101 protein-coding genes, 7 tRNA genes and 4 pseudogenes (2 of these 112 cut by a window edge) are annotated in these 113,376 nt (G+C 66.7%); 43 read left to right on the top strand and 69 right to left on the bottom strand.

The genetic code is table 11. The annotated features are described in order from the left end of the window. The 4 genes from mfd to WS66_RS19660 form a co-directional block, all read left to right on the top strand. A protein-coding gene (gene mfd, locus WS66_RS19675) for a transcription-repair coupling factor (protein ID WP_059599968.1) crosses the window boundary here: on the top strand, positions 1-483 show its 3' portion. Its footprint begins 2,988 nt before the window's first position; only the last 483 of its 3,471 coding nucleotides appear in the window; its start codon lies off the left edge, out of view; its stop codon occupies positions 481-483. A 96-nt stretch (positions 484-579) separates the two neighbouring features. After that, complete coding sequence (gene argE / locus WS66_RS19670) at positions 580-1,800, top strand: acetylornithine deacetylase (protein ID WP_059599967.1); 1,221 nt, start codon at positions 580-582, stop codon at positions 1,798-1,800. Between the two features lie 59 nt (positions 1,801-1,859). Then, positions 1,860-2,879, top strand: a complete 1,020-nt coding sequence (locus WS66_RS19665) for a threonine/serine dehydratase (protein WP_059599966.1) — start codon at positions 1,860-1,862, stop codon at positions 2,877-2,879. Between the two features lie 133 nt (positions 2,880-3,012). Further along, positions 3,013-3,483, top strand: coding sequence for a DUF3574 domain-containing protein (locus WS66_RS19660; protein WP_059599965.1), 471 nt, complete (start codon positions 3,013-3,015; stop codon positions 3,481-3,483). An 88-nt stretch (positions 3,484-3,571) separates the two neighbouring features. Here WS66_RS19660 and WS66_RS19655 read toward each other — a convergent pair whose 3' ends face one another. Next, positions 3,572-6,091: a penicillin-binding protein 1A gene (locus WS66_RS19655; RefSeq protein ID WP_059599964.1), complete on the bottom strand. Its 2,520-nt coding sequence runs from the start codon at positions 6,089-6,091 to the stop codon at positions 3,572-3,574. Between the two features lie 437 nt (positions 6,092-6,528). On the opposite strand from WS66_RS19655, the gene WS66_RS19650 reads away from it, so the two are divergent. The 4 genes from WS66_RS19650 (at position 6,529) to WS66_RS19635 (ending at position 9,922) form a co-directional block, all read left to right on the top strand. Next, a complete protein-coding gene (locus WS66_RS19650; RefSeq protein WP_044843730.1) occupies positions 6,529-7,209 on the top strand; it encodes a PspA/IM30 family protein in 681 nt (226 codons plus the stop codon). Between the two features lie 78 nt (positions 7,210-7,287). Then, positions 7,288-8,463 (top strand): tetratricopeptide repeat protein, encoded by a 1,176-nt coding sequence (locus WS66_RS19645; protein WP_059599963.1) that lies wholly within the window; start codon positions 7,288-7,290, stop codon positions 8,461-8,463. A 249-nt stretch (positions 8,464-8,712) separates the two neighbouring features. Beyond that, positions 8,713-9,144: a large conductance mechanosensitive channel protein MscL gene (mscL, locus tag WS66_RS19640; protein WP_059599962.1), complete on the top strand. Its 432-nt coding sequence runs from the start codon at positions 8,713-8,715 to the stop codon at positions 9,142-9,144. A gap of 331 nt (positions 9,145-9,475) precedes the next feature. After that, positions 9,476-9,922, top strand: a complete 447-nt coding sequence (locus WS66_RS19635) for a hypothetical protein (RefSeq protein ID WP_027784713.1) — start codon at positions 9,476-9,478, stop codon at positions 9,920-9,922. 77 nt (positions 9,923-9,999) lie between these two features. Here WS66_RS19635 and WS66_RS19630 read toward each other — a convergent pair whose 3' ends face one another. Then, positions 10,000-10,893 carry an NAD(P)-dependent oxidoreductase gene (locus WS66_RS19630; protein WP_059599961.1) on the bottom strand — a complete coding sequence of 298 codons (894 nt, stop codon included), beginning with the start codon at positions 10,891-10,893 and terminating at the stop codon, positions 10,000-10,002. A 134-nt stretch (positions 10,894-11,027) separates the two neighbouring features. On the opposite strand from WS66_RS19630, the gene WS66_RS19625 reads away from it, so the two are divergent. Next, positions 11,028-11,237, top strand: coding sequence for a dodecin (locus WS66_RS19625; protein ID WP_006755984.1), 210 nt, complete (start codon positions 11,028-11,030; stop codon positions 11,235-11,237). Positions 11,238-11,458: 221 nt separating this feature from the next. Then, complete coding sequence (locus WS66_RS19620; RefSeq protein ID WP_059599960.1) at positions 11,459-12,388, top strand: LysR substrate-binding domain-containing protein; 930 nt, start codon at positions 11,459-11,461, stop codon at positions 12,386-12,388. Positions 12,389-12,506: 118 nt separating this feature from the next. Here the strand turns inward: WS66_RS19620 and WS66_RS19615 are convergent, their stop codons facing one another. Further along, positions 12,507-13,919 carry an 8-oxoguanine deaminase gene (locus tag WS66_RS19615; protein WP_059599959.1) on the bottom strand — a complete coding sequence of 471 codons (1,413 nt, stop codon included), beginning with the start codon at positions 13,917-13,919 and terminating at the stop codon, positions 12,507-12,509. A 511-nt stretch (positions 13,920-14,430) separates the two neighbouring features. Here WS66_RS19615 and uraH point away from each other — a divergent pair. Together uraH and WS66_RS19605 are read left to right on the top strand one after the other, a co-directional pair. Then, entirely contained in the window at positions 14,431-14,784 is a 354-nt protein-coding gene (uraH, locus tag WS66_RS19610; RefSeq protein ID WP_012364099.1) for a hydroxyisourate hydrolase, read from the top strand. An 82-nt stretch (positions 14,785-14,866) separates the two neighbouring features. After that, on the top strand, positions 14,867-16,060 hold the full coding sequence (locus WS66_RS19605; protein ID WP_059599958.1) for a urate hydroxylase PuuD: 1,194 nt from the start codon (positions 14,867-14,869) through the stop codon (positions 16,058-16,060). A gap of 97 nt (positions 16,061-16,157) precedes the next feature. Here WS66_RS19605 and WS66_RS19600 read toward each other — a convergent pair whose 3' ends face one another. The 13 genes from WS66_RS19600 to WS66_RS33720 all read right to left on the bottom strand — a co-directional run bounded on the left by WS66_RS19600 (position 16,158) and on the right by WS66_RS33720 (position 27,252). Further along, positions 16,158-16,568, bottom strand: a complete 411-nt coding sequence (locus tag WS66_RS19600; protein ID WP_059599957.1) for an ACT domain-containing protein — start codon at positions 16,566-16,568, stop codon at positions 16,158-16,160. 175 nt (positions 16,569-16,743) lie between these two features. After that, a complete protein-coding gene (locus WS66_RS19595) occupies positions 16,744-17,256 on the bottom strand; it encodes an ureidoglycolate lyase (protein ID WP_059599956.1) in 513 nt (170 codons plus the stop codon). Next, entirely contained in the window at positions 17,253-18,266 is a 1,014-nt protein-coding gene (gene alc, locus WS66_RS19590; RefSeq protein WP_059599955.1) for an allantoicase, read from the bottom strand. Before alc ends, WS66_RS19595 begins: the two co-directional genes overlap by 4 nt. Before the next feature lie 61 nt (positions 18,267-18,327). Continuing rightward, positions 18,328-18,849, bottom strand: a complete 522-nt coding sequence (gene uraD / locus WS66_RS19585) for a 2-oxo-4-hydroxy-4-carboxy-5-ureidoimidazoline decarboxylase (protein ID WP_059599954.1) — start codon at positions 18,847-18,849, stop codon at positions 18,328-18,330. Next, positions 18,846-19,799 (bottom strand): allantoinase PuuE, encoded by a 954-nt coding sequence (puuE, locus tag WS66_RS19580; protein WP_059599953.1) that lies wholly within the window; start codon positions 19,797-19,799, stop codon positions 18,846-18,848. The genes uraD and puuE overlap by 4 nt, the downstream gene beginning before the upstream one ends. A gap of 150 nt (positions 19,800-19,949) precedes the next feature. Further along, positions 19,950-20,786, bottom strand: coding sequence for an aspartate/glutamate racemase family protein (locus WS66_RS19575; protein WP_059599952.1), 837 nt, complete (start codon positions 20,784-20,786; stop codon positions 19,950-19,952). A 10-nt stretch (positions 20,787-20,796) separates the two neighbouring features. Next, positions 20,797-22,281: an NCS1 family nucleobase:cation symporter-1 gene (locus WS66_RS19570; RefSeq protein ID WP_059599951.1), complete on the bottom strand. Its 1,485-nt coding sequence runs from the start codon at positions 22,279-22,281 to the stop codon at positions 20,797-20,799. Between the two features lie 149 nt (positions 22,282-22,430). Further along, complete coding sequence (locus tag WS66_RS19565; RefSeq protein WP_059599950.1) at positions 22,431-23,135, bottom strand: GntR family transcriptional regulator; 705 nt, start codon at positions 23,133-23,135, stop codon at positions 22,431-22,433. A gap of 307 nt (positions 23,136-23,442) precedes the next feature. Continuing rightward, positions 23,443-24,381 (bottom strand): muramoyltetrapeptide carboxypeptidase, encoded by a 939-nt coding sequence (gene ldcA, locus WS66_RS19560; RefSeq protein WP_059599949.1) that lies wholly within the window; start codon positions 24,379-24,381, stop codon positions 23,443-23,445. A 110-nt stretch (positions 24,382-24,491) separates the two neighbouring features. Then, positions 24,492-25,073, bottom strand: a complete 582-nt coding sequence (tadA, locus tag WS66_RS19555) for a tRNA adenosine(34) deaminase TadA (RefSeq protein ID WP_059599948.1) — start codon at positions 25,071-25,073, stop codon at positions 24,492-24,494. Next, positions 25,070-25,471, bottom strand: coding sequence for a DnaJ family domain-containing protein (locus WS66_RS19550; RefSeq protein ID WP_044843744.1), 402 nt, complete (start codon positions 25,469-25,471; stop codon positions 25,070-25,072). Before WS66_RS19550 ends, tadA begins: the two co-directional genes overlap by 4 nt. 285 nt (positions 25,472-25,756) lie before the next feature. Next, a complete protein-coding gene (locus WS66_RS19545; protein ID WP_059599947.1) occupies positions 25,757-26,974 on the bottom strand; it encodes an MFS transporter in 1,218 nt (405 codons plus the stop codon). 32 nt (positions 26,975-27,006) lie between these two features. Continuing rightward, positions 27,007-27,252: a hypothetical protein gene (locus WS66_RS33720; RefSeq protein WP_159086559.1), complete on the bottom strand. Its 246-nt coding sequence runs from the start codon at positions 27,250-27,252 to the stop codon at positions 27,007-27,009. Positions 27,253-27,282: 30 nt separating this feature from the next. Here WS66_RS33720 and WS66_RS19540 point away from each other — a divergent pair, with 30 nt between their 5' ends. The 6 genes and pseudogenes from WS66_RS19540 to WS66_RS19515 form a co-directional block, all read left to right on the top strand. Next, positions 27,283-28,053, top strand: a complete 771-nt coding sequence (locus WS66_RS19540; protein ID WP_059599946.1) for a GntR family transcriptional regulator — start codon at positions 27,283-27,285, stop codon at positions 28,051-28,053. After that, positions 28,050-29,789: pseudogene (locus WS66_RS19535) on the top strand (fumarate reductase/succinate dehydrogenase flavoprotein subunit). Before WS66_RS19540 ends, WS66_RS19535 begins: the two are co-directional and overlap by 4 nt. Positions 29,790-29,806: 17 nt before the next feature. Further along, positions 29,807-30,052 carry a 4Fe-4S dicluster domain-containing protein gene (locus WS66_RS19530; RefSeq protein WP_059599945.1) on the top strand — a complete coding sequence of 82 codons (246 nt, stop codon included), beginning with the start codon at positions 29,807-29,809 and terminating at the stop codon, positions 30,050-30,052. A gap of 10 nt (positions 30,053-30,062) precedes the next feature. Continuing rightward, positions 30,063-30,221: pseudogene (locus WS66_RS19525) on the top strand (ABC transporter ATP-binding protein); the annotation flags it as partial. Positions 30,222-30,256: 35 nt separating this feature from the next. Continuing rightward, positions 30,257-30,964, top strand: a pseudogene (locus WS66_RS19520) (HEAT repeat domain-containing protein); the annotation flags it as partial. A 58-nt stretch (positions 30,965-31,022) separates the two neighbouring features. Next, positions 31,023-31,145: pseudogene (locus WS66_RS19515) on the top strand (acetyltransferase); the annotation flags it as partial. Positions 31,146-31,286: 141 nt separating this feature from the next. Here the strand turns inward: WS66_RS19515 and guaA are convergent. From guaA to WS66_RS19490, 5 genes are all read right to left on the bottom strand, one after another. Beyond that, complete coding sequence (gene guaA / locus WS66_RS19510; protein WP_059599944.1) at positions 31,287-32,906, bottom strand: glutamine-hydrolyzing GMP synthase; 1,620 nt, start codon at positions 32,904-32,906, stop codon at positions 31,287-31,289. Between the two features lie 107 nt (positions 32,907-33,013). Next, on the bottom strand, positions 33,014-33,613 hold the full coding sequence (locus WS66_RS19505; RefSeq protein WP_059599943.1) for a hypothetical protein: 600 nt from the start codon (positions 33,611-33,613) through the stop codon (positions 33,014-33,016). Positions 33,614-33,619: 6 nt separating this feature from the next. After that, on the bottom strand, positions 33,620-35,080 hold the full coding sequence (guaB, locus tag WS66_RS19500; protein WP_011885118.1) for an IMP dehydrogenase: 1,461 nt from the start codon (positions 35,078-35,080) through the stop codon (positions 33,620-33,622). Between the two features lie 276 nt (positions 35,081-35,356). Then, the gene (locus WS66_RS19495; protein WP_059599942.1) at positions 35,357-36,184 is read right to left on the bottom strand and encodes a DUF2182 domain-containing protein; all 828 of its coding nucleotides are present in this window, start codon (positions 36,182-36,184) and stop codon (positions 35,357-35,359) included. A gap of 30 nt (positions 36,185-36,214) precedes the next feature. Beyond that, on the bottom strand, positions 36,215-36,979 hold the full coding sequence (locus WS66_RS19490) for a DUF899 domain-containing protein (protein ID WP_059599941.1): 765 nt from the start codon (positions 36,977-36,979) through the stop codon (positions 36,215-36,217). 113 nt (positions 36,980-37,092) lie between these two features. Between WS66_RS19490 and WS66_RS19485 the strand changes: the two genes are divergently transcribed. The 3 genes from WS66_RS19485 to WS66_RS19475 all read left to right on the top strand — a co-directional run bounded on the left by WS66_RS19485 (position 37,093) and on the right by WS66_RS19475 (position 40,192). Next, positions 37,093-38,313, top strand: a complete 1,221-nt coding sequence (locus WS66_RS19485; protein ID WP_059599940.1) for a hypothetical protein — start codon at positions 37,093-37,095, stop codon at positions 38,311-38,313. A 30-nt stretch (positions 38,314-38,343) separates the two neighbouring features. Then, positions 38,344-39,027: a Vgb family protein gene (locus WS66_RS19480; protein ID WP_059599939.1), complete on the top strand. Its 684-nt coding sequence runs from the start codon at positions 38,344-38,346 to the stop codon at positions 39,025-39,027. Positions 39,028-39,208: 181 nt separating this feature from the next. Then, positions 39,209-40,192: a DMT family transporter gene (locus WS66_RS19475; RefSeq protein WP_059599938.1), complete on the top strand. Its 984-nt coding sequence runs from the start codon at positions 39,209-39,211 to the stop codon at positions 40,190-40,192. A gap of 64 nt (positions 40,193-40,256) precedes the next feature. Here WS66_RS19475 and WS66_RS19470 read toward each other — a convergent pair whose 3' ends face one another. Next, the gene (locus WS66_RS19470) at positions 40,257-40,580 is read right to left on the bottom strand and encodes an RnfH family protein (RefSeq protein ID WP_059599937.1); all 324 of its coding nucleotides are present in this window, start codon (positions 40,578-40,580) and stop codon (positions 40,257-40,259) included. Positions 40,581-40,584: 4 nt separating this feature from the next. Then, positions 40,585-41,022 (bottom strand): type II toxin-antitoxin system RatA family toxin, encoded by a 438-nt coding sequence (locus WS66_RS19465; protein WP_059529356.1) that lies wholly within the window; start codon positions 41,020-41,022, stop codon positions 40,585-40,587. 97 nt (positions 41,023-41,119) lie between these two features. On the opposite strand from WS66_RS19465, the gene smpB reads away from it, so the two are divergent. Next, positions 41,120-41,566 carry an SsrA-binding protein SmpB gene (smpB, locus tag WS66_RS19455; protein WP_059464267.1) on the top strand — a complete coding sequence of 149 codons (447 nt, stop codon included), beginning with the start codon at positions 41,120-41,122 and terminating at the stop codon, positions 41,564-41,566. Positions 41,567-41,789: 223 nt separating this feature from the next. On the opposite strand, the gene WS66_RS19450 is transcribed toward smpB, so the two are convergent. The 3 genes from WS66_RS19450 to ppsA form a co-directional block, all read right to left on the bottom strand. Further along, positions 41,790-42,725, bottom strand: coding sequence for an SPFH domain-containing protein (locus WS66_RS19450; protein WP_059599936.1), 936 nt, complete (start codon positions 42,723-42,725; stop codon positions 41,790-41,792). A 33-nt stretch (positions 42,726-42,758) separates the two neighbouring features. After that, positions 42,759-43,193, bottom strand: a complete 435-nt coding sequence (locus WS66_RS19445) for an NfeD family protein (protein WP_059599935.1) — start codon at positions 43,191-43,193, stop codon at positions 42,759-42,761. 206 nt (positions 43,194-43,399) lie between these two features. Beyond that, entirely contained in the window at positions 43,400-45,799 is a 2,400-nt protein-coding gene (ppsA, locus tag WS66_RS19440) for a phosphoenolpyruvate synthase (RefSeq protein WP_059599934.1), read from the bottom strand. Positions 45,800-46,175: 376 nt separating this feature from the next. On the opposite strand from ppsA, the gene ppsR reads away from it, so the two are divergent. Then, positions 46,176-46,991: a posphoenolpyruvate synthetase regulatory kinase/phosphorylase PpsR gene (gene ppsR, locus WS66_RS19430; RefSeq protein WP_059450011.1), complete on the top strand. Its 816-nt coding sequence runs from the start codon at positions 46,176-46,178 to the stop codon at positions 46,989-46,991. 95 nt (positions 46,992-47,086) lie between these two features. On the opposite strand, the gene WS66_RS19425 is transcribed toward ppsR, so the two are convergent. The 16 genes from WS66_RS19425 to rpsB all read right to left on the bottom strand — a co-directional run bounded on the left by WS66_RS19425 (position 47,087) and on the right by rpsB (position 62,722). Then, entirely contained in the window at positions 47,087-47,869 is a 783-nt protein-coding gene (locus tag WS66_RS19425; RefSeq protein ID WP_059599933.1) for a TrmH family RNA methyltransferase, read from the bottom strand. After that, the gene (gene rnhB, locus WS66_RS19420; protein ID WP_059599932.1) at positions 47,866-48,510 is read right to left on the bottom strand and encodes a ribonuclease HII; all 645 of its coding nucleotides are present in this window, start codon (positions 48,508-48,510) and stop codon (positions 47,866-47,868) included. Before rnhB ends, WS66_RS19425 begins: the two co-directional genes overlap by 4 nt. Further along, positions 48,507-49,676, bottom strand: coding sequence for a lipid-A-disaccharide synthase (lpxB, locus tag WS66_RS19415; RefSeq protein ID WP_059599931.1), 1,170 nt, complete (start codon positions 49,674-49,676; stop codon positions 48,507-48,509). Before lpxB ends, rnhB begins: the two co-directional genes overlap by 4 nt. Before the next feature lie 3 nt (positions 49,677-49,679). Further along, entirely contained in the window at positions 49,680-50,468 is a 789-nt protein-coding gene (lpxA, locus tag WS66_RS19410; RefSeq protein WP_059599930.1) for an acyl-ACP--UDP-N-acetylglucosamine O-acyltransferase, read from the bottom strand. 67 nt (positions 50,469-50,535) lie between these two features. After that, entirely contained in the window at positions 50,536-51,003 is a 468-nt protein-coding gene (fabZ, locus tag WS66_RS19405) for a 3-hydroxyacyl-ACP dehydratase FabZ (protein ID WP_006495559.1), read from the bottom strand. A 130-nt stretch (positions 51,004-51,133) separates the two neighbouring features. Beyond that, on the bottom strand, positions 51,134-52,213 hold the full coding sequence (gene lpxD / locus WS66_RS19400; RefSeq protein WP_059599929.1) for a UDP-3-O-(3-hydroxymyristoyl)glucosamine N-acyltransferase: 1,080 nt from the start codon (positions 52,211-52,213) through the stop codon (positions 51,134-51,136). A 16-nt stretch (positions 52,214-52,229) separates the two neighbouring features. Next, the gene (locus WS66_RS19395; protein ID WP_040144479.1) at positions 52,230-52,727 is read right to left on the bottom strand and encodes an OmpH family outer membrane protein; all 498 of its coding nucleotides are present in this window, start codon (positions 52,725-52,727) and stop codon (positions 52,230-52,232) included. Between the two features lie 64 nt (positions 52,728-52,791). After that, complete coding sequence (bamA, locus tag WS66_RS19390) at positions 52,792-55,098, bottom strand: outer membrane protein assembly factor BamA (RefSeq protein ID WP_059599928.1); 2,307 nt, start codon at positions 55,096-55,098, stop codon at positions 52,792-52,794. A 64-nt stretch (positions 55,099-55,162) separates the two neighbouring features. After that, positions 55,163-56,536 carry an RIP metalloprotease RseP gene (gene rseP / locus WS66_RS19385; RefSeq protein WP_059599927.1) on the bottom strand — a complete coding sequence of 458 codons (1,374 nt, stop codon included), beginning with the start codon at positions 56,534-56,536 and terminating at the stop codon, positions 55,163-55,165. A gap of 11 nt (positions 56,537-56,547) precedes the next feature. Beyond that, the gene (locus tag WS66_RS19380; RefSeq protein WP_059599926.1) at positions 56,548-57,744 is read right to left on the bottom strand and encodes a 1-deoxy-D-xylulose-5-phosphate reductoisomerase; all 1,197 of its coding nucleotides are present in this window, start codon (positions 57,742-57,744) and stop codon (positions 56,548-56,550) included. A 15-nt stretch (positions 57,745-57,759) separates the two neighbouring features. Further along, entirely contained in the window at positions 57,760-58,581 is an 822-nt protein-coding gene (locus WS66_RS19375) for a phosphatidate cytidylyltransferase (protein WP_059599925.1), read from the bottom strand. Further along, positions 58,575-59,357, bottom strand: a complete 783-nt coding sequence (uppS, locus tag WS66_RS19370) for a polyprenyl diphosphate synthase (RefSeq protein WP_006758563.1) — start codon at positions 59,355-59,357, stop codon at positions 58,575-58,577. The genes WS66_RS19375 and uppS overlap by 7 nt, the downstream gene beginning before the upstream one ends. 48 nt (positions 59,358-59,405) lie before the next feature. Next, entirely contained in the window at positions 59,406-59,966 is a 561-nt protein-coding gene (gene frr / locus WS66_RS19365) for a ribosome recycling factor (RefSeq protein ID WP_006752152.1), read from the bottom strand. A 102-nt stretch (positions 59,967-60,068) separates the two neighbouring features. Continuing rightward, positions 60,069-60,782, bottom strand: a complete 714-nt coding sequence (gene pyrH / locus WS66_RS19360) for a UMP kinase (RefSeq protein ID WP_011885142.1) — start codon at positions 60,780-60,782, stop codon at positions 60,069-60,071. Positions 60,783-60,937: 155 nt separating this feature from the next. Next, complete coding sequence (gene tsf / locus WS66_RS19355; protein ID WP_034188848.1) at positions 60,938-61,819, bottom strand: translation elongation factor Ts; 882 nt, start codon at positions 61,817-61,819, stop codon at positions 60,938-60,940. 162 nt (positions 61,820-61,981) lie between these two features. Further along, positions 61,982-62,722, bottom strand: a complete 741-nt coding sequence (gene rpsB / locus WS66_RS19350) for a 30S ribosomal protein S2 (protein ID WP_006483818.1) — start codon at positions 62,720-62,722, stop codon at positions 61,982-61,984. A gap of 390 nt (positions 62,723-63,112) precedes the next feature. Here rpsB and map point away from each other — a divergent pair, with 390 nt between their 5' ends. Genes map through WS66_RS19335 form a run of 3 tightly spaced genes read left to right on the top strand, consistent with a single transcriptional unit; the run spans position 63,113 to position 68,548 of the window. Beyond that, on the top strand, positions 63,113-63,928 hold the full coding sequence (gene map, locus WS66_RS19345) for a type I methionyl aminopeptidase (RefSeq protein ID WP_059599924.1): 816 nt from the start codon (positions 63,113-63,115) through the stop codon (positions 63,926-63,928). Between the two features lie 59 nt (positions 63,929-63,987). Further along, entirely contained in the window at positions 63,988-66,564 is a 2,577-nt protein-coding gene (locus WS66_RS19340) for a [protein-PII] uridylyltransferase (protein WP_059599923.1), read from the top strand. A 16-nt stretch (positions 66,565-66,580) separates the two neighbouring features. After that, positions 66,581-68,548, top strand: coding sequence for a pseudouridine synthase (locus WS66_RS19335; RefSeq protein ID WP_108064706.1), 1,968 nt, complete (start codon positions 66,581-66,583; stop codon positions 68,546-68,548). A gap of 95 nt (positions 68,549-68,643) precedes the next feature. Here WS66_RS19335 and def read toward each other — a convergent pair whose 3' ends face one another. The 5 genes from def to WS66_RS19310 form a co-directional block, all read right to left on the bottom strand. After that, positions 68,644-69,177, bottom strand: coding sequence for a peptide deformylase (gene def, locus WS66_RS19330; protein ID WP_059599922.1), 534 nt, complete (start codon positions 69,175-69,177; stop codon positions 68,644-68,646). Beyond that, positions 69,174-71,249 (bottom strand): NAD-dependent DNA ligase LigA, encoded by a 2,076-nt coding sequence (gene ligA / locus WS66_RS19325; RefSeq protein WP_059599921.1) that lies wholly within the window; start codon positions 71,247-71,249, stop codon positions 69,174-69,176. Before ligA ends, def begins: the two co-directional genes overlap by 4 nt. Positions 71,250-71,420: 171 nt before the next feature. Continuing rightward, positions 71,421-72,716 (bottom strand): cell division protein ZipA C-terminal FtsZ-binding domain-containing protein, encoded by a 1,296-nt coding sequence (locus WS66_RS19320; RefSeq protein ID WP_059599920.1) that lies wholly within the window; start codon positions 72,714-72,716, stop codon positions 71,421-71,423. An 85-nt stretch (positions 72,717-72,801) separates the two neighbouring features. Beyond that, on the bottom strand, positions 72,802-76,314 hold the full coding sequence (gene smc, locus WS66_RS19315; protein ID WP_059599919.1) for a chromosome segregation protein SMC: 3,513 nt from the start codon (positions 76,312-76,314) through the stop codon (positions 72,802-72,804). 139 nt (positions 76,315-76,453) lie between these two features. After that, entirely contained in the window at positions 76,454-77,395 is a 942-nt protein-coding gene (locus tag WS66_RS19310; RefSeq protein WP_059599918.1) for a DMT family transporter, read from the bottom strand. 157 nt (positions 77,396-77,552) lie between these two features. Here WS66_RS19310 and dapC point away from each other — a divergent pair, with 157 nt between their 5' ends. From dapC to cls, 6 genes are all read left to right on the top strand, one after another. Continuing rightward, the gene (gene dapC / locus WS66_RS19305) at positions 77,553-78,785 is read left to right on the top strand and encodes a succinyldiaminopimelate transaminase (RefSeq protein WP_059599917.1); all 1,233 of its coding nucleotides are present in this window, start codon (positions 77,553-77,555) and stop codon (positions 78,783-78,785) included. Positions 78,786-78,829: 44 nt separating this feature from the next. Beyond that, positions 78,830-79,657 (top strand): 2,3,4,5-tetrahydropyridine-2,6-dicarboxylate N-succinyltransferase, encoded by an 828-nt coding sequence (gene dapD / locus WS66_RS19300; RefSeq protein WP_006478479.1) that lies wholly within the window; start codon positions 78,830-78,832, stop codon positions 79,655-79,657. After that, a complete protein-coding gene (locus tag WS66_RS19295) occupies positions 79,657-80,025 on the top strand; it encodes an ArsC family reductase (RefSeq protein ID WP_044847939.1) in 369 nt (122 codons plus the stop codon). Before dapD ends, WS66_RS19295 begins: the two co-directional genes overlap by 1 nt. An 88-nt stretch (positions 80,026-80,113) precedes the next feature. Continuing rightward, entirely contained in the window at positions 80,114-81,253 is a 1,140-nt protein-coding gene (dapE, locus tag WS66_RS19290; protein ID WP_059599916.1) for a succinyl-diaminopimelate desuccinylase, read from the top strand. 11 nt (positions 81,254-81,264) lie between these two features. After that, a complete protein-coding gene (gene prmB / locus WS66_RS19285) occupies positions 81,265-82,173 on the top strand; it encodes a 50S ribosomal protein L3 N(5)-glutamine methyltransferase (RefSeq protein ID WP_059599915.1) in 909 nt (302 codons plus the stop codon). 113 nt (positions 82,174-82,286) lie between these two features. Further along, positions 82,287-83,726: a cardiolipin synthase gene (gene cls, locus WS66_RS19280; protein ID WP_059599914.1), complete on the top strand. Its 1,440-nt coding sequence runs from the start codon at positions 82,287-82,289 to the stop codon at positions 83,724-83,726. 120 nt (positions 83,727-83,846) lie between these two features. On the opposite strand, the gene WS66_RS19275 is transcribed toward cls, so the two are convergent. Then, the gene (locus WS66_RS19275; protein ID WP_059599913.1) at positions 83,847-84,326 is read right to left on the bottom strand and encodes a glutathione peroxidase; all 480 of its coding nucleotides are present in this window, start codon (positions 84,324-84,326) and stop codon (positions 83,847-83,849) included. 136 nt (positions 84,327-84,462) lie between these two features. On the opposite strand from WS66_RS19275, the gene WS66_RS19270 reads away from it, so the two are divergent. After that, positions 84,463-86,394 (top strand): ATP-binding cassette domain-containing protein, encoded by a 1,932-nt coding sequence (locus WS66_RS19270; protein WP_059599912.1) that lies wholly within the window; start codon positions 84,463-84,465, stop codon positions 86,392-86,394. Between the two features lie 191 nt (positions 86,395-86,585). Here the strand turns inward: WS66_RS19270 and WS66_RS19265 are convergent, their stop codons facing one another. The 3 genes from WS66_RS19265 to alr all read right to left on the bottom strand — a co-directional run bounded on the left by WS66_RS19265 (position 86,586) and on the right by alr (position 89,460). Beyond that, on the bottom strand, positions 86,586-86,852 hold the full coding sequence (locus tag WS66_RS19265) for a DUF2866 domain-containing protein (RefSeq protein WP_059599911.1): 267 nt from the start codon (positions 86,850-86,852) through the stop codon (positions 86,586-86,588). A gap of 149 nt (positions 86,853-87,001) precedes the next feature. Beyond that, entirely contained in the window at positions 87,002-88,378 is a 1,377-nt protein-coding gene (gene radA, locus WS66_RS19260; RefSeq protein ID WP_044847946.1) for a DNA repair protein RadA, read from the bottom strand. An 11-nt stretch (positions 88,379-88,389) separates the two neighbouring features. Next, positions 88,390-89,460: an alanine racemase gene (alr, locus tag WS66_RS19255; protein ID WP_059599910.1), complete on the bottom strand. Its 1,071-nt coding sequence runs from the start codon at positions 89,458-89,460 to the stop codon at positions 88,390-88,392. A 218-nt stretch (positions 89,461-89,678) separates the two neighbouring features. Here alr and lplT point away from each other — a divergent pair, with 218 nt between their 5' ends. Continuing rightward, positions 89,679-90,986, top strand: coding sequence for a lysophospholipid transporter LplT (gene lplT / locus WS66_RS19250; protein WP_059599909.1), 1,308 nt, complete (start codon positions 89,679-89,681; stop codon positions 90,984-90,986). A gap of 58 nt (positions 90,987-91,044) precedes the next feature. Then, a complete protein-coding gene (thiD, locus tag WS66_RS19245) occupies positions 91,045-91,854 on the top strand; it encodes a bifunctional hydroxymethylpyrimidine kinase/phosphomethylpyrimidine kinase (RefSeq protein ID WP_059599908.1) in 810 nt (269 codons plus the stop codon). Positions 91,855-91,872: 18 nt separating this feature from the next. Here thiD and WS66_RS19240 read toward each other — a convergent pair whose 3' ends face one another. Genes WS66_RS19240 through tsaB form a run of 4 tightly spaced genes read right to left on the bottom strand, consistent with a single transcriptional unit; the run spans position 91,873 to position 95,126 of the window. Continuing rightward, positions 91,873-92,832: a DUF1853 family protein gene (locus tag WS66_RS19240; protein WP_059599907.1), complete on the bottom strand. Its 960-nt coding sequence runs from the start codon at positions 92,830-92,832 to the stop codon at positions 91,873-91,875. Continuing rightward, entirely contained in the window at positions 92,829-93,875 is a 1,047-nt protein-coding gene (locus tag WS66_RS19235) for a uracil-DNA glycosylase (protein ID WP_059599906.1), read from the bottom strand. The genes WS66_RS19240 and WS66_RS19235 overlap by 4 nt, the downstream gene beginning before the upstream one ends. Beyond that, positions 93,862-94,362, bottom strand: a complete 501-nt coding sequence (rimI, locus tag WS66_RS19230; protein WP_059599905.1) for a ribosomal protein S18-alanine N-acetyltransferase — start codon at positions 94,360-94,362, stop codon at positions 93,862-93,864. Before rimI ends, WS66_RS19235 begins: the two co-directional genes overlap by 14 nt. Further along, positions 94,359-95,126 carry a tRNA (adenosine(37)-N6)-threonylcarbamoyltransferase complex dimerization subunit type 1 TsaB gene (gene tsaB / locus WS66_RS19225; protein WP_059599904.1) on the bottom strand — a complete coding sequence of 256 codons (768 nt, stop codon included), beginning with the start codon at positions 95,124-95,126 and terminating at the stop codon, positions 94,359-94,361. Before tsaB ends, rimI begins: the two co-directional genes overlap by 4 nt. Positions 95,127-95,273: 147 nt before the next feature. Between tsaB and WS66_RS19220 the strand changes: the two genes are divergently transcribed. From WS66_RS19220 to aceA, 3 genes are all read left to right on the top strand, one after another. Continuing rightward, positions 95,274-95,543 (top strand): acyl-CoA-binding protein, encoded by a 270-nt coding sequence (locus tag WS66_RS19220; protein WP_059529263.1) that lies wholly within the window; start codon positions 95,274-95,276, stop codon positions 95,541-95,543. A 359-nt stretch (positions 95,544-95,902) separates the two neighbouring features. Further along, positions 95,903-97,444 carry a DEAD/DEAH box helicase gene (locus WS66_RS19215; RefSeq protein ID WP_059599903.1) on the top strand — a complete coding sequence of 514 codons (1,542 nt, stop codon included), beginning with the start codon at positions 95,903-95,905 and terminating at the stop codon, positions 97,442-97,444. A 379-nt stretch (positions 97,445-97,823) separates the two neighbouring features. Next, entirely contained in the window at positions 97,824-99,131 is a 1,308-nt protein-coding gene (gene aceA / locus WS66_RS19210; protein WP_059599902.1) for an isocitrate lyase, read from the top strand. 224 nt (positions 99,132-99,355) lie between these two features. Here the strand turns inward: aceA and WS66_RS19205 are convergent, their stop codons facing one another. Then, the gene (locus tag WS66_RS19205; protein ID WP_059599976.1) at positions 99,356-99,790 is read right to left on the bottom strand and encodes a universal stress protein; all 435 of its coding nucleotides are present in this window, start codon (positions 99,788-99,790) and stop codon (positions 99,356-99,358) included. 159 nt (positions 99,791-99,949) lie between these two features. Next, a complete protein-coding gene (locus WS66_RS19200) occupies positions 99,950-100,855 on the bottom strand; it encodes a LysR family transcriptional regulator (RefSeq protein ID WP_059599901.1) in 906 nt (301 codons plus the stop codon). A 153-nt stretch (positions 100,856-101,008) separates the two neighbouring features. Between WS66_RS19200 and WS66_RS19195 the strand changes: the two genes are divergently transcribed. The 3 genes from WS66_RS19195 (at position 101,009) to WS66_RS19185 (ending at position 104,933) form a co-directional block, all read left to right on the top strand. Next, the gene (locus WS66_RS19195) at positions 101,009-101,770 is read left to right on the top strand and encodes a haloacid dehalogenase type II (protein ID WP_059599900.1); all 762 of its coding nucleotides are present in this window, start codon (positions 101,009-101,011) and stop codon (positions 101,768-101,770) included. Positions 101,771-101,837: 67 nt separating this feature from the next. Further along, positions 101,838-103,430 (top strand): malate synthase A, encoded by a 1,593-nt coding sequence (gene aceB / locus WS66_RS19190; RefSeq protein ID WP_059599975.1) that lies wholly within the window; start codon positions 101,838-101,840, stop codon positions 103,428-103,430. Between the two features lie 180 nt (positions 103,431-103,610). Then, complete coding sequence (locus WS66_RS19185; RefSeq protein ID WP_108064754.1) at positions 103,611-104,933, top strand: IS4 family transposase; 1,323 nt, start codon at positions 103,611-103,613, stop codon at positions 104,931-104,933. A 62-nt stretch (positions 104,934-104,995) separates the two neighbouring features. Here the strand turns inward: WS66_RS19185 and WS66_RS19180 are convergent, their stop codons facing one another. Then, a complete protein-coding gene (locus WS66_RS19180; protein WP_059599737.1) occupies positions 104,996-105,409 on the bottom strand; it encodes a gamma-glutamylcyclotransferase family protein in 414 nt (137 codons plus the stop codon). Positions 105,410-105,717: 308 nt separating this feature from the next. Between WS66_RS19180 and WS66_RS19175 the strand changes: the two genes are divergently transcribed. Further along, positions 105,718-106,596, top strand: a complete 879-nt coding sequence (locus WS66_RS19175) for an AraC family transcriptional regulator (protein ID WP_059599736.1) — start codon at positions 105,718-105,720, stop codon at positions 106,594-106,596. Between the two features lie 39 nt (positions 106,597-106,635). On the opposite strand, the gene WS66_RS19170 is transcribed toward WS66_RS19175, so the two are convergent. The 9 genes from WS66_RS19170 to gltX form a co-directional block, all read right to left on the bottom strand. Then, positions 106,636-107,100 carry a GNAT family N-acetyltransferase gene (locus tag WS66_RS19170; RefSeq protein WP_059599735.1) on the bottom strand — a complete coding sequence of 155 codons (465 nt, stop codon included), beginning with the start codon at positions 107,098-107,100 and terminating at the stop codon, positions 106,636-106,638. 316 nt (positions 107,101-107,416) lie between these two features. Beyond that, positions 107,417-107,493 (bottom strand) — tRNA-Asp (locus WS66_RS19160). 73 nt (positions 107,494-107,566) lie between these two features. Beyond that, positions 107,567-107,642: transfer RNA gene (locus tag WS66_RS19155), tRNA-Glu, on the bottom strand. 65 nt (positions 107,643-107,707) lie between these two features. Further along, a tRNA-Asp gene (locus WS66_RS19150) sits at positions 107,708-107,784 on the bottom strand. Between the two features lie 82 nt (positions 107,785-107,866). Then, a tRNA-Glu gene (locus WS66_RS19145) sits at positions 107,867-107,942 on the bottom strand. A gap of 63 nt (positions 107,943-108,005) precedes the next feature. Continuing rightward, positions 108,006-108,082, bottom strand: a tRNA-Asp gene (locus WS66_RS19140). An 82-nt stretch (positions 108,083-108,164) separates the two neighbouring features. Then, positions 108,165-108,240, bottom strand: a tRNA-Glu gene (locus tag WS66_RS19135). A gap of 140 nt (positions 108,241-108,380) precedes the next feature. Then, a tRNA-Ala gene (locus tag WS66_RS19130) sits at positions 108,381-108,456 on the bottom strand. Positions 108,457-108,583: 127 nt separating this feature from the next. Then, complete coding sequence (gene gltX / locus WS66_RS19125; protein WP_059599476.1) at positions 108,584-109,993, bottom strand: glutamate--tRNA ligase; 1,410 nt, start codon at positions 109,991-109,993, stop codon at positions 108,584-108,586. Between the two features lie 280 nt (positions 109,994-110,273). Between gltX and WS66_RS19120 the strand changes: the two genes are divergently transcribed. Further along, on the top strand, positions 110,274-111,200 hold the full coding sequence (locus WS66_RS19120) for a patatin-like phospholipase family protein (protein ID WP_059599477.1): 927 nt from the start codon (positions 110,274-110,276) through the stop codon (positions 111,198-111,200). Between the two features lie 144 nt (positions 111,201-111,344). Here the strand turns inward: WS66_RS19120 and WS66_RS19115 are convergent, their stop codons facing one another. Both WS66_RS19115 and WS66_RS19110 read right to left on the bottom strand, forming a co-directional pair. After that, a complete protein-coding gene (locus WS66_RS19115; protein ID WP_059599478.1) occupies positions 111,345-112,019 on the bottom strand; it encodes a C40 family peptidase in 675 nt (224 codons plus the stop codon). Positions 112,020-112,147: 128 nt separating this feature from the next. Beyond that, positions 112,148-113,376: the 3' portion of an ABC transporter ATP-binding protein gene (locus WS66_RS19110; RefSeq protein WP_059599479.1), read on the bottom strand. 394 nt of this gene lie beyond the right edge of the window; 1,229 of the gene's 1,623 nt are visible here — the last part of the coding sequence; its start codon lies off the right edge, out of view — the gene reads right to left on this strand; its stop codon occupies positions 112,148-112,150.

Below are 113,376 nucleotides of genomic sequence, written 5' to 3'. Positions count from 1 at the left end.
GACCTCACCGCCCCGCTCGCCGCGACGACGGAAATCAACCTGCATGCGCCCGCGATCCTGCCGGCCGACTACTGCGCGGACGTGCAGGAGCGGCTATCGCTGTACAAGCGTCTCGCGAACTGCGAGCACGGCGACGCGATCGACGGTATCCAGGAAGAGCTGATCGACCGCTTCGGCAAGCTGCCGCCGCAGGCGCACGCGCTCGTCGAGACGCACCGGCTGCGGATCGCCGCGAAGCCGCTCGGCATCGTCAAGATCGACGCGAGCGAGGCGGCGATCGGGCTGCAGTTCGAGCCGAACCCGCCGATCGACCCGATGCGGATCATCGAGATGGTGCAGAAACACCGGCACATCAAGCTCGCGGGCCAGGACAAGCTGCGCATCGAGACGCGCTCGCCCGATCTCGCGATCCGCGTATCGACGATCAAGGAAACGCTGCGCGCACTCGCGCCGCGCGCCGACGCGGCGAGCGCGGCACGTTGACCACATGGCCGCGATGCTGCACCGCATCGCGGCCGGTGAAGGCGGGCGAACGCGTTTTTGAGTATGATTTTCCCATTCATCAGACGGAGTTTTGCCATGTCCACTCTCGACGCGACGGCGCCGTCCGCCGCCGACCAAGGCGACGCTTCGCTCGTCAGCCTGCCCTGGATCAAGCAGTTGGTGTCGATGGACACGACGAGCCGCGTGCCGAACCTCGGCCTGATCGAAACGGTGCGCGACGCGCTTGCCGCGAAGGGCATCGCGTCGACGCTCACGCACGATCCGCGCGAAGGCTGGGCCAACCTGTTCGCGACGGTGCCCGCGCACGACGGCTCGACCGACGGCGGCATCGTGCTGTCGGGGCACACCGACGTCGTGCCGGTCGACGGCCAGCAGTGGGACAGCGACCCGTTCGCGCCGGAGCTGCGCGACGGCCGCCTGTACGGCCGCGGCACGTGCGACATGAAGGGCTTCATCGGCACGGCGCTCGCGCTGCTGCCCGAGATGCAGGCGACGAAGCTCGCGAAGCCGATCCATTTCGCGCTGTCCTATGACGAGGAAATCGGCTGCGCGGGCGCACCGCTTCTGATCGCCGATCTGGTCAAGCGCGGCGTCAAGCCGTCCGGCTGCATCGTCGGCGAGCCGACCAGCATGCGGCCGATCATCGCGCACAAGGGCATCAACGCATATCGCTGCTGCGTACGCGGCCACGCGGCACACTCGTCGCTGACGCCGAAGGGCCTGAACGCGATCGAGTATGCGGCGCGCCTCATCTGCCACATCCGCGACATCGCAGAGCGCTTCCGCGCCGAAGGCCCGTTCGACGAGCTGTACGACGTACCGTTCACGACCGCGCAAACGAGCACGATCCAGGGCGGCAACGCGATCAACACGGTGCCGGCCGAATGCCGGTTCGACTTCGAGTTCCGCAACCTGCCGACGCTCGATCCCGAGCAGATCTTCACGCGCATCGAAGCGTATGCGCAGGAAACGCTGCTGCCGCAGATGCGTCGCGAGCATCCGAACGCGGCGATCGAGTTCTCGAAGATCGCCGCCGCACCCGGGCTCGATGCGACCGAACAGGCCGCGATCACGCAGCTCGTGCGCGCGCTGACGGCCGACCAGGACAAGCGCAAGGTCGCATATGGCACCGAGGCCGGCCTGTTCGAACGCGCGGGCATCCCGAGCATCGTCTGCGGGCCCGGCAACATCGAACAGGCGCACAAGCCGAACGAATATGTCGAACTCGCGCAGCTCGCCGCCTGCGAGCAGTTCCTGCGCAAGTTCATCCGCAGCATGTCGGTCGACGCACACTGACTGCCCCCGCCACGCCGGCCTGCGTGTGCGGGCCGGCCCACCCCGCCACCCGCCACGTCATGTCGACTGAACAACAGGGCACTGCCCATACGACGATCGACGGCGAGCCGATTCCGACGCTCGACGAAATCGCCGCGCAGCATTTCGCGTTGTCGCCGTGGGTCGCGCGCACGCCCGTGTTCGAGCGCGCCGACCTGCCTTCCCTCGAGGGCACGCACGTCAACTTCAAGTTCGAGCTGCTGCAGGTGAGTGGCAGCTTCAAGGCGCGTGGCGCGTTCACGCACCTGCTGGCCCTCGACGAAGCGCGCAAGAGCGCCGGCGTCACGTGTGTGTCGGCCGGCAATCATGCGGCAGCCGTCGCGTACGCGGCGATGCGGCTCGGCAGCAGCGCGAAGGTCGTGATGTTCCATACCGCGAGCCCGGCGCGCATCGCGCAGTGCAAGCAGTACCGCGCGGAAGTCGTGCTCGCCGGCAGCGCGTCGCAGGCATTCGACCTCGTGCGGCGGATCGAGGCGGAGGAAGGCCGCTTCTTCATCCATCCGTTCAACGGCTATCACACGATTCTCGGCACCGCGACGCTCGGCTACGAATGGGCAACGCAGACGCCCGATCTCGACGCGGTGATCGTGCCGATCGGCGGCGGCGGGCTCGCTGCCGGCATGGCGACCGCGCTGCGGCTCGCGAATCCGCGCGTGCACGTGTATGGCGTCGAACCGGAAGGCGCCGACGCGATGAGCCGCAGCTTCGCGGCGAATCACACGGTCACGATGAGCGCGATGCAGACCATCGCCGACTCGTTGATGGCACCGCACACCGAGGAATACAGCTACCAGCTGTGCAGGCGCCACGTCGACCGGATCGTCACGGTGTCCGACGACGCGCTGCGCGCGGCGATGCTGTTCCTGTTCTCGCACCTGAAGCTGGCGGTCGAACCGGCGTGCGCGGCAGCGCTCGCGGCGCTGCTCGGCCCGCTGCGCGAAACGCTGCAGGGAAAGCGGGTCGGCGTACTGCTGTCGGGCACGAATACCGACCCCGCGACGCTCGGCATGCATCTCGCGCACGCGAAACTGCAGCACTGAAGCCGTGCGCGGCACCGAGGGTTATCCCCAGTTTATGTTGACAGCCCTGTTGATAACCCGCCGGACATGCACGCAAGTGATTGACCGCGCAGCGTTTTACGCGCGCGAGGCATGCCGGATGCGAAATAGGCAGATGCCGTCTTCGAACGCACGTCCCGCGACGTGGCGGCGTCGCGCGCACCACGCGATCGGCGCTGCCGCCATCGCGCTGCTCGCTGGTTGCGCGGCACCACCCTCGCCCGTCATCGACACGCCCGCGGCCTGCGTGCAGCCTGACGCGCACCAGATGCTGCAGGCCGACCTGCTGTTCGGGCGCGCTATCGCCGGACGCGGCCCCGTCACCGATGCGGAACGCGCGGCCTTCCTCGCCGACGTCGTCACGCCGCGCTTTCCGGACGGCTTCACGTACTGGGACACCCACGGCCAATGGCGCGACCGCGCCACCGGCCAGATCATCCGCGAAGCCAGTTTCGTGGTCCGCATCGTCGCCGACGATACGGCCGCCACGCACGCGCGGCTTGCCGAGATCCGGCAAGCGTACCGCGAGCGCTTCCGGCAGGAGTCGGTCGGCATCACGCGCGTGCCGGCCTGCGCGTCATTCTGACTCGTCCTCATCGATCGACGCGCGGCGATGCGCACAAAAAAACGGGCGCCCGAAGGCGCCCGTCGCATGCGAGACATCCGCGTATCGCTTACTTGTTCTCGAACATGTCCATGATCTGCTGCTTCTCCTGCTGCGTGACGGGCGGCGGTGCGAGCCCCTCCGAGCCGGCCGAGCCGAGCGCGTCGTTCGCGCTGATCGCGTTCGCGGCCGGGTTGATGTCCACGCTCGCGACGAAGCCGTTGCCCGGCGTGCGATCAGCGTAGTAAAGCTCGCCGTCGATCGACGTCAGCCCGTCCGGCATCGGCATCTGCTGCTCGGGTACGCCGTTCAGCGCGGTGCGCATGTAGTTCACCCAGATCGGCAGCGCGAGCTGCGCGCCGAATTCGCGACTGCCGAGGCTCTTCGGCTGGTCGAAGCCCATCCATGCAACGGCGACGAGCGACTGCTGGTAGCCGGCGAACCAGCCGTCCTTCGCATCGTTCGTCGTACCCGTCTTGCCCTGCAGGTCGCGTCGGCCGAGCGCGTTGGTGCCCGCGCCCGTGCCGGCCGTCGCGACCGTATGCAGCAGGCTGTTCATCACGTATGCGTTGCGGCCCTCGATCGTGCGCGGCGCGGTGCCGCCGGCGATCACCGGCTGCGACTTCTGCAGCGGCTGGCCGCGCGCGTCGTCGACTTCGGCGATCAGGTACGGATCGACCTTGTAGCCGCCGTTCGCGAACACCGCATAGCCGGTCGCGAGCTGCAGCGGCGTGACGAGGCCGGCACCCAGCGCCATCGGCAGGTACGGCGGCGTCTTCGCCGGATCGAAGCCGAAGCGCTGCGTCACGTACTCCTGCGCGTACTGCGTGCCGATCGACGCGAGGATCCGGATCGACACGAGGTTCTTCGATCGCTGCAGGGCCGTACGCATCGACATCGGCCCGTCGGGCTGGTCGTCGTCCTTCGGCTCCCACGCGGTGCCGCCCGGCACGCTCGGCGGGAAGTACAACGGTGCGTCGTTGATGATCGTCGCCGGTCCGAGGCCCTTGTCGAGCGACGCCGAATAGATGAACGGCTTGAACGACGAACCCGGCTGGCGCCACGCCTGCGTCACGTGGTTGAACTTGCTCTTGTTGAAGTCGAAGCCGCCGACGAGCGAGCGGATCGCACCGTCCTGCGGCGCGATCGCGACGAGCGCGCCTTCGACCTGCGGCAGTTGCACGACCTGCCAGCCCGCGTTGCCGTCCTTCAGCACGCGCACGATCGAGCCCGGCTTGATCCGCAGCGTCGCGTTCGCGCGCGGGCTCAGCGCGGCCGACACGAAGCGCAGCCCGGCCGGGCCGATCGTCGTCGTCGCGCCGCCGACGAACTGCACCTCGACCGCGTTCGGCGCTGCAGCCAGCACCACCGCCGACTGCAGGTCGCCGTTGTCCGGGTGATCGGCGAGCGCATCGTCGATCGCCTCGTCGCGGTCGTCGCCGGCCGCCGGCAGGTTGATCGAGCCTTCCGGCCCGCGATAGCCGTGGCGGCGCTCGTAATCGAGAATGCCGCGACGCACGGCCTGGTACGCCGCTTCCTGGTCGGCCGAGTTGATCGTCGTCGTGACGGTCAGCCCGCGCGTATAGGTTTCATCCTTGTACTGCTGATACATCATCTGCCGCACCATCTCGGCGACGTATTCGCCGTGCACCGCATACTGGTTGCCCGGCGTGCGCACGTGGATCTCTTCCTTCACCGCCTGGTCGTACTGCGGCTGCGTGATGTAGCCGATCTCGAGCATGCGCTTCAGGATGTACTCCTGACGCACCTTCGCGCGCTTCGGATTGACGACCGGGTTGTATGCGGACGGCGCCTTCGGCAGCCCCGCGAGCATTGCCGCTTCCGCGAGCGTGATGTCCTTCAGGTCCTTGCCGAAATACACGCGCGCGGCGGCCGCGAAACCGTACGAGCGCTGGCCCAGGTAGATCTGGTTCATGTACAGCTCGAGGATCTGGTCCTTCGTCAGGGCCTTTTCGATCTTGTACGCGAGCAGCATCTCGTAGATCTTGCGCGTATACGTCTTCTCGCTCGACAGAAAGAAGTTGCGCGCGACCTGCATCGTGATCGTGCTCGCGCCCTGGCGCGCGCCGCCGTGCATCAGGTCGGCGACGCCAGCGCGCAGGATGCCGAGGAAGTCCACGCCGCCGTGCTCGTAGAAGCGGTAGTCCTCGATCGCGAGCACCGCCTTCTTCATCACGTCGGGAATGTCCTGGAAGCGCACGAGGCTGCGGCGCTCCTCGCCGAACTCGCCGATCAGCACGTGATCGGCGGTGAACACGCGCAGCGGCACCTTCGGCTGGTAGTTGGTCAGCGCATCGAGCGGCGGCAGTTGCGGCGCCATCACGACGAGTGCGTAGCCGACGATCAGCGCACCGACGATCGCGAGCGTCGCGAACAGGCCGACGAACCACAGCGCGACGCGCGAGCCGAACGAGCGGCGATCGGCGCCCCCGCCTCCGCTGCGCTGCGCGCGACGGTCGTCGCCGCGGTCGTCGTCATCGGGGTAATAGGCCCCCGACGGCGAACGGCGCAACGTGTAGTGAGGCTCGTTTCGGTCGGAAGGAGAAGACGGTCGTTTGATAATTGGCATGTCGGAATGGCGGGCGGCGTGGCGCCCTCGGACGCATGCGGAAAATGCAAGCGGATGAATCAGAGTGGGTGCATCGTGGCAACTGTCACGTCGACAGACCCCGCCGCGCGGCGATCCGTTCCCGCGACGTGACAGCGCATTTTAATGAAATCGACCGATCGGCTTCGCGATTTTTTGTAAAAATTCCCGCACAAGCGTGAATTGCGGAACGTATTGGCGCGATGCTCCGCCTATCATGGACTCGCAACCCGGTGCGTGCCGCGGCGTTTCTTTCAGATGCGAAAGGTTGAAGCCCGCACGCACATGGCGCTTGAACTCCGGCACTTAAGTCGTATTTAAGGGGCCGGCGGTGTAATATCCGCCGGCTCACGCGGGTCGGAACCGATTCGCGACGGGCATTGCCGCTGACGCGGCACCTTTCAACCACGGAGGATTTCATGTCGCTTTTCGACTCTGTTTCGCGCACGATCAAAGGCCTGCTGAACGATGCGGCCGACTCGGTACAGGATCCGTCGCGCGACGCACGGCAGATCGTGCGGGAGCTCGACGACAGCATCGGCCGTGCCGAGAATTCGCTGATCGAGATCGAGGCACAAGTCGCGACCCAGCGCAGCAAGCGCGATGCGGCCGACGACAAAGTGAAGAAGTACGAGGACGGCGCGAAGCGCGCGCTGCAGGCCGGCGACGAAGCACTCGCACGCGAGGCGCTCGCCGCGCAGTCGAACGCGGAAGCCGAGCGCGATGCGCTCGCGGCCGAACTCACGACGCTCGAGCCGTCGGTCGACAAGCTGAAGGGGCAGATCGCCGACATGCGTCAGCGCCGCAACGACCTGAACGCACGCTCGAACATCCTGCAGGCCAAGCAGGAAATCGCGCAGGCGAAAGACGTCGCGGCCAGCGCGCTGGGCGGCATCGGCGGCAAGAACCTGTCCGAGGATTTCCAGAAGCTCGAGGACAAGGTCGCGCTGCAGAACGCACGCTCGGACGCCCGCCTGAATTCGGCCGACACGTCGAGCGGCAAGGCGCTCGACGACAAGCTCGCCGCGCTGAACAAGGGCCCGTCGGTCGAGGACCGCCTCGCCGCGCTGAAGAAGCAGCTCGACACGCCCGCGCAGTAACGGCAACCGCGCCGCGGCCCGCCGGGCCTGCGGCGCGCACCGATCGTCAGGAGACGGGCGCTTGCGCCCGGTTCGACCATGAAGAAATCTCTCGCCGCTCTCGGCCTCTCGCTGATGCTGCTGTCGTCCGCCGCGTTTGCGGTCCCGTCGCTGCAGCAGGTCGAGCAATCGATCGCGCAGCGCAACTGGCAGCAGGCCGACACGCAGCTGTCGCAAGTCATCGACGCCCATCCGAACAACGCGCATGCGCGCTACCTGTACGCACAGGTGCTGGACCGCGAAGGCCGCGCGTCCGACGCGCTCGCGCAACTGCAGCGGGCGAAGTCGCTCGATCCGCAACTGCGCTTCACCGATGCGGCGCGTTTCGCGCAGACCGAATCGCGCATTCGCGCGGACGCCGCGCGCACAAGCGGCAATGCACCGTCGGCCACCCAGGCCGGTTCGTTGCAGTCGTCGCTCGCCCCCGCCGCGCCGGTCGCGAAACACGGTCCGTCGACCGGCATGTGGATCGGCCTCGGGCTGATCGTCGCGATCATCGCGCTGGTGCTGCGCTGGACGTTGCGGCGCGCACGCTCCGCCGATAACAGCCGCGCCGACGACGAACGCCGCACGCAGTTGAAACGCGCGACCGACGTGCTGAACGACATCCGTCCGCTGAAACTCGACGCGAAGCTGTCGACGGCGCCGGGCGCCGCCGCACTCACCGGCGAACTCGAAGGCATCGAGACCGATGCACGCACGCTCGTCGAGGCGCTGTCGAACGGCAAGAACCCGGTGCCGCCGTATCGCATCGACGAACTCGAACAGCGACATGCGAGCGTGAAGGCGCGCGTCGAAGGCCGCCCCGATCCGAGCGCGCAACCCGCGGCGCCCGCAAACGGCAGCGGCTCCGTGTATGCGCAGGAAGCCGATCGCGTGACCGGCATGCAAGGCCAGCCCTATCAGCAGCAACCGTACCCGCAGCAGCCGTACCCGCAACAGCAGCCGCCCGTCGTGGTCCAGCAAGGCGGTGGCTTCGGCGGCGGAATGGGCGGGCTGCTGACGGGCGTGCTGCTCGGCGAGGCGATGTCCGGCGGCCGCGAACGCGTGGTCGAACGCGACGTGATCGTCGACGACCAGCGCCGGCGCCAGGAGAACAACGATCCGGGCTTCGACCTCGGTCGCGGCGACAACTCGAACTGGAGCGACGGCAACGGCGGAGGCAGCGTCGATCTCGGCAGCAACGACGACGGCTGGACCGACGACAACACCTGAGCAGTCCACACGCGGGCGTTGACGCGTCGCGCCGCGCCCGCCCCCCTTACACCGCGCTTCCTTTCATTTCCGCTCGCACCGGCGCCCTCCGTGATTTGTTAATCATTTCAAGATGGGCTACCGGCAATGGGGCACGTTCGCTATCATGCGGCCATCGGCGTGCCTCCGATCCCCTCCGACCCGCCAGACGCTTCGCAGCCCTGCGCGTCGCGGCACGCCTGCCCTCGCCCAACCAGGAGAAAGCCGCTCATGAGCATAATCAAGGAATTCAAGGAGTTCGCCGTCAAAGGCAACGTGATGGATCTCGCCGTCGGCGTGATCATCGGCGGCGCATTCTCGAAGATCGTCGACTCGGTCGTGAAAGACCTCATCATGCCGGTGATCGGCGTGCTGACGGGCGGTCTGGATTTCTCGAACAAGTTCGTTCTGCTCGGCACCATCCCTCCGTCGTTCAAGGGTAATCCCGATTCGTTCAAGGACCTGCAGGCGGCGGGCGTCGCCGCATTCGGCTACGGCTCGTTCATCACCGTGGCGATCAATTTCGTGATCCTCGCATTCATAATTTTCCTGATGGTGAAATTCATCAACAAGCTGCGCAAGCCGGAAGAGACCGCGCCGGCCGCGACGCCGGAAGACACCGTGCTGCTGCGCGAGATCCGCGATTCGCTCAAGCAACGCTGAGCACCGCGCCACGTAGCATCCGCCGGGCCCGCCAAGTGCGGGCCTTTTTCATGGGCACGCGCCGCGCGTGGCCCATCTCACTTTTTTGTGACGCGCGAATGCACGCGCGGGAAAAGCAGGTCTATGATGGAGACTAAACGACAGTACGGGCGCCAAGACGCTGGCTGTGTCGATCATCGTGGCAAGCGGGTCGACGGGAGACATTGATCGTCGTACCGCACGAGTGCAGCATTTTCGTGTGCTATAAAGGATCGACATGCGGCGTACATAGCCGGGAGTGGGTCGCATGAAAGTGCCGCATTTCTTGCAATTGTTTTTGAGGCGAGTGTTTATGTCCTTCCCGAAAAAACGTCGACGTGCGCAACAGGACGGCCAGGAGTCGTTCCTCGCGGTATTGCGCCACTCGAAACCGTTCGCGCAGCTCGACACCAAGATTGCCCGCGCCCGTGCGCAGGACGAACCCGTCCTGTATGCGCATGTGCTGCCCGGCCTCGACGTGCTCCTGTGCAGCGTGCGCGGCGCTCAGCCGCCCTATCCGGCCATCGCCGAACTGCGCAAGCGCTGCATCGAATCGATCGCCAACGCACTCGAACAACCGCTCGACGGCCTCGAGAACGGCGGGTACTGGTACGAGGCGAACGGCTTCGGCTTCCTCGTGTTCGCGAGCCGCGCCCGCGCGCGCATCCTGCCCGAATTTGGTGCAGGCACGAAGGCGAGCCTGCGCGGCGGCCTCGGACGCCAGAACGCCGGCGACACGACACCGCGCTCCCTCGGCTGAACCGACACCGACACGATGGGCCGCCTCCGGGCGGCCCATCGGCCATTCAGGCTTCCCGCTTCACTGTCGCGGCGCGATCACTGCGCCGTCGCGCGCCCGTTGCCGGGCCGGACGATGTCGATGAACGCGGCGAAATCGGCACCGGCAAGCCCCTGCGCGGCGCCCAGCCGCAGCACCTGCTGCACCGTGGCCGATACGGGCATCACCGCGCCGGTGTCGCGCGCCGCATCGGCGATCGCGTCGACGTCCTTCTGGAACGTGCTCAGCGCGCCGATCGGCGGATGACCGCCTGACGTCATGCGCGGCACGAAGGTCTGCAGCAGCACCGAATCGGCCCACCCGCCCGCCAGTGCGTCGGCCAGACGCGCGGCGTCGATGCCGCTCGCCTGTGCGAGGCCGACCGCTTCCGCGATCGCGGTCACCGTCGCGGTGACGATCGCCTGGTTGCAGAGTTTCGCGGTCTGGCCCGCGCCCGCGTCGCCCATGTGCGTGATGCGCGACGCGTAGGTGTCGATCAGCGGCCGCACCGCGTCGAGGTCGATCGCGCCACCACCCGCCATCACCGCGAGCGTGCCGGCCTGCGCGCCGGGCACGCCGCCCGATACGGGCGCGTCGATCCAGCCGACGCCGAGCGCGGCCGCGCGCGCCGCGTAGTCGCGCGTCGCGGCAGGCGGAATGCTCGAATGATCGACGATGCGCTTCAGGCGGCGTGCATTCGCATCGCCGGCGAGGAGCCCGTGCTCGCCGAACGCGACGTCGCCGACCGCACGGCCGTCGAGCACGCACACGAACACCGTGTCGACGCGCTCCGCCAGTTCGCGTGGCGTGTCGACCACCTGTGCACCGTCCTTTTCGAGCGCCTCGGCCTTGGCGCGCGTCCGGTTCCATACGCTGACCCGATGGCCCGCCGCCAGCAAATGCCGAATCATCGGCGCGCCCATCAATCCCGGTCCGCAAAATCCGACTTCCACGATGTTCCTCGTCTCCAATTGGGGTTGCACTTGCCGCCCATCATACCTATCACTCAAGAAGCCGGACACGCGCGGTGCCGCCTCGGGCCCGCCGCTTGCGCGGCCGCACACACCGACATCCCAGGGAGCGCATCATGAGCGACCACGTCTACAAGCTGATTGAACTGACCGGTTCGTCGCGGCAATCGTGCGACGACGCCATCCGCAACGCGATCTCGAAAGCCGGCAAGACGCTGCACAACCTGCACTGGTTCCAGGTCACCGAAACGCGCGGCCACATCGAAGGCGACCAGGTCATCCACTGGCAAGTCACGCTGAAAGTCGGCATGCGTATCGACGACTGACGCACGCGCGTCACGCGCGGTGCACTGGCCGCCGGATGCGTGCAATGCGCATCCGCGCGGCGCCGCGCCCACCCGCATCACGCCCCGTTCGGGTCCCTTCGCGAGGCCCGGCCGGCGTGCGTGTGCGGGTATCCATCTCTTGACGCTGGTTTTCGTTCATATTAAAAACCATATACCCACATCACCCCTCGATCAGCCCAGACATATAAACCGGAGAAATCATGAGTCAGCAACGCGAGGCGATCGACACGTACCTCTTGCGCGTCTTGCACACCTTGTTGATGGAGCGCAGCGTCACGCGCGCGGCCGTCAAACTGAACCAGTCGCAACCGGCGATCAGCGCCGCACTGCGGCGCCTGCGCGACATCACAGGCGACCCGCTGCTCGTGCGCGGCAAGTCCGGCATGGTCCCAACCGAATATGGATTGCGCCTGCTCGAGCCGGTGCAGAACGCACTGCGCGAAATCGAGCGCATCAAGTTCCAGCAGCACAATTTCGACCCGGCCACGTCGATCCGCTGCTACCGGATCGGCTGCCCCGACTACCTGAACGTGCTGTTCGTGCCGACCGTCGTCGAACGCTTCCGCCAGGCGGCGCCGAACGCGACGCTCGAGTTCCACTCGCTCGGCCCCGCATTCGACTACGAGCTCGCGCTGGAAGACGGCAAGCTCGACATCGTCGTCGGCAACTGGCCCGAGCCACCCGAGCAGCTGCACCTGTCGAACCTGTTCGTCGATGAAATCGTCTGCCTGATGAGCAACACGCATCCGTTCGCGAAGCGCGGCGGGCTCACGCTCGACCAGTACCTGAACGCGCCGCATCTCGCGCCGACGCCGTACTCGGTCGGCCAGCGCGGCGCGATCGACGTGCATCTCGCGCGCGAACGGCTCAAGCGTCACGTGGTCGTCACGCTGCCGTACTTCAACCTCGCGCCGTACGTGCTGGTGAAGTCCGACCTGATCTTCACGACGACGCGCCTGTTCGCCGATCACTACGCGAAGTTCCTGCCGCTGTCGGTCGTGCCGGCGCCGCTCGACTTCCCGCCGATGCAGTACTACCAGCTGTGGCACGAACGCTGCCACTACTCCGACGAAGTGCGCTGGCTGCGCAGCCTCGTCGCTGAAGCAACCCGCACGCTGATCGAGACGTAATCGCGCACGACGCGCGCGGCGGCCATGCCGCCGCGGTGCGGCCCCGTGCGATCGTGGCGTGTGGCGGCCATGGCCGCGGCCACGCGCCCGATCGCAGCGCGACCTTCACATCGATGCGTCAGCGCGACGCCTCCACGAGTGCTTGCGCCAGCGCGTTGTGACGCTCGATGACCGGCGGCAGGTCGAGCGTCGCGAGCCGCCCTTCCCGCACCACCACCTTCCCGTTCACCACCGTGTACGCCGTCTGCGACGGCGCGCAGAACACGAGCGCCGCGACCGGATCGTGCAGCGCGCCCGCGAACAGCGGCTGACGCAGGTCGAACGCGGCGAAGTCCGCGGCCATGCCGGGCTTCAGCGCGCCGATGTCGTCACGGTTCAGCACCTTCGCGCCGCCCAGCGTCGCGATCTCGAGCGCCTCGCGCGCGGTCATCGCGTCGGGCCCGAAACCGACCCGCTGCAGCAGCAGCGCCTGCCGCACTTCCGCAACCATCTGCGCGCCGTCGTTCGACGCGGAACCGTCGACGCCGAGCCCGACCGGCACACCCGCGAGACGCATCTTCTTCACGGGCGCGATGCCCGATGCGAGCCGCATGTTCGAACATGGGCAGTGCGCGACGCCGGTGCCGGTGCGCGCGAACAGGCCGATGCCCGCATCGTCGAGCTGCACGCAGTGCGCGTGCCACACGTCGTGGCCGACCCAGCCGAGATCTTCCGCGTATTCGGCAGGCGTCATCCCAAACTTCTCGCGGCTGTACGCGATGTCGTTGACGTTCTCGGCCAGGTGCGTGTGCAGCGATACGCCGTAGTCGCGCGCCAGCACGGCCGCATCGCGCATCAGGCCGCGACTCACCGAGAACGGCGAGCACGGCGCGACCACCACCCGCAGCATCGCGTAGCGGCCTTCGTCGTGATAGGTCTCGATCAGTCGCTGCGCGTCGCGCAGGATATCGGGCTCGCGCTCGACGACCGAATCGGGCGGCAGCCCGCCATCGCGCTGGCCGACGCTCATCGCGCCGCGGCTCGCATGAAAGCGCATGCCGATTCGCTGCGCGGCGCCGATGCTGTCGTCGAGCCTGCTGCCGTTCGGATAGATGTACAGATGGTCGCTCGACGTCGTGCAGCCCGACTGCAACAGCTCGGCCATCGCGGTCAGCGTCGACACCTCGATCATCTCGGGCGTCAGGTGCGCCCAGATCCGGTACAGGTTCGTCAGCCAGCCGAACAGTTCGGCGTTCTGCGCGGCCGGCACCGCGCGCGTGAGGCTCTGGTACATGTGGTGATGCGTGTTCACGAGCCCCGGGATCACGAGGTGGCCGCGCAGGTCGAGCACTTCGTCCGCGGTATCGGGCAACTCGGCGCTCGGGCCGACCGCGACGATCCGGTTGTCTTCGATATAGAGCCCCGCGTCGCGCAGCTCGCGGCGCGTGTCGTCCATGGTCACGAGCACGTCGGCGTGCTTCACCAGCAGGGTTTTCGGGCGGGATGAGGAAGAGTTCGGCGCGCGTGCGCCGGCGTGCTGCTCGAGGTTCATGCGTTCTCCGCGTCGGTCTGCCCCCAGGGGCGGTTCCTGGGAGCGGTCACACAGCCGTTCGAACGCTGAATCGCGGCACGCTCCGGTGCCTGCGTCCGTTCGAACGCCCTGGCCCGGTTACCCGGCGTGCTCGCCGTCTTCGGGGTGCGCGCGGGCCACGGGCCGACGCGCACGCCGGGAGGATCGCCCAAGCGCGCGCCGCACACAATGCGCGATCCGGAATACCGCGTTTCACGGATTCGATATGGTACGCCGCGCAACGCCCGTCCGAGCGCCCGAAACAGCCGTCGGAAGCCGTATCCGGCGTGCCGTCGACAGCCGCTCATGCGCAGCGCATTATCTTTGATATCGCGCCCGTATTTGCGCGGGGAACCTTTTTACAATGCCTGCACGGCGCTCGCTTCAATCTCGCCGACGGGTATGTAGCCACGTGACGTGGAGCCTCGATCCGCCGCACAGTCAATGGATCGAGTCGCCGCCGAACCTCGCATTCACACAAGGACAATTGCGAATGGGAAAGCTCACTACCCACGTACTCGATACGGCACACGGTCGCCCCGGCGCTGCCATCAAGGTGGACCTCTACGCGCTGGACGGCGAATCGCGCCGCGCAATCAAGACCGTTCTGACCAATAGCGACGGCCGCTGCGACGCACCCCTGCTCGAAGGCGCCGCGCTCGCCGCCGGCGAATACGAACTCGTTTTCCATGCCGGCGACTACTTCGCATCGCTCGGCGTGAAGGTGCCCGAACCCCGCTTCGTCGACCGCGTCGTCCTGCGCTTCGGCATCGCCGACACCGCATCGCACTACCACGTGCCGCTGCTCGTGTCGCCGTGGTCGTACAGCACCTATCGCGGCAGCTGACAGCGCATCGGCGCCCGACGCACCGGCGCCCGACGCATCGGCGCCCGCATCAAAGACAACGATCTGAGTCTGGAGGAGTTTCATGGAAGGCTTCATCACCGACTGGCTGAACCTCGCGCTGCGATGGCTGCACGTCATCGTCGCCATTGCGTGGATCGGCGAGTCCTTCTATTTCGTCGCGCTCGACAACAGCCTGAAACCGCCGACCGACGCGAACCAGCGCAAGCGCGGCGTGTTCGGCGAACTGTGGCATGTCCACGGTGGTGGTTTCTACAACATGCAGAAGTACACGGTCGCCCCGCCGGAAATGCCGGATGACCTGCACTGGTCGAAGTGGCCGTCGTACACGACCTGGCTGTCGGGCTTCTCGCTGTTCTTCGTGCTGTACCTGCTCGCACCGAACACGTACCTGATCGACAAGAGCGTGCTCGACATGGGCCCGGTGGTCGCCGTCGCCTCCGCCCTCGGCTTCCTCGCGGCCGGCTGGATCGTCTACGACTCGCTGTGCCGAATCCTCGGCACCAACGATCGCGTGCTGGGCATCTGCGTCGGCGTCTACGTCGTCGTCGCCGCGTACCTCGCGTGCCACATCTTCTCGGGCCGTGCGGCGTACCTGATCGTCGGCGCGATGCTCGCGACGATCATGTCGGCGAACGTGTTCTTCGTGATCATCCCGGGCCAGCGCAAGATGGTCGACAAGATGCTCAAGGGCGAAGAACCGAACCCGATCTACGGCAAGCGCGGCAAGCAGCGTTCGGTGCACAACACGTATTTCACGCTGCCGGTCGTGTTCGCGATGCTGTCGAACCACTATGCGATGACGTACACGAACAAGTTCAACTGGGTCGTGCTCGTGCTGATCATGCTGGCCGGCGCGCTGATCCGTCAGTTCTTCGTGATGCGTCACCGCGGCAAGCAGCTGTGGTACCTGCCGATCGGCGGCGTCGCGCTGCTGTCGGGCGCACTGGTGTGGACGATGCCAAAGCCGGTCGCGCCGGAAGCGCAGGCGGCCAACGCACCGAAGATCGTGATCAACGACATCATGCCGATCCTGCAGCAGCGCTGCGTCGAGTGCCACTCGGCGAAGCCGACGCTGATGGGCAGCGCGCCCGCCGGCGTGATGTTCGATACGCCGGACGAAGTATCGAAGAACGCGCAACGCATCTACGAACAGGCCGTGCGCCTGAAGGCGATGCCGATCGGCAACGTCACGCACATGACCGACGACGAGCGCGTGAAGCTCGCCGCATGGTTCGAGGGTGGCGCGGTCAAGTAAGCCGCCGTGCGCCGGCCGTCGGTTGCCGGCGCAATCCTCTCCGTTCGCGGGCCCGGAAACGGGCCCGTTTTTTTGCCCGTCCAGAACGTGTGCCCCGCTAGCCCCGCATCGCGTCGCGCTGCAGCGCGACGAGCGCATCAAGCGCGCGCGGGCCGTCGTCGAACGGAACGAAGATGTGATCGTGATACGCAGCAGCCATCACGTTGCAGCTGATGCCTGCCGCGCCGAGGGCGCTCGCGAACGCGGCCGTCAGGCCGACCGCCGCGAGGTCCGAATGCACCGTCAGCGTGATCCACGCGGCGCGGAACAGCACGGGCCAGCCGCGACGTACAGCCGTTGCCTCGTCGACGACGACCGTCATGCCTTCCGTTTCCCGGAACGTCGCAATCGCTTCGGATAACGATATGTCGACATCGTCCGGCAGTGCGACGAAGGCGAACGCACCGCGATGCAGTTCCGGCCGCATCGTGCGCAACAGGATCGCGAGGTCGTTTTCAGGTTGGCTCATCGTGGTACGGCCCGGGAACCGGGCGTCGTGCGGTGGCGATGCGGGCACGATAGCACGCGATCGACGTCTTCGACGTAGCGGCGGCGTCATGCCGTGATGCGTGCGCCGAGACCATAAAAAAACCCGCGCAGGTCGCGCGGGTCTCTTCGATGAAACGGTACTGGCGAAACGCTGCTCAGGCCGTCAGCGCATCAAGTGCGTCCTCGGTGAGCCACAGCGATTCCGGCAGGTCCTGCTCGTTCAGGTTCAATCCGTCGCCGCCGCGATCGACGACGATGAAGTCGCTGACGCCGCCGAGCGCGATCAGCGGGTGATGCCACACGCCCTTCGCATAGTTCACCCCCTGCCACCCGCTCGTCACGAACGCGCGGATCTTCGACGGATCGAGATCGCCCGCCGGCGCGACGACGACGAGATACGGCTGGTCGTTCAGCGGCACGAACGCCTGGCTGCCGAGCGGATGGCGCTCGAGCATCTTCACCTCGAACGGCAGCGTGCGGGGCTGGCCGCGGAACAGGTTGACGAGCGTGCGTCCGTCTTCGTCGGTCACGTCGACCTTCGCGAGATCGTGAAAGCGGATCGTCGTGCCGAGGTTGATCGGAATCTGCTTCGCGCCTTCCGTTTCGATCACATCGCCGAACGGCGCGAACGCGTCCTTGGTCAGCGGTTCGATTACGAGTGTCTTCATTTGTCGAGCGTCCCCCACAGACGCAGGCGCGACACACCGCCGTCCGGAATGATGTTCAGGCGCACGTGGGTCACGGGGCCCAGCGATGCGATCTCGTGCTCGAAGTAATGCTGCTTGTCCATCTGCAGCTTCTGTTCGCCGAGCAGCACCGGCCAGAACATCGACTGCGTGATCAGCGAGCTGTCGGTGCCGCCCGACACGTACGCGGCCTGGATCGAGCAGCGGTCCGGGTAATTGCCCTTGAAGAAAGCGGTATCGACTTCGATCTTGCGGATCACGCCCGGCTGCGCGAGCGCGATGATCGCCCAGTCGTTGCCCGGTTCGCGGCGGCGGCGGGTCTCCCAGCCATCGCCCATGTTCACGCCGCGGCCCGGCAGCAGCAGGTTCGACGCGACGCCGAAATGCTGGTTGTTCGCGGCTACCACGTAGCCGCCGTTTTCCATCGCCGCGAGGTCGAACTGCTCGGTCGCGCTCGCGCCGGCCCAGTCAAGCTGCGGCTGGCCATACACGCGCAGGCGCGCGATGCCGCCGTCCGGATAGATGTTCACGCGCAGGTGCGTGAACGCACGCGCGTCGCTCGCTTCGACATAGTGATGGCTGTTGCCCTGCAGCGTCGTCGACGGCACGATCTCTACCCATTCGGTCGCATGCGTCGGAGCGCCATCGGCCACGTATGCCGCCTCGATCGACGCGGCCGGCGGGAAGTTGCCGGTGAAGTGGCTCGTGTCGATGTCGAAGCCCTTGATCACGCCCGGCCGCGCGAGCTTGACGATGCACCAGTCATAGCCCGTCGTGCGCTTGCGGCGCGTCTCCCAGCCGTCCATCCACTTGCCGTGGTCGTCGTACTTGCCGGGGATGAACACCGCCGGCTCGGGGTTCAGCATCCGGTCCTTGGGCGCGAAGAAGTCGTCGCTGGCCTCGAGCGCCTGCGCACCGAGGCGCGGGTCGGCGAGGTTCACGTAGCGCCGCGTGAAGTCGGGGGCGTCGGGATCGAGAAGCGGAACAGCCATGATGTTTCCTTGTTTCAGTGATGCGATCGGCCGCCGCGACGCAGCAGGCCGTCGTGAGGTGTCAGGCGTCGATCAGGTCGTCGAGGCGAAAGCGCGCGATCCGGTAGATCTGGTCGAGGCTCGCGCGCAGTTCCTCGGTGCGCGAATGATTCACGCGCGACTCGAAGTTCGCGATGATGCCGTGCCGGTCGTAGCCGCGCACCGCGAGGATGAACGGAAAGCCAAACTTCTCGCGATACGTGCGGTTCAGCGTCAGCAGCTTGTCGAACTCTTCCTGCGTGCACTGGTCGAGGCCCGCGCCGCTCTGCTCGCGCGTCGACTCGGCCGTCAGCTCGCCGCGCACGGCGGCCTTGCCGGCGAGCTCCGGGTGAGCATTGATCAGCGCGAGCTGGCGCACTTCGCCGCCCGTCTCCACCGCGTTCGACATCGTTTCGTGCAGCGCGTCGATGCTCGCGAACGGCCGCTCGCCCGCGGCGACCTCGGCCACCCACGGCGAATGTTCGAAGATCCCCGACAGCGCCGCGACGAATGCGCTCGGCGCCATCGTGTTCAGTTGCTCCAACGTGTAACGCATCGCCTTCATGCTTTCCCTTCGTTTCGATGATTGGGCTGATACGGATGATGTTCACGCCAATGACGCGCGATATCGACACGGCGCGTCACCCATACGCGATCGTGCTTCTCGATGTGATCCAGGAAACGCTGCAGCCCGCGGAAACGCCCCGGCCGGCCGAGCAGACGGCAGTGCATGCCGATCGACAGCATCTTCGGCGCTTCGTCGCCCTCCGCGTACAGCACGTCGAATGCGTCGCGCAGGTAGTCGAAGAAGTGGTCGCCGGTGTTGAAGCCCTGCGGCGTCGCGAAGCGCATGTCGTTCGTGTCGAGCGTGTACGGCACGATCAGTTGCGGCAACTTCCTGCCGCCCGACACGTCGACGTCCATCCAGAACGGCAGGTCGTCGCCGTAGTTGTCAGAGTCGTACAGGAAGCCGCCGTATTCCGCGACGAGACGATGCGTGTTCGGGCTGTCACGGCCGGTGTACCAGCCGAGCGGACGTTCGCCCGTCACGCGCTCGATCGCTTCCATCCCGAGGCGCATGTGCTCGGCTTCGAGTTCCGGCGTCATGCTCTGGTAGTGGATCCAGCGCCAGCCGTGGCACGCGATTTCATGACCCAGCTCGACGAATGCGCGGGCGAGTTCCGGATGACGCTCGATCGCCATGCCCACGCCGAACACCGTCAGCGGCAGCCCGCGCTTCTCGAATTCGCGCAAGATGCGCCACACGCCGGCACGCGAACCGTATTCGTAGATCGATTCCATGCTCATGTGGCGGTCCGGATACGCAGCCGCGCCGACGATTTCGGACAGGAACTGCTCGGAACCCGGATCGCCGTGCAGCACGCAGTTCTCGCCCCCCTCCTCGTAGTTCAGGACGAATTGCACGGCGACGCGGGCACGCCCGGGCCAGTTCGCCTGCACGGGATGGCGGCCGTAGCCGATCAGGTCGCGAGGATAGTTGGGATCGAGTGACATGGGTTCGAAGTGCGGCGAAAGCTTGCTGAAGTAATGGGTTCGCATCGACCCGCGCGGGTGCCGGAGGCCGGCCGCACGGGCCGATGCGATGACGGCCCAGTGTAGCGAAAAGGTTCATACGCGCCCATACAGCGGCGCAGATAGTGCATGTCAGACGGCGTGTATGTGCGGTTGCGGCAAATTCGGGACCGGTTCCGACGCGTCGCCCCCGCTTCGCGCCGTGGAGGCGGCCGGCGCGGGTGCGGGCGCGTCCTCCGGCGGGCTGAAACGCGCGAATTCGCCGTCGTAGCGCTTCGGCAGCGGCCGCGCATAGTCGCCGCGCTTCGCGGTCGCGAGGCGCAGCGCGACGAGCGCCTCGGCCCACTTGACGGCCGCCGTGACGCCTTCCACGACCGGCGCGCCGATCTGCTGCTCGATCTCGTGCGCGAATTCGGCCATCCCGGCGCAGCCGAGGACGATCGCGTCGGCGCCGTCCTCGTCGAGCGCACGCCGGCATTCGTCGACGATGATCCGCCGCGCCGCCGAACCGGGCCGGTCGAGCTCGAGCACCGCGACGTCGGTCGCCCGCACGTTGCGGCAGAACCGCTTCATCCCGTAGCGCTCGGCGAGATGCCACGCCATCCCGCAGGTACGCGCGAGGGTCGTGACGACCGAGAAGCCCGGCGCGAGCACGCTCGCCGCATGCATTGCCGCCTCGGCGATCCCGATGACCGGCCCGCGCGCGAGTTCGCGCGCCGCATACAGGCCCGGGTCGCCGAAACACGCGATCACGTACGCGTCGCAGCCATCGCGCTCGCCCTGCGCGATCTCGGCCAGAAGCCCGGGCGTCGCGAGCGCCTCGTCGTAATAGCCTTCGATCGACGGCGGCCCCATGGGCGGGCTCACCGCGACGATCTCGGTGCCTGCCGCCGCGATTTCACGCGCGCAGCGGCCCATCGCGTCGGTCATCCGCTGCGTCGTGTTCGGATTGATCAGCTTGATCTTCATCGTGCGCTCCTCAGGCCTTCGTGCTCACGAGCAGCCGGTAGAACACGAAGCCGAGCCCCGCGCCGATGAACCACGAGAAGTTCGCAGCGGCCTGCCAGCCCGGCACCATCACGCAGATGACGGCGATCACCGCGGCCGGCAGCAGCGCCGCGAGCGCGCGGCGATTCACGCCGCCCGTGTACCAGTAGGTGCCGCGCTCCGACATCGTGTACAGGTCGTCGCGCACGAGCCGGCCGCGCTTGACGAGGTAAAAGTCGGCGATCAGCACGCCGTACAGCGGGCCGATGAACGCGCCGAGCACGTCGAGCGTGTAGTGGATCACGGCCGGATTGTTGAACAGGTTCCACGGCGTGATGAAGATCGACGCGACGGCCGCGAGCATTCCGCCCGCGCGCCAGCTGATCAGCCGCGGCGCGACGTTCGAGAAGTCGAACGCGGGCGACACGAAGTTCGCGACGATGTTGATGCCGATCGTCGCGATCGTGAAGGTCAGCGCGCCGAGGATCACGGCGGTCGGGTGGTCGATGCGGCCGACCGTCTCGACGGGATCGGTGATGAGTTCGCCGAACACCGGAAGCGTCGCGGCGGTGGTGATCACCGTGACGAGTGAGAACGCGAGGAAGTTGACCGGCAGCCCCCAGAAGTTGCCGCGCTTCACGTCGCCGAACGAGCGGCAGTAGCGCGAGAAGTCGCCGAAATTGAGCATCGGCCCGGAGAAGTACGACACGACGAGCGACACGGCCGTGATCATCACCGGAATCACTTCCGCGCCGTGATACTTCACGCCGCCGAGGTTGATGCCGATGTTGCGCCATCCCGCGCGCCACACCATGTAGCCGGCCAGGATGAACATCACGACGTAGACGGCCGGGCCCGCGAAGTCGATGAACTTCTTGATCGTCTCCATCCCGTTCCAGAACACGAGTGCCTGCAGCACCCACAGCAGCATGAAGCCGGCCCAGCCGACCGCCGACAGCCCGAGGAAGCCGTAGCGATGGACGTCCGCGTACGGCAGCCATTGCGGAAAGAACTTCAGCACGACGATCACGAGCGCGCTGGACGCGAGATAGGTCTGGATGCCATACCACGCGATCGCGATCAGCCCGCGGATCACGGCCGGCACGTTCGCGCCGAGCACGCCGAACGTCGCGCGGCACGCGACCGGATACGGTACGCCGATCTGCTGGCTCGGCCGCGCGATCAGGTTGCACAGCCGGTTCACGATCGTGATGCCGACGATCAGCGCGATCAGCACCTGCCAGCTCGTCAACCCGAGCGCGAAGAGGCTGCCCGCGAACACGTAGCCGCCGACGCTGTGCACGTCCGACATCCAGAATGCGAAGATGTTGTAAGCGCCCCATGTCTGATTCTTAAGGGGTGCCAAATCTTCGTTGTACAAACGTTGACTGTAACCGTCCGGCAACGTGGGGCCGCCGCCCTCGCCGCCTTCTTCCGCCGGATACGCACTGTCGTGCGCCACACTGAACTGAGCCATGACTTCTCCTTGACGCGGCCGAACAGCCGCTCCACCGTCATCGATATCGCTCCGGATCGTTGCCCGGAGTCGGACTGGCGGCCGGCGGCGCGAACCGCCGGCCTGCATTGCTCTTGTCGTGTGGCGCGCGGCCGGGTTCGCGTCGCCGCTCAGGCGCCGCCGAACACTTCGCGCAAATCGACCTGCCCTTGCGCGGGCCGGTCCAGCATCTTCAGTTCGACATGCTGCAGGTGGTGCGCCATCAGCGTCACCGCCCGCTTCGAATCGCCCGCTTCCAGTGCGGTCAGTATCTCGTCATGGTCGTCGCACGAGCACGGGCTGCGCCCGTGCGATTCATACAGCGCCGACATCAACGTCGAGCGTGCGACGAGCCCGTCGAGGCACTCGCAGAGCGTCGCATTGCCCGTCAGCGCCGCGAGCGCCGTGTGGAATTCGCCCGACAGGCGGATCCACGCCGCGAAGTCGTGCCGCTCGAACGCCTTGCGTTCCTTGTCGATCAGCGCGGCGACGCCCTTGAGCCGCTTCGCCCCCGGCCCCGTCGCGAGCCGCTCGACGACGGCCAGCTCGATGATCCTGCGCATCTCGAACACCTCGTGCACGTCCTGCAGCGTCGGACTCGCGACGAACGCACCGCGGTTCGGTTCGAGATCGACCAGCTTGTCGGCCGCGAGCTGCGAGAGCGCCTGCCGGATCGTTCCGCGCTTCACGCCGAACACGTCGCAGAGCTGTGCCTCCGTCAGCTTCGCGCCGGGCGCGAGCCGATGCTCGAGGATCGCCGTGCGGATCCGCTCGGCGATCGCTTCGGGACCGGCAGCGCCGGACGGATGGGTATCGGAATCGTTCATGTTCTGCATCGTGTGATGGTCCTCATCCTAGGACGGACATAAAAATTGTCAACAATTCTTTTCCGGCGTTTCGCACAATCGGCGTGCACGGACGCGACCTCAATCGGTGCGGGATGCGCGAAATCCATGCACACCAAGCCTGGATGCCATGACAGAGGCCGTTCTGGTCGTATACCCTTCCCGGTATTTTGTTGACAATACTGGTGCAATAACTGGCTACGACGCTGTCGAAGTCCGCCGGGATTTTCGACCGTTAGTTGCGCGCTTACATAAAGAAAAAGGCGGGTTTCCCGCCTTTTCATCGACCACGTCAGCGTCAGCCGAGGTGCGGATAGTCCGACAACGTGAGCCGGAACCCGTGCGCATTCGCGACCAGTTGCGCCTGCGCGCCGAACGGCAGCGTCAGCAGGTCGGGCACGTGGCCGAACTGCAGCCCGGTGACGACCGGAATGCCGATCACCTCGCGCACCTGGTCGATCATCGCCTGCATGTCGTAGCCGTTGTCGTATTCGAACGGCCGCGCGCCGGTGAACTGGCCGAGCACGAGCGCCTGCTGGCGCGCGAGCAGCCCCGACAGATGCAGTTGATAGATCATCCGCTCGATCCGGAACGGTTGTTCGTTGACATCCTCGACGAACAGGATGCCGCCCTCGATGTCGGGCATGTACGGCGTGCCGATGAGCGATGTGAGGATCGCCAGGTTGCCGCCCCACAGCGTGCCCGTCACGTTCACGGACTGCACCTGCGGCGCCTCGGCGATGATCGTCGTGCTCGGCTGCGTCAGCGTCTGCCAGAAGTGCTGCATCGTGAAGTCGCTCGGCGTTTCCGCGCCGAAGTCGGCCGACAGCATCGGGCCGCCGAAAGACTTGATGCGCGCCTTCGCGTACAGCGCGAGCTGGATCGCGGTGAAGTCGCTGTGGCCGACGAGCGCGATGGGTTGGTCGCGCAGGCGGCGCTCGAGCCCGCGATAGTCGAGCCCGTGCAGGATGCGTGCGGCGCCGTAGCCGCCGCGCACCGCGAGCGCGATGTCCGGCAGCGCGCGTTCCGGATCCGCGAGGCGGTTCAGGTCGCCGGCCCGCTCGCCGTCGGTGCCGCCGAATCGCTGGAAGCGGCGCTGCGTCGCCTCGATGTTCTCGATGCGATGTTGCGAGCCGCTCAGGCGCTCGAGCGCGCGGTTGATCGCATCGGGGTCGTGCGGATAGCCGGACGGCGCCAGCAGGCGGATATTGTAGGACGCAGCGGGCTGGAGGGACATGGCGAAAGGTATCGAGGTCGTCAAACCTGCTTAGAGGGTCCGAACCGTCTCCGGTTCACCGAACCGTGCTGCCCGCCCCGCCCCGCTCCGGGCGACGGGCGCGGCAAGGGTTACGGCGCGCCGGATTCGGCGTCGCGTGCGAGCCGTGCTTCACGCAGCGCGCGACGGCGCTCCGCGAAGAACGACTTCAGCGCGGCCCCGCACTCATCGGCGAGCACGCCGCCGGTTACGTCGGTATGGTGGTTGAGTTGCGGATTCGCGAACGCGTCGATCACGCTGCCGCACGCGCCCGTCTTCGGATCGGCGGCGCCGTAGACGACTCGCGCGATGCGTGCGTGCATGATCGCGCCCGCGCACATCAGGCACGGCTCGAGCGTCACGTACAACTCGCAGCCGGGCATCCGGTAATTCTGCAGATGCTGCGCGGCCATGCGCAGCGCGGCCATTTCCGCATGGGCCGACGGATCGTGCCCGCCGATCGGGTGGTTGAAGCCGCGTGCGATCACCTCGTCGCCGCGCACGAGCACCGCGCCGACCGGCACTTCGCCGGCCGCGCGCGCCTCTTCGGCGGCGGCCTGCGCGAGCCGCATGAAATGCAGGTCGCGCGCCGACACGGGTGTGGCTTCGGGAACGGGAGAATCGGGAGCGGCAACCGATCCGGCTGCCGCGTCGTGCAGCGCGTCGGCGCTCACATCGGCCCCGCTTCGGCGGGCGCGTCGTCGAGCCCGCGCTCGCACAGACGTTCCGCGATGCGCCGGCAATAATCGCGCGGCATCACCATCGGGCCGCCGCGCAGCGATTCGAGCGCCATGTCGAGGGCGAGGATCTTCGCCTGCAGCCGGCAGCGCGCGGCACGATCGCTGACCGCCTGCAGTTCGTCCTGCAGATTGCGCAGCGCGCGCAGTTGCTCGACGGCTGGCGGCACGAAGCCCGCATTCTTCAGGATACGGTTGGCCACCCGCACCTCCTCGGGTACGAGCAGGTCGTCATCCAGCGCCTGCGGCGCGCCGGTACCCGGCAAATCGTCGAACTCGCCCCGCGCGGCAGCAGCGGCAATGCGTTGTTCGACCAGTGCGTCAAGCAATCTCATCAGTCAATCGGAACAAATGCGGCAGCCGAATTCTAGCAGGGTGACGTGCGTATGACAGGCCCTTCGAAGGCATGCTCGATATTGTGTTTTTTAAGGGCCGAATCGGCGCGCATGGGCGCCGATCGCCACGACTTGCCGCTGTGCTGCGCCGCAGCAGGCTCCGCGCCGATTTTGCGCCGATTTCGCTCCGTTTGCGTGGGCGATGTCCGGCCCTGTTTTTTTATTTTCGTCCGGGTCGATCGGCGTTCGTCGTCCCGCCGGAATCGCCGTTTCGCGACTGCCGGGTCATGCGGCGACCACTTGCGACCGCGCCTTCGAAAACGGGCGGAACATCATCGCGACGAGGAACGCGCCGATGCCGATCGCGAACGATCCGAGGTACAGCCAACCGTAGCTGCCCAGCGCATCGACGATCAGGCCGCCCGCGACCGGCCCCGCCGCCATCCCGAGGCTGCCGGCCATCGCGCAGCCGCCGATCACGGTGCCCATCATCCGCAGCGGGAAGTTTTCGCGCGCGAGCACCGCATAGAGCGGCATCACGCCCGCATAGATGAAACCGAACAGCGTCGCGACCGCGTAGAACCCGTCGAGCGTGCGCACGAAGTAGTAGCCGAGCGCGCCGAGCGCCTGCGCGAGCAGTCCCACCACGAGCATGCGCTTCGCGCCGAGGCGATCGCCCAGCAGCCCGAACGCGATGCGCCCGCCCATGCCGGCGAGCCCCTCGACGCTGTAGATCGACACCGCGACGATCAACGGAATCCCGCACGTCACCGCGTAGCTGACCGTATGGAAGATCGGGCCGGAATGCGTCGCGCAGCAGAAGAAATTGGTCAGCAGCAGCACGATAAACTGCGGCGAGCGCAGCGCGCCGCCGACCGACAGCGGCGCGGATCGGGGCACGCCGGCCGGCGCCGGCTCGGCGTGCGGCCCATCGAGCGCGGGGGCGCGGCGCACGAGCAGCGACGCCGGAATCATCACGGCGGCCGCGAGCGCGGCGATCAACAACATCGACGTGCGCCAGCCGTGGCCCGACACGAGCCATGCCGCGAGCGGCGACATCGTCATCGGCGCCATGCCCATGCCGGCCGACACCAGCGACACCGCGAGACTGCGATGCGTGTCGAACCAGCCCGTCACGCAGGCCATCATCGGCGCGAACACCGCGGCCGTCGCGCTGCCGACGGCCAGCCCGAAAATGAGCTGGAACGCGAGCAGCGACGGCGCGCGGCTCGCAAGCGCCAGGCTCGCCGACAGCAGAATGGCGCCCGTCACGACCACCGCACGCGTGCCGATCCGGTCCGACAGGCTGCCCCAGCCGATGCTCGCGAAGGCCATCGCGATGAAGCCGAGCGTCATCGCGGCGGAAATGCCGGTCATCGACCAGCCGGTGTCGCGTGCGATGGCCCGCAGGAACACGGGCAGCGAAAACATCGCGCCGATCGCGATGCAGCCCATCAGGCCGCCCGCGGCGACGATCACCCAGCGATAGCGGGAATCAGGCATCTGGCACCTCCTTTTTCTCCGTAGGTCAGGCCTCAATGAGGAACCGGGCTACTGACGCCGTCGCGAATCCGGTCGACATCGATACGACGAACGACGCAGCAGGGAATCGACATGCGTGGCACATGCGGGCGCTCATGCCCCATCGTCGACGGCGTCGAGCGGTCGACGACAAGGGGCAGATCCGGACGAACCTCGGCCGCGCAGCCGCCCCGCTTTTCCGGAATCTGAATGTCGAAATCAGAAATGGTTGGTTTGGGCGCGCGAACGCGGTCACACACTCGAATCCTCTTGTCATGACAAGTTGACCGATGACCCGCTCCAATGTCGTGCCGCTGTCGGCGGCCCCGCTCTACGTGCAGATCAAGGACACGCTGCGCACGCGTATCCTCGACGGCACTTATGCGCCACACAGCAGGATGCCGTCCGAGCACGAACTCTGCGCGATGTTCGACGTGAGCCGCATCACGGTGCGCCAGGCGCTCGGCGACCTGCAGAAGGAAGGCCTGCTGTTCAGGCTGCACGGCAAGGGCACGTTCGTGTCGAAGCCGAAGGCGTTCCAGAACGTGACATCGCTGCAGGGCTTCGCCGAGGCGATGTCGTCAATGGGTTACGAAATCGTCAACCAGTTGCGCAGCTTTCGCACCGTGAAGGCCGACCGCCATCTCGCAGCGAAGCTGAACGTGCCGGAAGGCGCGCCGCTCGTCGAGATCCACCGCGTGCGGCTGCTGAACCGCGAGCCCGTGTCGCTCGAGCAGACATGGGTGCCCGCGGCGCTCGGCAAGCGGCTCGCGGGCGCCGATCTCGCAACCCGCGACATCTTCCTGATTCTCGAGAACGACTGCGGCGTGCCACTCGGCCACGCCGACGTGTCGATCGACGCGATCCTCGCCGACGATGAAATCGTCGATGCGCTGCGCGTCGAGGAAAGCAGCCCCGTGCTGCGGATAGAGCGCCTGACGCACGACGCGTCGGGCGCGCCGATCGACTACGAACACCTGTACTTCCGTGGCGACGCGTTCCAGTACCGGCTGCGCATCGACCGGCAGAAGACGCACCAACCATTAAGGAACCCGCAATGAACACCCATGTACTCGAATACGACATCGTCGTGGTCGGCGGCGGCACGGCCGGTCCGATGGCGGCGATCAAGGCGAAGGAGCGCGACCCGTCGCTGCGCGTGCTGCTGCTGGAGAAGGCCAACGTGAAGCGCAGCGGCGCGATTTCGATGGGGATGGACGGCCTGAACAACGCGGTGATTCCAGGCCACGCGACGCCCGAGCAGTACACACGCGAGATCACGATCGCCAACGACGGGATCGTCGACCAGCAGGCCGTATACGCATACGCGACGCACAGCTTCGCGACGATCGAGCAGCTCGACCGCTGGGGCGTGAAGTTCGAAAAGGACGGCACCGGCGACTACGCGGTGAAGAAGGTCCACCACATGGGTTCGTACGTGCTGCCGATGCCGGAAGGTCACGACATCAAGAAGGTACTGTACCGGCAGCTGAAGCGTGCGCGCATCGCGATCACGAACCGGATCGTCGCGACGCGCGTGCTGACCGACGCGCACGGCCTCGCGAGCGGCGTGCTTGGTTTCGACTGCCGCACGGCCGATTTCCACGTGATCCGAGCAAAGGCCGTGATCCTGTGCTGCGGCGCGGCCGGCCGCCTCGGGCTGCCGGCATCCGGATACCTGATGGGCACGTACGAAAACCCGACCAACGCGGGCGACGGCTACGCGATGGCGTACCACGCCGGCGCGGCGCTCGCGAACCTCGAATGCTTCCAGATCAATCCGCTGATCAAGGACTACAACGGCCCGGCCTGCGCGTACGTGACGGGCCCGCTCGGCGGCTTCACCGCGAACGGCAAGGGCGAACGCTTCATCGAGTGCGACTACTGGAGCGGCCAGATGATGTGGGAGTTCTACCAGGAACTGCAAGGCGGCAACGGCCCGGTGTTCCTGAAGCTCGACCACCTCGCCGAGGAAACGATCCAGACCATCGAGCAGATCCTGCACACGAACGAGCGGCCGAGCCGCGGTCGCTTCCACGCAGGGCGCGGCACCGACTACCGACGCCAGATGGTCGAGATGCACATCTCCGAGATCGGCTTCTGCAGCGGCCATAGCGCGTCCGGCGTATACGTGAACGCCCGCGCGGAAACAACCGTTCCGGGACTCTACGCGGCCGGCGACATGGCGGCCGTCCCGCACAACTACATGCTCGGCGCATTCACCTACGGCTGGTTCGCCGGGCAGAACGCGGCCGACTACGTGGCCGGCCGCGATCACGCGCCGGTGGACGACGAACAGGTCGCGGCCGAACGCACCCGCGTGCTCGCGCCCCTCACACGCGAGCGTGGCCTCGCACCGGCGCAGGTCGAATACAAGCTGCGCCGCATGGTGAACGATTACCTGCAACCGCCGAAGGTGACGCGCAAGATGGAAATCGGACTGCAACGCTTTGACGACATTATTGAGGATATCGAATAACTCAAGGCGGTCCATCCGCACGAAATGATGCGCGCGGCCGAAGTGCGCGCGATTCGCGACTGCGCCGAAATGGCCGCGCGTGCGTCGCTGTTCCGTACCGAGAGCCGCTGGGGGCTATACCACCATCGCGTCGATTTTCCGCATCGCAACGACGCTGAATGGTTCTGCCACACATGGTTGCGCAAAGATGCCGACGGCACGATGCGCAGCGAGAAACGGCCGGTCGAGCCCTACGTCGTGCCGCTTGCCGACGACGAACGCAGCGCCTACGCGCACCTGCGCATCCGCGAACCGGCCGCCCTCGCGGCCGCCCTCTGACTCCGAGGAGCCTTACCGTGCCCCATACCCCGCACGACATCTTCCTGCGCAGCAGCGCGCCCGTGACGATCGACGAGGACCGCTGCATCGCCGACAAAGGCTGCACCGTCTGCGTCGACGTGTGCCCGCTCGACCTGCTCGCCATCGACGTGACCAAAGGCAAGGCCTACATGCAGTTCGACGAATGCTGGTACTGCATGCCGTGCGAACGCGACTGCCCGACCGGCGCCGTCAAGATCGACATCCCGTACCTGCTGCGCTGACCCGACGGGCCGCCGTCGCGTCGAGACCGCACGTGTGCTGGTCTTCCGGCCGCGCATCCTGCTGACGGATGAATCGTTCGGCGTGCTCGACGCGCAGACGCGCCGCATGATGCAGACGCTGCTGCTCGACAGCGGATCGCGGATCGGCGCGACCGCGCCGTTCGTCACGCCTCATATGTTTCGTTAATGCTCCTAATTTTGCCCATGACCGCTTCATCCTCTATTTTCCCGCTGCATGGCGCGCACGCCTCCGACCATGCCGCGCTCGTCGCACGTGTTGCGGCACCCGATGCATCCGTGCGCCGCATCGCGCTGCTCGAACTCGCCGATCTCGAGGATCCCGATCTCGTGCCGGTCTTCGTTGCGGCATTGCGCGACGATCCGGCCGCCGTCGTGCGCGGCGAAGCGGCGCGTGTGCTCGCCGCCTGGGAGCAGCCCGTCGTCGTCGACACGCTGTGCCACGCGCTGCTCGATCCGGACGACGACGTGCGCGCGACTGCGGCACACAGCCTGTCCGAACTGAAGGATGTCGCGTCCGGCGCCGTGCTGTGCCGCTGGGCCGAACACGCCGAGCCGTTCGTGCGCGGCGCCGCGCTGCGCGCGCTGCGCGAACTGCGCGCCCCAAGCGCGTTTACGCCGGCGCTGCACGCGCTCGACGCGCCGGCGGCGGCCGTACGCGCCGAGGCCGTCGCCGTGCTCGGCTGGCTCAAGGACGTGCGTGCGTTGTCGCCGCTCGCACGCATCGCCACGAACGACACGCATGCGGACGTGCGGCGCATCGCGGTCGGCGCGGTCGGATTCGCGGCGTCCGACGACACGGCCGTCGTCACCGCGTTGCTTGCGGCACTGCACGACGCCGAATGGCACGTACGCGAGGAAGCGGCCACGACGCTCGGCAAGCTGCGTGATGCGGGCATCGCATCGCGCGATGTGCCGGCACAGCGGCCAGCCATTCACCGCGCACCGCGGGTGCCTTGATCCGCTCGACTTCGTGCGCGACACGCCGGTGTTCGCCGCGCTGCGCGACGGCTATCGCGACGATATGGCGCGGGCATGCGCGCTCGCGCCGCTGCGCGACGTGCCGGGCAAGACGGCAAGGAAGACACGCTCCTCCAGCGTCAATCCAATCACGATCGCCGTTCGCACAAACGACAACGCCCGGCAGGTCATCCCTGCCGGGCGTCCGCATCGTCAGATGCCGTGGTCCGCTACCGAGGCACGCCCCAGCGCCGAATCATTCCCACTCGATCGTCGCCGGCGGCTTGCCCGAGATGTCGTACACCACGCGGTTGATCCCGCGCACCTCGTTGATGATCCGGTTCGACGCGCGGCCGAGCAGCGCGTACGGCAGGTGCGCCCAGTGCGCGGTCATGAAGTCGGTGGTCTGCACCGCGCGCAGCGACGTCACGTAATCGTACGTGCGGCCGTCGCCCATCACGCCGACCGACTTCACCGGCAGGAACACCGCGAACGCCTGGCTCGTCAGGTCGTACCAGGTCTTGCCGACGTCGGCCTCGCCGCACAGGCCCGCCGCCGCATCCTGCGCGGTGGCGGTCGTGCCGCGCAGTTCCTCGATGAAGATCGCATCCGCGCGACGCAGCAGGTCCGCGTATTCGCGCTTCACTTCGCCGAGAATCCGCACGCCGAGGCCCGGGCCCGGGAACGGATGACGGTACACCATCTCCGGCGGCAGGCCGAGCGCGACGCCCAGTTCGCGCACTTCGTCCTTGAACAGGTCGCGCAGCGGCTCGAGCAGCTTCAGGCCGAGCGTTTCCGGCAGGCCGCCGACGTTGTGGTGGCTCTTGATCGTCGTCGCCTTCTTCGTCTTCGTGCCGCCCGACTCGACCACGTCCGGATAGATCGTGCCCTGTGCGAGCCACTTCGCCTTCGACAGCTTCTTCGCTTCCGCCTGGAACACTTCGACGAACTCGCGGCCGATGATCTTGCGCTTCGCTTCCGGATCGGTCACGCCGGCCAGATGGCCGAGGAACTGTTCGGACGCGTCGACGTGCACGACCTTCGCATGCAGGCGGCCCTCGAACATGTCGAGCACCATCTTGCCTTCATTCAGGCGCAGCAGGCCGTGGTCGACGAACACACAGGTGAGCTGATCGCCGATCGCGCGATGGATCAGCGCGGCCGCGACGCTCGAATCCACCCCGCCCGACAGGCCGAGAATCACTTCCTCGTCACCGACCTGCTCGCGAATCTTCGCGACGGCTTCCTCGATGTGGTTCTTCATGATCCAGTCGGGCTTCGCGCCGGCGATCTGCAGCACGAAGCGTTCGATGATCTGGCGGCCCTTCACCGTATGCGTGACTTCCGGGTGGAACTGCACCGCGTAGTAGCCGCGCGCCTCGTCGGCCATGCCGGCGATCGGGCAGCTCGGCGTCGACGCCATCAGCGCGAAGCCCGGCGGCAATTCGGCCACCTTGTCGCCGTGGCTCATCCAGACCTTCAGCATTCCGTGGCCTTCGGCCGTCGTGAAATCCTCGATGCCGTCGAGCAGGCGCGTATGGCCGTGCGCACGCATTTCCGCGTAGCCGAATTCGCGATGGTCGCTCCACTCGACCTTGCCGCCGAGCTGCACGGCCATCGTCTGCATGCCATAGCAGATGCCGAGCACCGGCACACCGAGATCCCACACGGCCTGCGGCGCGCGCAGCTGGTGGTCTTCGTACGTGCTGGCGTGGCTGCCCGACAGGATCACCGCCTTCGGCGCGAACTCGCGGACGAAGTCGTCGGACACGTCGTTCGGGTGGATTTCGCAGTAGACGTGCGCTTCGCGCACGCGGCGCGCGATCAATTGGGTGACTTGCGAACCGAAGTCGAGAATCAGAATTTTGTCGTGCATGGCTGCGGACAGGATGAAGAGAATAAGAAAAGCAGCGCATGAAGCGCTGCGTCAAATGCATGGAGAGCGGCGTCGGGCGGCAGGCAGCACGCGCGACGCATCGCCGGTCAGTCCTGCGACGGCGGACGCGCGTCGAATGCGACGCTGCCTGACGCGCGGTCGGATGCGGCCGATGAAGTAGCCGCAGCCGGTGCCGAAGGCGCCGCCGGACGGCTGACGACCGGCTCGACCCGCGGCTGCGGTGTGGAGACCGGCGCCGGTTCGACCGGACGCTTCACGTCCCGGGCCTCGAGCGCCTGCGCCTTCTCGCGCCGCCGCACGGCCGAGGCGAGGCGTACGCCGCCGACGCCGAGCACGATCAGCGCGACACCGGCCATCGCCGACAGCACGCGGCCGGCGGCCGCGAGCGCGGGACCGTTGCCGGTGCCGAACGACCACACCACCGCCAGCACGCCGATCAGCCAGTTCACGTGGCCGACCGCCCGTGCGACGGGCGCCGTGAGATCGCCGTTCACCGCCGCATGAAACGCGAGCCACGCGAGGCCGAGCAGCGCGATGCCGAACGCCTGACCGAGCATCGCCGGCTGGATGTTCGCCAGCTGCAGCGCGTTGAACAGCGCCTGCCAGGGCGTCAGCACGAACAGCACGCCGAACGCCAGCAGCAGCACGGCATCGACGATCAGCACGGCTCGCAGCAGCGGTTTCATCGGCGATCAGTCCACGTGGTAGTTCGGCGCTTCCTTCGTGATCTGCACGTCGTGCACGTGCGACTCGCGCATGCCCGCCGCGGTGATCTGGACGAATTCGGCCTTCTCGTGCAGCTCGTCGATCGTGCGGCAGCCGCAGTAGCCCATGCTCGCGCGCACGCCGCCGACCAGCTGGAACAGGATCGCGTTGACCGAACCCTTGTAAGCGACGCGGCCTTCGATGCCTTCCGGCACGAGCTTGTCGATGTTCGCCGAGTTGTCCTGGAAGTAGCGGTCTGCCGCGCCGTCCTTCATCGCGCCGACCGAACCCATGCCGCGATACGACTTGTACTGGCGGCCCTGGTACAGGAACACGTCGCCCGGCGACTCTTCGGTGCCCGCGAACATGCTGCCCATCATCACCGCGTTCGCGCCGGCCGCGAGGGCCTTCGACACGTCGCCCGAGAAACGCACGCCGCCGTCGGCGATGCACGGCACGCCGGTGCCCTTCAGCGCTTCCGCGACGTTCGCGATCGCGCTGATCTGCGGCACGCCGACGCCCGCGACGATCCGCGTCGTGCAGATCGAGCCCGGGCCGATGCCGACCTTGACCGCGTCCGCGCCGTATTCGACGAGCGCCTTCGCGGCGGCGGCCGTCGCGATGTTGCCGCCGATCACCTCGACGTGCGGGAAGTTCTGCTTGACCCAGCGCACGCGCTCGAGCACGCCCTTGCTGTGGCCATGCGCGGTATCGACGACGATCACGTCGACGCCGGCCTGCACCAGCAGCTCGACGCGCTCTTCGTTGTCCGGGCCGACGCCGACCGCCGCGCCAGCGCGCAGCTTGCCGTGTTCGTCCTTGCACGCATCCGGGTGTTCGGTCTGCTTCGTGATGTCCTTGACGGTCATCAGGCCGCGCAGTTCGAACGCGTCGTTGACGACCAGCACGCGCTCGAGGCGGTGGCTGTGCATCAGCGCCTTCGCTTCGGCGAGCGGCGTGCCTTCCTTGACCGTGACGAGACGCTCGCGCGGCGTCATGATCGACTTGACCGGTTCGTCGAGGCGCGATTCGAAACGCAGGTCGCGGTTCGTGACGATGCCGACGAGCTGCGGGCCTTCCACGACCGGGAAGCCCGAGATGCCATGCTGACGCGACAGCGCGATCACGTCGCGCACCTTCATCTGCGGCGGGACCGTGATCGGGTCGCGCACGACGCCCGATTCGAAACGCTTGACCTTCGCGACCTCGCGAGCCTGCTCGGCCGGCGTCAGGTTCTTGTGGACGATACCCACACCACCCTGCTGCGCCATCGCGATCGCGAGGCGACCTTCGGTGACCGTGTCCATCGCGGCGGACACGAGCGGCATGTTCAGGGAGATGTTGCGGGTCAGCTTGGTCTTCAGGCTGGTGTCGCGCGGGAGAACGTCGGAGAAGGCGGGAACGAGGAGCACATCATCGAAAGTGAGTGCTTTTTGGATCAGACGCATGGCAAATCCTATGGGCGCAAAAGCGAATTATACGCGAAGCGCTGCGAATTTTCACAACACGAACAACGGGTTAGGCGTTTTCAAGCGTTCGGGGGCCGAATCGTTCGGATCGCCGTTCGGTTCGTTTTCGATCGCCTTTCGTTTCACCCCCGCATCGCCCCATTCGCGCAGCCGGCCGGAATCGGGCCGATCGCACGTCGTGGCAACACGATGCCAAGCCTGCCGGCGGGGCCTCGGCCCGCCCCGCTCGGCACATCCAGGCGGCCACGAACGCCACTAGACCAGCCCGGCCGCGGCGCACGCAATCATCGCCGCACCGGCGCCGATCGCGACGCCGCCGACGATCCGCGCGACGCGTTCGCCGTGCGGCGCCAGCCGCTCGGCGGCGATCGCCACGGTCACGACGGCCATCACGCGCAGATCCATCATGCCGGCTGCCAGTGCAACGGCCATCAGGTTCCCGCAGCAGGCGCCGCACCGTAGCGCGGTTCGCACGCCGTACCGACAGGCAACCGCGGCCGCGGCTCCCGCCCGCCGCGCACATGCGTCGTCCGGTGCACGCCGGCAACAAGCGAGCCGGCGCGCCTTCCAGCCGGAGAACTGCAGCACGCCCGCGCCGAGCACGACCGCGCCGACCGCGAACGGCATCGCGGCGGCGAGCGCGGGCAGCCGCGCGGCGACCGCCGCCAATGCGGTGCCGCCAGGAAACACCATCGCGCCGAGCGCCATCCACACGGAGAAATACCCTGCGCCCGCGACCACGACCAACCATGCCGCGCGCGCCTCGCCCAACGAGCCGAGGCTCTGCCGGTATCGCCAGAGCACCGGCGCCAGTACCGGCAGCATCATCGTCGTCGTCATCGCGCCCCACATGCCTGCGAACGCGGCGAACGCGCGCCCTGCCCGCCATCCGCACGGCCTGAGCCATGCGGCCGACAGCGTCCAGCCGCCCGCCATCGGCATGCCGCCCATCGCGTCCATCGATGCGTGCTGCGCGAGCGTAGCCCAGATCGCGGCGCCGAATACCACGACGAACGCGGCGCCGAATGGCCGCCAGCCGCCGCCCGCAGCGCCGGTCGCAGCCGGTTTCGTCGCGTCGTTCATCGCCCGCTCCCGCCGCTCGCCGGCCCGCACTCAACCGCGCGCGTACTCGTCATGGCGGCGCCACCACACGCCCGTCTCGTTGCGCCCGAGCGGCGCACGGTCGAGCCACTGGTACATCCCCCACAGTCCGTCGAGCCCGCGTGCGTATGTCGAATACGTGTGATAGACGACGCCATCCTCGCGTACGAACGCGCTCATCCCCGGCCGGTCGAGTGTGTACGTGGCGACGTCGGTGCCGCAGGTCGCCGCGAACTGGGCGACGGCCGCCGGCGGCGGGTCCATGTCCATCGCGTGACCGGCCCGCACATAGTTGTATTCGACGTCGCCGGTACGTTGCTGCGTTTCGGTAAACGACACGTTGAAGTCGAAATTGAACTCGCCGCCGTCCGATGACGCCCACGGAAAGTGCCAGCCCATCCGCTGCCGATACGCGAGCAGCTTCGCGAGTGGCGCGCGCGACACCGCCGCGAGCGTCACGTCGTGGTTCGCGAGGTGGACCGCAAAACCGTCGAAACCGTCGGCAAGCGCCGAGCACGACGGGCAGCCGGCCTTGTAATCAGGGCCGAACATGAAGTGATAGACGAGCAGTTGCGAACGGCCGCCGAACAGGTCGCCGAGCGTCGCCGGGCCGTCCTCGGTGTCGAACCGGTAGGCCTTGTCGACGCGCACCCACGGCAGCGCCTGGCGCCGCTGCGCGAGTTCGTCGCCCTGCCGCGTCAACGCCTTTTCCGCATCGAGCAGCGCGCGGCGCGCAGTCAGCCATTCGGCGCGCGTTCCGGTGAGATGGTTGGTCATTGCGGGTTCCTCCTTTCGATGGATATCCGGGCACGGCGCATCTGCCGTGTGCGTGGTGCTAGATTAGGGCCGGGCATCGGACCGGAGGGAGTGACAACTGTGTCGGGATTCGGATGGATTCGCTGATCACGGCCGCAGCGCGGGCGCTCGCGGCGGGCGACCCGCTCGGCGCGCTGAACCGCGTCGCGCTGCGCGACGACGCACCGGCGCTCGCGTTGCGCGGAATCGCGATGGCGCAGCTCGGCGATTTCGAGCGTGCGCGCGCGCTCGTGCGCGGCGCGGCGCGCGCATTCGGCGCGAAGGAAGCCGTCGCTCGGGCGCGCTGCGTCGTCGCGGAAGCCGAAATCGCGCTGGCGTCTCGCGACCTCGGCTGGCCGTCGCGCGCCCTCGAAGCCGCCTGCGCGACGCTCGACGCACACGGCGACCGCGCGAACGCCGCGCATGCGCGCTATCTCGGCGTGCGCCGGCTGCTGCTGATCGGGCACATCGACGATGCCGAACGGCAGCTCGCGAACCTCGATCCCGCACCACTACCGGCCGCATCGCGCGCAGCCCACGAACTGATCGCAGCCGGCATCGCGATGCGCCGCATCCGCCCGCACTTCGCGCGCACGGCGCTAGCCCGTGCCCGGGCGGCCGCACAGGACGCCGGCATCGCCGCGCTGACGGCCGAAGTCGAGACGGCCGCACGCATGCTCGATACACCGGCCGCGCGACTCATTGCGCGCGGCGCATCGCGGCTCGTGCTGCTCGACGAGGTCGAGGCGCTGCTGGAATCGAACGCGCTGGTCGTCGATGCATGCCGCCACGCGGTACGCGACGCACGCACGACCGTGTCGCTCGCGCGCCGCCCGGTGCTGTTCGTGCTCGCCCGCGCGCTGGGTGAAGCGTGGCCCGGCGACGTATCGAGAAACGCGCTCGTGGCCGCGGCGTTTCGCGCGAGACACGCGGACGAATCGCATCGCGCACGCCTGCGCGTCGAGATCGGCCGCTTGCGCGCGATGCTGCGCCCGCTCGCGAACGTCACCGCGACGCCACGCGGTTTCGCGCTCGAGCCGCTCGGCCCACGCGAGACCGTCGTGCTCGCGCGTCCGGTCGACGATCGCCACGCGGCCGTGCTCGCGCTGCTCGCGGACGGCGAGGCGTGGTCGAGCTCCGCGCTGGCGCTCGCGCTCGGCACGAGCCAGCGCACCGTGCAGCGCGCGCTCGACGCGCTCGCCGAAGCGGACAAGGTGCAGGCGCTCGGCCGCGGTCGCGCGCGCCGCTGGATGACGCCGCCGCTGCCCGGATTCGCGACGACCTTGTTACTCCCCGCACCGCTGCCGGGCGACTAGGATGGGCACACCAACGACGAGGTGACAGACATGAAACGCTCCACCGCAGACATCTTCCGCGAATACGGCCCGTTTCCGGGCGTCGACGGCGTGCACGGCGTCACGTTCGACGGCCAGCGCGTGTGGTTCGCGTCCGGCGACAAGCTGAACGCGCTCGACCCGGAACGCGGCACGACCGTGCGCGCACTCGCCGTCACCGCGCACGCAGGCACCGCGTTCGACGGGCGTTATCTGTTCCAGATCGTCGAGGACCGCATCGAGAAGATCGATCCCGATTCGGGCCGCGTGCTCGCGACGATCCCGGCGCCCGGCGGCGGCGCGGATTCGGGGCTCGCGTGGGCCGAAGGCACGCTGTGGGTCGGCCAGTATCGCGAACGCAAGATTCATCAGGTGGATCCGCAATCCGGCGCCGTGCTGCGCACGATCGAATCGAACCGCTTCGTCACCGGCGTGACGTGGGTCGACAGCGAGCTGTGGCACGGCACCTGGGAAGGGGACGAGAGCGCGCTGCGGCGGATCGATCCGCGCACCGGGCAGGTGCTCGAACAGGTCGACATGCCGCCCGGTGTCGGCGTGTCGGGGCTGGAATCCGACGGCCGCGACCTCTTCTACTGCGGCGGCGGCAACAGCGGCAAGCTGCGCGCCGTGCGCCGCCCTGCGCGGGCACGCGCAGAGGGCGACAGTGCGGCGGCATCCGAGCCGGTCGAGCGCTGATCGCCGATCATCGACGGGCCACCCGGCCCGCCGCGATCCCCGGTCAGCACCGGAACGGATCGCGATGGTTCTCCGAGCCGATCCTGAACCGCGCCCGCTCCCGAGTGCAGGAATGAACAAGACGCTGTCGCGCCGCCATCATTAAGATGCTCGCTCGTCAGTCATTCGTTCGGAGCAGTCGATGCAGCGCGGTGTGGTGTATGGCGTCCTCGCGGGCGCGTTGTGGGGGATGGTCTTTCTCGTGCCGCGGCTGATGACCGACTTCTCGCCGCTGCTGCTCAGCGCGGGCCGCTACGCGATGTACGGCCTCGTGTCGCTGGCGGCGGCACTGCCAGCCGCCCGGTCGCTGCTCGTGCGGCTGACCCGCGAGGATCTCGTCGCGCTCGCGAAGCTCGCGCTGATCGGCAACGTCGCGTACTACATGCTGCTGTCCGGCGCCGTGCACCTGATCGGCATCGCGCCCAGCTCGCTGATCGTCGGCGTGCTGCCGGTGACCGTCACGCTCGCCGGCCTCGGCGACCACGGCGCAATGCCGCTGCGGCGCCTCGTCGCCCCGCTCGCGCTGGTGATCGCCGGCATCGTCTGCATCAACGTCGACCTCTTCACATCGGAAGCCGCGCATGCGACGACGCTCGGCCAGAAGCTCGCCGGCATCGCATGCGCAACCGGCGCGCTCGCGAGCTGGACCTGGTACGCGGTCGCGAACACGCGCTACCTGCAGCGCCACCATCATTTCGGCGGCAACGAGTGGTCGGTGCTGTGGGGTGTCGTGACGGGCCTGATCGGCGGCCTCTGCTGGCTCGCGATCCTCGCGCTGCCGGCCGGCACGGTCCAGGCGGCAGTCCCGGCATCGCGCTGGCAACTGTTCTGGCTGCTGAACCTCGTGCTCGCGATCGGCGCGTCGTGGCTCGGCAATGGATTGTGGAATGCGGCATCGAAGCGGCTGCCGCTCACGCTGTCCGGCCAGCTGATCGTGTTCGAAACCGTATTCGCGATGCTCTACGCATTCGTCTACGACCACCGGATGCCGCGCGTGCTCGAGATCGCGGCGCTCGCGCTGCTGCTGGCGGGCGTCTACGGGTCGGTGCGCCGGCACGGCGACACGCACGCGAGCGGCGACACGCCCGGCCGTGCGCCAGCGAACGCGAACATCACGGCCCACTGAGCGCGTGCGGGCCTGGTCTGACGAATCGGGACGGAATGAGATGGAGCGATGCTGGCGCGACGCGTCAGCGCGCGTCCTTGTGCATCCACTTGCGGCCCTCGATGGAGCCCTCGCGGCGGGTCTTGTCGACGCGCCGCTGGCGCGCGAGCTTCGGATCGACGATCAACGGACGGTAGATCTCGACACGGTCATGATCGGCGAGCGGCGCGTCGAGCGGCGCGAGTTTGCCGAACACGCCGGTTTTTGCCTGCGCGAGGTTGATTTCCGGGTGCAGCGCGAGCACGCCGCTCGCGTCGATCGCCGCGCGCACGGTCGCGCCTTCGGGCAGCGACACCGCAATCAGCGTCTGGCGATCCGGCAGCGCGTAACAGACTTCGATCGACAGCATCGCGTCACCCCTTCCCGTAGCGCTGGTCGGCGCGCTTGACGAACGAATCGACGAACGTGTTCGCGATATGGCTGAACACCGGCCCGATGATCTTCTCGAGCAGGATGCTCGAGAACTCGTAGTGCAGCGCAAATTCGATCTTGCATGCGTCGGAGCGCAGCGGGATGAAGCGCCACGAACCCGTGAACTTCCGGAACGGGCCGTCCGCGAACTCCATGTCGATGCGTGTCGGGCGCTGCTGCGTGTTGCGCGTCGCGAAATGCTGCTTGATGCCCTTGAAGTTGATGTCGATGCGCGCTTCCATCCCGCTGTCGTCCTGACGGCGAATCTCGACGCCGCCGCACCAGGGCAGGAAATTGGGGTAATCGGCCACGTCGGTGACGAGGTCGAACATCTGTTCCGCCGAGTGACGGATCAATACGGTTTTCTGGACATCTGCCATAAATCGCGCGGCATCGCTCAAGTAAGAACGCAAGCCGGGCGATTACCGCCCCGCTTTGCTAAAATCGTGATTTTAAACGAGTTGGCCCGATCCTTTCATGAGCATCATCGACAACAGGAAAGCGCACTTCGATTATCACATCGAGGAACGCTACGAGGCGGGGCTCGTGCTTGAGGGCTGGGAAGTCAAGGCGCTGCGCGCCGGGCGCGGCCAGATCAAGGAAGGCTACGTCGTGGTCAAGAACGCCGAGATCTTCCTGATCGGCACCCACATCAGCCCGCTGCCCGAAGCCTCGACGCACATCAAGCCCGATCCGGTCCGCACGCGCAAGCTGCTGCTGCACCGTGACGAAATCAAGAAACTGATCGGCAAGGTCGAGCAGCGCGGCTATACGCTCGTGCCGCTGAACTTCCACTACAAGGGCGGTCGCGTGAAATGCGACATCGCGCTCGCGAAAGGCAAGAAACTGCACGACAAGCGCGAAACCGAGAAGAAACGCGACTGGGAGCGCGAAAAGGCGCGCATCATGCGCGCCGGTGCCTGACGCGCGACGTCCCCATCGCAAACGACACGGCCCGCTCGAAGCGGGCCGTGTGCTTTTGTGAGCCGTGATGCGTGTGTGCGCCGATCGAGCAGCCGCTCACGGTCCCTGATGAAACCCTGCGCGCCCATCGTCATGCGAGCAGGATCGCGATTCCATAGCGCGACGATTCGCCGCACGTCGGCCGCACGCAGCCGCCGGACGGCTCATCGAGCCGCGCCTGCGCTCAGGCCTTTCCGCCCGCGGCCGGCGCCGCGTTCTTGACAATCGTCAGCGCCGACGCGATCGCGGTGCCGAGATCCGACAGGTTCGCCGGCACGATCAGCGTGTTGCCCTGTTTCGCGAGGTTCGAGAATGCGCCGACGTACTGCTCGGCAACCTTCAGGTTCACGGCGTCCATCCCGCCCTGCGACTGGATCGCGTTCGCGATCTTCTGGATGGCCTGCGCGTTCGCCTCGGCCACCGCGAGAATCGCGGCCGCCTCGCCCTGCGCCTGGTTGATCGCGGCCTGCCGCTCGCCTTCGGACTTCTGGATCGCCGCCTCGCGTGCGCCCGAAGCGAGGTTGATCTGCTCCTGCTTGCGGCCTTCGGATGCGGCGATCAGCGCGCGCTTTTCCCGCTCGGCGGTGATCTGCGCCTGCATCGCGTGGAGGATCTCCTTCGGCGGCGTCAGGTCCTTGATTTCGTAACGCAGTACTTTCACGCCCCAGTTCGCGGCAGCCTGATCGAGCGCCGACACGATGTTGTGGTTGATGAAGTCGCGTTCCTCGAAGGTCTTGTCGAGTTCGAGCTTGCCGACCACCGACCGTAGCGTCGTCTGCGCGAGTTGCGTGATCGCGAGCACGAAGTTGCTCGATCCGTAAGAGGCCTTCATCGGATCGGTCACCTGGAAGTACAGCACGCCGTCGACCTGCAGTTGCGTGTTGTCGCGCGTGATGCAAACCTGGCTCGGCACGTCGAGCGGAATCTCCTTCAGCACGTGCCGGTAGGCGATCCGGTCGACAAACGGCAGCACGATATTGAGACCGGGCGACAGCGTCGCGTGATAGCGCCCGAAGCGTTCGAGCACCCACGCATGCTGCTGCGGCACGATCTTCACCGTCTTCGACACGATCACGATGGCGATGACGAGCAGGACGACCCAGATGATCAGCGAATCCATGAAATATTCCCTCCTTGTTGTATCAGCGGACGATCAGCCCGCGGGTTTCGCTACGACCACGAGACAGTTGCCGCGCACGGCGCGCACCTGATACACGTGCACATCGTCGCGTTCGCCGTGCGCGAGTTCGACGTCCCAGTCGGCGCCGCGATATTGAACGCGCGCGCGGCCGTCATGCCACGCGTCGACCGTGACGGTCGAGCCGATATCGAGATTGACGTCGGGATTCGTCGACGTGTCGCGCTTCTGCTTGCGCCCGAGCCCCGAGCGGCGCAGCACGATCATCGCGATGATCGCGACCGCGCCGGCCACGCCGAACTGCACGTGCGGCGCGAAACCGGCCAGTTGCAGCAATCCGCCCGCGAGAAAGCCGAGCGCAATCATCAGCAGGTAGAACGTGCCCGAGAGCAACTCGGCCACGACCAGCACGCCCACCGCGCCCCACCAGAACAGATGCCCCGACATCATTGTGGTCTCCAGAAAAACGGCCCCGTACGTTCACTATATTCTTCGCCGCCGCAAGCGGACGCAAGCGGCACACCCAGGTCGCTCCGTTATGTACCGACAAACAAAAACACCCCGGTGCTTACCGGGGTGTTTATAACACGAACCTTGCATTTTGCCTTCAACACAAGCGCGGCGGACCCGCGCTTGCGCCGAACGGGCATTGACCGTTACTTCCGGTTGGCGAGCGCCTGCCACGTATCGATGATCGTGTCCGGGTTCAGCGAGATCGACACGATGCCTTCGTCGGTCAGCCATTGCGCGAAGTCCGGGTGATCGGACGGGCCCTGGCCGCAGATGCCGACGTACTTGCCCATCTTGCGGCAGGTATCGATCGCCCGCTTGAGCAGGAACTTGACGGCCGGGTCGCGTTCGTCGAAGTCGACGGCCAGCAATTCCATGCCCGAGTCGCGGTCGAGGCCGAGCGTGAGCTGCGTGAGGTCGTTCGAACCGATCGAGAAACCGTCGAAGTGCTCGAGGAACTCTTCGGCGAGGATCGCGTTGGTCGGGACTTCACACATCATCACGAGGCGCAGGCCGTTCTCGCCGCGCTTCAGGCCGAACTTCTCGAGCAGGCCGACGACGCGCGCCGCCTGCTTCACGGTCCGCACGAACGGCACCATGATCTCGACGTTGGTCAGGCCCATCTCGTCGCGCACGCGCTTCAGTGCACGGCACTCCATCTCGAACGCCTGCGCGAAGTCTTCGGCGATGTAGCGCGACGCGCCGCGGAAGCCCAGCATCGGGTTTTCCTCATCCGGCTCGTAACGCGAACCGCCGATCAGCTTCTTGTACTCGTTCGACTTGAAGTCGGACAGACGCACGATCACGGGCTTCGGATAGAACGCCGCGGCGATCGTCGCGACGCCTTCCGTCAGCTTGTCGACGTAGAACTGGCGCGGCGACGCGTGACCGCGCGCGACGCTCTCGACGGCCTTCTTCAGATCCTGGTCGATGTTCGGGTACTCGAGGATCGCCTTCGGGTGCACACCGATGTTGTTGTTGATGATGAACTCGAGACGCGCGAGGCCCACGCCGGCGTTCGGCAACTGCGAGAAGTCGAACGCGAGCTGCGGGTTGCCGACGTTCATCATGATCTTGACCGGGATTTCCGGCAGTTCGCCGCGCTGCACTTCCGTGACTTCCGTCTCGAGCAGGCCGTCGTAGATCTTGCCTTCGTCGCCTTCCGCGCACGACACGGTGACGAGCGCGCCGTCCTTCAGGATGTCGGTTGCGTCGCCGCAGCCGACGACTGCCGGCACGCCGAGTTCACGCGCGATGATCGCCGCGTGGCAGGTCCGGCCGCCACGGTTCGTGACGATCGCCGCTGCACGCTTCATCACCGGCTCCCAGTTCGGGTCGGTCATGTCCGCCACCAGCACGTCGCCCGGCTGCACGCGTTCCATTTCCGACGGATCCTGGATCACGCGCACGGGGCCTGCGCCAATCTTCTGGCCGATCGCGCGGCCCGTCGCCAGCACCTGCGACTGACCCTTCAGCTTGAAGCGCTGCTCGGCCTTGCCGGTCGCCTGGCTCTTCACCGTTTCCGGACGCGCCTGCAGGATGAAGATCTTGCCGTCGCGGCCGTCCTTGCCCCACTCGATGTCCATCGGACGCTGGTAGTGCTTTTCGATGATGACCGCGTACTTCGCCAGCTCGATCACGTCTTCGTCGGTGATCGAGTAGCGGTTGCGCTGCTCGTGCGGCACGTCGACCGTCTTCACGCGGCCCGGCTCGCCCGGCTGCGTGAATTCCATCTTGATCAGCTTCGAGCCGATCGAGCGGCGGATGATCGGGTACTTGTCCTGTGCGAGCGTCGTCTTGAATACGTAGAACTCGTCCGGGTTCACGGCACCCTGCACGACGGTTTCGCCCAGGCCGTAGCTCGACGTGATGAACACGGCGTCCTTGAAGCCCGATTCGGTGTCGATCGTGAACATCACGCCGGCCGCGCCGACGTCCGAGCGGACCATGCGCTGCACGCCGGCCGACAGTGCGACTTCCGCGTGCGTGAAGCCCTTGTGCACGCGATACGAGATCGCGCGGTCGTTGTACAGCGACGCGAACACGTGCTTCATGCGGTCGAGCACGTCGTCGATGCCGACGACGTTCAGGTACGACTCCTGCTGGCCGGCGAACGATGCGTCGGGCAGGTCTTCCGCGGTGGCGGACGAACGCACGGCGAACGACAGCTCGCCCGGCGAGCTCTTCGTCAGGATTTCGAACTGCTCACGGATTTCCTGCTCGAGACGTGCCTGCATCGGTGCATCGACGATCCACTTGCGGATTTCGGCACCGGCTTCGGCGAGCGCCTTCACATCGTCGATGTCGAGCGACTCGAGACGCTTCGCGATGCGATCGGTCAGATCGTTGTGCTTGAGGAAATCGCGGAATGCGAGCGCGGTCGTGGCGAAACCGGTGGGTACGCGAACGCCTGCTTCGGAAAGCTGGCTGATCATCTCGCCGAGCGACGCATTCTTGCCGCCCACGATCTCCACATCGGTCATCCGCAACTGCTCGAACGGGATTACATACGCCTGGTCCTTTGCGACGTTTGCTGCGTTAGTCATACAAGCCCCTAAGTGTGAAAAAAATGCTCGATTGCGCAAGTGGGCTCGGACGCGGGCGCTTGCAAAAAGGCGCGGCGCGTCTTGCGCAACCTGTTGGAGAAACAATCGCAGCAGCGGAAAATCTTCCGACCCGATTTGCAAAAATCCCGGCAGAAAGGCGATACATTCAGACAAATCGCCGAACTTGCCGGGAGTTTCAGATCGATCACGGCAAGCCCGAGGTGCCGTTCGCACCCTGCCCCCGCAATTGCTTATCCAACAGGTTGCCGCTATTCTACCGTGCCGGCTGCCGGATGTGGCGCGACCTTCTCACTGCGTCTGGAGGCGAACCTCCAGCTGCCCGCGCAACCGCCCTTCACGTTCGACGCCCAGATTCATGCTGCCTACCGTTTTCATCGTCTCCGACGGCACCGGGATCACTGCCGAAACCTTCGCGCACTCGATCCTCTCCCAGTTCGACCAGAAATTCCGCCTCGTGCGCTTGCCGTTCGTCGACTCGCTCGACAAGGCCTTCGCGACCGTCGAGAAGATCAACGAAGCCGCAGTGCACGACGGCCGCCGTGCGATCGTGTTCACGACGCTCGTCGACAGCGAGTCGAATGACATCGTCAAGCGCTCGAACGCGCTCGTGCTGGACATGTTCCAGCGCTTCGTCGAGCCTCTCGAGCAGGAACTGGAGCTGAAGTCGAGCCACGCGATGGGCCGCGGCCACCAGAACGCCGATACCGAGGAATACAAGACGCGGATCGAGGCGATCAACTTCTCGCTCGCGCACGACGACGGCCAGTCGAACCGCAACCTGTCGGAGGCCGACGTGATCCTGGTCGGCGTGTCGCGCAGCGGCAAGACGCCGACGAGCCTGTATCTCGCGATGCAGTACGGCGTGAAGGCAGCCAACTATCCGCTGATTCCGGAAGACTTCGAGCGCGGCAAGCTGCCGTCGGCGCTGTCGCCGCATCGCGACAAGCTGTTCGGGCTGTCGATCGACCCGCAGCGCCTGTCGGAGATTCGCAACGAGCGCCGGCCGGGCAGCAAGTACGCGGCACCCGAGAACTGCCGCTACGAGATCAACGAGGCCGAAGCGATGATGCGCCGCGAAGGGATCAAGTGGCTGTCGTCGACGCACAAGTCGATCGAGGAGATCGCGACGACGATCCTGCAGGAAATCCGCCTCGACCGGCAGTCGTACTGAGCGCCTGCGCGCTTGCGGCCAACTGGCCGCCGCCGGAAACAAAAAGGCCGCGTCGAACGCGGCCTTTTTTTGGTGCGAAATGCCCGCATGCGGCATCACGCAGGCCGCTGCTGCCGCACCTGCTCGAACAGGCACACCGCTGCTGCTGCGGCAACATTCAGCGACTCCATCCCGCCCGGCTGCGGAATCGTCACGCGATGCGTGGCCGCGTCGCGCCAGAATGCCGATACGCCGGCACCCTCGTTGCCGAACACCCATGCAACGGGGCCGGCCAGGTCGCAGTCGTAGACTGCCTGCGCGCCGTGCGAATCGGTCAGCGCGACCGGCACGTCGAGGCGTTCGGCGAGCACGGCAGAATCAACGTCTTCATGGATCGACAGCAGGAAATGCGCGCCCATGCCGGAACGCAACACCTTCGACGACCACGCATAGGCGGTGCCCGGCGCACAGAATACGTGCCGCACGCCGGCGGCCGCCGCGCTGCGCAGGATCGAGCCGACGTTGCCGGCGTCCTGCACGCCGTCGAGCACGACCGACGTGTGCGTGACGCGCTCCGGCAGCGGCTGCGCGGGCCGGTCGACGAGCAACAGGAAACCGACACCGCTGACCACGTTCGACAGTTGCCCGAACAAGGCGTCGGGCAGCGTGACGACCCGCTGCGCGTCGACGCGCGCGATGATCGCCTGCGCTTCCTCGTGCGCGAGCGCGCCTTCGGTCGCGACGCACAGCTCGGGTGTCGCGCCCGTATCGAGATACGCGCTGGCGAGGTGGAAACCCTCGAGCAGCGCCTGGCCGCTGCGGCGCTGATGGGGCGTCGAACCCGCGAGCGCCTTCAGGCGCTTGTACAGCGGGTTGTCGCGGGAAGTAATGCTTTTCATCGAATCAGATCGAGTGCCGCGCGCACGGGCGCGAACGAGCGCCGGTGCGCTTCGCACGGGCCGTGCTCGCGCAGCGCGGCAAGGTGTTTCGCGGTGCCGTAGCCCGCATGCACGTTGAAACCGTACACCGGGAAGCGTTCGTGCAGGTCGACGAGCATGCGGTCGCGCGTGACCTTCGCGAGGATCGACGCGGCCGAGATGCTCGGTACGAGCGCATCGCCGCTGACGATCGCCTCGGCACGCACCGTCAGCGTCGGGCAGCGGTTGCCGTCGATCTGCGCGAGCGTCGGCAGGACCGACAGCCCCTCGACGGCACGCTTCATCGCGAGCATCGTCGCGTGCAGGATGTTCAGCGTATCGATTTCGTCGACGCTTGCCGACGCGACGCAATACGCGCGCGAACGCGCGACGATCAGGTCGTACAGCGCATCGCGCTTCTTCGCGGACAGCGCCTTCGAATCGTCGAGCCCGTCGATCGGCTGGGCCGGATCGAGGATCACCGCAGCGGCCACCACCGGCCCCGCGAGCGGGCCGCGGCCCGCTTCGTCGACGCCACAAACGATCTCGTCGGGCCGGCTGAAGTCGAAGCCGCCCTGCACGTCGCTCGACGCGCGGCGGCGTGGTGCACGAGCTGCCGTCATGCGCGCCCCTTGCGTTGTTCGAGCACGCGCACGACCGCTTCGGCCGCCTTCGCGGCCGTGTTCTGCCGCAGTGAGAGATGCATTTCGGTAAACACTTCGGTCAGCGTTCGACGATTCGCGTCGTCGCGCAGCTGCGTGAGCGTCGCATCGGCGAGCGCCTCGGGCGTCGCGAAATGCTGCAGCAGCTCGGGCACGACGAAGCGCCCCGCCAGGATGTTCGGCAAGCCGACGTACGGCAGATAGCCCTGCCGGCGCATGATCTGTCCGGTCAGCCAGGGCACCTTGTACGAGATCACCATCGGCTTCTTGAGCAACGCGGCTTCCAGCGTGACGGTGCCACTCTTCACGAGGATCGCGTCGGCGGCGGTCATCGCGACCTGCGAGCGGCCGTCGGTGATCGTCAGCGCCAGCTGCGGATGCGCGTCGACGAGCGGCTGCAGCAGTTCGCGCAGCGCGGGCGTCGCAGCCGGCATCACGAACCGCACACCGGGCTCGCGCTGCTGCATCAGCGCCATCGCCGCGAAGAACGTCGGGCCGATCAGCCCGATCTCCGAGCGCCGGCTGCCCGGCAGCACCGCGATCACGGGGCCGTCCACGGGCAGGCCCAGCGCGATGCGCGCGCCGTGCGCGTCGGGTTCGAGCGGAATCTCGTCGGCCAGCGGGTGGCCGACATACGTCGATGCGACGCCCGCCTTGTCGAGGATCGCCGGCTCGAACGGGAACAGGCACAGCATGTGGTCGACGGACTTCGCGATCTTCTTGATCCGCCCGCCGCGCCACGCCCAGATCGACGGGCACACGAAGTGGATCGACGGGATGCCCGCGTCGCGCGCGGCCTGCTCCACGTTGAAGTTGAAATCGGGTGCGTCGACGCCGATGAATGCGTCGGGCCGCTCCGCGAGCAGCTGGCGCTTCAGTTCGCCGCGAATCCGCAGGATTTCGGGAATCTGGCCCAGCGCCTCGACGTAGCCGCGCACCGTCAGCTTGTCCATCTGCCAATGCGAGTCGAAGCCGTGCGCGAGCATCCGCTGCCCGCCGATCCCGTAGTAGTGGGTCGACGCGGGCAGCCGCTCTTGAAGCCCGCCGAGCAGCGACGCCGCGAGCAAATCGCCCGACGGCTCGCCGGCCACCATCGCGAGCCGGAGCTGATTGGTCGGGAGCGACATCGCTTAGCGGATGATGCCGCGTTGGGACGCGTCGATGAACGCGACGAGCGCGGTGACCGCTGCGTCGCCTTCGCCACCCGCGGCCGCCAGCTCGCGCAACTGCACCTTCGCTTTCTCGAGCGACAGGCCGTTCTTGTACAGCAGGCGGTACGCGCTGCGCAGCGCCGAGATCGCGTCGGGCGAGAAACCGCGCCGGCGCAGGCCTTCGACGTTGATGCCGTGCGGCTCGGCCTTGTTGCCGGCCGCGATCACGAACGGCGGCACGTCCTGCACGAGCGCCGAGGCGCCACCCAGCATCGAGTGCGCACCGATGCGCACGAACTGGTGCACGCCCGACATCCCGCCGACGATCGCCCAGTCGCCGATCTCGACGTGACCGGCCATCTGCGCGTTGCTCGACAGGATCACGTTGTTGCCGACGCGGCAGTCATGACCGATGTGCACATAGGCCATGATCCAGTTGTCGTCGCCGAGCGTCGTCACGCCCACGTCCTGCACGGTGCCGGTGTGGATCGTCGTGAATTCGCGGATCGTGTTGCGGTTGCCGATCACGAGCTTCGTCGGCTCGTCCTTGTACTTCATGTCCTGCGGACGGCCGCCGACCGACGCGTAATGGCCGATGCGGTTGTCCTCGCCGAGCGTCGTGTGACCTTCGATCACGCTGTGCGAGCCGATCGTCGTACGCGCGCCGATCGTGACGTGCGGCCCGACGATCGCGTACGGCCCGATCTCGACGGACTCGTCGATCTGCGCGCCCGGTTCGACGATCGCGGTAGGATGAATCCTGGTCATGCGCCGTTGCCTCTCGATGTGATGTGTCGCGTTGCTCGCGTTACGTTACCCATGCGTGCTGCGTCGCTCAGGGCGCCGCGTCGGCCGTCTTGACCGTGCACATCAATTCGGCTTCCGCCGCCACCTTGCCGTCCACTTCCGCCACCGCCTTGAACTTCCAGATGCCGCGGATGTAGCGTTCGAACGTCACGTTCAGAATCAGCTGATCGCCCGGTTCGACGACACGCTTGAAGCGCGCGCCGTCGATGCCGACGAAGTAGTACAGCGTGTTTTCCGGATCCTTCGGCTGCTCTTCCGCGAACGTCAGCAGCGCGGCCGCCTGAGCGAGCGCCTCGAGGATCAGCACACCCGGCATCACCGGCCGCTTCGGGAAATGCCCCTGAAAGAACGGCTCGTTGATCGACACGTTCTTCAGCGCTTTGATTCCCTTGTGCGGCTCGAGTTCGAGCACGCGATCGACGAGCAGAATCGGGTAGCGATGCGGCAGCAGCGTGAGGATCTTGTGGATGTCGAGATTGATTTTTTCAGTGCTCATGATGGTTCGTCTCACGCAAAAGCTGCGCGGTGGTGATGCAAAAGCTGAAGCGGGCCGCCGCGCGGCCCAGTCTGGCAAACCGGGCCGAATGCGCTGGCCGTGCCCGGTTCGTGGTCTCGCATGGTGTCGGTCAGGCGTCCGTGCCGCCCTGGGCGGCCAGCGCGGTCTCGAGCGCCTTGATGCGGTCGCGCAGCTTGTCGAGGTTGCGCACGAGTGCGGCGCTCTTGTTCCATTCGCCGTGGTCGACGGCCGGGAATGCACTCGTGTAGATGCCTGCCTTCGGCAGCGACTTCGACACGCCCGAATTCGCGGTGATGATGACATAGTCGCCAAGCGTCACATGGCCGGCGATCCCGGCCGCGCCGCCGATCATGCAGTGGCGGCCGATCGTCGTGCTGCCCGCGATGCCCGCCTTGCCGGCGATCACCGTGTAAGCGCCGATCCGGCAGTTGTGGGCGATCTGCACCTGGTTGTCGATCTTCACGCATTCCTCGATGACGGTGTCCGCCATCGCGCCGCGGTCGATCGTCGTGTTCGCACCGATCTCGACGTCCGGGCCAACCGACACGCCGCCGACCTGCGGAATCTTGACCCAGCTGCCGGTGCGCGCATCGCCGTCGCCGACGAAATCCGGCGCGAAGCCGAACCCGTCGGAACCGATCACGGCACCCGAATGAATGATCGCGCGCGGACCGATCTTGCAGCCGTGGTACACCGAAGCGTTCGGGTAGAGGTGCGAACCGGCGCCGATCGTGGTGCCGCGGCCGACGAACACGTTCGCGTCGAGCTGCACGCCGTCCTCGATCACCGCGCCGGCCTCGACCGTCACGTGCGGACCGATCACCGCGCTCGCGGCCACCTGCGCGGCCGGATCGATCGTCGCGCTCGGATGCACGCCGGCTGCGCGCGGCGGCGTAGCGAGATCGATGAACATCTGCGCGACGCGCGCGAAGTACGCGTACGGATTCGGCGTCACGATGAAATTGCGGCCATCAGCGGCCGCGCCCAGCTTTTCGAGATCCTTCGGCGCGATCAGCACCGCGCCGGCGCGGGTCGTCTCGACCTGCGACAGGTACTTCGGATTCGCGAGAAACGCGAGTTGCTGAGGGCCTGCCTGGTCGATCGGCGCGAGGCCGCCCACCTTGCACTGGGCGTCGCCGGCGATCTCGCCACCGAACCGCTTTACGAGTGCCTCAAGCGTCAATGCCATTCGTCGTCTGCTCCGTTCAGTTCGTCGAGCCGGACGCGAGCGCCTTGAGCACCTTGTCGGTGATGTCGATACGCGGGCTGACGTACACGGCTTCCTGCACGATCAGGTCGTAATTCTGCTGCTCGGCGATCTGCTTGATGACCTTGTTCGCACGCTCCAGCACCGCCGCGAGTTCCTCGTTGCGGCGCTGGTTCAGGTCTTCGCGAAACTCGCGCTGCTTGCGTTGGAAGTCGGTATCGAGCTGCGCGAGATCGCGCTGCTTTTGTGCGCGATCGGCCGCCGACAGCGACGCGCCGTTCTTGTCCAGCGAGTCGGACATCGACTTCAGACGCGCCGCGAGGTCCTGCAGATCCTTGTCGCGCTTCGCGAACTCGGCTTCGAGCTTCGTCTGCGCCGCCTTGGCGGGCGCCGACTCGCGCAGGATCCGATCCGAATTGACCGCCGCGATGCGGGCGACGTCCTGAGCATGTGCCGTCGCCGCGCCCAAGGCCAGCGCAACGGTCAGCGCACACATCACTCGTTTCGAAAACTTACCGGTTAGCAAAATTACCCTCTCGTTGCTGTTGTCATGCGTTCGATCAGAACGCCGTCCCGATCTGGAACTGGAATTTCTGGTACTGGTCGCCTTCATGCTTCTGCAGCGGGAAGCCGAGGCTCAGCTTCAGCGGGCCGATCGGCGAGATCCACGCGAGACCCACACCGTAGCCGTAACGCAGGCCGTTCGCGCCGGTACTCGTGCCGCCCGGCGCGTTGCCCCACACGTTACCGCCGTCGAGGAACGTGAACACGCGCAGCGTGCGGTCGTAGCCGGTGCCCGGCAGCGGGAACGTCAGCTCGATGTTGCCGACCAGCATCTTCGAACCGCCGATCGGGTCGTTCGTCTTCGTGTCGCGCGGGCCCAGCGAGCTCGGCTCGTAGCCACGCACGGAGCCGATACCGCCCGCGTAGTAGTTCTTGAAGATCGGGTACGGGTTGCCGATACCGTTACCGTAGCCGCCTTGCAGGTTCAGGCCCAGGATGAAGCCACGCGAGAACGAATAGTAGTACTGCGCCTGCAGGTCGGCCTTGTAGTACTGGATCTTGCCGACCGGCACGCCGTATTCGACGTTCGCCTGCGTGAAGTAGCCGCGGCTCGGGATCAGCGCGCTGTCACGCGCGTCGCGCGACCACGCGACCGTCAGCGGCACCGTGTTCGACACGCGGCCGAACTCGTTCACGTAATCCTGGTAGCTCTGCGGCGTGTTCGAGTCGACGTCGAGACGGTTCTGCTCGAAGCCCGCGCCGAAGTAGACGGTGTCGACTTCCGAGAACGGAATGCCGAACTTCAGGTTGCCGCCCGCGCTGATGATCCGGAAGCTCGAGCTCGTCGAATAGTAGAGCGGCTGGTACGTGCGGTAGTAGACGTCCGTGATCCGCTTGATGCCGTCGACCGTGAAGTACGGGTCGACCTGTGTGACGGTCAGCGTGCGGTAGCTCTTCGCGGTATTGACGTTCACCGACAGGCTCGTGCCCGAACCGAACACGTTGTCCTGCGACACACCGGCCGACAGCACCACCTTGTCCGTCGACGAGAAGCCCGCGCCCAGCGTGATCGCGCCGGTCGGCTTTTCATCGACCTTCACGTTCACGTCGACCTGGTCGTTCGTGCCTTCGACGGGCACCGTCGTCACGTCGACGTTGGTGAAGTAGCCGAGACGGTTCACGCGATCCTTCGACAGCGCGAGGCGGTTCGAATCGAACCACGAGCTTTCGAGCTGGCGCATTTCGCGGCGCACGACTTCGTCGCGCGTACGCGTGTTGCCGACCACGTTGATGCGGCGCACGTACACGCGGCGACTCGGATCGACGACGAGGTTCAGGTTCACCTTGTGGTTCGCCTGGTCGATGTCCGGTTGCGCGTTGACGGTCGCGAATGCATAACCGTATTCGCCGAGCTTGTCGACGATCGACTTCGTCGTTTGCTGCAGCTTTTCGGCCGAGAAACGATCGCCCGGCTTGATCTTGATCAGCTTGTTCAGTTCGGCTTCGCGATCGAGCAGATTGCCCGACAGCTTGATGCCCGACACCGTGTACGGCTCGCCTTCGTGCAGCGTGACCGTCAGGTACATGTCCTTCTTGTCGGGCGAGATCGACACCTGGGTCGACTCGATGTTGAACTCGAGGTAGCCGCGGTTCAGATAGTACGAGCGCACGGCCTCGAGGTCGCCCGTGAGCTTTTCCTTCGAGTACAGGTCGTTCTTCGTGTACCAGGAGAACCAGTTCGGCGTCGACAGCTGCATTTCGTCGCGCAGCGTGCTGGTGCTGAACGCCTTGTTGCCGATGAAGTTGATCTGGCGGATCTTCGCGCTCGGACCTTCGGCGACCGCGAACAGGATCGACACGCGGTTCGCGTCGACCGGCGTGATCGTCGTCTTGACCTCGGCCGCGTAGAAGCCGCGCGTCAGGTACTGACGCTTGAGCTCCTGCTCCGCCTTGTCGACGAGCGCCTTGTCGTAGTAGCGGCCGTCGGCCAGACCCACCGCGCGCAGCGCCTTCGTCAGGTTGTCCTTGTCGAATTCCTTCGTGCCGGTGAAGTCGATCGACGCGATGGCCGGACGCTCCTGCACCTGCACGATCACGACGTTGCCCTGGGTGGCGATGCGCACGTCGTTGAAGAAGCCCGTCGCGTACAGCGCGCGGATTGCTTCGGATGCCTTGTCGTCGGTGAAGGTATCGCCCTGCTTGATCGGCAGGTAGGCAAACACCGAACCCGCTTCGACGCGCTGCAACCCCTCGATCTTGATGTCTTGCACCACGAACGGTGCCGCTGCATGCGCCGCGAGGCCGTGCGCGGCGAGCGCGGCCGCTGCAACTGTCTTAGGTACAAAGCGATGAGGTTTGAACAACGTGCATCCCCAATATTTAGCTGCATCAAATCAGGCGGCGGCCGACTGGCCGCCGCCTGACGCTTCAGAAATGGATTAACCGAGCCAGGTCGTTGAACAGCGCGATCGCCGACAACGCGACGATGCAGATCAACCCGGCTCTTTGCAGAATCAGCTGCCAACGCTCCGAGACGGCTTTCCCGGTCGCGGCTTCAACCAGATAATATAACAGATGCCCCCCGTCCAAAACGGGAATCGGCAGCAAGTTCAGCACCCCGAGGCTAATGCTGACAAGGGCGAGGAACGACAGGAAGGCCGACGGACCGAGCCGCGCGCTCTTGCCGGCGTAGTCTGCAATCGTCACCGGGCCGGACAGATTCTTCAGCGACGCATCGCCCGTGACCATCCGTCCGAACATCTTCAGCGAGTAAATCGCAATGTCCCACGTGCGGTGCGCACCGAGCTGCAGACTCTCGATCGGCCCATAGCGCACGTCGACCGACGGCGTGTGCATCGACAGCGCCGCGCCGATGCGGCCGATCTGCTGCCCCGTTTCATCGTCGCGCTGCGCCTGCGGCACGATCTGCACGGTTTGCGTCGCGCCGCCGCGCTCGACCTGCAGGTTGACTGCCTGACCCGCGTGGTGCTTCACCGCGTCGATGAAGCGCGATGCGCCGCCAATCGGATTGCCGTCGAGCGCCAGCAGCTTGTCGCCGGCCTTCAGGCCCGCCTGCTCGGCCGCGCTGCCGGGCTGCACCGACGCGACCGACAGCGTGCCGCCGCCGGTCTCGAAGCCCAGGTGCATCATGAAATCGTCGTCGAGCTGGCTTTCGGGAACATTGCGCAGGTCGACCCGGAAGTCGAACGTCGCCGACCCGCCGTCGCGCGCGCCGAGCACGACCTCGCGATGATCGAACGCGGCGGACAGCAGCTTCCAGCGCAGGTCCGACCACGAGCGCACCGGCGCGGCCTCGCCGCCGTCGGCGTCGCGGATCGACACGATCGTCTCGCTGCCGTCGAAGCCCGCGCGAGCCGCCACCGTGCCGGCAGCCGGCGGCGCGAGCACCGCGGCCGGCTCGGTCACGCCAGTCGCGAATACAGCGGAAAAGAGGACGATTGCCAACAGGAAGTTCGCGATCGGGCCGGCGGCGACGATCGCGATGCGCTTGAACACCGATTGCCGGTTGAACGCCTGATCGAGTTCCTCGGGCTTGACGCTCGACCCCGGTTCACGCTCGTCGAGCATCTTCACGTAACCGCCCAGCGGCAACGCGGAGAGCGTCCATTCAGTGCCCGTCCTGCGGCTGACCCAGCGCGCGACGGGCTGACCGAAGCCGATCGAGAAACGCAGCACCTTCACGCCGCACCAACGCGCGACGCGATAATGTCCGTACTCATGCACCACGACCAGCACCCCGATCGCCACGGCAAACGCGATCAGTTCGACCAGCACGTTCATGAGCACCTCATTCAGACAGCGCGCTCCACGCGTGGCGCAGGCGCTTTCGCAATGATCTCGGCGGCGAGGCGGCGTGCCTCGGCATCCGCCGCAAGGACGTCGTCGAGCCCGTTCGGGTTACGGTTCGGCAGCGCGTTGAGCACCGCATCGACCGTCGCCGCGATCGCCATGAAGCCGATCCGGCGCTCAAGAAATGCTTCGACCGCGATTTCGTTCGCCGCGTTCAACGCGGCGCTCGCGATACCGCCCTCCTCAAGCGCCTTCAGCGCGAGCGCGAGGCAGGGGAAGCGCGTGTAATCGGGCTTCTCGAACGACAGCTGTGCGATTTGCGCGAGGTCGAGCTGGTCGACACCGGCGTCGACGCGCTCCGGGAACGCGAGCGCGTGCGCGATCGGCGTGCGCATGTCGGGGTTGCCGAGCTGAGCGAGCACCGAGCCGTCGCGGTACGACACGAGCGAATGGATCACGCTCTGCGGGTGAATCAGCACGTCGATCCGGTCACCGGCCAAGCCGAAGATCCAGTGCGCCTCGATGACTTCGAGGCCCTTGTTCATCATCGTCGCGGAATCGACGGAAATCTTGCGGCCCATCACCCAGTTCGGGTGCTTGCACGCTTCGTCCGGCGTTACGTCGACGAGCGTGGCCGGCTCGCGCGTACGGAACGGGCCGCCCGACGCGGTCAGGATGATCTTCGAGATCCCGCCATGTTCATTCTCGTCGCGCGGCATGCACTGGAAGATCGCGTTGTGTTCGCTGTCGACCGGCAGCAGGATCGCGCCATGGTCGCGCACGGCGTCCATGAAGATCGCGCCCGACATCACGAGCGATTCCTTGTTCGCGAGCAGGATGCGCTTGCCGGCGCGCGCGGCCGCGAGGCTCGGCGCAAGGCCCGCCGCGCCGACGATCGCGGCGACGACCGTATCGCAGCCGTCGCTCTTCGACACGTCGACGAGCGCCTGCGGGCCGTACAGCACCGTGGTCTTGCTGCCCGCCGCGCGCAGTTTCGCCTCGACGTGCGCCGCCGTGTTCGCATCGCCGACCACCGCGATTTCGGGCGCGAAGCGCAGGCACTGCTCGACGAGCTTGTCGCCGTTGCGGTGCGCGGTCAGCGCGTAGACCGAGAAACGCTCGGGATGGCGGGCGACCACGTCGAGCGTGCTGTCTCCGATCGAGCCCGTGGAACCGAGCAGTGTCAGACGTTTTTGCATAACAGAAATAGTGGTTTAACCAAGCAGCAGCATTGCGAGCGGCAGCACCGGCAGCAGCGCGTCGACGCGGTCGAGCACGCCGCCGTGACCGGGCAGCAGGCCGCTCGAATCCTTCACGCCCGCCTGACGCTTGAGCAGCGACTCGAACAGGTCGCCGATCACGCTGTAGACGACCAGCAGCGTCAGCGCGGCCCATGCGCCGGGCATCCCGTAACGCGCGGCGAGTGCGGAAAACAGGGTCGGCTCGAACCAGTGAGCGGCCATCGCGACACCCGCGACGACCATCACGGCGAGCCAGCCGCCGATCGCGCCTTCCCAGCTCTTGCCGGGACTGATCGTAACGGCCAGTTTACGCTTTCCGAAGGCCTTGCCCGCGAAGTATGCGCCGATATCGGCCAGCCAGACGACCAGAAGCAGCGACAGCACGAACGAAACGCCCTGCGCACGCGCCGCGACGACCGCGTGCCAGCAGGCCGCGAACACCGCGAGCCCGGCCGCGAGCAGGAACGGCCGCCACACGCCGCCCGCGAGCGCCGGCTTGCGCCGCAGCGAGAACGGGCCGACCAGCAGCCAGAAGACGCCGGCTGCCATAAAAAGGGGACGGGACGAAGCTGCTTCGACGCCGAGCGGCGCGGTCGCCGCGAGCGCCAGTGCCGCGACGATCGCGTAGACGACCGAACCGGTCGCGCCGAGCTTGAGCAGGCGCGCCCACTCCCACGCGGCGAACACGAGCACGACGCCGATCAGCGCGCCGAACGCGGTGAGCGGCGCGAACAGCGTCACGGGCAGCAACACTGCCAGCATCACGACCGCCGTGATCACACGGGTCTTCAGCATGAAAGGGAATCGGCGTTCTGCGATTGTGGTTCGAGCTGCGCGCTGGTGCGCCCGAAACGGCGCTCGCGCTCGGTATACGATGCGATCGCGTCGGCCAGCGCCGCGCCGTCGAAGTCCGGCCAGTATTTGTCGGTGAAATAGAATTCGGCGTACGCGAGCTGCCACAGCAGGAAATTGCTGACACGCTGCTCGCCACCGGTGCGGATGAAGAGATCGGGCTCCGGCGCATAGGCCATCGCCAGGTGCGGCGCGAACGCGTCTTCGGTCACGTCGACCTCGCGGCCCTCGCGCACGGCCTGCTCGACGAGCTTCTTCGTCGCCTGCAGGATGTCCCAGCGGCCGCCGTAGTTCGCGGCGATCGTCAGGGTGAGACGGGTGTTGCGCGCCGTCTTGGTTTCGGCGCGGCGGATCAGTTCGCGGATGCGCGGCTCGAATCGCTCGAGATCGCCCACCACGCGCAGGCGGATCCCGTTCGCATGCAGCTTGCCGATCTCGCGTTCGAGCGCGGTGATGAACAGCCGCATCAGGAACGACACTTCGTCGTTCGGCCGGCGCCAGTTTTCCGAACTGAACGCGAACAGCGTCAGGTATTCGACGCCGGCGCGCGCGCAGCCTTCGACCACCGCCCGCACGGCATCCACGCCGCGGGTGTGCCCCGCGACGCGCGGCAAGCGGCGTTCGGTCGCCCAACGGCCGTTGCCGTCCATGATGATCGCGATATGACGCGGCACGGCGCCGACGTCAGGCACGCGAACAGTAGAGCTGGTATAGGTCATGGCCGTTGAGACAGTAATGCGGGAAGAGGCGGCGCGCGAGGACGGTCGTCAGACCGTCATGATCTCGGCTTCCTTGCTCTGCACGAGCTTGTCGACTTCGGCAACGTGCTTGTCGGTCAGCTTCTGCACGTCGTCGCTCGCACGGCGCTCGTCGTCTTCCGAGATTTCCTTGTCCTTCACGAGCTTCTTGAGCGCTTCGTTCGCGTCGCGGCGCAGGTTGCGGATCGCGACCTTGGCCGTTTCGCCTTCGCTCTTGACCACCTTGGTCAGCTCGCGGCGGCGCTCTTCCGTCAGCGCGGGCATCGGCACGCGGATCAGGTCGCCGGCCGTCGCCGGGTTCAGGCCGAGATCGGCTTCGCGGATGGCCTTCTCGACCTTCGCGACCATGTTCTTTTCCCACGGCTGCACGCCGATCGTGCGTGCGTCGACGAGCGTCAGGTTCGCAACCTGCGAGATCGGCACCATCGAACCGTAGTAGTCGACCTGCACGTGATCGAGCAGACCGGTGTGCGCACGGCCCGTACGGATCTTCGCCAGATCGTTCTTGAACGCTTCGATCGAGCGCTGCATCTTCTGCTCTACGCCCTTCTTGACATCAGCGACACTCATTTCAACCTCCAAACCTTCCAACCTTCAAAGAACGCGGGCCCCGCCCGGCGCGCCACGCACCGCGGCCGACGACCCACGCCGCTTGCCCGCATCCGCGGGAGTTTACACGTGGACGAGCGTACCTTCGTCCTCGCCCAGCACGATACGCTTGAGCGCGCCCGGCTTGTTGATCGAAAACACGCGAATCGGCAGCTTCTGGTCGCGGCACAGCGCGAAGGCCGTCGCGTCCATCACCTGCAGATTGCGGCTGATCGCCTCGTCGAAGCTGATCGTCGTGTAGCGCGTGGCCGACGGATCCTTCTTCGGATCGGCAGAATATACGCCATCGACCTTGGTCGCCTTCAGTACGACCTCGGCGCCCACTTCCGAACCGCGCAGCGCGGCGGCCGTATCCGTCGTGAAGAACGGGTTGCCCGTGCCGGCCGCGAAGATCACGACCTTGCCTTCCTCGAGCTGGCGGATCGCACGGGGCCGAATGTACGGCTCGACGACCTGGTCCATGCGCAGCGCGGACTGCACGCGCGCGACGATGCCGGCGTGGCGCATCGCGTCCTGCAGCGCCAGTGCGTTCATCATCGTGGCCAGCATCCCCATGTAATCGGCCGTCGCGCGGTCCATGCCGGCCGCACCGCCCGCGACACCACGGAAAATGTTACCGCCGCCGATCACGACCGCGAGCTGCGTGCCGAGACCCACGACTTCGGCGATATCCGCCACCATCCGCTCGATCGTCGCGCGATTGATGCCGAAGGCATCATCGCCCATCAGCGCTTCGCCGGAGAGTTTGAGGAGGACGCGTTTATAGGCATTGGACATAGGGGCTTCCGAGCGACGAGAGGATGACAACCACGAACTGTAGGGGCGAAATACTGATTCGGGCAAGCGCCGACGGTCGGACGGGGTTCCCGGCCGGCCGGCGACGCCGCCGGCCGCGGCGGAGCGGACGCCCGCCGCGGATACTGCCTGACTGCTTACTGCTGCTTTGCTGCTGCGACTTGTGCGGCCACTTCTGCGGCAAAGTCGTCCTGGCGCTTCTCGATGCCTTCGCCGACGACGAACAGCGCGAACTTCTGCACTGCCGCATTCGCTGCCTTCAGCATCTGCTCGATCGTCTGCTTGTCGTTCTTCACGAACGTCTGGTTCAGCAGCGACACTTCCTTCAGGTACTTCTGGACGCTGCCGTCGACCATCTTCGCGACGATTTCAGCCGGCTTGCCCGATTCGGCAGCCTTCTGCTCGGCGACACGGCGCTCCGTCTCGATCAGTTCCGCCGGCACGTCTGCCGACGACAGCGCGACCGGCTTCATCGCAGCGATGTGCATCGCGACGTCCTTGCCGACCTGCTCTTCCGCACCCGTGTACTCGACGATCACGCCGATACGCGCGCCGTGCAGGTACGTTGCGATCTTGTTCGCGGTTTCGAAACGGACGAAACGGCGGATCGACACGTTTTCGCCGATCTTGCCGATCAGGGCCAGACGGACTGCGTCGACCGTCGAGCCGTCGAGCGGCAGTGCCGACAGCGCTGCCACGTCGGCCGGGTTTTGCGTCGCGACGAGTTCTGCAACCGTCTTCGAGAATGCGAGGAAGTCGTCGTTCTTCGCGACGAAGTCGGTTTCGCAGTTCAGTTCGACCAGCGCGCCCGCGTTGCCGCCGACGAACGATGCGACGACGCCTTCGGCCGTCACGCGCGATGCCGCCTTGCTCGCCTTGTTGCCGAGCTTCACGCGCAGCAGTTCTTCAGCCTTGGCCAGATCGCCGTCAGCTTCCGTCAGCGCCTTCTTGCACTCCATCATCGGTGCGTCGGTCTTTGCGCGCAGTTCTGCCACCATGCTTGCGGTAATTGCCGCCATCATTCGCTCCTTGAGTCTGTATTCACAACGCCGCCCGCTTGGACGCGAACGGCCGAAAATCGTTTCCGGACCCGCGCCGATTCGGCGCGATCAGGTCCGGCGCACAAGCTTAAAAAAAGGGGGCCTGTTGAGAGCCCCCTTTTTGCGCCGGCTCGGGGCCAGTTACGCGTTTTCCTCGACGTACTCGTCGTCGCCACGCGCTGCCTGGACCACTTCGTTGACCGCGTTCGCACGGCCTTCCAGGATCGCGTCGGCCACGCCTTCAGCGTACAGCGCGACTGCCTTGCTCGAGTCGTCGTTACCCGGGATCACGTAATCCACACCTTCCGGCGAGTGGTTCGTATCGACCACGGCGATGACCGGCACGCCCAGCTTGTTCGCTTCCGTCACGGCAATCTTGTGGTAGCCGACGTCGACGACGAAGATTGCGTCCGGAATGCCGCCCATGTCCTTCACGCCACCGATCGACTTCTGCAGCTTGGCGATTTCGCGTTCGAACAGCAGCGCTTCCTTCTTGCTCATCTTCTCGAGCTCGCCTGCCTCGACTGCCGCTTCCATGTCCTTCAGACGCTTGATCGAAACCTTCAGCGTCTTGAAGTTGGTCATCATGCCGCCGAGCCAGCGTGCGTTGACGTACGGCATGCCCGCGCGCTGCGCTTCCTGGGCGATCGTGTCACGCGACTGACGCTTCGTGCCGACGAACAGGATCGTGCCGCGGTTCGCTGCCAGCTGGCGCACGTACTTCTGTGCGTCCGTGAACATCGGCAGCGTCTTTTCGAGGTTGATGATGTGAATCTTGTTGCGGTGACCGAAAATAAACGGAGCCATCTTCGGGTTCCAGAAACGGGTCTGGTGACCGAAGTGGACACCCGCTTCCAGCATTTGGCGCATCGTGACTGCCATGTAAATTCTCCACGAGGGTTAGGTCTTAAGCCGGCTGCCGTACCGCCGCGCGCACGCGCCCCGAAGGACTCCTCGTTCCACGCGGTCGGCACCCTGGTTGCGCCGGCTTGCGATTCGGCACGTGCGAAAATGCCCGTGCCGCAAGTCTTTCATTTCCATGCCGTCCGGTACTGCCCCATGACGGGGCATGTTCGGCATTTGGATGTCGACTTAGCCAAAGAGTATAGCACGCCGATTTGTCGGCTCTCAAGTCGCCCGGCACTTTCGCTTGCCGCGCGGCAGCCGGCCGGACAATCCGCGAAAACCCGCATCGGTACCGCCGGCAGGGGCTGCGAGGCCCGCCATAAGGTGCGATAATCCGTCAATTCACCGCATTCCAGGCATACCTCGATGGCTATTACGCTCAAAAACGAACACGATATCGCCGAGATGCGCGTCGCCGGCCGTCTCGCGAGCGAAGTGCTCGACTTCATCACGCCGCACGTCGTCGCGGGCGTCACGACCGCCGAACTCGACCGGCTTTGTCACGAATTCATGCTCAACGAGCAGGGCACGATCCCCGCGCCGCTGAATTATCAGCCGCCCGGCTATCCGCCGTACCCGAAGGCAACCTGCATCTCGGTCAATGACGTGATCTGCCACGGGATTCCGGGCGAGAAGGTGATCAAGAACGGCGACGCGCTGAACATCGACATCACCGTGATCAAGAATGGCTACTTCGGCGACACCAGCCGGATGTTCATCGTCGGCGAGGGCTCGATCCTCGCGAAGCGCCTCGTGCAAACCACCTATGAGTGCATGTGGCTCGGCATCGACCAGGTCAAGCCCGGCGCTCACCTCGGCGACATCGGCCATGCGATCCAGAAGCATGCGGAAGCGCAGGGCTACAGCGTCGTGCGCGAATACTGCGGCCACGGCATCGGCACGGTGTTCCACGAGGATCCGCAGGTCGTACACTATGGCCGTCCGGGCACCGGCATCGAGCTGAAGGCCGGGATGATCTTCACGATCGAGCCGATGATCAACGCCGGCAAGCGCGACATCCGCACGATGCCCGACCAGTGGACGGTCAAGACGCGCGACCGCAGCCTGTCCGCGCAGTGGGAGCACACGGTGCTCGTCACCGAGACGGGCTACGAGGTGCTGACCGTGTCCGCCGGCACGCCGGCGCGCCCGGTGTTCGCGCAACCAGCCGCCGCGGTTTGAGCGCCGCCGCGCCAGCCTGCCCCGCCCGCCCCTGACCTGCTGACCTGAACGGCCTGCCCATGAGCGCTCACGCCGCCCCCTCGCCCGAAGCGCTGTCGCGGCGCGCCGAATTCAAGGCCGCCAAGGCCGACATGCTCGAGCGCTTTCGCAGCGCGACGAACGTCGCATCGCTGATGCACGCGCTGTCGAAACTCACCGACGATGTGCTCAAGCGCGTGTGGGACGACTGCGGGCTGCCCGCGACGCTCGCACTCGTCGCCGTCGGCGGCTACGGGCGCGGCGAGCTCGCGCCCTACTCCGACGTCGACATCCTCGTGCTGCTGCCCGATACGCACGACCCGGCGCTCGACGCGCGCATCGAGCGCTTCATCGGGATGGCATGGGATCTCGGCCTCGAGATCGGCAGCAGCGTGCGCACGGTCGCCCAATGCATCGAGGAAGCGTCGCAGGACGTCACCGTGCAGACCTCGCTGCTGGAAGCGCGTCGCATCGTCGGCAGCACCGCGCTGTTCGAGCGCTTCACCGTGCGGTATCACGAGGCGCTCGACGCGCGCGCGTTCTTCACCGCGAAGGTGCTCGAGATGCGCCAGCGCCATGCGAAGTTCCAGGACACGCCGTACAGCCTCGAGCCGAACGTGAAGGAAAGCCCGGGCGGGTTGCGCGACCTGCAGACGATCCTGTGGATCGCACGCGCGGCCGGCTTCGGCAGCAGCTGGCGCGAGCTCGACACGCGCGGCCTCATCACCGATCGCGAGGCGCGCGAGCTGCGCCGCAACGAAGGATTCCTGAAGACGTTGCGCGCGCGGCTGCACGTGATCGCCGGCCGCCGCCAGGACATGCTCGTGTTCGACCTGCAGACGCAGGCCGCCGAGAGCTTCGGCTACCAGCCGACCCAGGCCAAACGCGCAAGCGAGCAGCTGATGCGCCGTTACTACTGGGCTGCGAAAGCGGTCACGCAGCTGGCGACGATCCTGATCCAGAATATCGAGGCGCAGCTGTTTCCCGCGACGAGCGGCATCACGCGCGTGCTGTCGCCCGATCGCTTCGTCGAGAAGCAGGGCATGCTCGAAATCGTCGACGACGGCGTGTTCGAACGCCATCCCGACGCGATCCTCGAAGCATTCCTGCTGTACGAGGCGACCCGCGGCGTGAAGGGCCTGTCCGCCCGCACGCTGCGCGCGCTGTACAACTCGCGCGAGATCATGAACAACACGTGGCGGCGCGATCCGCAGAACCGCAGCACGTTCATGCAGATCCTGCAGCAGCCCGAAGGCATCACGCATGCGTTCCGGCTGATGAACCAGACGAGCGTGCTCGGCCGCTATCTGCTGAATTTCCGCCGCATCGTCGGCCAGATGCAGCACGACCTGTACCACGTGTACACGGTCGACCAGCACATCCTGATGGTGTTGCGCAACATTCGCCGCTTCGCGGTGGCCGAGCATGCGCACGAGTACCCGTTCTGCAGCCAGCTGATCGGCAATTTCGAGCGCCCGTGGGTGCTGTATGTCGCGGCGCTGTTCCACGACATCGCGAAGGGCCGCGGCGGCGACCACTCGACGCTCGGGATGGCCGACGCGCGGCGTTTCTGCCGCGAGCACGGGATCGCCGGCGACGACGCGGCGCTGATCGTGTGGCTCGTCCAGCATCACCTGACGATGAGCCAGGTCGCGCAGAAGCAGGACACGAGCGACCCCGAGGTCATCAAGCGCTTTGCCGAAGTCGTCGGCAACGAGCGCTACCTCACCGCGCTCTACCTGCTGACCGTCGCCGATATTCGCGGCACGAGCCCGAAGGTGTGGAACACGTGGAAGGGCAAGCTCCTCGAAGACCTCTACCGCATCACGCTGGCGGTGCTCGGCGGCGCGAATCCCGACGCGCATTCGGAACTGAAGTCGCGACAGGAGCAGGCGCTCGCGCTGCTGCGCCTCGAGACCGTGCCCGAGGACGCGCACCGCGCGCTGTGGGATCAGCTCGACATCGGCTTTTTCCTGCGCCACGACGCGGCCGACATCGCATGGCAGACGCGCGTGCTGTACCGGCACGTGAACGCCGAAACCGCGATCGTCCGCGCGCGGCCGTCGCCGATCGGCGATGCGCTGCAAGTGCTCGTGTACGTGAAGGACCGCCCCGACCTGTTCGCGGGCATCTGCGCGTACTTCGACCGCAACGGACTGTCGGTGCTCGATGCGCGCGTCAGCACGACGCGGCACGGCTATGCGCTCGACAACTTCATCGTCACGCAGACCGAACTCGACGTGCGCTATCGTGACATCGCGAATCTCGTCGAACAGCAACTCGCGACGCGCCTTGCCGAAACCGCGTCGCTGCCTGAGCCGTCCAAGGGTCGCCTGTCGCGGCTGTCCCGGACGTTTCCGATCACGCCGCGCGTCGACCTCCGGGCCGACGAACGCGGCCAGTACTACATCCTGTCCGTGTCCGCCAACGACCGGCCGGGCCTTCTCTATTCGATCGCGCGCGTCCTGGCCGAGCATCGGGTCGGCGTCCACGCGGCGCGGATCAATACGCTCGGCGAACGCGTCGAAGACATCTTCCTGCTCGACGGTGCCGGCCTGTCCGACAACCGCTTGCAGATCCAGCTCGAAACCGAATTGCTGCGCGCGATCGCAGTCTGAATGAATCCCAGCGTTTATGCGCACCAAATTGACCGTCAAGAATCCGCGGCCGGCGTCGCCGACCCGCGCACCCGTCCGCTCCGGCAGCCTCGTCGCCCGCAAGGCGGTGCGCCCCGCCGCGCCGCCCGCGGCCGACAAGCCGCCGCGTCCGAAGAAGGCCGCCGCACCGGCCGCCGCCGGCGAACGCGCGTTCAAGCCGCGCGGCGCGGAAGGTGCGGATCGCGCTCCGGCGAAGCGCGCGCCGCGTGACGGCGGCGCCGAGCGCGGCTATCGCAGCGATGCGAAGCCTGGCGGCCGCGCCGAACGCGGCGACGCCCGTCCGCATCGTGGCGCCGACGGCAAGCCCGATGCGCGGCCGCGCCGTGCGGGTGCCGAAGGCGCTGCACGTGCGCCCTACCGTGACAAGGCAGCCGGTGATGGCGCGAAGGGCGGCTTCGGCGAGCGTCGTGCACCGTCCGATCGTCCTGCCCGTCGCAACGACGACGATGCACGCCCGCGCCGCGCAGGTGCCGAAGGCGCTGCACGTGCGCCCTACCGCGACAAGGCAGCCGGCGCAGGCGAAAAGCGCAGCTTCGGCGAACGCCGTACGTCGTCCGACCGCCCGGCGCGTCGCAGCGACGACGATGCACGCCCGCGCCGCGCAGGTGCCGAAGGCGGCGCACGTGCGCCCTATCGCGACAAGGCAGCCGGTGCAGGCGAAAAGCGCAGCTTCGGCGAACGCCGTCCGTCGTCCGACCGCCCGGCGCGTCGCAATGACGACGATGCGCGTCCGCGCCGCACAGGCGCCGAAGGCGGCGCACGTGCGCCCTATCGCGACAAGGCAGCCGGTGCAGGCGAAAAGCGCAGCTTCGGCGAACGCCGTATGTCGTCCGACCGCCCGGCGCGTCGCAGTGACGACGATGCGCGTCCGCGCCGCGCAGGCGCCGAAGGCGCTGCACGTGCGCCCTATCGCGACAAGGCGGCCGGCGCAGGCGAAAAGCGCGGCTTCGGCGAGCGCCGCACGTCGTCCGATCGCCCGACGCGTCGCAACGACGACGATGCGCGTCCGCGCCGCGCAGTCGCCGAAGGCGCTGCACGTGCGCCCTACCGCGACAAGGCAGCCGGCGCAGGCGAAAAGCGCGGCTTCGGCGAGCGTAGCAACACCGAGCGCCGCTCGACCGGCGCCGCACTGAAAACCGCACAACCGGTCAAGCGCCGCGCCGCCGACGTCGACCACGGCGACGAAACGGGCCTGATGCGCCTGTCGAAGCGCATGTCCGAACTCGGCCTGTGCTCGCGCCGCGAAGCGGACGAATGGATCGAAAAGGGCTGGGTGCTCGTCGACGGCGAACGCATCGACACGCTCGGCACCAAGGTCCGCCCGGACCAGAAGATCGAGATCGACGAGCGCGCGAGCGCCGCGCAGGCCGCGCAGGTGACGATCCTGCTGCACAAGCCGGTCGGCTATGTGTCGGGTCAGGCGGAAGACGGCTACGAGCCGGCATCGGTGCTGATCACGCGCGCGAACCAGTGGAGCGGCGACCGCTCGCAACTGCGCTTCTCACCGCAGCACCTGCATGCGCTCGCGCCGGCCGGGCGGCTCGACATCGATTCGACTGGCCTGCTCGTGCTGACGCAGAACGGCCGGATCGCGAAGCAGCTGATCGGCGAGCAGTCGGACATCGACAAGGAATACCTGGTGCGCGTGCGCTTCGGCGAGCGGCTGATCGACATCGACCAGCACTTCCCCGCGGAATCGCTCGCGAAGCTGCGTCACGGCCTCGAGCTCGACGGCGTTCCGCTGAAACCCGCGATGGTGAGCTGGCAGAACGGCGAACAGCTGCGTTTCGTGCTGCGCGAAGGCAAGAAGCGCCAGATCCGCCGCATGTGCGAGCTGGTCGGTCTCGAAGTGATCGGCCTGAAACGCGTGCGGATGGGCCGCGTGATGCTCGGCGCGTTGCCGCAAGGGCAATGGCGCTACCTGTCGGCTGACGAGTCGTTCTGACGGCGGACACGCGTTGCTTGCGACGCCATGAAAAAAGCCCGCGCAAGCGGGCTTTTTCGTTTCGGTACGGCGACGGCGCGCGCGGCCGCAGAAGATCAGTCGTCGTCGGCCGGATCAAGCCCTGGAAACAACACTTCGGTGAAGCCAAAGCGCGTGAAGTCGGTGATCCGCATCGGATACAGCTTGCCGATCAGGTGATCGTATTCGTGCTGGACGACCCGCGCGTGGAAGCCTTCGGCGACACGGTCGAGCTTCGCGCCGAACTGGTCGAAGCCGCTGTAGCGCACCTTCGCATAGCGGCTGACGACGCCACGCATGCCCGGCACCGACAGGCAGCCCTCCCAGCCCTCCTCCATGTCCGGCGGCACGTACTCGAGTTTCGGGTTGATCAGCACCGTCTCGGGCACGGGCGGCGCGTCCGGATAACGGTTGTTGCTGCCGAAGCCGAAGATGATGATCTGCAGACCGACGCCGATTTGCGGCGCGGCAAGCCCTGCGCCGTTCGCGTGATGCATCGTCTCGAACATGTCAGCGACGATCTCGTGCAGTTCGGGGGTATCGAACCGCTCGACCGGCTTGGCGACTTCGAGCAGGCGCGGATCGCCCATCTTCAGGATCTCGCGAATCATGGCGTGTTGCCCTCCAGGAGTTGGTGCAGTCCGTCTTCGTCCAGCACGGGGATGCCGAGTTCCTCGGCCTTCGCGAGCTTGCTGCCGGCTTCGGCGCCCGCGACCACGTAATCGGTCTTCTTCGACACCGAGCCCGCGACTTTCGCGCCCGCCGCTTCGAGCATCTCCTTCGCCGCATCGCGCGTGAGGGTCGGCAGCGTGCCCGTCAGCACGACCGTCTTGCCGGCGAGCACGCCCTGCGGCGCCTTCGGCGCGGGCGGGCCTTCGGGCCACGTGACCTTGCCGGGCGCACGCAACTGCTCGATCACCGTGCGGTTGTGCTCTTCCGCAAAGAACTGGTGAATCGACTCGGCCACGATCGGTCCGACGTCGTTCACTTCGAGCAGTTCCTCGATCGACGCGTCCATGATCGGAGTCAGCGACCCGAAATGCTTCGCGAGGTCCTTCGCGGTCGATTCGCCGACATGGCGGATCCCGAGCCCGTAGATGAAACGCGCGAGCGTCGTATGCTTCGCCTTTTCGAGCGAGTCGAGTAGATTCTGTGCCGACTTCTCGGCGAACCGGTCGAGTTCCGCGAGCGTCGCGAAACCGAGATTGAACAGGTCGGCCGGCGTGCGCACGAGGTTCAGTTCGACGAGCTGATCGATGATCTTCTCGCCCAGCCCGTCGATGTCGAGCGCGCGGCGCTGCGCGAAGTGCCACAGCGCCTGCTTGCGCTGCGCCGGACAGAACAGGCCGCCCGTGCAGCGCGCGATCGCCTCATCGGGCAGGCGTTCGATCTTCGAGCCGCACACCGGGCACTCGGTCGGCATCACGAACTCGGTCGCATCGGCTGGCCGTCGGTCGAGCAGCGCACCGACGACTTCGGGGATCACGTCACCCGCGCGCCGCACGATCACGGTATCGCCGATCCGGATGTCCTTGCGGCGCACTTCGTCCTCGTTGTGCAGCGTCGCGTTCGTTACCGTCGCGCCGCCGACGAACACCGGTTCGAGCCGTGCGACCGGCGTGATCGCGCCCGTGCGGCCGACCTGCACGTCGATCGCGACGAGCTTCGTCAACGCTTCCTGCGCGGGGAACTTGTGCGCGAGCGCGAAGCGCGGCGCGCGCGACACGAAGCCGAGGCGGTCCTGCTCGTCGCGCCGGTTGACCTTGTAGACGACGCCGTCGATGTCGTACGGCAGCGACTCGCGCTTCTCGCCGACCTTGCGGAAGAAATCGAGCAGGCCGTCAGCGCCGCGCACGACCGCGCGTTCGCGGTTCACCGGCAGGCCGAGCGTTTCGTACCAGTCGAGCAGCGCGCTGTGCGTGTCCGGCATCGGCATCCCGTCGAGCACGCCGATCCCGTACGAGAAGAACGACAACGGGCGCTGCGCGGTGATCTTCGGATCGAGCTGGCGCAGGCTGCCGGCCGCCGCATTGCGCGGATTCGCGAATTCGCGCTGCTCGGCAGCGCGCTGGCGTTCGTTCAGGCGTGCGAAATCGCGCTTGAACATCAGCACCTCGCCGCGCACGTCGAGCACGGCAGGCACGTGCTTACCCTTCAGCTTCAGCGGGATCGAACGGATCGTGCGGACGTTCTCCGTCACGTCCTCGCCGGTCGTGCCGTCGCCGCGCGTCGATGCCTGCATGAACACGCCGTGCTCGTAGCGCAACGAGATCGCGAGCCCGTCGAACTTCAGCTCGCATGCGTATTCGACCGGGTCCGTAACCGAGCCGGCGAGATCGGTCGTCTTGTCGAGCGCATCGGCGACGCGCTTGTCGAACGCGACGATGTCCTCGTCGGCGAAGCCGTTGTTCAACGACAGCATCGGCGCGTCATGGACGACCGGCGTGAAGCCGCTCGCCACTTCGCCGCCGACGCGCTGCGTCGGTGAATCGGGCGTCACGAGTTCGGGATGTTCGGTTTCGAGCTGCTTCAGCTCGCCAAAGAGCCGGTCGTATTCGGCGTCGGGCAGATCCGGCTGGTCGAGCACGTAATAGGCGTAATTCGCCCGCTCGAGTTGATCGCGCAGCCACGCGGCACGCGCGTCGGGCTGGCTGGCTGGCGGTTCGGCTTGGGTTCGGGCCATGCTGGCGGCAATTCGCTCTGAAAAATCGGATGTTCGATTATCTCAGTTTGACGCCGCGGCGGGGGCACGCGATGCGTGCCGCGCAGGCCCGCTGCAGTCCACGCAGACGGTGTGTGCGGCGCTGCAACGACAACGGGCGACGGCACCGCAAGCCGTCGCCCGCGAAATGCGTTACTGGCTGAAGAGGCGGCGCGTGACCGGCGAACCGGCCGGGATGCCCGCTTCCTCGAGCTTCGCGTACAGCTTCATGAGTTGCTGGTCGATCGCCACCAGCGTCGATTCCGGCAGCGGCCGGCGCGAATCGTCGACGACCCGCGCACCGATCCGCTCGGACAGCGACTTCGCGTAGTCGCACATCAGCCGGAACGGCAGGATGTCCTCTTCGGCAACCGGCACGTCCAGCACCAGCGTAATCATGTTGCCGCCCTTGTAGGTCAGGTCGTCGCGCAGGAAGTTCGTGTCGCCGAACTGCAGCATGAACACGGGGTTCTGCTTCGCGTCGAGCTTCACGAAGCGCGTGCCGTCACGCGAGAGCAGCAGCCCGTCTTGCGAAGCGACGGCCTGCACGTAGTTCGCCGACCACGGCGCGCCGTCCGACATCACGTTGATCGACAACTGCGCGTCGCACTGCGCGGCAAAGCCGTCGAGTTCGCGCGCCATCGCGACCGTCTCCATCATGTCCGGGAATTCCGGTGCGCCGTCGATCGCGTCGGCGAACTGCTGGACGCCCGTCACGAATTCGGAGAATTCGAGTTCGTTGAGGGCGCCGCTACGGTTAGCGAGCTGCGCGGCCGCGCGCAGCTCTTCATAGCGCACGCCGTTCTGCAGCAGCTCCCACTGGCCGCCTTCCGGCTTGCCTTCGATATGCACGGGCTTGCTGCCCGCGCGGCGCAGCCGCTGCGCGACCGGCAGGATCTTGTCACCCGGCAGCGGCGCGCCGAGGCGAATCGGCACGATGCAGTCGATCCGGCGGTCGACGATCGCCGGCGGCGCCGACGAAATCGTCGTCGCGGCCGGCAGCACGGGTTCAGCCGGTTCGTTCGACGCATCGGCGGCCGGTGCTTCCTGCGTGGCGGCGACCGCACCTTCGTCGACGGCCTGCTCGGCCGACTCGGTCGACGCCGACGGCGCGTCGACCCCGGTGGCCTCGGCCTGCAGATCGGCCGGTGTGTCGGCAGGCGCCACGCCGCCGAAGGTCGGCTCGACGCGCGCGGCTTCGCCGGACGCGCTCGCGGCAGCGGCGGCCGGTGCCGGCGCCGCGGATTCGCGGCGCACGGGCTGGCGCACCGGCTCGATGAACGGCAGCTCTTCGTCGCGCTCGGGGCGATTCATCGCCTCGGCCGTCTCTTCCGGCATCGGGCGAGGCATCCTGCGCCGCACCTTCGCGCTCTGCCAGGCGTTGTAGACCACGACGCCGCCCACCACGACGGCGCCCGCGCCGATCAATCCGAGTGTCAACTCGTCCATGCACGCTCCATCAGCAATTCTTGTTCGTCGGACTCGCGAACGGGCGCCCATGCGCCACGCGAACGCGGTCCGGTTTCGTCAAACGTCAATTCTGGGCAAAACCCGCGGCGGTTTCCATGTCCACCGCGACGATCCGCGACACGCCCTGCTCCTGCATCGTCACGCCGATCAGCTGCTGCGCCATCTCCATCGCGATCTTGTTGTGCGAGATGAAGAGGAACTGCGTCTTGTCGGACATCGCGCGCACCAGATTCGCGAAACGCTCGGTGTTCGCGTCGTCGAGCGGCGCGTCGACCTCGTCGAGCAGACAGAACGGCGCCGGGTTCAGCTGGAACATCGCGAACACCAGCGCGGTCGCGGTCAGCGCCTTTTCGCCGCCCGACAGCAGGTGGATGGTCGCGTTCTTCTTGCCCGGCGGCTGCGCCATCACCTGCACGCCCGCATCGAGGATCTCGTCGCCCGTCATGATCAGCTTCGCCTGGCCGCCGCCGAACAGGCGCGGGAACAGGTCGCTGAAGTGACGGTTGACCTCGTCGAAGGTGCCCTGCAGCAGTGTGCGGGTTTCCTGGTCGATCTTGTGGATCGCATCCTCGAGCGTCGTGATCGCGTCGGTCAGGTCGGCCGACTGCGCATCGAGGAACACCTTGCGCTCGCTCGCGGCCTTCAGTTCGTCGAGCGCGGCCATGTTGACCGGCCCCAGCGCGTTGATCGCGTTGTTCAGGCGCGTGACCTCGCCCTGCAGATACGACGGCTTCAGGTCCGGCGTCAGCTTCTCGCGCAGCGCTTCCTCGTCGACCTCGGCCGCCGCGAGCTGCTCGGCGAACTGCTCGACGGACAGGCGCGCGGCCTGCTCCTTCAGCTGCAGCTCGGTGATGCGGTCCCGCAGCGGCTGCAGCGAACGCTCGGCGACGAGACGCTGCTCGTCCGAAGCGCGCAGCTTTGCCGTCAGGTCGTCGAGTTCGATCCGCGCGGCCTGCAACGCCTCTTCCTTCACCGCGCGAATTTCGAGCGCATCCTGCAGGCCCGTGTGCGCGGTCTGCTCGTTGATCGTTTCGAGTTCGGCGCGCGCATCTTCCAGCGACGCGGCGACGCGCTCGCTCTGCTCGTGCGCGACCTGGATGCTGCGCTTGAGCTCGTCGATCCGCGTGACCGCGTTGCGCGCGGCAAAGCGTGCGTCGTTCGCGCCGCGCTCGAGGTCGCGCGCTTCCTGGCGCGCCTGCGTCAGCGATTCGTCGAGCGCCTCGAATGCGAGCTGGTTGTCCTCGAAGCGCGCCTGCAGTTCGGCGAGTTCGCCGTCGAAACGCTCGAAATTCGCTTCCGATTCCGCGCGCAGCGCGCGCTGCTCGTCGATCTGCGCGCCGATTTCCTCGAGCTCCTCGCGGATCTGCGTGCTGCGCTGCGTGTAGCGCTCATGCGCCTGCGCGAGCTTCAGCACGTCCATCTGCAGTGCGTGCACGCGCTGCGTCGCGCGTTCGGCCTGCGCGCGCACGTCACCGAGCGCCTGCGTGGCCTGCGTGTGGGCGGCCTCCGCCCGCACGGCGGCGGTGCGGGCCTCGTCGGCGAGCAGCGCCTGCGCGCGCACCTGGCGCGTCAGGTTCTCGATTTCCTGCTGGCGGGCCAGCATCCCGGCCTGCTCCGAATCGGCCGCGTACAACTGCACGCCGACACGCGTGACGATGTGGCCGGCCTTGACGACGAACGCGCCGCCTGCCGGCAGTTGCGCGCGCGTCGCGAGCGCCTGCGCGACGTCGTCGGCGACGTATACGTTGCCGAGCCAGTCGTTCAGCACCGCACGGATGCCCGCATCGTCGATGCGCACGAGCGACAGCACCGGGCGCAGCCCGGCCGCGGCCGCCGGCGGCTCACCTGCCGCGGGCGGCGCGTAGAACGCGAGCTTCGCGGGCGGCGCATCCGTCGCGAACGCCTTCACCCAGTCGAGATTCGACACTTCGAGCGCCGCCAGGCGCTCGCGCAGCACGGCCTCGAGCGCGGCTTCCCAGCCAGCCTCGACGTGCAGCTTCTTCCAGAGACGCGGCAGCGCGCCGAGCTCGTGCTTGTCGAGCCACGGCTGGATCTTGCCTTCGGTCTGCACGTTCTCCTGCAGCTGCTTGAGCGCGGCGAGCCGCGCCTCGAGCTGGTGGATCTGCGCGCTTTCGGCCTGCACGCGCTCCTGTGCGGCACGGCGTTCGCCGTCGAGGCGCGGCAGCGCGTCCTGCGCATCGGTCAGGCGTGCCTGGGCTTCCGCGAGAATCTCTTCCTGCTCGGCGAGTTGCATGCGCAACTCCTCGAGCTGCGCTTCGTCCGGCGCGTCGAGCCCGCCCGCCTCGGACTTCAGGCGCTCGTGGCGCTGCTGAAGCTGCTGGAGCTGCTGGTCCGCATTGCGCTGGTGCGCGGCCTCGAGCTTCAGCGACTGTTCGGTCTGCGCGATCCGCGCGCGCTCGTCGTTGAGCTGCGCCTGCGCATCGCGCCATTTCGCCTCGAGCGCCGGCAGCGCGTCGTGCTTCGCGGCCGCGTTGTCTTCAGCGAGCGCGGCCTTCTCGTCGGCCATCGCCCGCGCCTCTTCGGCTTCCTCGAGCTCGTCCTGCGCCTTCTCCGCCTGCGCGCGCCATTGCTCGCGCTGCGCGTTCAGCGCGGCGATCTGCGCCTGCACGCGGTTGCGCGATTCGACGATGAACTTGATCTCGGCCTCGAGGCGGCTCACTTCGGCGTTCGCCTCGTAGAGCGCGCCCTGCGCGCCCTGCATCGCGTCGCTCGCCGAATAATGCGCGACCCGCAACGTCTCGAGCTGCGACTCGACCTCGCGCAGCTTCGCCGTCTGCGCCTCGAGGTCGATCTGCGCCTGCTCGATCGCGCGCTGCTGCTTCTGCTGCTCGCTCGCGGCCTCGTTCTTGCGCAGCAGCCACAACAGGCGCTGCTTCTCCTCGCCGTCGGCGACGAGTTCCTTGTATTTGGTCGCGACGACGGCCTGCGCCTCGAGTTTCTCGAGGTTGGCGCCGAGCTCGCGGACGATGTCCTCGACGCGCGTCAGGTTCTCGCGCGTGTCGTGCAGGCGGTTCTCGGTCTCGCGGCGGCGCTCCTTGTACTTCGACACGCCCGCGGCTTCCTCGAGGAACACGCGCAACTCTTCCGGCTTCGCCTCGATGATCCGCGCGATCATGCCCTGGCCGATGATCGCGTATGCGCGTGGGCCGAGGCCCGTGCCGAGGAAGATGTCCTGGATGTCGCGGCGGCGCGCCGGCAGGTTGTTGATGTAGTAGCTCGACGTGCCGTCGCGCGTCAGCACGCGCTTCACGGCGATCTCGCCGTACTGGCCCCACTGCCCGGCCGCGCGGCCGTCGGAGTTGTCGAAGATCAGTTCGACGCTGGCCCGGCTGCCGGGCTTGCGTGCGGTCGAGCCGTTGAAGATCACGTCCTGCATCGACTCGCCGCGCAGCTCGGACGCGCGCGACTCGCCGAGCACCCAGCGCACGGCATCGATGATGTTGGACTTGCCGCACCCGTTCGGGCCCACCACGCCGACAAGCTGGCCCGGAACCTGGAAATGCGTGGGATCGACAAAGGATTTGAAGCCAGCGAGTTTGATCGAGCTCAGACGCACGGCGGTATCGGATGTGAAGAAGGTGTGAAACGGACGGGGCCACGACGCGCGGGGCCGGACGGCCCGTGCGCGCGATGCGCCCCGGAATTCAAAAGCGGGGCCGCGCGCATCCAGCGTTGGGCCCCGCAAACGGCTTCCATCATACCATCGCGCGTGCGCCGTCCCGCCCGTCGCCGGGTTTGCCCGACGCCGGCGCGGCACGATGGACCCGGCTCGACAGCAGCGTCGCCAGCACGATGCACGCACCGCCTGCCCACTCGCGCGCCGTCGGCAGTTCGTTCGCGAACACCCACGCGGACAGCGCGGTGATCACGATCTCGAACAGCATGATGATCGACGCGCGATTCGCCGGGACGCGCGCGAGGCCATATTGCACGAGCAGGTTGTTCGCCGCCATCGTCACGCCGATCGCGGCGACGATCAGCGCGGCGACGCCGAGCTGGCCGCCCGCAGGCGCGGCCGGCAGCCCCTCGAACAGCGATGCGATCGCGCCGAACACCGCTGCGCCGCCGAACAGCGTCGCCGTGCGCATTTCGGCGCGCATGTCCGGCAGCTCGCGGCTCGCCTTGATCACGAGCACGTTGCTCATCGCGAAACTCAGGCCGGCCGCGAGCCCCGCCCATTCGGCCGGATTGGCCGGCAGCGGCATGCCGAGGTTCGGCGACCACAGCATCAGCATGGCGCCGCCGATCGACAGCGCCGCGAGCCCCACGCCGGCCCTGGTCAGCCGCTCGCGCAGCAGGAAATGCGCGTAGATCGCGGTCCAGGCGGGGGTCAGGTAGAACAGCAGCATGACGCGCAGCACTTCGCCGTGGATCGTGCCCCACACGAAGCCGAGGTTCGTCACGCCCGCCGTGATCGCGATGCCTGGCAGCACCCAGTGCCAGCGCAGCGTGGCGATCGTGCGGTGCCGCACGACAACCACGAACAGGAAAGCGACGGCGCTCGTCAGCGCGCTCGCCAGCGTGCCGGTGAGCCCGAGCGACGCGAGGATCCGCAGCGGATACCAGATCAGGCCCCATACCGACGCGCCGATCAGGATGGCCAGCGTCGGCAGGCTGCCGCGTACCGCGTTGTTCATTGTTCGATACCCTTTATTCGACCGGCCCGGCCGCCGTTCCGGCGGGCCGTGACCGCATTGCATCACGCTATAATCGTCGGCTGCGACCCACGCGCCGTAGGCGCCCGCTCGCTGCCGTGCGGCACCCGCGCCGCCCCTTTCGCTCCAACCGGCCGCGATGGCCGCTTCGCCCGTGAACCCTCGACTCGACTCGCTCCAGCCCTATCCCTTCGAAAAGCTGCGCGCCCTGTTCAAGGACGTGACGCCCTCCGCCGGCCTGAAACCGATCAGCTTCGGCATCGGCGAGCCCAAGCACCCGACTCCGGCGCTGATCCGCGACGCCGTGGTTGCTTCACTCGACGGCCTCGCGTCGTATCCGGCCACGGCGGGCTCGGACGCGCTGCGCACGTCGATCGCACACTGGCTGGAACGCCGCTACGGGCTGCCGGCGATCGACCCGGCCACGCAGGTGCTGCCCGTGTCGGGGTCGCGCGAGGCGTTGTTCTCGCTCGCGCAAACGGTGATCGACGCACGCACGACCACGGACGGCAAGAAGGCGATCGTACTCTGTCCGAATCCGTTCTATCAAATTTACGAAGGCGCGGCGCTGCTGGCCGGTGCCGAACCCTATTTCGCGAACAGCGACCCGGCGCGCAACTTCGCGTGCGACTACGCGGCCGTGCCCGATGAAGTCTGGGCGCGCACTCAGCTGCTGTACGTGTGCTCGCCGGGCAACCCGACGGGTGCCGTGCTGACGCTCGACGACTGGCGCGAGCTGTTCGCGCTGTCCGACCGCCACGGTTTCGTGATTGCGTCCGACGAGTGCTATTCGGAGATCTATTTCGACGAAGCGGCGCCGCCGCTCGGCGGCCTCGAGGCCGCGCACCGTCTCGGTCGCGGCTTCGAGCGGCTCGTGATGCTGTCGAGCCTGTCGAAGCGCTCGAACGTGCCGGGTATGCGCTCGGGCTTCGTCGCCGGCGACGCCGCGCTACTGAAGAAATTCCTGCTCTACCGCACGTACCACGGCGCCGCGCTGTCGCCGGTCTGGCAGCACGCGAGCATCGCCGCGTGGAACGACGAGGCGCATGTACGCGAAAACCGCGCACTGTATTTGCAGAAGTTCAGCACGGTCACGCCGATGCTGGCCGACGTGATCGACGTGAAGCTGCCCGACGCCGCGTTCTACCTGTGGGCCAACGTGTCGCGCACCGGGCTGTCGGACACCGAGTTCGCCCGCCGCCTGTACGCCGACTATAATGTGACGGTTCTGCCCGGCTCGTACCTGGCGCGCGATGCGCACGGCACGAATCCGGGCCGCGATTTCATCCGGATCGCGCTCGTCGCGGGCACCCCCGAATGCGTCGAGGGCGCGCAACGCATCGTCGATTTCTGCCGGGCTCTCGCGCGGTAATCGTCCATCCCGATCAATTCCATTCATCTCCTGCGAAAACGAACATGTCGCAACAACTTCAGCAAATCATCGATACCGCCTGGGAAAACCGCGCCGAGCTGTCGCCGAAGGCCGCGCCCGCCGACGTCCGCGAGGCCGTCGCGCACGCGATCGAGCAACTCGACAAGGGTGCGCTGCGCGTCGCCGAGAAGATCGACGGCAACTGGACCGTGCACCAGTGGCTGAAGAAGGCCGTGCTGCTGTCGTTCCGCCTGGAGGACAACGCACCGATGCCGGCCGGCGGCTACTCGCAGTTCTACGACAAGGTGCCGTCGAAGTTCGCGAACTACACGGCCGAAGACTTCGCCGCGGGCGGCTTCCGCGTCGTGCCGCCGGCCATCGCGCGCCGCGGCTCGTTCATCGCGAAGAACGTCGTGCTGATGCCGTCGTACACCAACATCGGCGCGTACGTCGACGAAGGCACGATGGTCGACACGTGGGCCACGGTCGGCTCGTGCGCGCAGATCGGCAAGAACGTGCACCTGTCGGGCGGCGTCGGCATCGGCGGCGTGCTCGAGCCGCTGCAGGCGAACCCCGTCATCATCGAGGACAACTGCTTCATCGGCGCGCGCTCGGAAGTCGTCGAAGGCGTGATCGTCGAGGAGAACTCCGTGATCTCCATGGGCGTGTACCTCGGCCAGAGCACGAAGATCTACGATCGCGAAACGGGTGAAGTCAGCTATGGCCGCATCCCGGCCGGCTCGGTCGTCGTCGCCGGCAACCTGCCGTCGAAGGACGGCTCGCACAGCCTGTACTGCGCGGTGATCGTGAAGAAGGTCGACGCGAAGACTCGCGCCAAGGTCGGCCTGAACGAGCTGCTGCGAGGCGACTGATGGCCAAGCCGCGCACCGTGGTCGTCTACGGCATTCCGAACTGCGACACCGTGAAGAAGGCCCGCGTGTGGCTCGACGATCACGGCGTCGAGTTCGAGTTCCACGACTTCAAGAAGCTCGGCGTCAGCGCACCGCTCGTCGAGGACTGGCTGAAGGACGTGTCGCTCGACGCGCTCGTCAACAAGCGCGGCACGACGTGGCGCGGCCTGGACGATGCGATGAAGGCTGCCGCGGAAACGAAGTCCGGCGCGGTTGCGCTGATGATCCACAAGCCGTCGGTCATCAAGCGCCCCGTGCTCGTCGTCAACGGCCGCGTGAAATCGCTCGGTTTCGTGGCCGATCAGTACGCGGCGCTGTTTGCCGCCTAGGGCCGCCCGCGCTGCGCCCGCGCCGCGCACGACGTCCCCTCGCTGCCGGCCACCGCGCCGGCATTTTTTATCGAAAGTGGTCCGAACCATGTCCGCCACCCTAGCCCTTACCGAACAGCTGATCGCCCGCGCGTCCGTCACGCCCGACGACCAGCATTGCCAGCAGATCATGACCGAGCGCCTCGCCGCGCTCGGCTTCGAATGCGAGACCATCGCGTCGCACGGCGTGACCAACCTGTGGGCCGTCAAGCGCGGCACCGACGGCCGCGACGGCAAGCTGCTCGCGTTCGCGGGCCACACCGACGTCGTGCCGACCGGCCCGCTCGAGCAGTGGACCTCGCCGCCGTTTATTCCCGCACATCGCGACGGCAAGCTGTACGGCCGCGGCGCGGCCGACATGAAGACGTCGCTCGCGGCGTTCGTCGTCGCCTCCGAGGAATTCGTCGCGGCCCACCCCGGCCATCGCGGCGCGATCGCGTTCCTGATCACGAGCGACGAGGAAGGCCCGGCCACCGACGGCACCGTGAAGGTCGTCGAGCTGCTCGAAGCACGCGGCGAACGCCTCGACTACTGCATCGTCGGCGAGCCGACGTCGACCGCCGAACTCGGCGACGTCGTGAAGAACGGCCGACGCGGCTCGATGTCGGGCGAACTGATCGTCAAGGGCGTGCAGGGCCACATCGCATACCCGCACCTCGCGAAGAACCCGATCCACCTGCTCGCGCCGGCGCTCGCCGAGCTCGCCGCCGAACAGTGGGACGAAGGCAATGAATACTTCCCGCCGACCACCTGGCAGGTGTCGAACCTGCATGCAGGCACCGGCGCGACCAACGTGATTCCCGGCCACGCGGACCTGATGTTCAACTTCCGCTTTTCGACGGCGAGCACCGTCGAGGGCCTGCAGGCACGCGTGCATGCGATTCTCGACAAGCACGGCCTCGAGTACACGCTGAGGTGGTCGGTGAGCGGCCTGCCGTTCCTCACGCCGCGCGGCGACCTGTCGAACGCGCTGGAGAACGCGATCCGCGCCGAAACCGGCCTCACGACCGAACTGTCGACGACGGGCGGCACGTCCGACGGGCGCTTCATCGCGCGCATCTGCCCGCAGGTGATCGAGTTCGGCCCGCCGAACGGCAGCATCCACAAGATCGACGAACACATCGACGTGCGCTTCGTCGACCCGCTGAAGAACGTGTACCGCCGCGTGCTCGAACAACTGATTGCCTGATGGAGCCTCGCATGACGACACCTTTTGCAACCGTTCGCGACCTGCTGCGCTATGCGGTCACGCGCTTCTCGAAGGCGAAGCTCGCGTTCGGCCACGGCTCGGACAACGCGTACGATGAAGCCGCCTACCTCGTGCTGCACACGCTCGACCTGCCGCTCGACACGCTCGAGCCGTTCCTCGACGCTCGCCTGCTGCCCGACGAAATCGCGGCCGTGCTCGCAGTGATCGAACGACGCGCGACCGATCGCGTGCCGGCCGCGTATCTCACGCATGAAGCGTGGATGCACGGCCACCGCTTCTATGTCGACGAGCGCGTGATCGTGCCGCGCTCGTTCATCGGCGAGCTGCTCGACGACGGGCTGCAGCCGTACGTCGCCGATCCCGAACAGGTCAGCGCGGTGCTCGAGCTGTGCACCGGCTCCGGCTGCCTCGCGATCCTCGCGGCCAGCGCGTTCCCGAATGCCGAGATCGACGCGGTCGACCTGTCCGAGAAGGCACTCGAAGTCGCCGGGATCAACGTGCACGACTACGGCCTCGACGATCGCATCACGCTGCATCACGGCGACCTCTACGCGCCGCTGCCCGCGTTCCGCGCCGAGCCCGACACGCGCTACGACGTGATCCTGACGAATCCGCCGTACGTGAACGCAACGTCGATGGCAGCCCTGCCGCCCGAATACCGGCACGAGCCGGAGATGGCGCTTGCGGGCGGCGACGATGGCATGGACATCGTGCGGCGCATCATCGCCGAAGCGCACAAGTGGCTGCACGACGACGGCGTGCTCGTCGTCGAGATCGGCAACGAGCGCGAGCACGTCGAAGCCGCGTTCGGCGGCCTCGAGCTCACGTGGCTGCCCACCAGCGCGGGCGACGACGCCGTGTTCCTGATCCAGGCGTCGGACCTGCCGCGCAAGGCCTGACGGCACGTCACGACCGAACCGTGCGGTACGGCACACCGCTGTCCCGCACGGTTCGGTAAGATGCGCGTAAGCGGCCGTCGCGCCGCACGACTTCAGGAGTCCGTCACGCGCCCATGACCCTCGACTGGCTACACCTCGGCACCCTGATCCTGGCCATCCACGTGCTCGGGATCATCGCGGCGTGTCACGCGATCTTGAACACGCGCACGTCGCAAGGCGCGATCGCGTGGGCCGTGTCGCTCGCCGCGATGCCGTACCTGACGCTCATCCCCTACCTGTTCCTCGGCCGCAGCAAGTTCTCCGGCTACGTCGACGCGCGGCGCCACGAGATGGAAGCGCTGCGCACGCACACGCCGCGCACGCCGTGGCACGATGCGGACGCAACCGACGGGCTGGCCGCCGACGCGATCGGCCGGGCTGCCGTGATCGCGCTCACGCGGCTGGGCGGAATGCCGTTCGTCGGCGGCAATGCGGTGCGCACGCTCGTAAACGGCGATGCAACCTTCTCAGCGATCCTGTCGGCGATCGACGCCGCGCGTGATTATGTGGTCGTGCAGTTCTTCATCGTGCGCGACGACGCGCTCGGCCAGACGTTGCGCGACGCGCTGCTCGCCCGCGCCGCGGCCGGCGTGCGCTGCTACCTGCTGTACGACAGCATCGGCAGCTTCGACCTGCCGCACAGCTACGTCGACACGTTGCGCCGCGGCGGCGTCGAGGTCCATCCGTTCGCGACCCACCGCAAGTTCGTCAACCGCTTCCAGCTCAACTTTCGCAACCATCGCAAGATCGTCGTCGTCGACGGCAATCGCGCATTCGTCGGCGGCCTCAACGTCGGCGTCGAATATCTCGGGGCGAACCGCCGCCTGTCGCCGTGGCGCGACACCCATATCGAAATCCACGGCCCGGTGGTGGCCAGCATTCAGTACGTATTCGCCGAAGACTGGCACTGGGCCACGCAGACGCTGCCGCCGCTCGCAGCGCCGCCGGAGGCGCTACCCGACGACGCGATGCATTGCCTCGTCGTGCCGATGGGGCCAGCCGACAAACAGGAAACCGGCTCGCTGTTCTTCGTCGAGGCGATCAACACCGCGCGCGAACGGGTCTGGATCACGACGCCATATCTCGTGCCCGACGAAGCGGTGATCGCCGCGCTGAAGCTCGCGGTGATGCGCGGCGTCGACGTGCGCATCCTGATCCCGAGCCGGCGCGACCACTACGTCGTGTTCGAGGCGTCCAGGCTCTATGCCCGCGATCTCGTCGACGCGGGCGTCAAGGTGTTCCGCTACCGACCCGGCTTCCTGCACCAGAAGGTCGTGCTGATCGACCGCGTCGCCGCCGCGATCGGCAGCGCGAATCTCGACAACCGCTCGTTCCGGCTCAACTTCGAAATCATGGTACTGACCGTCGATCGCACGTTCGCCGACGAGGTCGAGGCGATGCTCGACGCCGATTTCGCGCAGGCCTACGAAGTCGATGCGAACGAGTATCGGCACTCGCCCGCGTGGCGGCGCATCGCGATGCATGTCGCGCGCCTGTTCGCGCCGATCCTGTAGCGGCCGCGCGAGCGCCGGACGTGCACCGCCTGGATGACGGCACATGCTTTCACGGTATTCGGCTCGGCGCCACGGCCACTGCCCGTTCGGCCCGGACAGCCCGGTCGCCCCTTCACTGCGTTACAACAGCTTGTCGATATCCGCCGCGATTTCCTCCGGCTTCGTCGACGGCGCGTAGCGCTTGACGATCCGCCCGTCACGGTCGATCAGGAATTTCGTGAAATTCCACTTGATCGCCTTGAGGCCAAGGATGCCGGGCGCCTCGTCAGTCAGGTAGCGGTACAGCGGATGCGCGTGGTCGCCCTTCACGTCAATCTTCGCGAACATCGGAAACGTGACGCCGTAGTTGCGCTCGCAGAATGCGCCGATCTGCGTGGCGTCGCCCGGCTCCTGCTTGCCGAACTGGTTGCACGGGAAGCCGAGCACGAAGAAACCGCGCGCCGCGTACTGGTCGTACAGCTTCTGCAGGCCCGCATACTGCGGCGTGAAACCACACTCGCTTGCGGTATTGACGATCAGCAGCACCTTGCCGCGGAACGCATCGAGCGACGCCGGTTCACCGGCGAGCGTCTCTGCGCTGAACGAATACAGGCTGGACATCGGGCACTCCTTTTACGAAACCGGATCGATGTGGAGTCTAGGCCAAATCGCGCCGTTGCGGCACCTGCCGAACGGCCGATATCCGGGGCGACGCGCGCGCAGTCTAGAATAGCGGTTTTGGTCAGTCATTCCTGCCGTGATTCGTTTCAATCAGTTCAGCCTTGCGCGCGGCACCAAGCCGCTGTTCGAATCGGCCTCGTTCGTGCTCAATCCCGGCGAAAAGGCCGGCCTGATCGGTGCGAACGGCGCCGGCAAATCGACGCTGTTCTCGGTCCTGCGCGGCGAGCTGCATTCCGACGGCGGCGATTTCGCGATGCCGCCGTCGTGGCGGATCGCCCATGTGTCGCAGGAAACGCCCGCCGTCGACCGTTCGGCGCTCGACTACACGCTCGATGGCGACACCGCGCTGCGCGAGATCGAAGCGCGCATCGCCGCCGCCTCGGCCGCGCATGACGGCGCGGCCGAGGCCGATGCGCATGCGGCCTTCGCCGATGCCGACGGCTATACCGCACCGGCGCGCGCCGAAGCGCTGCTGCTCGGCCTCGGCTTCACGCTCGCGCAGACGCGCGAGTCGGTCGCCAGCTTCTCCGGCGGCTGGCGCATGCGGCTGAACCTCGCACAGGCGCTGATGTGCCGCTCCGACCTGCTGCTGCTCGACGAACCGACCAACCACCTCGACCTCGACGCGATCGTCTGGCTCGAGGACTGGCTGCATCGCTACGCCGGCACGCTCGTCGTGATTTCGCACGACCGCGAATTCCTCGACTCGATCTGCAACGTCACACTGCATCTGGAAAATCGCCAGGTGAAGCGCTACGGCGGCAATTACTCGCAGTTCGAGGTGCTGCGTGCGCAGCAACTGGCGTTGCAGCAAAGCGCATATGAAAAGCAGCAGAAAACGATCGAGCACCTGCAGAGCTTCGTCGACCGCTTCAAGGCCAAGGCGACCAAGGCCAAGCAGGCGCAAAGCCGGATGAAGGCGCTCGAGAAGATGGAGCTGATCGCGCCCGCGCACATCGCATCGCCGTTCACCTTCGAGTTCCGTACGCCTGATGCCGCGCCGAATCCGATGATGGTGATGGAAGATGTCCGCTGCGGCTACCATGCCGACGACGGCACGGACATCCCGATCGTCGAACGCGTGGCGCTGTCGATCCAGAACGGCCAGCGCATCGGCCTGCTCGGCGCGAACGGCCAGGGCAAGTCGACGCTGATCAAGACGCTGGCCGGCACACTCGCGCCACTGTCGGGCCACGTGCGCGACGGCAAGGGGCTGACGATCGGCTATTTCGCGCAGCACCAGCTCGAAACGCTGCGCGAGGACGATTCGCCGCTCGCGCATCTCGCACGGCTCGCTCCCGATACGCGAGAGCAGGAACTGCGCGATTTCCTCGGCGGCTTCAATTTCTCGGGCGACATGGCGACGAGCCCGGTCGGCCCGTTCTCGGGCGGCGAGAAAGCGCGGCTCGCGCTCGCGCTGATCATCTGGCAGAAGCCGAACCTGCTGCTACTCGACGAACCGACCAACCACCTCGACCTCGAAACGCGTCACGCGCTGACGATGGCGCTCGCTCAGTTCGAAGGCACGCTGATCCTCGTCTCGCACGACCGCCACCTGCTGCGCGCGACCACCGACCAGTTCATGCTTGTCGCGAAGCACCGTCTGCAGCCGTTCGACGGCGATCTCGACGATTACCGCGACTGGCTGCTGCAGCATGCGGCCGAGCAGCGCGCGGCCGCAAAGGCCGACAGCGCGGCGGCAGCGGGCGCGGACCCGGGTGTCAACCGCAAGGATCAGAAACGTCTGGCGGCCGAGGAGCGCCAGCGGCTGTCGCAGTTGAAGAAGCCGCTGCAGAACCGCATCACGAAGCTCGAAAAGGAAATGGAAACGCTGCACGCGGAGAAGGCGCGCCTCGACGCGTTCGTCGCGGATCCGGCGAGCTACGAGGCCGCGCGCAAGACAGAACTGACCGACGCGATCCGCAAGCTCGGCGACGTCAATACCCGGCTCGAAACGGTCGAGGCGGACTGGCTCGCCGTGCAGGAAGAGCTCGAGCAGATCGGCTGACCACAGCCCGGGCGCCGCCGGCCGATCGCTTCATCGGCCACGCGCGGCATCTCCGGGAGCGTCAATGCCCGGCGCAACCGGGCGGGTGCGTCGGGCCCGGAAACGACAAGGCCGGGCACCCAGGCCCGGCCTTGTCGTCATTGTCGCGTTCGCCGTTGCTGCGTCGGCCGTCCGTCGGCCCCGCCGCCCGCTCAACGCCGCGGCAACGTATCGCGCGGCATCTGCTCGTCGTCGTCCATCAGATGACGTCGCCCTTCGGTCGGCCGGCGGATCGCCGCGGCGACCTCCGCTTCCGTTACGTCCTCGGACACGACCCGGCGCGCGAGGCGCCCTTCGTCGTCGATCCACTCGACGATCCGACATCCACCGCCCCACGGCTGAACGATCGGCTCCGACACGCGGCAGCCCCGCAGGTTGTAACTGCGTCCGCCCGACGTTTCCCCATACTGTTTGAACATAGGTTCCCTTCACATTGCGCGGTTCGACAATCCGGCAAAGGATAGGGAAAAGCGATGTCCGGCGGGTTACATCAGCCTACATATTCTTTACAACGAATTACGCGACAGATCGCGGTCGGCCGGCACGCGCGGGTGCCAGCCACGCACGGTCATTCGAGATCGCGCACGCGGTCGATGGCCTGCTCGATCCGCTCGACGGCCATCACGTTCAGCCCTTCGATCGGCTGTTTCGGCGCATTCGCCTTCGGGATCAGCGCCGCGGTGAAACCGAGTTTCGCCGCCTCGCGCAGCCGCTCCTGCCCGCGCGGAGACGGCCGAATCTCGCCCGCCAGCCCCACTTCGCCGAACACGATCAGGCCCTTCGGCAGCGCCTTGTTGCGCATCGACGAATGGATCGCGAGCAGCACCGCGAGGTCGGCGGCCGGTTCGGTGATCTTCACGCCACCCACCGCGTTCAGGAACACGTCCTGATCGAAACACGCGATGCCCGCGTGCCGATGCAGCACCGCGAGCAGCATCGCGAGCCGGTTCTGTTCGAGGCCGACCGCGAGCCGGCGCGGGTTCGGCACGTGGGCCGTATCGACGAGCGCCTGGATTTCGACGAGCAGCGGGCGCGTGCCCTCCTGGGTGACGAGCACGCAGGAACCCGGCACGACCTGCTCGTGCTGCGACAGGAACAGCGCGGACGGGTTCGCGACACCGCGCAGCCCGCGCTCGGTCATCGCGAACACGCCGAGTTCGTTGACCGCGCCGAAGCGGTTCTTGAACGCGCGCACGAGCCGGAACGACGAATGGGTGTCGCCCTCGAAGTACAGCACCGTATCGACGATGTGCTCGAGCACGCGCGGGCCGGCGAGGTTGCCCTCCTTCGTCACGTGCCCGACCATGATGATCGCGGTGCCGGACTGCTTCGCGATGCGCGTGAGCTGCGCCGCGCACTCGCGCACCTGGGCCACCGAACCGGGCGCCGACGTCAGCGCTTCGGAATAGACGGTCTGGATCGAGTCGATGACGGCGACGTCCGGCCGTTCCGCGTCGATCGCGGCCTGGATCTTCTCGAGCTGGATTTCGGCGAGCAGCTTCAGCTCGGCCGCCGGCGCGCCGCCGTCGAGCAGCGCGAGCCGTTGCGCGCGCAACGCGATCTGCGCAGCCGATTCCTCGCCGCTGATATAGAGTGCACGACGCTCGCTGGCGATGTCCGCGAGCGACTGCAGCAATAGCGTCGACTTGCCGATGCCCGGATCGCCGCCGATCAGCACGACGCCGCCCGGCACCAGCCCGCCGCCCAGCACGCGGTCGAATTCGCCGATGCCGGTGGAGAAGCGCGGCACGTCGGCCGCCTCGATGTCGACGAGCCGCTGCACGGGCGCCCGCTTCGCGAGCGACTGGAAGCGATGGGCTGCCGGCGACTCGGCGACCGATTCGACGAGCGTGTTCCAGGCCTGGCAAGACGGGCATTGCCCCTGCCACTTCGGGGTTTGTCCGCCGCACTCGCTGCAGACGTAGACGGTTTTCTGTTTGGCCACGCGTGCTGCCCTTATTCCGCACGCACCGGCACGCGGCCGGCGACCGCGCACATCAATTCATAGCCGATGGTCCCGCAATGGCGCGCGACGTCGTCGATCGGCAGCGCGTTGCCCCACAGCTCGACCCGCGCACCGACCCCGGCCTGCGGGCATGGCGTCAGGTCGACGGTAATCATGTCCATCGACACGCGGCCGACGATCCGTGTGCGGATCCCGTCGACGATCACCGGCGTGCCCTCGGGCGCGACGCGCGGATAGCCGTCCGCATAGCCGCAGGCGACGACGCCGATGCGCATCGGCGCCTGCGCGGAGAACGTCGAACCGTAGCCGATCGCCTGCCCCTTCGCGATCGTCTGCACGGCGATCAACTCGGACGCGAGCGTCATCGCAGGCTTCAGGCCCGTGTCGGCAATGTCGGCCGACAGCCCCGACGGCGATGCGCCATACAGGACGATCCCCGGCCGCACCCAGTCGAAGTGCGTATCCGGATGCCACAGCACGGCCGCCGAATTCGCGAGGCTGCGCGCACCGGCGATGTTTTCCGCGCCGCGCTCGAACGTCGCGAGCTGCTCGGCGACGCCACGCTCGTTGTCGGCGTCCGAAAAATGGGTCATCAACGTGATCTGGCCGATGCCGGGGCACGCACGGGCGCGCTCCCACGCGGCGCGGTATTTCTCCGGCGTGTAACCCAGCCGGTTCATCCCGCTGTTCATCTTGAGCTGCACGTTGACGGGCTTCGACAGCCGCGCCGTCTCGAGCATCCGCATCTGCTCGTCGTTGTGGACGGTGGTCGTCAGGCTGTAGCGATCGATCACGTCGATGTCGGTCGAGCGGAAGAACCCTTCGAGCAGCAGGATCGGGCCGGCCCAGCCGAGCTCGCGCAGTTTCACGGCCTCGTCGAGGTCGAGCAGGCCGAAGCCGTCGGTGCCGCGCAGGCCGGGAAACACGCGCGCGAGACCGTGGCCGTACGCGTTGGCCTTGACGACCGCCCAGACCTTGGACGGGCCGGCAAAACGGCGGACGACAGAGAGATTGCTCGCGAGAGCGGCGGTATGGATGGTGGCGGAGATCGGGCGCGGCATGGGAAATTTACGTAAAGACGCTTGCGAATCATCAGCTTACCGCGCCTTTTGAGCACCGAAGCCGACAATTTGCGGAACGATCGGGGAATCTTGCTAGTCCGAATTGCCGTATTTTCGTGTTATAAAGCCGTGCGCACAACCCATTTCGAACGGAATAAGCCGATCGCATACTAGGCGGCCTACGCGGCCCTGCCGCAGCGACGAAAGCATCGCATCAGATGAAAAAAGGTTTTTACACCATCATGGCCGCGCAGTTTTTCTCGTCGTTGGCCGACAATGCGCTTCTCATCGCCGCCATCGCCCTGCTGAAAGACCTCCACGCCCCCAACTGGATGACACCGCTGCTCAAGCTGTTCTTCGTGTTGTCCTACGTGGTGCTGGCGGCGTATGTCGGTGCGTTCGCCGACTCGCGCCCGAAGGGCCGTGTGATGTTCATCACCAACTCGATCAAGGTGGTCGGCTGCCTGATCATGCTGGTCGGCGCTCATCCGCTGATCGCGTACGGGATCGTCGGATTCGGAGCCGCGGCCTACTCGCCCGCGAAATACGGCATTCTGACCGAGCTGCTGCCGGCCGACAGGCTCGTCGCCGCGAACGGCTGGATCGAAGGCACGACCGTCAGCTCGATCATCCTCGGCACCGTGCTCGGCGGCGCGCTGATCAGCCCGCACATCGCATCGCACGTGATCGCGCACACGCCAGCCTGGATCGCCACTCCTGCCGAAGCGGCGATGGCGATCATCATGGCGATCTACGTGATCGCCGCGATGTTCAACCTGCGGATCCCCGATACCGGCGCCCGCTACCCGAAGCAGGAACGCGGCCCGGTCAAGCTCGTCACGGATTTCGCCGACTGCTTCATGGTGCTGTGGCGCGACAAGCTCGGCCAGATCTCGCTGGCGGTCACGACGCTGTTCTGGGGCGCCGGCGCGACGCTGCAGTTCATCGTGCTGAAGTGGGCTGAAGTGTCCCTCGGCATGTCGCTGTCGGAAGGCGCAATCCTGCAGGCCGTGGTCGCGGTCGGCGTCGCGGCCGGCGCAATCGCCGCCGCCGCGCGGATCCCGCTGAAGAAGTCGCTGACCGTGCTGCCCGTCGGCATCATCATGGGCATCGCGGTGATGTTGATGGCGTTCTACACACGCGACCTGTTCCCGCCGCACTGGGCCGTGCACTTCGGCCATCTGCGCCTGCCCGTCTACCTGATCGTCGCGTACATCTTCCTGATCGGGGTCGGTGCGTTGTCCGGCTACTTCGTCGTTCCGATGAACGCGTTGCTGCAACATCGCGGCCACGTGCTGCTGTCGGCCGGCCACTCGATCGCGGTGCAGAACTTCAACGAGAACCTGTCCGTGCTCGTGATGCTGTGCCTGTATGCGGTGCTCGTGTGGCTCGACGTGCCGGTCGGCGTCGTGATCGTGCTGTTCGGCACGTTCGTGTGCCTGACGATGTGGCTCGTGATGCGCCGCCATCAGGCAAACCAGCGCCAGTTCGACTCGGTCGCGCTGATCGGCGAATCGCGGCACTGACGCTACACTTCCCGTTTCCGTCCGCCGGCGCCGGTCTTCGAACCGGCGCGTTGCCCCGATGACGCACCCGATACCCAACATCCTGACGATCGCCGGCTCCGATTCGGGCGGCGGCGCAGGCATCCAGGCCGACCTGAAGACCTTTTCCGCACTCGGCGCGTATGGCGCGAGCGTGATCACGGCGCTGACCGCCCAGAACACGCGCGGCGTGACCGGCGTGCACACGCCGGACGCAGCGTTCGTGACCGCGCAGCTCGACGCGGTGTTCGGCGATATCCGCATCGATGCGGTCAAGATCGGGATGCTCGCGAACGCGGCGATCGTGCACGCAGTCGCCGACGCGCTGCGCCGTTACGCACCGCGCTTCGTCGTGCTCGACACGGTGATGATTTCGAAGAGCTCGCACGCGCTGCTCGCGCCCGATGCCGTCGACGCGTTGCGCGATGTGCTGCTGCCGCTCGCGACGGTCGTGACGCCGAACCTGCCCGAGGCGGCCGCGCTGCTGAACGATGTGCCCGCAACCACCGAAAACGATATGGTCCGGCAAGGCCGGGCCTTGCTGCAGACGGGCGCGCGCGCCGTGCTGATGAAAGGCGGCCACCTGCCTGACGCGGCCGCGAGCCCTGACTGGCTCGTCGAAGCGACACGCACCGTGCGGCTCGAGGGCGCACGCGTGCCGGTCAGCAACACGCACGGCACCGGCTGCACGCTGTCGTCGGCGATCGCCGCGCTGCTGCCGCAGCAGCCCGATCTCGAGAGCGCGGTGCGCGAAGCGAAGGTCTATCTGACCGGCGCAATTGCCGCGAGCGGCCAGCTCGACGTCGGCCACGGCGTCGGCCCCGTCCATCACTTCCATCGTTGGTGGTAAGCGCCGGCTGACGCAGCGTCAGTGGTCCTGCGCGGCGAACGCCCGCGCACGCGCCGGCCAGTCGTCCGGGACGATGAAGCCGCGCGCCGTCTCCCGCCATGCGCCGTCGCCGTCCTGTCGATGCACACCGATCAGCGCAGGCGCCTGGCGCGCCGTCAATACGGACGGCAGCTCGAGCGAGTGCGCCAGCGGTTCGGGCGCGGCGTCGGGCGGCAACCGCCGCGGCGCGAGCCACGCCAGCCGCGGCAGCACGTTCCACGCCGCGCCGTCGGGTTGCGCGGCGGCCCAGGCCGGCCACTGCGCATGCGTGAGCCAGAACCCACGCGGATGATCGGCCGCGATTTCCGCGGCCACCGGCGGCAGCGGCACGCCGTGCGGATAGAACAGCCAGCCCTTGATGAACATCTGCGCATCGGACGGCGCGCCGTAGCCGAGCAGTGCGAACCCGTGGCGATCGCTCAGCCGCAACTGATGCTCGAGCAACCGGCTGCGCTTGCGGTCGAGGCGATCGACGAGATTCGGCCCGACGAAATCCGCGAGCGATGCGTCGCCGTCCACCGGCGCGCATAGATAGCACTTCACCGCGAGTTCCCAGTGCAGGCGCTGCCCGCCCGGCGCATCGACGAGAAAATCGACTTCGCCGAGCGTCTTGCCGTTGCTGCGCAGCGGCAGATTGGCGGCGACGAGCCGCAGCGACGGCCCGTGCGTGAGGAAATACTCGAGAAGGCATTCGGCATAGCGGCCGAGTCGCACGGGTCGTAGCCCGTCGAGCACGCGGTGCAGCGGCTCAGGCGCGGCATCGAGCGCGACGAGCCACGCTTCGACGGCCACCCGCTCGACCGCGTCCGACCACGGATGCGCGAGCGGCGCACCGGGCGCCGCGGTAAGCAGGCTCGGGCTCGCGAGGAGCCAGCCCAGATCGCGGACCGCGGCATCGTGCAGCGTATCGACGAACGCGAACGCCGCACCGCGCGTCATTGTCCGGCCGGCCCGTTCGCGTCGACACCCTCCGCCTGCCGGAACGTATCGCGCGCCAGGCACAGGTCGGCCCACGCCTTCGACTTGTCCTGCAGGCTGCGCAGGAGGTACGCAGGGTGATAGGTAACGATCACCGGCACGCCTTCATACGTGTGCACGCGGCCGCGCAGCGAGGCAATGCTGGCGTCCGTCTTCAGCAGCGTCTGCGCGGCGAAACGGCCGAGCGCGACGATCAGCTTCGGCTTCACGAGCGCGACCTGGCGCTGCAGGTACGGCTCGCAGCGCGCGACCTCGTCCGGTTCCGGATTACGGTTGCCCGGCGGGCGGCACTTGATCACGTTCGCGATGTAGACGTTATCGCCGCGCTTGAGCGCGAGCGACTGCAGCATGTTGTCGAGCAGCTTGCCTGCCTGGCCGACGAACGGCTCGCCCTGCTTGTCCTCGTTCTCGCCGGGCGCCTCGCCGATCAGCATCCAGTCCGCTTCTCGATCGCCCACACCGAATACGGTATTGGTGCGCTTCTCGCACAGGCGGCAGCTCGTGCAGCCGGCGACGCGTGCGGCCAGTGCATCCCAGTCGAGCATCGCCACCGGGGGTGCGGCGGGACGTGCTTCGTCCGGCGGCAGCGGATCGCCGGGGGGCGCCGCGTCGAACCAGGCGAAATCGTCTTCGGTGACGGGCGGCATGTCGTCCGCGGCAGCGGCCGGTGCGGGCTTGGTGGACGCGCGGTCGTCATCGCTCGCGACACGTGCCGCCGAACCGGCTTCGTCCGCCGGTGCCGCATCGCGTGCGGTTGCGCCGACCGGCGGCGTATCGTCACGTGCGAGTGCACGCGTCGCAGGCGGCTGCGTGTCGCGAGACTGCTCCGCGACCGGCCGGGGCGTTGCCGCGACGGTTGCGGTCGCAACGGCGGAGACGTCGTCCGCCGCGCCGGACGCGGCCGTCGGCGTTGCGCCCGCTTCATCGCTTTGCGCACGCTGCCCGCGCCGCACCCACATTTGCGCGAGCCCCATTTCCTCGAGCGCTGCTTCAGCCCACGCCATGCGCGTCCCCTTCGTCCTTGTTCAGCGTCAAACGCATCACGATCGCGTCCTCCCGGCTGCGATGCCGCGCCGGATAGTAGTTCTTGCGCCGGCCGATCGTCACGAAGCCGAAACGCTCGTACAGATGGATCGCGCGCAGATTGGACGGCCGCACCTCGAGCAGCACGCCGTCGAGCCGTTCGGCGCGCGAGATACGCACGGCTTCGTGCAGCAGCGCGAGGCCTGCGCCCGACTGCTGGGCCGCCGGGGCGACGCACAGGTTCAGCAGGTGCATCTCGTCGATGACCGGCATCAGCACGCAATAGCCGACGAGCGCGCCCGTCACGTGCCGCAGGCACACGCCGAAATAGCCGTTGCGCAGCGAATCCTCGAAATTGCCGCGGCTCCACGGGAATTCGTACGCGACCTGCTCGATCGCGACGACTTCGTCGAGATCGGTATCCGTCATCGGCGACAGATAGCGGTCGCTCAACAATACGCCCGTCATCCTTTCTCTCCGCCCGTCTGCGCGGCGCGGGCCGCGATGCGCTCGGCGGTGGTCTGCGCGACCTTGTCGCGCACGTACTCCGGTGCAGCCTGGTCGGCCGGCACCGTACGGCCGGCGCGGAACGCCCGCAGCGCGGCATGCGCGACCGCCAGCGCATGCGGCAACGCTTCGCCGTCGATCACGGCCGCGGCGGCCGCGGCCGGCAACTGCGTGCCGAATGCGGCCGCCGCATTGCCAGCGAGCGTGAACGGCGCGTCGGGCACGCCGACGGCGCCCGGCGCATCGAGCGACGCAGGATGCACCGTGCGCCAGTCGCCCGCCTGGTCGTCCCACGCGAAGTCGGCCCAGTATGCTTCGTCCATTCGCGCATCGAGCGCGGCCAGCACGCGCGTCGTGCCGGGCGCGCGTAGCCGCGCATGCTCGGCGCACGCGAGCAGCGTGCTGACCGGCACGACCGGCAGCCCGCACCCGAACGCGAGACCCTGGGTAATGCCGGTCGCGGTACGCAGCCCGGTGAACGAGCCGGGGCCCGCGCCGAATGCGATCGCGTCGCAATCGGCGAGCGTGAGGCCCGATTCGGCGAAGAGCGCCTGGATGGCCGGCAGCACGCGCGTGCTCGACACGGCGCCCGTCAGCTCGTGGCGGACCCAAGTTTGCGGGGTGGAAACGGCGTCATCGGCCGGAGCCGAGCGCAGCAGCGCGACCGAGCAGTATTCGGTCGACGTATCGATGGCGAGGAGCACTGTTTGCGTCATGGCCGACATTGTAATGCGGCGCCCCGTTCCCACGGGCGATCGGGCCCGATCTGTGCACGCGTTCGGCGCCGGCGGCGGTTTGGAAGGATCGCTCGACCCCGCGCGGCGGTCCGCTTGTTAAGATCGCCCGACCTGAAACCCTTACGGAGACACCCGATGAGCGAACTCACCGCCCAATTCGACCAGGCCCAGATCGATGTCAAGCAACTGACGGAACGGCCGGGCAACCTGACCCTGCTGCGCCTGTATGCGCTCTTCAAGCAGGCAACTGACGGGGACGCGCACGGCGACAAGCCGGGCTTCACCGACATCGTCGGCAAGTACAAGTACGACGCGTGGGAAGCGCTGAAAGGCACGACCCAGGATGCGGCGAAGCAGCAGTACATCGAACTCGTCGAATCGCTGAAGAACGGCACGGCTTCCTGACCGAACCACGCCCGTCGCAATAAGCAATCAAATCAGTGGCGCAGCGCAGCAAAAGTCTTTATAATGCGGCCTGCGTCATCCCCGCGCTCGGCTCGCATGCCGTTCCGGCCCGACGCCTCGTAGCGTTAAGCTCCAATCCGGTTTAGAACCTGTCCCCTCCTGCTTCGACCCTCGCGGTCGTCACTTATCAGGCTGGCGGCCCCGCTCCAGAAGCGCGCCGCACCCAAAACAGCTTCTAATGCCTCATCCGCCGACTGTTCGGCGGATTGCACCCGTTTCCCGATTTGCTCGCTGAATCCGACGACTTGGGTATGCGCGATTGGCGCCGACGTTTCACCCACTGTGTTTCAAGGATTGTTATGACTTCGAGCATCAACTCCAGCCCGCTCAACGCGATCGCCGACCAGGCGCTCGGTCTCGACGACGCCGCCGTACCGGCCGCGGTCGAACCGGCGTCGGACGAGCCGAGCTTCGCGTCGCTCGGGTTGTCGCCGGAGATCGTCTCCGCGCTGCAGGCCGCCGGCTATGTGAAGCCGACGCCGGTCCAGCAGCGCGCGATTCCGGCCGGCATCGCCGGCCGCGACCTGCTGGTGTCGAGCCCGACCGGTTCGGGCAAGACGGCCGCATTCATGCTGCCCGCGATCGAACGCTTCGCGCAGCTCCAGAAGACGCTGGCGCAGCAACCGCGCGCGCCGCGCGAACCGAACCAGGGCGACCGCCGTGCGCGCCGCCCGCAACCCGTCGCGCGGCCGGGCCTGCTCGTGCTGACGCCGACCCGTGAACTCGCGATGCAGGTCACCACGGCCGCATCGACCTACGGCAAGCACCTGAAGCGCCTGCGCACGGTCAGCATCCTCGGCGGCGTCGCCTACGGCCAGCAGCTGATGCTGCTCGCGAAGAACCCCGAAATCCTGGTCGCCACGCCGGGCCGCCTGCTCGACCACCTCGAGCGCGGCCGTATCGACCTGTCCGAGCTGAAGATGCTCGTGCTCGACGAAGCCGATCGCATGCTCGACATGGGCTTCATCGACGATATCGAGACGATCGTCGCCGCGACGCCCGCGTCGCGCCAGACGATGCTGTTCTCGGCCACGCTCGACGGCAAGATCGGTTCGCTGACGAGCCGCCTGCTGAAGGATCCGGAGCGCATCGAGATCCAGCAGCGCCTCGAGTCGCGCGCGAACATCGCGCAGACCGTGCACTACGTCGACGACCGCGACCACAAGGATCGCCTGCTCGATCACCTGCTGCGCGACGACGCGCTCGACCAGGCGATCATCTTCACGGCAACCAAGATCGACGCCGACCAGCTCGCCGGCCGTCTCGCCGACGCTGGCTTCGAATCGGCCGCGCTGCACGGCGACCTGCCGCAGGGCGCGCGTAACCGCACGATCCGTGCGCTGCGCGAGCGCCGCGTGCGCGTGCTGGTCGCGACCGACGTCGCGGCCCGCGGCATCGACATCCCGGGCATCACGCACGTGTTCAACTACGACCTGCCGAAGTTCGCGGAAGACTACGTGCACCGTATCGGCCGTACGGGCCGTGCCGGCCGTTCGGGCACCGCGGTGAGCCTCGTGCACCACGCCGAACAGGGCGCGCTCAAGCGCATCGAGCGCTTCGTGCGCTCGCCGCTGCCTGTCAACGTGATCGAAGGATTCGAGCCGCGCAAGGCACCCCTGCGCAACGATCGCGGCACTGGCGGCCGCGGCCGTCCGGGCGGCGGTAACGGCGGTCGTCGTTTCGGCGGCAAGCCGGGCGGCGGTCATGGCGGCAACGGCCGCAGCTACGGCGGCGGCAATGGCGGCGGCTGGAGCGGCAAGCCCGGCGGCAGCCGTGACGGCGGCCCGCGTCGCGACGGCCAGCGCAGCAGCGGCCCGCGTCGCAGCAATTCGGCGTCGTAAGCACGCCCGGGCGGCCCTGCGCCGCCCCGCCCATCCGGCAGACCGGCGCACCCGCGCCGGTTTTTTTTCGTCCGACGCCAAATTTCACGATACAAAAAATTTTTTTGCGTCGTAAAAAATCATGCTGCGCAGCACAACCTTACAATTGCGAGATGGGAAAAATCGTTTCTCATTGCAAAATTGAACTCGCAAATAATTGATTAATAACAATTAAAAAGTTTAGCGCTTCTTGAGCCACCCTCTGTTTCGCTCCGATCGGTTTGCCTACACTCTTATACAAGACTTCCCGGAACGGCACGCACCCTGCCCCCGTTTCGAGAACAGCATCAGTACCTTCCGATTCGACGATCTGGCAACACACCGCATCAAGGAGCTCATCATGTCGCGACAGCAACAGACACAGGAACTGCAAACGCAATGGGAAACCGATCCGCGCTGGAAGGGCATCAAGCGCAGCTACACGGCTGAGGACGTGGTTCGCCTGCGCGGCTCGATCGCCGTCGAGCACACGCTGGCCAAGCGCGGCGCGGAAAAGCTGTGGAGCCTCATCAACGAAGAGCCGTTCGTCAACGCGCTCGGCGCGCTGACCGGCAATCAGGCGATGCAGCAGGTGAAGGCCGGCCTGAAGGCAATCTACCTGTCCGGCTGGCAGGTGGCCGGCGACGCGAACGTCGCGGGCGAAATGTACCCGGACCAGTCGCTGTACCCGGCGAACTCGGTGCCGCTCGTCGTCAAGCGCATCAACAACACGCTGACGCGTGCCGACCAGATCCAGTGGTCCGAAGGCAAGAACCCGGGCGACGAAGGCTACGTGGACTTCTTCGCGCCGATCGTTGCCGATGCGGAAGCCGGCTTCGGCGGCGTGCTGAACGCGTTCGAACTGATGAAGGCGATGATCGAGGCAGGCGCATCGGGCGTCCACTTCGAGGACCAGCTCGCGTCGGTGAAGAAGTGCGGTCACATGGGCGGCAAGGTGCTCGTGCCGACGCGCGAAGCGGTCGCGAAGCTCACGGCGGCGCGTCTCGCGGCGGACGTGATGGGCACGCCGACCGTGCTGGTCGCGCGGACCGACGCGGAAGCGGCGGACCTGATCACGTCCGACATCGACGACAACGACAAGCCGTTCCTGACGGGCGAGCGCACGGTCGAAGGCTTCTTCCGCACGAAGCCGGGCATCGGGCAGGCGATCTCGCGCGGCCTCGCGTATGCGCCGTACGCCGACCTCGTGTGGTGCGAAACGGGCAAGCCGGATCTCGAGTACGCGAAGAAATTCGCGGAAGCGATCCACAAGCAGTTCCCGGGCAAGATGCTGTCGTACAACTGTTCGCCGTCGTTCAACTGGAAGAAGAACCTCGACGACGCGACGATCGCGAAGTTCCAGAAGGAGCTCGGCGCGATGGGCTACAAGTTCCAGTTCATCACGCTGGCCGGCTTCCATGCGCTGAACTACTCGATGTTCAACCTCGCGCACGGCTATGCCCGCACGCAGATGAGCGCGTTCGTCGAACTGCAGCAGGCCGAGTTCGCGGCGGCGGACAAGGGCTTCACGGCCGTCAAGCACCAGCGCGAAGTCGGCACCGGCTACTTCGACGCGGTCACGCAGACGGTCGAGCGCGAAGCCTCGACGACCGCGCTGCACGGCTCGACCGAGGACGAACAGTTCTTCGACGGCAAGAAGGTCGCATAACGCGCGAAAGAAAGCGTCACGCCGTTGCCCGCCCGTCACGCGACGGCGCGGCATCGGCTGCACGGGACAACAATCAGGGAGGAGACGGCAGGCGCGCGGTGACCCGTGCGACCCGCCGCGCGGCCTGCGGCCGCCAGCAACGACGCGCGCCGGCTTCGTCCGGCGCGCCTTTTTTCAGCGGCGCTGCCGTGCCCCCGCCCGCGCGGCCATACACGGCGCCGCGTCTACCGATAGACGATCACTGGAATTTTCGTATGGGTCAGCACGCGCTGCGTTTCGCTGCCGATCAGCAGACTGCCGAGCCCGCGGCGTCCGTGCGACGCCATGAAGATCAAGTCGCAGCCGCCGCGTTCGGCCGCCTCGATGATGCCGAGGTACGGCGAGGGGTGCACGCTGGTCCAGCTGTCGCAGACGACGCCAGCTGCCTTCGCGGCCGCCTGCACGTCGTCCAGGTGTGTGCGCGCCTCGCGCTCGCTGCGCGCCCGGAAATCGGCGGGCGGCTCGATGATCACTTCGGAAAACGGCGAGTACGGATACTGCGGCAGGCACGCATAGGCCGTGACCTGCGCGCCGACCGCACGCGCCAGATCGATCGCGCCGTCGATCGCCTTCTGCGACAGCTCGGAACCGTCGGTTGGAACGAGGATGTGCCGGAACATCGCGCCCTCCTGCGTCAGACGCACCGCGCGCGCCGCGAACCCATGCGGGCCGGCCCGGGCGCGTCGCGCATGCCAGTTTCGATTGTAGTGCGCGAAACCGGGCGACCGGCGCCGGCAGCGGGTTCGCCCTCATATCGGAAACGCGCGGACGGGCGCGCCCTACTCGCCCCAATACCCGGGCCGTTCGTAAGTATGTTTCAGGTAATCGAGAAACAGGCGCACGCGCAGCGGCAGGTGGCGGCGCTGCGGAAACACCGCGTGGATGCCGATCGGCGGCGCCGCGAACGCGTCGAGCACGCTGACGAGGCGGCCGGCCGCGATGTCGTCGCCAACCTCCCACCACGATCTCCATGCCAGGCCGTGGCCGGCAAGACACCATTCGTGCAGCACCGCGCCGTCCGAGCATTCCATCGTGCCGTTCACGCGGATCGACACGACCTTGTCGTCCTCCTGGAACACCCAGCCGCGTTGCTGGTTGGCGTTCGCGGCCAGCGCGAGGCAGTTGTGGCGCGCGAGTTCCGCGAGCGTGGCCGGCGTGCCGCGTCGCGCGAGATACGCGGGGGACGCGACGCACACGCGCCGGTTCTCGCCGAGCTTCAGCGACACCAGCGACGAATCGGGCAACTCGCCGAGCCGCACCGCGCAATCGAACCCTTCGTTGACGAGATCAACCATCCGGTCGGAGAGGTCGAGCGTGACCGACACGTCCGGATGCGCGCCACTGAATTCGGGCACGAGCGGCGCGACGTGGCGCCGGCCGAAACCGGCCGGCGCGGAAATGCGCAGGTGGCCGCTCGCCTTCACGCCGCCAGCGGACACGCTCGCCTCCGCGTTCTGCATGTCGTTGATGATCCGCTGGCAATCCTCGAGGAAGGCCGACCCCTCGAAGGTCAGTGTGAGCTTGCGGGTCGTGCGCACCAGCAGCTTGACGCCGAGCCGCTCCTCGAGCGCGTCGAGGCGGCGGCCGATGATCGCCGGTGCGACGCCTTCCGCATGCGCCGCCGCCGACAGGCTGCCCTTCGCCGCGACCGCGGCGAACGTTTCGATCTGTTTGAACCGGTCCATGACTCACCAGGGTGGTGCTCCCGCCCTTCAAATAGCTTGAGCGGTCAAGATTATGTATATGAAAGTAAAAGATCAAGTGATGATTAGCGTCTTTTTTAGCATCTGCCATCACGAATAGAATCGACCCGACCTCTGAAACTGGAGCGCAAGGCTATGTCGGCCACAACGACACTCTCCTCTCCCGACGCAATCCTCTTCGACGCATTCGGTACGTTGTTCGACGTGCATGCGGTCGTGGCCGCGGCAGAGCAGATGTTTCCCGGTCACGGGGAGCGGTTGTCGCAGCTGTGGCGACGCAAGCAAATCGAATATTCGCAGTTGCGCACGCTCGCCGATCCGTCCGGCGCCCGCTATCGCCCGTTCCGCGACATCACGCTCGACGCGCTGCGGTTCGCCGCGCGCGTGCTCGGCCTCGCGCTGAACAGCGCGGCCGAGAAGCGGCTGATGGACGAATACGCGTGCCTGTCCACCTATCCCGACACGGTGCCCGCGCTGCGCAAGCTGCGCGCGCTCGAACCGCGCCCGCCGCTCGCGATCCTGTCGAACGGCAATCCGGAGATGCTCGACATCGCGATCAAGAGCGCCGGCATGACCGGCCTGTTCGATCGCGTGCTGTCGGCCGACGCGGTGCGCGCGTACAAGCCGAGCCCGGTCGCGTATGCGCTTGGCACCGCCGCGTTTGGCGCGAATCCGCGCGACATCGTGTTCGTGTCGTCGAACGCCTGGGACGTCGCGGGGGCCGGCTGGTTCGGCTACACGACGTTCTGGCTCAACCGCACGGGCGCGCCCGCCGAGGAACTCGGCGTACCGCCCGACGGCACCGGCAGCGGCATGGCCGACCTGCTCGCATTCCTCGCCACCCCGGCTCCGTCCGGCAGACCCGCGAACCGCGCGCGCCCCGGCCCGGGCGCATGACGTTCGCGGCGCTGCCGCCTTCCCCCTTCACCGAAACCGCAACTGACCGACCAAGGAGATGAGACTCATGAGCACCCCGATCACGCTGCCGCAAGGCATGGCGATCACCGGCGAAATCAAGCCGGGTTACGAAGCGATCCTGACGCCTGAAGCGCTCGCACTCGTCGCGGCGCTGCACCGCGCGTTCGAGCCGCGCCGCCAGGCACTGCTGCAGGCCCGCGTCGAGCGCACCAAGCGCCTCGACGCCGGCGAACGCCCCGATTTCCTGGCCGATACGAAGGCGATCCGCGACGGCGACTGGAAGGTCGCGCCGCTGCCGGCCGACCTGCAATGCCGCCGTGTCGAGATCACCGGCCCCGTCGAGCGCAAGATGATCATCAACGCGCTGAACTCCGGCGCCGATTCGTACATGACGGACTTCGAGGATTCGAACGCGCCGAGCTGGACGAACCAGATCGACGGCCAGATCAACCTGAAGGACGCCGTGCGCCGCACGATTTCGCTCGAGCAGAACGGCAAGTCGTACCGGCTGAACGACAAGGTCGCGACGCTGATCGTGCGTCCGCGCGGCTGGCACCTCGACGAGAAGCACGTGACGGTCGACGGCCAGCGCGTGTCCGGCGGCATCTTCGATTTCGCGCTGTTCCTGTTCCACAACGCGAAAGAACTGATCGCACGCGGCTCGGGCCCGTACTTCTACCTGCCGAAGATGGAAAGCCATCTCGAGGCGCGCCTGTGGAACGACATCTTCGTCGCCGCACAGGAGGCAGTCGGCGTGCCGCGCGGCACGATCCGCGCGACGGTGCTGATCGAAACGATCCTCGCGGCATTCGAGATGGACGAGATCCTGTACGAACTGCGCGAACACAGCTCGGGCCTGAACGCCGGCCGCTGGGACTACATCTTCTCGGCGATCAAGAAGTTCAAGAACGACCGCGACTTCTGCCTGGCCGACCGCTCGAAGATCACGATGACGGTGCCGTTCATGCGGGCGTACGCGCTGCTGCTGCTGAAGACCTGTCACAAGCGCAACGCGCCGGCGATCGGCGGGATGAGCGCGCTGATTCCGATCAAGAACGATCCGGAAGCGAACGACAAGGCGATGGGCGGCGTGCGCTCGGACAAGCAGCGCGACGCGACCGACGGCTACGACGGCGGCTGGGTCGCGCACCCGGGCCTCGTGCCGATCGCGATGGAAGAATTCGTCAAGGTGCTCGGCGACCGGCCGAACCAGATCGCGAAGCAGCGTGACGACGTCCAGATCGAAGGCAGGAACCTGCTCGACTTCCAGCCTGAAGCACCGATCACCGAAGCCGGGCTGCGCAACAACATCAACGTCGGCATCCATTATCTCGGTGCCTGGCTCGACGGCAACGGCTGCGTGCCGATCCACAATCTGATGGAAGACGCGGCGACCGCCGAGATCTCCCGCTCGCAGGTATGGCAGTGGATCCGCTCGCCGAAGGGCGTGCTCGACGACGGCCGCAAGGTCACGGCCGAGCTCGTACGCGAATTCGCGAAGGCCGAGCTTGAGAACGTGAAGCGTTCGGTCGGCGGCAACACGCAGCCGTACGAGCGTGCCGCGGCGATCTTCGAGCAGATGTCGACGTCGGAAGGCTTCACCGAATTCCTGACGCTGCCGCTGTACGAGGAAATCTGACGACGCGGACCGGGTCGACCTGATCGCCCCGACCTGCCCGCCGCCGGTCACGCGCGACACGGCGGCATGAAAAAAGCGCCCTGCGGGGCTAATGCCGTTCAGTTAAGCGACTGAACGGCATTTTTGTTTTGGGGAAGGAATGGTTGTAAACGCTGCGCTGAGATGTTAACTTTTGGCGCGATGCTGACCGACCACCTGACCTTCATGCTGGATGCCGGACCAACCGACCTGAGCCGGTTGGCGGAGCATCTACCGCATGCATGGATCGAGCAAGCCGTCGAAGCGACCGGCACGGCGAGCATCCGTCGCCGTCGGTTGCCCGCCGAACAGGTGGTCTGGCTGGTGATTGCGCTGGCGATCTATCGTCATTGGTCGATCAGTGAAGTGGTGGACAGCCTTGAGCTAGTGTTGCCCAACGAGGCCACCTTCGTCAGCAAGAGCGCCGTTACCCAAGCCCGGCAACGCTTGGGCCAAGCCCCGATAGCTTGGCTGTTCGAGCAAACCGCGCAGGCATGGTGCAAGCAGGACGCTGTTCGTCATGGCTTCAAAGGCCTCAGCCTATGGGCCATGGATGGCACCACGCTACGCACGCCGGATAGTGCCGCGAATCGGGAACATTTTGGGGCCCAACGCTACGCGAGCGGCAAGGTGGCGAGCTACCCACAAGTGCGGGCTGTCACGCTGACCTCGATCCCGACGCATCTCGTGGCGAACATCGCGTTTGGCCGCTACGACACCAACGAGATGATCTACGCCAAGGATCTGCTGGCGCAGATTCCCGACCATTCGCTCACGGTCTTCGACAAAGGCTTCCTGGCAGCCGAGATCCTGTGCGGCCTGAGCTCGGGCGAACGCAATCGCCACTTCCTCATTCCGGCAAAGTCCAATACGCGTTGGGAGGTGCTGTCCGGCAAACCGGACGATGCACTAGTGCGCATGCGCGTCTCGCCTCAGGCTCGGCAGAAATGCCCCGATCTGCCGGAGTGGTGGACGGCACGTGCGGTGCGCATTCAGGATGCACAGGGGCGGCAGCGAGTACTGCTGACGTCCTTGACCGATCGGCGCCGCTTCAAGTTGGCCGATCTGGTGGCTTGCTACGAGCGGCGCTGGCAGATCGAAACCAGCTACCGTGAACTGAAGCAGTCCATGCTGGGTAGCGAACTGGCGCTACGCAGCCGAACCGTCGAGGGCATCTATCAAGAGATCTGGGGCGCATTGATCGCCTACAACCTGATTCGTCGAGAAATGGCCTGCGCCGCCTTCGAAGCCAAGTGCGAGCCGACCGAACTGAGCTTCGTTCGCTCGTTCCATCTGATCCAGCACGAGATGATGTGGGCTGCGCGAACGCCTGCCTTCGCCAAGTTGCCCGCCGTCCTCAAGCGACTTCGCGAGCACCTCAAGTTGCTCATCAACGTAAAACGCCCCGATCGCAAATGCGATCGGGCCGTCAAGTCCCGTCCTGCTCGTTACGCTGTCCGGTTCCTCAGAAAGAACCTCAACTGAACGGCATTAGCCCTGCGGGGCGCTTTTTATTTTTGCCGTGCCGCCGTTCGCCGCGCGGACGCTCAGGCGGCTTCCCGCTCGCGCCGGTGCTGAACCCAGTCGCCCGACGCAATGCGCGGTCGGTCGGCTGCCGCATGCGCGGCGACCGGATAGTGGACGCACGCATACGCACGGCCGCCGAGCTCGACGATCACCGGCTCCTGCCGGAACAGCGTGTCGACGCCCGGATAGACGCGCTCGATCTCGTCGAGCACGGGCACCAGTTGTTCGTCGATCTCGTAGACGTCGCCCCATACGAGCGACTGGCCGGCCGGCCCGGCGACCATGCCCGGATACGTGCCGAAATCGTACAGTTCGCCCGGCAGCGCGGCCGCACCGAGCAGCGTCGGCGCGGCAATCCCGTGCCGCGCGGCCGCATGGCCGATGTCATTGGCCTCTCCCGCTCTCAACGTGCCGTAGACGAATACATAGCGCATTGTGGTTCTCCTCTTCGATTCAGGTGTTGCCGTGCCGGGCCGTCGCGGCCGCGCCGCGGGCGCCGGCGTCGCCGGGGCGCCGCTCGCGCGAGGACGCGCCCGCATCGATAGACCGCGCCGGCGGCCCGATGGTTCTTTTCGGCACGATGGGGCGCGCTGGCCCGGCACCCGGATCGCGTCGGCCGGAACGCGTGCGGCCCCATACAAAGTTCATTTGAACGGTGCATTATCGGCCGAAAAACCGCCGCATGCGCCTGCGCGGCGCCTTCTAAAATAACGGCATCGCCGCCGAGCCGACCGAATCGTCCATGAATCCGCCTGCACAAGCCGACGCATCGAATCCCTACGACGTCATCGACATCCCGCCCGAGTTCGCGCCGACCCGCGTCCACCCGATGCGCGTACGGGCGCGGCAGGTGGATGCCGGCCGCCGGATCCCGCTGCACACGCACGCGTGGGCCCAACTTGCGTATGCGTCGCGCGGCGTGCTGCGCGTCGCGACGACCGGGACGACCTGGATGGTGCCGCCTTCCCGAGCGATCTGGGTGCCGCCGCACGTCACGCACGAGGTCGTGATCGTCGAGGAAGCGTACTTGCGCACGCTGTATATCGACGAGTCGGTCGTGCCGGACGGGCTCGACGCATGCCGGGTCGTCGAGGTGACCGGCCTGCTGCGCGAACTGATCGTCGCACTCGACGCGCGCGACCTGAGCAGCGAACGCGAACGGCTGCTGTGCGGGCTCGTGCTCGACGAACTGAGTCGCGCCGAACCGCTGCCGCTCGCGGTGCCGATGCCCGACGAGAAGCGGCTGCGCCTGCTGTGCGAGTCGGTGCTCGCGCAACCCGCGCACGCGGAATCGCTCGAACACTGGGCGGGTGAGGTCGGCGCAAGCACGCGCACGATTTCGCGGCTGTTCAAGCAGGAACTGGGCGTGAGTTTTTCGCAGTGGCGGCAGCAGGCGCTGCTCGCGCGCGCGATTCCACTGTTGAACCAGGGGCGTCCTCTGTCACATATCGCGCGTGAGCTCGGCTACCAGAGCCAGAGCGCGTTTTCGGCGATGTTCCGGCGCGCGTTCGGCGAAAGCCCGCGCGCATTCATGCTGCGCGGCTATGAGCATCGCGGCTCGGAAGACGGCATCGCCACCGACGACATCCCCGACGACAACGCGATCGGCACTGCACGCTGACCGTCGCCAGGTTGCCTCCGGCCTTGTGCCGTTGCGCATTCAGACTGCGCGCACCATATGGCGGATCGATCCGATCTGCGCCAGCCTGGGCCCGGTGACGCGGTACCCCATGCGCTGGTAGAGCTTCGCGGCCGGATTGTCGACGAACACGCGCAACTGCAGTTCGTGCAGCCCGCGGGCGCGCGCCCAACGATGCGACATGTCGAGCATGTAGGTGCCTGCACCCTGCCCGCGATGGCCGGCTACGATCTGCACGTCGCGGATGTGCAGCGAATCGCCCTCCTCGGTCACGCGCAGCACGCCGATGCGTTGACCGTCGGCTTCCAGGATGAAGTTTTCGGATTCGCGCCAGCTCGCATAGAACAGATCGCTGCGCCAGACGAGGCCATGGCGCTTGTAATAGCCGCCCATGTTGCCGTGCGTGAGCGCCTCGGCAAAGGGAAAATCGCCAGGCTCCGCTGGCCGGAGCTGATACAGCAATCGCAGGTCGGTCGGATCGAGCATCGCGCGGGGGTCAAGTACGCATCCCGCCACGATAGCGCAGTCGCGGGCGGATGCAATCGCGAATTTCTCGTAGCGACGCGCGGATCGGCGATGCAAATGAAAAAGCCCGCGCGAGGCGGGCTTTTTCATTTTCTGGCGGAGCGGACGGGACTCGCCTACATCCCGCAGGCCGCGGCTGCGCGTGCACGCGCAGCCCTTCGAGTCCCGCCGGAAGCCGCGCAGGCGGCTTCCTCCACTCCGCAATCACGCGCCCGCAAGCGGGCACGAACGGAAACGCAAATGAAAAAGCCCGCGCGAGGCGGGCTTTTTCATTTTCTGGCGGAGCGGACGGGACTCGAACCCGCGACCCCCGGCGTGACAGGCCGGTATTCTAACCGACTGAACTACCGCTCCAGTCTTGCTTCTTGCCTGGCAGGCGTCGGTTACTTCCTGCCGGCGCATCGTTTGTTCGAACGACGCCGAAATCTGGCGTCCCCTAGGGGATTCGAACCCCTGTACTCACCGTGAAAGGGTGATGTCCTAGGCCTCTAGACGAAGGGGACAACGTACTGCTTACATCTTTAATGCAAAAGCCCGTTCAAAACGTTCATTTGAACGGGCCTTGTTCTGGCGGAGCGGACGGGGCTCGAACCCGCGACCCCCGGCGTGACAGGCCGGTATTCTAACCAACTGAACTACCGCTCCAGCTTTCTTTACTCTCACCCGCAGGACCTCGTTCACGCCCTGCGAGCGTTGCGACACTTCTACTACGAAACGCCGCTGAATCTGGCGTCCCCTAGGGGATTCGAACCCCTGTACTCACCGTGAAAGGGTGATGTCCTAGGCCTCTAGACGAAGGGGACAAGGCACTGCTTACACCTTTAATACAAAAGCCCGCTCAAAAACGTCTTGAACGGGCTTCGTTCTGGCGGAGCGGACGGGACTCGAACCCGCGACCCCCGGCGTGACAGGCCGGTATTCTAACCGACTGAACTACCGCTCCAACTTTCTGCACCGTTACCTGCAGGACGTCGGTTACGTTCTGCAAGCCTCGCGACACTTCTACTACGAAACGCCGCTGAATCTGGCGTCCCCTAGGGGATTCGAACCCCTGTACTCACCGTGAAAGGGTGATGTCCTAGGCCTCTAGACGAAGGGGACATAATCTTTTCAGATCTGTCTGACTTTCGCTATTCACTCATCATCAACAGCGAAGGCCGAAATTCTAACTGCTTTAAATCATTTTGTGAAGCATTTATTACTACCACCACTGCTTCGCAAATCAATCCATTCTGCTCTGATGGTGGAGGTAAGCGGGATCGAACCGCTGACCTCTTGCATGCCATGCAAGCGCTCTCCCAGCTGAGCTATACCCCCTTGCAGAACAGAAATGAGATTATATGGACCGAATTTGAACTTGTAAATACCCTTTTTGCGATTCGAGCGAATTTTTTTGCGAAGCCGCCGTGATGTCATGCACGGGCGGCTTCGCCCCGCCCCAACCTCAGGCCAGCGCACCCTCGATGCGCGACACCACGATGTCGCGACCGAACAGTACGAGCACCGCGTCGATCGACGGCGTATGCGTCGTGCCCGCCACCAGCAGGCGCACCGGCATCGCGAGCTGCGGCATCTTCAGCTTGTGCGCGCCGAGCGTCGCCTTCAACGCGGCGGACACTGCTTCCTTCGTCCAGTCGGCTGCCTTCAGCGCGGCGACGAGATCGGCCAGCGCCGGGCGCACCGCGTCGGTCACGTGCTGCGCGAGCGCGTCGGCGTCCGGCGCCGGCACGCGGTAGAACATCGCGGCGCCTTCGGCGATCTCCTTGACCGTCGTCGCGCGATCCTTCATCAGGCCGACCACCGCGTCGAGCGCCGGGCCCGTCGCAATCGCCGCGTCGTCGATGCCGAGCGCCGCGAGGAACGGTTTCGCCAGCGCGGCGAGGCGCGCGTTGTCCGCTTCCTTGATGTAATGGGCGTTCAGCCAGCTCAGCTTGCTGTGATCGTATTGCGCGGGCGACTTGCCGAGATGCTCGAGGTCGAACCATTCGACGAACTGCTCGCGCGAGAAGATTTCGGCGTCGCCGTGCGACCAGCCGAGACGCGCGAGGTAGTTGACGACCGCCTCCGGCAGGAAGCCCGCGTCGCGATACGCCATCACGCTCATCGCGCCATGCCGCTTGCTCATCTTCTCGCCCTGCTCGTTCAGCACGGTCGGCAGGTGCGCATAGACGGGCGGCTCGCCGCCGAGCGCGCGCAGGATGTTGATCTGGCGGGGCGTGTTGTTCACATGGTCGTCGCCGCGGATCACGTGCGTGATGTTCATGTCCATGTCGTCCACGACCACGCAGAAGTTGTAGATCGGCGTGCCGTCCGGACGCGCGATCACGAGGTCGTCGAGCTCCTCGTTCGAGATCTCGACACGCCCCTTCACCGCGTCGTCCCACACGACCGTGCCGGTCAGCGGGTTGCGGAACCGCAGCACGGGCTTCACACCGGCCGGCGGCTCGGGCAGGACCTTGCCCGGCTCCGGACGCCACGTGCCGTCGTAGCGCGGCTTGAGGCCAGCCTCGCGCTGGCGTTCGCGCAGCGCGTCGAGTTCCTCGGCCGACATGTAGCACGGGTACGCGAGCCCCTGCTCGAGCATCTGCGCGAGCACCGCGCGATAGCGGTCCATCCGCTGCATCTGGTAGATCGGGCCTTCGTCGAAATCCAGGCCGAGCCACTGCATCCCCTCGAGGATCGCGTCGACGGCTTCCTGCGACGAGCGCTCGACGTCGGTATCCTCGATACGCAGCACGAACGTGCCTTTCATCTTGCGCGCGAACGCCCACGGATAGAGCGCGGAGCGGATGTTGCCGAGGTGGATGAAGCCGGTGGGACTCGGCGCGAAGCGGGTACGGACAGGACGGGTCATAAACGGTAACTCGAACGCCTGGGGCGCATGAATGATTCGACGCGGGATCGACGGCGACAGCCCGGACAGCAATGGGGCCGGCCGCGCCCGGAACGGGAAAGAAGCCGGAATTATACTCGCGCCGGTCTTCGCGCCAAGCGCGCCGCTTGCTTTATGATGTGCGCGCCGCGGCCGCCAGCTGGCGCCGCGCCGGCCGCCCGGTTTCTGCCGCACGGCCGCTCGGAACCTATCGCCGCCGCGGGCCGCCCGGCCCGCCGCCAAGCCGCCGGAGAACCACACGATGTCGTCCCCTCGCCTGTCGCGCCGTCACTTCACGATCGCATGCGCATCCGCCAGCCTCGCCGCTTGCACGTCGTTCGGCGACAAGTCCCGCCCCGACAACGCCGCGAATCCCGCGCAGTCGCGCGAGAAGCCCGTGAAGATCGGCATCGCGCTCGGCGGCGGCGCCGCCCGCGGCTTCTCGCACATCGGCGTGCTGAAAGCGCTGGAGGCGCGCGGCATCCCGGTCGAGATCGTCGCCGGCACGAGCGCGGGCTCGGTGGTCGGGGCACTGTACGCGTCGGGGATGAGCGGACTGCAGATCAACAAGATCGCGCTCGACATGGATCAGGCGGCGATCAGCGACTGGGCGCTGCCGTTCCGCTCGCGCGGGCTGCTGCAGGGCATCGCGCTGCAGAACTTCCTGAACAAGACGCTCAACAACCGGCCGATCGAGAAGATGGCGAAGCCGCTCGGCGTCGTCGCGACCGACCTGCAGAACGGCCAGCCGATTCTGTTCCAGCAGGGCAATACGGGGCTTGCGGTGCGCGCGTCGTGCAGCGTGCCGTCGGTGTTCGAGCCCGTGAAGATCGGCAACCGCGAATACGTCGACGGCGGTCTCGTGAGCCCGGTGCCCGCGTCGTTCGCGCGCAAGATGGGCGCGAACTTCGTGATCGCGGTCGACATCTCGTCGCGACCGGACGGCGCGGCGACCAGCAACCCGATCGAGATGCTGCTGCAGACCTTCACGATCATGGGTCAGACGATCAAGACCTACGAGCTCGACAAATACGCGGACGTCGTGATTCGCCCGAACCTCGCGGCGATGGGCGGCAGCGACTTCAGCCAGCGCAACGCGGCCATCCTCGCGGGCGAAGAAGCGGTCGCGCGCATCATGCCCGAGTTGCAGCGCAAGCTTGCGGCAGCCCGCGGGGCAGCAGCGGCATAAGCGGACGCATCGCGGGGCACGACGTGTAACGGGCCGCCACCGGCGCCGGCGCCCCCAACCCGCCGCTTCCGCGCGCCCCAAAGCAAAAAACCCTGCCGCCTTTCGGTGACAGGGTTTTTTCATCCGGCCGATCGCCGGCGTGCTTCAGTTGCTGCCGTTCGCCGCGTCGTCGCCGATCGTCGCGCGCACGCGCTGGCGCAGGTCGTCGGCCTTCATCGGGAACGCCGATTCGATCCGGCGCGCACCGGTGAAACGCTTTTCCCAGTAGCCGCTGTCGAGATCGTCGACGCGAACCGTGCTGCCCGTCGACGGCGAATGCACGAACTTGTTGTCGCCGATGTAGATGCCGACGTGCGAGAACGTACGGCGCATTGTGTTGAAGAACACGAGGTCGCCCGGCTTCAGGTTGCTCATGCTGACCTTCTCGCCGACGCGGCTCATCTCTTCCGCGCGACGCGGCAGCGACATGCCGAGCGTGTCCTGGAACACGTAGCGCACGAAGCCACTGCAATCGAGGCCGGAATCCGGCGAGTTGCCGCCCCAGCGGTAGCGCACGCCGATCATGTTCAGCGCGCCGACGACCACGTCGCCTGCCTTGCCGGCCATGCCGGCGAGGAACGACTTCGCGCCGCCGCTCGACGGCTGCGCGCTGGTCTGCTGGATGGATGAATTCGACCCGATTTGAGTCGAATTCGTGACATTCTGGTTAAAACTGCTGACTTCGTCGGCGAACGCGACGGGAGCTGCTGCGAACAGGGCGCCGATGAACAGCCCGGCGAGGGTGCGCGCGCATGCCTGGGTCAGGGATCGATGCTGCATTGGTCGATGGAATGTGCTTAAAAATCAGCTGATTGGCGGAAAATTTCGGTCGATACTAGCCAGCGCGTAATCGTTTGTCAAAACAAATTAAAAAATACAATCGAGATAGTCAGACCATTGGACGCCTATCACGCTTTCCAGACCGCTTTCAACAGCTTTTGTGTGTAAGGATGTGACGGTTTCGTGAAGATATCGGCCACGTCCCCGGACTCGACGATCGCCCCGCCCTGCATTACCGCGACCCGATGTGCCATCGCGCCGATCACCTCCAGATCGTGGCTGATGAATACATAGCCGAGGTTGTATTTCTGTTGCAAATTCGCGAGCAGTTTCAGCACCTGCTGCTGGATCGACACGTCGAGCGCGGAAGTCGGTTCGTCGAGGATCAGGATGCGCGGCTCCAGCACGAGCGCGCGCGCGATTGCGATCCGCTGGCGCTGCCCGCCCGAGAATTCGTGCGGATAGCGATGCAGCACCGTGCGGTCGAGGCCGACTTCGCGCAGCACGGCCAGCGACTTCGCGCGGCGCGCGTCCGGCGTCAGCTCCGGGCGATGCAGTTCGAGCCCCTCGCCTACGATCCGCTCGATCGTGTGACGCGGCGACAGCGAGCTGAATGGATCCTGAAAGACGACCTGCATGTTCGAGCGCAGCGCGGTCTGTTCGCGGCCACGGTAGGTCGACAGCGCGCGCCCCTGGAATTCGATCTCGCCGTGCACCGTCCGTTGCAGCCCGAGCAGCGCCATCGCGAGCGTCGACTTCCCTGAACCGGATTCGCCGACGATCCCGAGCGTCTCGCCCTGCCGCACCGACACGGACACGTCCGCGACCGCCGTCACGGGCATCGTGCCGAACCAGCCCGCGAAGCCCGGCCGCTTGCGCGCGAACTGCACGCTGACGTGGCGCGCTTCGAGCACGACGGGCGCGATCGGCAGCACCGGCGCGACCGTGCGCTGCGGCCGGCTATTCAGCAGCCGCCGGGTATACGGATGCTCCGGCTCCGCGAAGATCCGCTCGACCGACCCGCTTTCGACCAGCTTGCCGCGCTCCATCACCGCGACCCGCTCGGCGAAGTGCCGCACGAGGTTAAGGTCGTGCGTGATCAGCAGGATCGCCATCCCGCGTTTTTCCGCCTCCTCGCGCTGCAACTCGAGCAGCAGATCGACGATCTGCGCGCGGATCGTCACGTCGAGCGCCGTGGTTGGCTCGTCCGCGAGCAAGAGCCGCGGCCGGCACGCGAGCGCCATCGCGATCATCGCGCGCTGCCGCTGGCCACCCGACAGCTGATGCGGGTAACTGTCGACGCGCTTCTCCGGCTCCGCGATGCCGGTGCGCGCGAGCAGCGCGATCGCGCGCTTGC

This window comes from Burkholderia sp. LA-2-3-30-S1-D2, assembly GCF_001523915.2.
Taxonomy (GTDB): domain Bacteria; phylum Pseudomonadota; class Gammaproteobacteria; order Burkholderiales; family Burkholderiaceae; genus Burkholderia; species Burkholderia diffusa.
The sequence above is the reverse complement of the archived record's forward strand: the minus strand, read 5'-3'. Positions and strand labels throughout refer to the sequence as shown.

What these genes read in the sequence shown, in the direction of transcription:
- argE (WP_059599967.1), top strand. Translation starts at nt 580, where the DNA reads ATGTCCACTCTCGACGCGACGGCGCCGTCCGCCGCCGACCAAGGCGAC.
- WS66_RS19665 (WP_059599966.1), top strand. Translation starts at nt 1,860, where the DNA reads ATGTCGACTGAACAACAGGGCACTGCCCATACGACGATCGACGGCGAG.
- WS66_RS19660 (WP_059599965.1), top strand. Translation starts at nt 3,013, where the DNA reads ATGCCGTCTTCGAACGCACGTCCCGCGACGTGGCGGCGTCGCGCGCAC.
- WS66_RS19655 (WP_059599964.1), bottom strand. Translation starts at nt 6,091, where the DNA reads ATGCCAATTATCAAACGACCGTCTTCTCCTTCCGACCGAAACGAGCCT.
- WS66_RS19650 (WP_044843730.1), top strand. Translation starts at nt 6,529, where the DNA reads ATGTCGCTTTTCGACTCTGTTTCGCGCACGATCAAAGGCCTGCTGAAC.
- WS66_RS19645 (WP_059599963.1), top strand. Translation starts at nt 7,288, where the DNA reads ATGAAGAAATCTCTCGCCGCTCTCGGCCTCTCGCTGATGCTGCTGTCG.
- mscL (WP_059599962.1), top strand. Translation starts at nt 8,713, where the DNA reads ATGAGCATAATCAAGGAATTCAAGGAGTTCGCCGTCAAAGGCAACGTG.
- WS66_RS19635 (WP_027784713.1), top strand. Translation starts at nt 9,476, where the DNA reads ATGTCCTTCCCGAAAAAACGTCGACGTGCGCAACAGGACGGCCAGGAG.
- WS66_RS19625 (WP_006755984.1), top strand. Translation starts at nt 11,028, where the DNA reads ATGAGCGACCACGTCTACAAGCTGATTGAACTGACCGGTTCGTCGCGG.
- WS66_RS19620 (WP_059599960.1), top strand. Translation starts at nt 11,459, where the DNA reads ATGAGTCAGCAACGCGAGGCGATCGACACGTACCTCTTGCGCGTCTTG.
- WS66_RS19615 (WP_059599959.1), bottom strand. Translation starts at nt 13,919, where the DNA reads ATGAACCTCGAGCAGCACGCCGGCGCACGCGCGCCGAACTCTTCCTCA.
- uraH (WP_012364099.1), top strand. Translation starts at nt 14,431, where the DNA reads ATGGGAAAGCTCACTACCCACGTACTCGATACGGCACACGGTCGCCCC.
- WS66_RS19605 (WP_059599958.1), top strand. Translation starts at nt 14,867, where the DNA reads ATGGAAGGCTTCATCACCGACTGGCTGAACCTCGCGCTGCGATGGCTG.
- WS66_RS19600 (WP_059599957.1), bottom strand. Translation starts at nt 16,568, where the DNA reads ATGAGCCAACCTGAAAACGACCTCGCGATCCTGTTGCGCACGATGCGG.
- WS66_RS19595 (WP_059599956.1), bottom strand. Translation starts at nt 17,256, where the DNA reads ATGAAGACACTCGTAATCGAACCGCTGACCAAGGACGCGTTCGCGCCG.
- alc (WP_059599955.1), bottom strand. Translation starts at nt 18,266, where the DNA reads ATGGCTGTTCCGCTTCTCGATCCCGACGCCCCCGACTTCACGCGGCGC.
- uraD (WP_059599954.1), bottom strand. Translation starts at nt 18,849, where the DNA reads ATGAAGGCGATGCGTTACACGTTGGAGCAACTGAACACGATGGCGCCG.
- puuE (WP_059599953.1), bottom strand. Translation starts at nt 19,799, where the DNA reads ATGTCACTCGATCCCAACTATCCTCGCGACCTGATCGGCTACGGCCGC.
- WS66_RS19575 (WP_059599952.1), bottom strand. Translation starts at nt 20,786, where the DNA reads ATGAAGATCAAGCTGATCAATCCGAACACGACGCAGCGGATGACCGAC.
- WS66_RS19570 (WP_059599951.1), bottom strand. Translation starts at nt 22,281, where the DNA reads ATGGCTCAGTTCAGTGTGGCGCACGACAGTGCGTATCCGGCGGAAGAA.
- WS66_RS19565 (WP_059599950.1), bottom strand. Translation starts at nt 23,135, where the DNA reads ATGCAGAACATGAACGATTCCGATACCCATCCGTCCGGCGCTGCCGGT.
- ldcA (WP_059599949.1), bottom strand. Translation starts at nt 24,381, where the DNA reads ATGTCCCTCCAGCCCGCTGCGTCCTACAATATCCGCCTGCTGGCGCCG.
- WS66_RS19550 (WP_044843744.1), bottom strand. Translation starts at nt 25,471, where the DNA reads ATGAGATTGCTTGACGCACTGGTCGAACAACGCATTGCCGCTGCTGCC.
- WS66_RS19545 (WP_059599947.1), bottom strand. Translation starts at nt 26,974, where the DNA reads ATGCCTGATTCCCGCTATCGCTGGGTGATCGTCGCCGCGGGCGGCCTG.
- WS66_RS19540 (WP_059599946.1), top strand. Translation starts at nt 27,283, where the DNA reads ATGACCCGCTCCAATGTCGTGCCGCTGTCGGCGGCCCCGCTCTACGTG.
- guaA (WP_059599944.1), bottom strand. Translation starts at nt 32,906, where the DNA reads ATGCACGACAAAATTCTGATTCTCGACTTCGGTTCGCAAGTCACCCAA.
- WS66_RS19505 (WP_059599943.1), bottom strand. Translation starts at nt 33,613, where the DNA reads ATGAAACCGCTGCTGCGAGCCGTGCTGATCGTCGATGCCGTGCTGCTG.
- guaB (WP_011885118.1), bottom strand. Translation starts at nt 35,080, where the DNA reads ATGCGTCTGATCCAAAAAGCACTCACTTTCGATGATGTGCTCCTCGTT.
- WS66_RS19495 (WP_059599942.1), bottom strand. Translation starts at nt 36,184, where the DNA reads ATGAACGACGCGACGAAACCGGCTGCGACCGGCGCTGCGGGCGGCGGC.
- WS66_RS19490 (WP_059599941.1), bottom strand. Translation starts at nt 36,979, where the DNA reads ATGACCAACCATCTCACCGGAACGCGCGCCGAATGGCTGACTGCGCGC.
- WS66_RS19485 (WP_059599940.1), top strand. Translation starts at nt 37,093, where the DNA reads ATGGATTCGCTGATCACGGCCGCAGCGCGGGCGCTCGCGGCGGGCGAC.
- WS66_RS19480 (WP_059599939.1), top strand. Translation starts at nt 38,344, where the DNA reads ATGAAACGCTCCACCGCAGACATCTTCCGCGAATACGGCCCGTTTCCG.
- WS66_RS19475 (WP_059599938.1), top strand. Translation starts at nt 39,209, where the DNA reads ATGCAGCGCGGTGTGGTGTATGGCGTCCTCGCGGGCGCGTTGTGGGGG.
- WS66_RS19470 (WP_059599937.1), bottom strand. Translation starts at nt 40,580, where the DNA reads ATGCTGTCGATCGAAGTCTGTTACGCGCTGCCGGATCGCCAGACGCTG.
- WS66_RS19465 (WP_059529356.1), bottom strand. Translation starts at nt 41,022, where the DNA reads ATGGCAGATGTCCAGAAAACCGTATTGATCCGTCACTCGGCGGAACAG.
- smpB (WP_059464267.1), top strand. Translation starts at nt 41,120, where the DNA reads ATGAGCATCATCGACAACAGGAAAGCGCACTTCGATTATCACATCGAG.
- WS66_RS19450 (WP_059599936.1), bottom strand. Translation starts at nt 42,725, where the DNA reads ATGGATTCGCTGATCATCTGGGTCGTCCTGCTCGTCATCGCCATCGTG.
- WS66_RS19445 (WP_059599935.1), bottom strand. Translation starts at nt 43,193, where the DNA reads ATGATGTCGGGGCATCTGTTCTGGTGGGGCGCGGTGGGCGTGCTGGTC.
- ppsA (WP_059599934.1), bottom strand. Translation starts at nt 45,799, where the DNA reads ATGACTAACGCAGCAAACGTCGCAAAGGACCAGGCGTATGTAATCCCG.
- ppsR (WP_059450011.1), top strand. Translation starts at nt 46,176, where the DNA reads ATGCTGCCTACCGTTTTCATCGTCTCCGACGGCACCGGGATCACTGCC.
- WS66_RS19425 (WP_059599933.1), bottom strand. Translation starts at nt 47,869, where the DNA reads ATGAAAAGCATTACTTCCCGCGACAACCCGCTGTACAAGCGCCTGAAG.
- rnhB (WP_059599932.1), bottom strand. Translation starts at nt 48,510, where the DNA reads ATGACGGCAGCTCGTGCACCACGCCGCCGCGCGTCGAGCGACGTGCAG.
- lpxB (WP_059599931.1), bottom strand. Translation starts at nt 49,676, where the DNA reads ATGTCGCTCCCGACCAATCAGCTCCGGCTCGCGATGGTGGCCGGCGAG.
- lpxA (WP_059599930.1), bottom strand. Translation starts at nt 50,468, where the DNA reads ATGACCAGGATTCATCCTACCGCGATCGTCGAACCGGGCGCGCAGATC.
- fabZ (WP_006495559.1), bottom strand. Translation starts at nt 51,003, where the DNA reads ATGAGCACTGAAAAAATCAATCTCGACATCCACAAGATCCTCACGCTG.
- lpxD (WP_059599929.1), bottom strand. Translation starts at nt 52,213, where the DNA reads ATGGCATTGACGCTTGAGGCACTCGTAAAGCGGTTCGGTGGCGAGATC.
- WS66_RS19395 (WP_040144479.1), bottom strand. Translation starts at nt 52,727, where the DNA reads ATGTGTGCGCTGACCGTTGCGCTGGCCTTGGGCGCGGCGACGGCACAT.
- rseP (WP_059599927.1), bottom strand. Translation starts at nt 56,536, where the DNA reads ATGAACGTGCTGGTCGAACTGATCGCGTTTGCCGTGGCGATCGGGGTG.
- WS66_RS19380 (WP_059599926.1), bottom strand. Translation starts at nt 57,744, where the DNA reads ATGCAAAAACGTCTGACACTGCTCGGTTCCACGGGCTCGATCGGAGAC.
- WS66_RS19375 (WP_059599925.1), bottom strand. Translation starts at nt 58,581, where the DNA reads ATGCTGAAGACCCGTGTGATCACGGCGGTCGTGATGCTGGCAGTGTTG.
- uppS (WP_006758563.1), bottom strand. Translation starts at nt 59,357, where the DNA reads ATGACCTATACCAGCTCTACTGTTCGCGTGCCTGACGTCGGCGCCGTG.
- frr (WP_006752152.1), bottom strand. Translation starts at nt 59,966, where the DNA reads ATGAGTGTCGCTGATGTCAAGAAGGGCGTAGAGCAGAAGATGCAGCGC.
- pyrH (WP_011885142.1), bottom strand. Translation starts at nt 60,782, where the DNA reads ATGTCCAATGCCTATAAACGCGTCCTCCTCAAACTCTCCGGCGAAGCG.
- tsf (WP_034188848.1), bottom strand. Translation starts at nt 61,819, where the DNA reads ATGGCGGCAATTACCGCAAGCATGGTGGCAGAACTGCGCGCAAAGACC.
- rpsB (WP_006483818.1), bottom strand. Translation starts at nt 62,722, where the DNA reads ATGGCAGTCACGATGCGCCAAATGCTGGAAGCGGGTGTCCACTTCGGT.
- map (WP_059599924.1), top strand. Translation starts at nt 63,113, where the DNA reads ATGGCTATTACGCTCAAAAACGAACACGATATCGCCGAGATGCGCGTC.
- WS66_RS19340 (WP_059599923.1), top strand. Translation starts at nt 63,988, where the DNA reads ATGAGCGCTCACGCCGCCCCCTCGCCCGAAGCGCTGTCGCGGCGCGCC.
- WS66_RS19335 (WP_108064706.1), top strand. Translation starts at nt 66,581, where the DNA reads ATGCGCACCAAATTGACCGTCAAGAATCCGCGGCCGGCGTCGCCGACC.
- def (WP_059599922.1), bottom strand. Translation starts at nt 69,177, where the DNA reads ATGATTCGCGAGATCCTGAAGATGGGCGATCCGCGCCTGCTCGAAGTC.
- ligA (WP_059599921.1), bottom strand. Translation starts at nt 71,249, where the DNA reads ATGGCCCGAACCCAAGCCGAACCGCCAGCCAGCCAGCCCGACGCGCGT.
- WS66_RS19320 (WP_059599920.1), bottom strand. Translation starts at nt 72,716, where the DNA reads ATGGACGAGTTGACACTCGGATTGATCGGCGCGGGCGCCGTCGTGGTG.
- WS66_RS19310 (WP_059599918.1), bottom strand. Translation starts at nt 77,395, where the DNA reads ATGAACAACGCGGTACGCGGCAGCCTGCCGACGCTGGCCATCCTGATC.
- dapC (WP_059599917.1), top strand. Translation starts at nt 77,553, where the DNA reads ATGGCCGCTTCGCCCGTGAACCCTCGACTCGACTCGCTCCAGCCCTAT.
- dapD (WP_006478479.1), top strand. Translation starts at nt 78,830, where the DNA reads ATGTCGCAACAACTTCAGCAAATCATCGATACCGCCTGGGAAAACCGC.
- WS66_RS19295 (WP_044847939.1), top strand. Translation starts at nt 79,657, where the DNA reads ATGGCCAAGCCGCGCACCGTGGTCGTCTACGGCATTCCGAACTGCGAC.
- dapE (WP_059599916.1), top strand. Translation starts at nt 80,114, where the DNA reads ATGTCCGCCACCCTAGCCCTTACCGAACAGCTGATCGCCCGCGCGTCC.
- prmB (WP_059599915.1), top strand. Translation starts at nt 81,265, where the DNA reads ATGACGACACCTTTTGCAACCGTTCGCGACCTGCTGCGCTATGCGGTC.
- cls (WP_059599914.1), top strand. Translation starts at nt 82,287, where the DNA reads ATGACCCTCGACTGGCTACACCTCGGCACCCTGATCCTGGCCATCCAC.
- WS66_RS19275 (WP_059599913.1), bottom strand. Translation starts at nt 84,326, where the DNA reads ATGTCCAGCCTGTATTCGTTCAGCGCAGAGACGCTCGCCGGTGAACCG.
- WS66_RS19265 (WP_059599911.1), bottom strand. Translation starts at nt 86,852, where the DNA reads ATGTTCAAACAGTATGGGGAAACGTCGGGCGGACGCAGTTACAACCTG.
- alr (WP_059599910.1), bottom strand. Translation starts at nt 89,460, where the DNA reads ATGCCGCGCCCGATCTCCGCCACCATCCATACCGCCGCTCTCGCGAGC.
- lplT (WP_059599909.1), top strand. Translation starts at nt 89,679, where the DNA reads ATGAAAAAAGGTTTTTACACCATCATGGCCGCGCAGTTTTTCTCGTCG.
- thiD (WP_059599908.1), top strand. Translation starts at nt 91,045, where the DNA reads ATGACGCACCCGATACCCAACATCCTGACGATCGCCGGCTCCGATTCG.
- WS66_RS19240 (WP_059599907.1), bottom strand. Translation starts at nt 92,832, where the DNA reads ATGACGCGCGGTGCGGCGTTCGCGTTCGTCGATACGCTGCACGATGCC.
- WS66_RS19235 (WP_059599906.1), bottom strand. Translation starts at nt 93,875, where the DNA reads ATGGCGTGGGCTGAAGCAGCGCTCGAGGAAATGGGGCTCGCGCAAATG.
- rimI (WP_059599905.1), bottom strand. Translation starts at nt 94,362, where the DNA reads ATGACGGGCGTATTGTTGAGCGACCGCTATCTGTCGCCGATGACGGAT.
- tsaB (WP_059599904.1), bottom strand. Translation starts at nt 95,126, where the DNA reads ATGTCGGCCATGACGCAAACAGTGCTCCTCGCCATCGATACGTCGACC.
- WS66_RS19220 (WP_059529263.1), top strand. Translation starts at nt 95,274, where the DNA reads ATGAGCGAACTCACCGCCCAATTCGACCAGGCCCAGATCGATGTCAAG.
- WS66_RS19215 (WP_059599903.1), top strand. Translation starts at nt 95,903, where the DNA reads ATGACTTCGAGCATCAACTCCAGCCCGCTCAACGCGATCGCCGACCAG.
- aceA (WP_059599902.1), top strand. Translation starts at nt 97,824, where the DNA reads ATGTCGCGACAGCAACAGACACAGGAACTGCAAACGCAATGGGAAACC.
- WS66_RS19205 (WP_059599976.1), bottom strand. Translation starts at nt 99,790, where the DNA reads ATGTTCCGGCACATCCTCGTTCCAACCGACGGTTCCGAGCTGTCGCAG.
- WS66_RS19200 (WP_059599901.1), bottom strand. Translation starts at nt 100,855, where the DNA reads ATGGACCGGTTCAAACAGATCGAAACGTTCGCCGCGGTCGCGGCGAAG.
- WS66_RS19195 (WP_059599900.1), top strand. Translation starts at nt 101,009, where the DNA reads ATGTCGGCCACAACGACACTCTCCTCTCCCGACGCAATCCTCTTCGAC.
- aceB (WP_059599975.1), top strand. Translation starts at nt 101,838, where the DNA reads ATGAGCACCCCGATCACGCTGCCGCAAGGCATGGCGATCACCGGCGAA.
- WS66_RS19185 (WP_108064754.1), top strand. Translation starts at nt 103,611, where the DNA reads ATGCTGACCGACCACCTGACCTTCATGCTGGATGCCGGACCAACCGAC.
- WS66_RS19180 (WP_059599737.1), bottom strand. Translation starts at nt 105,409, where the DNA reads ATGCGCTATGTATTCGTCTACGGCACGTTGAGAGCGGGAGAGGCCAAT.
- WS66_RS19175 (WP_059599736.1), top strand. Translation starts at nt 105,718, where the DNA reads ATGAATCCGCCTGCACAAGCCGACGCATCGAATCCCTACGACGTCATC.
- WS66_RS19170 (WP_059599735.1), bottom strand. Translation starts at nt 107,100, where the DNA reads ATGCTCGATCCGACCGACCTGCGATTGCTGTATCAGCTCCGGCCAGCG.
- gltX (WP_059599476.1), bottom strand. Translation starts at nt 109,993, where the DNA reads ATGACCCGTCCTGTCCGTACCCGCTTCGCGCCGAGTCCCACCGGCTTC.
- WS66_RS19120 (WP_059599477.1), top strand. Translation starts at nt 110,274, where the DNA reads ATGTCGTCCCCTCGCCTGTCGCGCCGTCACTTCACGATCGCATGCGCA.
- WS66_RS19115 (WP_059599478.1), bottom strand. Translation starts at nt 112,019, where the DNA reads ATGCAGCATCGATCCCTGACCCAGGCATGCGCGCGCACCCTCGCCGGG.